The organism is Pseudarthrobacter ribosi (genome assembly GCF_055412865.1).
In genome coordinates, this window is sequence record NZ_JBVAYZ010000002.1 from 129,157 (window position 1) to 239,095 (window position 109,939).

Annotated in this window: 116 protein-coding genes, 4 tRNA genes and 1 pseudogene (2 of these 121 running past the window's edge); 52 read left to right on the plus strand and 69 right to left on the minus strand. The window is 67.9% G+C overall.

Features of this window, described 5'->3' with window-relative positions; genetic code table 11:
- The 7 genes from ACZYZ5_RS02415 to ACZYZ5_RS02445 form a co-directional block, all read right to left on the minus strand.
- Positions 1-385, minus strand: partial view of a GNAT family N-acetyltransferase gene (locus ACZYZ5_RS02415; RefSeq protein WP_463898885.1) — the 5' end (the start) only. The gene continues 725 nt to the left of window position 1, outside the view; the window shows 385 of its 1,110 coding nt (coding positions 1-385); its start codon is at positions 383-385; its stop codon lies off the left edge, out of view.
- A gap of 126 nt (positions 386-511) precedes the next feature.
- Positions 512-1,621, minus strand: a complete 1,110-nt coding sequence (locus ACZYZ5_RS02420) for a GNAT family N-acetyltransferase (RefSeq protein WP_463898887.1) — start codon at positions 1,619-1,621, stop codon at positions 512-514.
- Positions 1,622-1,712: 91 nt separating this feature from the next.
- Positions 1,713-2,420: a 50S ribosomal protein L1 gene (rplA, locus tag ACZYZ5_RS02425; protein WP_354184560.1), complete on the minus strand. Its 708-nt coding sequence runs from the start codon at positions 2,418-2,420 to the stop codon at positions 1,713-1,715.
- 139 nt (positions 2,421-2,559) lie between these two features.
- Positions 2,560-2,991 carry a 50S ribosomal protein L11 gene (gene rplK, locus ACZYZ5_RS02430; protein ID WP_024365990.1) on the minus strand — a complete coding sequence of 144 codons (432 nt, stop codon included), beginning with the start codon at positions 2,989-2,991 and terminating at the stop codon, positions 2,560-2,562.
- A 130-nt stretch (positions 2,992-3,121) separates the two neighbouring features.
- A complete protein-coding gene (gene nusG, locus ACZYZ5_RS02435) occupies positions 3,122-4,009 on the minus strand; it encodes a transcription termination/antitermination protein NusG (RefSeq protein WP_463898888.1) in 888 nt (295 codons plus the stop codon).
- A 115-nt stretch (positions 4,010-4,124) separates the two neighbouring features.
- On the minus strand, positions 4,125-4,409 hold the full coding sequence (gene secE / locus ACZYZ5_RS02440) for a preprotein translocase subunit SecE (protein ID WP_463898889.1): 285 nt from the start codon (positions 4,407-4,409) through the stop codon (positions 4,125-4,127).
- Between the two features lie 78 nt (positions 4,410-4,487).
- A tRNA-Trp gene (locus ACZYZ5_RS02445) sits at positions 4,488-4,560 on the minus strand.
- Between the two features lie 310 nt (positions 4,561-4,870).
- Here ACZYZ5_RS02445 and ACZYZ5_RS02450 point away from each other — a divergent pair.
- Positions 4,871-6,088: a pyridoxal phosphate-dependent aminotransferase gene (locus ACZYZ5_RS02450; RefSeq protein ID WP_463898890.1), complete on the plus strand. Its 1,218-nt coding sequence runs from the start codon at positions 4,871-4,873 to the stop codon at positions 6,086-6,088.
- Between the two features lie 129 nt (positions 6,089-6,217).
- Here the strand turns inward: ACZYZ5_RS02450 and ACZYZ5_RS02455 are convergent, their stop codons facing one another.
- Together ACZYZ5_RS02455 and ACZYZ5_RS02460 are read right to left on the minus strand one after the other, a co-directional pair.
- Positions 6,218-6,892 (minus strand): LuxR C-terminal-related transcriptional regulator, encoded by a 675-nt coding sequence (locus ACZYZ5_RS02455; RefSeq protein ID WP_463898891.1) that lies wholly within the window; start codon positions 6,890-6,892, stop codon positions 6,218-6,220.
- A complete protein-coding gene (locus ACZYZ5_RS02460; protein WP_463898892.1) occupies positions 6,889-8,190 on the minus strand; it encodes an ATP-binding protein in 1,302 nt (433 codons plus the stop codon). The genes ACZYZ5_RS02455 and ACZYZ5_RS02460 overlap by 4 nt, the downstream gene beginning before the upstream one ends.
- Positions 8,191-8,314: 124 nt before the next feature.
- Here ACZYZ5_RS02460 and ACZYZ5_RS02465 point away from each other — a divergent pair, with 124 nt between their 5' ends.
- The 5 genes from ACZYZ5_RS02465 (at position 8,315) to ACZYZ5_RS02485 (ending at position 12,593) form a co-directional block, all read left to right on the plus strand.
- Positions 8,315-10,084 carry a PspC domain-containing protein gene (locus ACZYZ5_RS02465; protein WP_463898893.1) on the plus strand — a complete coding sequence of 590 codons (1,770 nt, stop codon included), beginning with the start codon at positions 8,315-8,317 and terminating at the stop codon, positions 10,082-10,084.
- A 1-nt stretch (position 10,085) separates the two neighbouring features.
- On the plus strand, positions 10,086-10,391 hold the full coding sequence (locus tag ACZYZ5_RS02470) for a hypothetical protein (RefSeq protein WP_463898895.1): 306 nt from the start codon (positions 10,086-10,088) through the stop codon (positions 10,389-10,391).
- Positions 10,392-10,394: 3 nt separating this feature from the next.
- Positions 10,395-10,649 carry a PspC domain-containing protein gene (locus tag ACZYZ5_RS02475; protein ID WP_463898896.1) on the plus strand — a complete coding sequence of 85 codons (255 nt, stop codon included), beginning with the start codon at positions 10,395-10,397 and terminating at the stop codon, positions 10,647-10,649.
- 155 nt (positions 10,650-10,804) lie between these two features.
- Positions 10,805-11,830 carry a 6-phosphofructokinase gene (locus ACZYZ5_RS02480; protein WP_463898898.1) on the plus strand — a complete coding sequence of 342 codons (1,026 nt, stop codon included), beginning with the start codon at positions 10,805-10,807 and terminating at the stop codon, positions 11,828-11,830.
- 52 nt (positions 11,831-11,882) lie between these two features.
- On the plus strand, positions 11,883-12,593 hold the full coding sequence (locus tag ACZYZ5_RS02485; protein ID WP_463898900.1) for a GNAT family N-acetyltransferase: 711 nt from the start codon (positions 11,883-11,885) through the stop codon (positions 12,591-12,593).
- A gap of 17 nt (positions 12,594-12,610) precedes the next feature.
- Here ACZYZ5_RS02485 and ACZYZ5_RS02490 read toward each other — a convergent pair whose 3' ends face one another.
- The 7 genes from ACZYZ5_RS02490 to ACZYZ5_RS02520 form a co-directional block, all read right to left on the minus strand.
- Positions 12,611-14,134: a DHA2 family efflux MFS transporter permease subunit gene (locus ACZYZ5_RS02490; RefSeq protein ID WP_463898901.1), complete on the minus strand. Its 1,524-nt coding sequence runs from the start codon at positions 14,132-14,134 to the stop codon at positions 12,611-12,613.
- A 76-nt stretch (positions 14,135-14,210) separates the two neighbouring features.
- Positions 14,211-14,774, minus strand: coding sequence for a PadR family transcriptional regulator (locus ACZYZ5_RS02495; RefSeq protein WP_463898902.1), 564 nt, complete (start codon positions 14,772-14,774; stop codon positions 14,211-14,213).
- A 123-nt stretch (positions 14,775-14,897) separates the two neighbouring features.
- Positions 14,898-15,293, minus strand: coding sequence for an ankyrin repeat domain-containing protein (locus tag ACZYZ5_RS02500; RefSeq protein ID WP_463898903.1), 396 nt, complete (start codon positions 15,291-15,293; stop codon positions 14,898-14,900).
- A complete protein-coding gene (gene ygfZ, locus ACZYZ5_RS02505) occupies positions 15,290-16,372 on the minus strand; it encodes a CAF17-like 4Fe-4S cluster assembly/insertion protein YgfZ (protein WP_463898904.1) in 1,083 nt (360 codons plus the stop codon). Before ygfZ ends, ACZYZ5_RS02500 begins: the two co-directional genes overlap by 4 nt.
- Positions 16,373-16,394: 22 nt before the next feature.
- Positions 16,395-17,120 (minus strand): flavodoxin family protein, encoded by a 726-nt coding sequence (locus ACZYZ5_RS02510; RefSeq protein ID WP_463899226.1) that lies wholly within the window; start codon positions 17,118-17,120, stop codon positions 16,395-16,397.
- 99 nt (positions 17,121-17,219) lie between these two features.
- The gene (locus ACZYZ5_RS02515; protein WP_463898905.1) at positions 17,220-17,834 is read right to left on the minus strand and encodes a nitrobindin family protein; all 615 of its coding nucleotides are present in this window, start codon (positions 17,832-17,834) and stop codon (positions 17,220-17,222) included.
- 175 nt (positions 17,835-18,009) lie between these two features.
- Positions 18,010-18,744 carry a permease gene (locus ACZYZ5_RS02520; RefSeq protein WP_463898906.1) on the minus strand — a complete coding sequence of 245 codons (735 nt, stop codon included), beginning with the start codon at positions 18,742-18,744 and terminating at the stop codon, positions 18,010-18,012.
- Positions 18,745-19,002: 258 nt separating this feature from the next.
- On the opposite strand from ACZYZ5_RS02520, the gene ACZYZ5_RS02525 reads away from it, so the two are divergent.
- The 13 genes from ACZYZ5_RS02525 (at position 19,003) to asd (ending at position 31,521) form a co-directional block, all read left to right on the plus strand.
- Entirely contained in the window at positions 19,003-19,701 is a 699-nt protein-coding gene (locus tag ACZYZ5_RS02525; protein ID WP_463898907.1) for a winged helix-turn-helix transcriptional regulator, read from the plus strand.
- A gap of 229 nt (positions 19,702-19,930) precedes the next feature.
- Positions 19,931-20,914, plus strand: a complete 984-nt coding sequence (gene mshD, locus ACZYZ5_RS02530) for a mycothiol synthase (RefSeq protein ID WP_463898909.1) — start codon at positions 19,931-19,933, stop codon at positions 20,912-20,914.
- A 114-nt stretch (positions 20,915-21,028) separates the two neighbouring features.
- On the plus strand, positions 21,029-23,293 hold the full coding sequence (locus ACZYZ5_RS02535; RefSeq protein ID WP_463898910.1) for an RNA degradosome polyphosphate kinase: 2,265 nt from the start codon (positions 21,029-21,031) through the stop codon (positions 23,291-23,293).
- A gap of 11 nt (positions 23,294-23,304) precedes the next feature.
- Entirely contained in the window at positions 23,305-24,282 is a 978-nt protein-coding gene (locus ACZYZ5_RS02540; RefSeq protein WP_463898912.1) for an NUDIX hydrolase, read from the plus strand.
- 79 nt (positions 24,283-24,361) lie between these two features.
- Entirely contained in the window at positions 24,362-26,008 is a 1,647-nt protein-coding gene (locus ACZYZ5_RS02545; RefSeq protein WP_463898914.1) for a hypothetical protein, read from the plus strand.
- Entirely contained in the window at positions 26,005-26,442 is a 438-nt protein-coding gene (locus ACZYZ5_RS02550) for a GntR family transcriptional regulator (RefSeq protein ID WP_463898915.1), read from the plus strand. Before ACZYZ5_RS02545 ends, ACZYZ5_RS02550 begins: the two co-directional genes overlap by 4 nt.
- 33 nt (positions 26,443-26,475) lie before the next feature.
- Entirely contained in the window at positions 26,476-27,279 is an 804-nt protein-coding gene (locus ACZYZ5_RS02555; protein WP_463898917.1) for a thymidylate synthase, read from the plus strand.
- On the plus strand, positions 27,276-27,863 hold the full coding sequence (locus ACZYZ5_RS02560; protein ID WP_463898918.1) for a dihydrofolate reductase: 588 nt from the start codon (positions 27,276-27,278) through the stop codon (positions 27,861-27,863). Before ACZYZ5_RS02555 ends, ACZYZ5_RS02560 begins: the two co-directional genes overlap by 4 nt.
- A 4-nt stretch (positions 27,864-27,867) precedes the next feature.
- On the plus strand, positions 27,868-28,086 hold the full coding sequence (locus tag ACZYZ5_RS02565) for an NF038396 family protein (protein WP_463898920.1): 219 nt from the start codon (positions 27,868-27,870) through the stop codon (positions 28,084-28,086).
- Between the two features lie 158 nt (positions 28,087-28,244).
- Positions 28,245-29,243, plus strand: coding sequence for a WXG100 family type VII secretion target (locus ACZYZ5_RS02570; protein ID WP_463898921.1), 999 nt, complete (start codon positions 28,245-28,247; stop codon positions 29,241-29,243).
- A gap of 19 nt (positions 29,244-29,262) precedes the next feature.
- The gene (locus tag ACZYZ5_RS02575) at positions 29,263-29,916 is read left to right on the plus strand and encodes a hypothetical protein (RefSeq protein ID WP_463898922.1); all 654 of its coding nucleotides are present in this window, start codon (positions 29,263-29,265) and stop codon (positions 29,914-29,916) included.
- A 5-nt stretch (positions 29,917-29,921) separates the two neighbouring features.
- Positions 29,922-30,338, plus strand: coding sequence for a hypothetical protein (locus ACZYZ5_RS02580; RefSeq protein WP_463898923.1), 417 nt, complete (start codon positions 29,922-29,924; stop codon positions 30,336-30,338).
- A 52-nt stretch (positions 30,339-30,390) separates the two neighbouring features.
- Positions 30,391-31,521 carry an aspartate-semialdehyde dehydrogenase gene (gene asd, locus ACZYZ5_RS02585; RefSeq protein WP_463898924.1) on the plus strand — a complete coding sequence of 377 codons (1,131 nt, stop codon included), beginning with the start codon at positions 30,391-30,393 and terminating at the stop codon, positions 31,519-31,521.
- Positions 31,522-31,537: 16 nt separating this feature from the next.
- Here the strand turns inward: asd and ACZYZ5_RS02590 are convergent, their stop codons facing one another.
- On the minus strand, positions 31,538-32,644 hold the full coding sequence (locus ACZYZ5_RS02590) for a winged helix DNA-binding domain-containing protein (RefSeq protein WP_463898926.1): 1,107 nt from the start codon (positions 32,642-32,644) through the stop codon (positions 31,538-31,540).
- A 69-nt stretch (positions 32,645-32,713) separates the two neighbouring features.
- Between ACZYZ5_RS02590 and ACZYZ5_RS02595 the strand changes: the two genes are divergently transcribed.
- The gene (locus ACZYZ5_RS02595; RefSeq protein ID WP_463898927.1) at positions 32,714-33,193 is read left to right on the plus strand and encodes a hypothetical protein; all 480 of its coding nucleotides are present in this window, start codon (positions 32,714-32,716) and stop codon (positions 33,191-33,193) included.
- A gap of 13 nt (positions 33,194-33,206) precedes the next feature.
- Here the strand turns inward: ACZYZ5_RS02595 and ACZYZ5_RS02600 are convergent, their stop codons facing one another.
- From ACZYZ5_RS02600 to ACZYZ5_RS02615, 4 genes are read right to left on the minus strand one after another with little or no spacing between them, the layout of a single operon-like run.
- Positions 33,207-34,274, minus strand: a complete 1,068-nt coding sequence (locus ACZYZ5_RS02600) for a UDP-N-acetylmuramate dehydrogenase (protein ID WP_463898928.1) — start codon at positions 34,272-34,274, stop codon at positions 33,207-33,209.
- Positions 34,275-34,322: 48 nt separating this feature from the next.
- Entirely contained in the window at positions 34,323-35,600 is a 1,278-nt protein-coding gene (locus ACZYZ5_RS02605) for an MFS transporter (RefSeq protein ID WP_463898930.1), read from the minus strand.
- Between the two features lie 15 nt (positions 35,601-35,615).
- Entirely contained in the window at positions 35,616-36,053 is a 438-nt protein-coding gene (locus tag ACZYZ5_RS02610; protein ID WP_463898931.1) for a MaoC family dehydratase, read from the minus strand.
- A 2-nt stretch (positions 36,054-36,055) separates the two neighbouring features.
- Positions 36,056-36,544, minus strand: a complete 489-nt coding sequence (locus ACZYZ5_RS02615; RefSeq protein ID WP_463898932.1) for an FAS1-like dehydratase domain-containing protein — start codon at positions 36,542-36,544, stop codon at positions 36,056-36,058.
- A gap of 150 nt (positions 36,545-36,694) precedes the next feature.
- Between ACZYZ5_RS02615 and ACZYZ5_RS02620 the strand changes: the two genes are divergently transcribed.
- Both ACZYZ5_RS02620 and ACZYZ5_RS02625 read left to right on the plus strand, forming a co-directional pair.
- Positions 36,695-37,072 (plus strand): ArsR/SmtB family transcription factor, encoded by a 378-nt coding sequence (locus tag ACZYZ5_RS02620; protein ID WP_463899227.1) that lies wholly within the window; start codon positions 36,695-36,697, stop codon positions 37,070-37,072.
- Positions 37,069-38,730 carry a SulP family inorganic anion transporter gene (locus tag ACZYZ5_RS02625; RefSeq protein WP_463898933.1) on the plus strand — a complete coding sequence of 554 codons (1,662 nt, stop codon included), beginning with the start codon at positions 37,069-37,071 and terminating at the stop codon, positions 38,728-38,730. Before ACZYZ5_RS02620 ends, ACZYZ5_RS02625 begins: the two co-directional genes overlap by 4 nt.
- On the opposite strand, the gene ACZYZ5_RS02630 is transcribed toward ACZYZ5_RS02625, so the two are convergent.
- The 5 genes from ACZYZ5_RS02630 to ACZYZ5_RS02650 form a co-directional block, all read right to left on the minus strand.
- Complete coding sequence (locus ACZYZ5_RS02630) at positions 38,720-38,944, minus strand: DUF3188 domain-containing protein (protein ID WP_463898934.1); 225 nt, start codon at positions 38,942-38,944, stop codon at positions 38,720-38,722. The two genes, ACZYZ5_RS02625 and ACZYZ5_RS02630, sit on opposite strands and share 11 nt — an antisense overlap.
- Before the next feature lie 44 nt (positions 38,945-38,988).
- On the minus strand, positions 38,989-39,939 hold the full coding sequence (locus ACZYZ5_RS02635; RefSeq protein ID WP_463898935.1) for a DUF2797 domain-containing protein: 951 nt from the start codon (positions 39,937-39,939) through the stop codon (positions 38,989-38,991).
- Between the two features lie 24 nt (positions 39,940-39,963).
- Positions 39,964-40,827, minus strand: coding sequence for an HpcH/HpaI aldolase/citrate lyase family protein (locus ACZYZ5_RS02640; RefSeq protein WP_463898937.1), 864 nt, complete (start codon positions 40,825-40,827; stop codon positions 39,964-39,966).
- A gap of 173 nt (positions 40,828-41,000) precedes the next feature.
- Entirely contained in the window at positions 41,001-41,933 is a 933-nt protein-coding gene (locus ACZYZ5_RS02645; RefSeq protein WP_463899228.1) for an aldo/keto reductase, read from the minus strand.
- 65 nt (positions 41,934-41,998) lie between these two features.
- Positions 41,999-43,705 (minus strand): glycoside hydrolase family 13 protein, encoded by a 1,707-nt coding sequence (locus ACZYZ5_RS02650; protein WP_463898938.1) that lies wholly within the window; start codon positions 43,703-43,705, stop codon positions 41,999-42,001.
- Positions 43,706-43,812: 107 nt separating this feature from the next.
- Between ACZYZ5_RS02650 and ACZYZ5_RS02655 the strand changes: the two genes are divergently transcribed.
- The gene (locus ACZYZ5_RS02655; protein WP_463898939.1) at positions 43,813-44,991 is read left to right on the plus strand and encodes an ROK family protein; all 1,179 of its coding nucleotides are present in this window, start codon (positions 43,813-43,815) and stop codon (positions 44,989-44,991) included.
- A 191-nt stretch (positions 44,992-45,182) separates the two neighbouring features.
- Here the strand turns inward: ACZYZ5_RS02655 and ACZYZ5_RS02660 are convergent, their stop codons facing one another.
- Positions 45,183-45,542 carry a hypothetical protein gene (locus ACZYZ5_RS02660; RefSeq protein ID WP_463898940.1) on the minus strand — a complete coding sequence of 120 codons (360 nt, stop codon included), beginning with the start codon at positions 45,540-45,542 and terminating at the stop codon, positions 45,183-45,185.
- Between ACZYZ5_RS02660 and ACZYZ5_RS02665 the strand changes: the two genes are divergently transcribed.
- A complete protein-coding gene (locus ACZYZ5_RS02665) occupies positions 45,526-48,186 on the plus strand; it encodes an FG-GAP-like repeat-containing protein (RefSeq protein WP_463898941.1) in 2,661 nt (886 codons plus the stop codon). The two genes, ACZYZ5_RS02660 and ACZYZ5_RS02665, sit on opposite strands and share 17 nt — an antisense overlap.
- Before the next feature lie 101 nt (positions 48,187-48,287).
- Here the strand turns inward: ACZYZ5_RS02665 and ACZYZ5_RS02670 are convergent, their stop codons facing one another.
- The 5 genes from ACZYZ5_RS02670 to ACZYZ5_RS02690 all read right to left on the minus strand — a co-directional run bounded on the left by ACZYZ5_RS02670 (position 48,288) and on the right by ACZYZ5_RS02690 (position 52,734).
- Positions 48,288-48,947 (minus strand): NAD(P)H-binding protein, encoded by a 660-nt coding sequence (locus tag ACZYZ5_RS02670; RefSeq protein ID WP_463898942.1) that lies wholly within the window; start codon positions 48,945-48,947, stop codon positions 48,288-48,290.
- A 148-nt stretch (positions 48,948-49,095) separates the two neighbouring features.
- Positions 49,096-49,169: transfer RNA gene (locus tag ACZYZ5_RS02675), tRNA-Met, on the minus strand.
- Between the two features lie 62 nt (positions 49,170-49,231).
- Positions 49,232-49,303 (minus strand) — tRNA-Thr (locus ACZYZ5_RS02680).
- 233 nt (positions 49,304-49,536) lie between these two features.
- Positions 49,537-51,690: a DEAD/DEAH box helicase gene (locus tag ACZYZ5_RS02685; protein WP_463898944.1), complete on the minus strand. Its 2,154-nt coding sequence runs from the start codon at positions 51,688-51,690 to the stop codon at positions 49,537-49,539.
- A gap of 390 nt (positions 51,691-52,080) precedes the next feature.
- On the minus strand, positions 52,081-52,734 hold the full coding sequence (locus ACZYZ5_RS02690) for an MOSC domain-containing protein (protein WP_463898946.1): 654 nt from the start codon (positions 52,732-52,734) through the stop codon (positions 52,081-52,083).
- Between the two features lie 261 nt (positions 52,735-52,995).
- Here ACZYZ5_RS02690 and ACZYZ5_RS02695 point away from each other — a divergent pair, with 261 nt between their 5' ends.
- Entirely contained in the window at positions 52,996-54,204 is a 1,209-nt protein-coding gene (locus ACZYZ5_RS02695) for an acyl-CoA dehydrogenase family protein (protein ID WP_463898947.1), read from the plus strand.
- A 9-nt stretch (positions 54,205-54,213) separates the two neighbouring features.
- On the opposite strand, the gene ACZYZ5_RS02700 is transcribed toward ACZYZ5_RS02695, so the two are convergent.
- From ACZYZ5_RS02700 to ACZYZ5_RS02725, 6 genes are all read right to left on the minus strand, one after another.
- Positions 54,214-55,008, minus strand: coding sequence for an SDR family oxidoreductase (locus tag ACZYZ5_RS02700; RefSeq protein WP_463898948.1), 795 nt, complete (start codon positions 55,006-55,008; stop codon positions 54,214-54,216).
- A gap of 97 nt (positions 55,009-55,105) precedes the next feature.
- Complete coding sequence (locus ACZYZ5_RS02705) at positions 55,106-56,455, minus strand: MFS transporter (protein WP_463898949.1); 1,350 nt, start codon at positions 56,453-56,455, stop codon at positions 55,106-55,108.
- The gene (locus ACZYZ5_RS02710; RefSeq protein WP_463898950.1) at positions 56,452-57,006 is read right to left on the minus strand and encodes a winged helix-turn-helix transcriptional regulator; all 555 of its coding nucleotides are present in this window, start codon (positions 57,004-57,006) and stop codon (positions 56,452-56,454) included. Before ACZYZ5_RS02710 ends, ACZYZ5_RS02705 begins: the two co-directional genes overlap by 4 nt.
- A 64-nt stretch (positions 57,007-57,070) precedes the next feature.
- The gene (locus tag ACZYZ5_RS02715; protein WP_463898951.1) at positions 57,071-58,384 is read right to left on the minus strand and encodes a glycosyltransferase 87 family protein; all 1,314 of its coding nucleotides are present in this window, start codon (positions 58,382-58,384) and stop codon (positions 57,071-57,073) included.
- A gap of 6 nt (positions 58,385-58,390) precedes the next feature.
- Entirely contained in the window at positions 58,391-59,608 is a 1,218-nt protein-coding gene (locus ACZYZ5_RS02720; protein ID WP_463898952.1) for a cystathionine gamma-synthase, read from the minus strand.
- Between the two features lie 92 nt (positions 59,609-59,700).
- Positions 59,701-61,086 carry a cystathionine beta-synthase gene (locus tag ACZYZ5_RS02725; protein WP_463898953.1) on the minus strand — a complete coding sequence of 462 codons (1,386 nt, stop codon included), beginning with the start codon at positions 61,084-61,086 and terminating at the stop codon, positions 59,701-59,703.
- A 109-nt stretch (positions 61,087-61,195) separates the two neighbouring features.
- On the opposite strand from ACZYZ5_RS02725, the gene ACZYZ5_RS02730 reads away from it, so the two are divergent.
- The gene (locus ACZYZ5_RS02730) at positions 61,196-62,362 is read left to right on the plus strand and encodes an SLC13 family permease (protein WP_463898954.1); all 1,167 of its coding nucleotides are present in this window, start codon (positions 61,196-61,198) and stop codon (positions 62,360-62,362) included.
- A gap of 21 nt (positions 62,363-62,383) precedes the next feature.
- Here the strand turns inward: ACZYZ5_RS02730 and ACZYZ5_RS02735 are convergent, their stop codons facing one another.
- Positions 62,384-62,803 (minus strand): VOC family protein, encoded by a 420-nt coding sequence (locus tag ACZYZ5_RS02735; RefSeq protein ID WP_463898956.1) that lies wholly within the window; start codon positions 62,801-62,803, stop codon positions 62,384-62,386.
- Between the two features lie 164 nt (positions 62,804-62,967).
- Here ACZYZ5_RS02735 and ACZYZ5_RS02740 point away from each other — a divergent pair, with 164 nt between their 5' ends.
- Positions 62,968-63,960, plus strand: a complete 993-nt coding sequence (locus ACZYZ5_RS02740) for a DNA-3-methyladenine glycosylase family protein (RefSeq protein WP_463898957.1) — start codon at positions 62,968-62,970, stop codon at positions 63,958-63,960.
- Between the two features lie 115 nt (positions 63,961-64,075).
- On the opposite strand, the gene ACZYZ5_RS02745 is transcribed toward ACZYZ5_RS02740, so the two are convergent.
- The 3 genes from ACZYZ5_RS02745 to ACZYZ5_RS02755 all read right to left on the minus strand — a co-directional run bounded on the left by ACZYZ5_RS02745 (position 64,076) and on the right by ACZYZ5_RS02755 (position 67,781).
- Positions 64,076-65,023, minus strand: a complete 948-nt coding sequence (locus ACZYZ5_RS02745; RefSeq protein ID WP_463898958.1) for a phosphoglycerate dehydrogenase — start codon at positions 65,021-65,023, stop codon at positions 64,076-64,078.
- 120 nt (positions 65,024-65,143) lie between these two features.
- Positions 65,144-66,520 (minus strand): cation:dicarboxylate symporter family transporter, encoded by a 1,377-nt coding sequence (locus ACZYZ5_RS02750; protein WP_463898959.1) that lies wholly within the window; start codon positions 66,518-66,520, stop codon positions 65,144-65,146.
- A gap of 94 nt (positions 66,521-66,614) precedes the next feature.
- On the minus strand, positions 66,615-67,781 hold the full coding sequence (locus tag ACZYZ5_RS02755; RefSeq protein ID WP_463898960.1) for a mandelate racemase/muconate lactonizing enzyme family protein: 1,167 nt from the start codon (positions 67,779-67,781) through the stop codon (positions 66,615-66,617).
- Between the two features lie 236 nt (positions 67,782-68,017).
- On the opposite strand from ACZYZ5_RS02755, the gene ACZYZ5_RS02760 reads away from it, so the two are divergent.
- From ACZYZ5_RS02760 to ACZYZ5_RS02770, 3 genes are all read left to right on the plus strand, one after another.
- Positions 68,018-68,719 carry a GntR family transcriptional regulator gene (locus ACZYZ5_RS02760; protein ID WP_463898961.1) on the plus strand — a complete coding sequence of 234 codons (702 nt, stop codon included), beginning with the start codon at positions 68,018-68,020 and terminating at the stop codon, positions 68,717-68,719.
- A gap of 120 nt (positions 68,720-68,839) precedes the next feature.
- Positions 68,840-69,808 carry an ATP-binding cassette domain-containing protein gene (locus ACZYZ5_RS02765; protein ID WP_463898962.1) on the plus strand — a complete coding sequence of 323 codons (969 nt, stop codon included), beginning with the start codon at positions 68,840-68,842 and terminating at the stop codon, positions 69,806-69,808.
- Positions 69,808-70,620, plus strand: a complete 813-nt coding sequence (locus ACZYZ5_RS02770; RefSeq protein WP_463898963.1) for an ABC transporter permease — start codon at positions 69,808-69,810, stop codon at positions 70,618-70,620. Before ACZYZ5_RS02765 ends, ACZYZ5_RS02770 begins: the two co-directional genes overlap by 1 nt.
- Here ACZYZ5_RS02770 and ACZYZ5_RS02775 read toward each other — a convergent pair.
- Positions 70,617-72,293 carry an AMP-binding protein gene (locus ACZYZ5_RS02775; RefSeq protein WP_463898965.1) on the minus strand — a complete coding sequence of 559 codons (1,677 nt, stop codon included), beginning with the start codon at positions 72,291-72,293 and terminating at the stop codon, positions 70,617-70,619. The genes ACZYZ5_RS02770 and ACZYZ5_RS02775 overlap by 4 nt on opposite strands.
- A gap of 101 nt (positions 72,294-72,394) precedes the next feature.
- Between ACZYZ5_RS02775 and ACZYZ5_RS02780 the strand changes: the two genes are divergently transcribed.
- Positions 72,395-72,673, plus strand: coding sequence for a putative quinol monooxygenase (locus ACZYZ5_RS02780; RefSeq protein ID WP_463898967.1), 279 nt, complete (start codon positions 72,395-72,397; stop codon positions 72,671-72,673).
- 133 nt (positions 72,674-72,806) lie between these two features.
- Here the strand turns inward: ACZYZ5_RS02780 and trxA are convergent, their stop codons facing one another.
- Positions 72,807-73,214, minus strand: a complete 408-nt coding sequence (trxA, locus tag ACZYZ5_RS02785; RefSeq protein ID WP_463898968.1) for a thioredoxin — start codon at positions 73,212-73,214, stop codon at positions 72,807-72,809.
- 148 nt (positions 73,215-73,362) lie between these two features.
- On the opposite strand from trxA, the pseudogene ACZYZ5_RS02790 reads away from it, so the two are divergent.
- The 3 genes and pseudogenes from ACZYZ5_RS02790 to ACZYZ5_RS02800 all read left to right on the plus strand — a co-directional run.
- A pseudogene (locus ACZYZ5_RS02790) lies at positions 73,363-74,123 on the plus strand (ABC transporter ATP-binding protein); the annotation flags it as partial.
- A 103-nt stretch (positions 74,124-74,226) separates the two neighbouring features.
- The gene (locus ACZYZ5_RS02795; protein ID WP_463898969.1) at positions 74,227-74,733 is read left to right on the plus strand and encodes an ABC transporter permease subunit; all 507 of its coding nucleotides are present in this window, start codon (positions 74,227-74,229) and stop codon (positions 74,731-74,733) included.
- Positions 74,715-75,032, plus strand: coding sequence for a hypothetical protein (locus tag ACZYZ5_RS02800; protein ID WP_463899247.1), 318 nt, complete (start codon positions 74,715-74,717; stop codon positions 75,030-75,032). The genes ACZYZ5_RS02795 and ACZYZ5_RS02800 overlap by 19 nt, the downstream gene beginning before the upstream one ends.
- 6 nt (positions 75,033-75,038) lie before the next feature.
- Here ACZYZ5_RS02800 and ACZYZ5_RS02805 read toward each other — a convergent pair whose 3' ends face one another.
- Positions 75,039-75,584 carry an acyl-CoA thioesterase gene (locus ACZYZ5_RS02805; RefSeq protein ID WP_463898970.1) on the minus strand — a complete coding sequence of 182 codons (546 nt, stop codon included), beginning with the start codon at positions 75,582-75,584 and terminating at the stop codon, positions 75,039-75,041.
- Between the two features lie 10 nt (positions 75,585-75,594).
- Positions 75,595-76,335 (minus strand): Type 1 glutamine amidotransferase-like domain-containing protein, encoded by a 741-nt coding sequence (locus ACZYZ5_RS02810; protein WP_463898971.1) that lies wholly within the window; start codon positions 76,333-76,335, stop codon positions 75,595-75,597.
- Positions 76,336-76,396: 61 nt separating this feature from the next.
- Between ACZYZ5_RS02810 and ACZYZ5_RS02815 the strand changes: the two genes are divergently transcribed.
- Positions 76,397-76,885, plus strand: a complete 489-nt coding sequence (locus tag ACZYZ5_RS02815; RefSeq protein WP_463898972.1) for a GNAT family N-acetyltransferase — start codon at positions 76,397-76,399, stop codon at positions 76,883-76,885.
- Positions 76,886-76,934: 49 nt separating this feature from the next.
- Here the strand turns inward: ACZYZ5_RS02815 and ACZYZ5_RS02820 are convergent, their stop codons facing one another.
- The 5 genes from ACZYZ5_RS02820 to ACZYZ5_RS02840 form a co-directional block, all read right to left on the minus strand.
- Positions 76,935-77,339: a VOC family protein gene (locus ACZYZ5_RS02820; protein ID WP_463898974.1), complete on the minus strand. Its 405-nt coding sequence runs from the start codon at positions 77,337-77,339 to the stop codon at positions 76,935-76,937.
- A 92-nt stretch (positions 77,340-77,431) separates the two neighbouring features.
- Positions 77,432-77,974, minus strand: a complete 543-nt coding sequence (locus ACZYZ5_RS02825) for a GNAT family N-acetyltransferase (RefSeq protein ID WP_463898976.1) — start codon at positions 77,972-77,974, stop codon at positions 77,432-77,434.
- 21 nt (positions 77,975-77,995) lie between these two features.
- Positions 77,996-78,721 carry an MgtC/SapB family protein gene (locus ACZYZ5_RS02830; protein ID WP_463898977.1) on the minus strand — a complete coding sequence of 242 codons (726 nt, stop codon included), beginning with the start codon at positions 78,719-78,721 and terminating at the stop codon, positions 77,996-77,998.
- Between the two features lie 81 nt (positions 78,722-78,802).
- Positions 78,803-79,132, minus strand: a complete 330-nt coding sequence (locus ACZYZ5_RS02835; RefSeq protein ID WP_463898978.1) for a hypothetical protein — start codon at positions 79,130-79,132, stop codon at positions 78,803-78,805.
- A gap of 15 nt (positions 79,133-79,147) precedes the next feature.
- The gene (locus tag ACZYZ5_RS02840; RefSeq protein ID WP_463898979.1) at positions 79,148-79,870 is read right to left on the minus strand and encodes a GAF and ANTAR domain-containing protein; all 723 of its coding nucleotides are present in this window, start codon (positions 79,868-79,870) and stop codon (positions 79,148-79,150) included.
- Between the two features lie 243 nt (positions 79,871-80,113).
- Between ACZYZ5_RS02840 and ACZYZ5_RS02845 the strand changes: the two genes are divergently transcribed.
- Genes ACZYZ5_RS02845 through ACZYZ5_RS02860 form a run of 4 tightly spaced genes read left to right on the plus strand, consistent with a single transcriptional unit; the run spans position 80,114 to position 82,365 of the window.
- Complete coding sequence (locus tag ACZYZ5_RS02845) at positions 80,114-80,839, plus strand: GAF and ANTAR domain-containing protein (protein WP_463898980.1); 726 nt, start codon at positions 80,114-80,116, stop codon at positions 80,837-80,839.
- A 53-nt stretch (positions 80,840-80,892) separates the two neighbouring features.
- Positions 80,893-81,531, plus strand: a complete 639-nt coding sequence (locus ACZYZ5_RS02850; protein ID WP_463898981.1) for an ANTAR domain-containing protein — start codon at positions 80,893-80,895, stop codon at positions 81,529-81,531.
- Complete coding sequence (locus tag ACZYZ5_RS02855) at positions 81,531-81,992, plus strand: DUF1810 domain-containing protein (RefSeq protein WP_463898982.1); 462 nt, start codon at positions 81,531-81,533, stop codon at positions 81,990-81,992. Before ACZYZ5_RS02850 ends, ACZYZ5_RS02855 begins: the two co-directional genes overlap by 1 nt.
- Positions 81,993-82,005: 13 nt before the next feature.
- The gene (locus ACZYZ5_RS02860; RefSeq protein ID WP_463898983.1) at positions 82,006-82,365 is read left to right on the plus strand and encodes a VOC family protein; all 360 of its coding nucleotides are present in this window, start codon (positions 82,006-82,008) and stop codon (positions 82,363-82,365) included.
- Between the two features lie 45 nt (positions 82,366-82,410).
- On the opposite strand, the gene ACZYZ5_RS02865 is transcribed toward ACZYZ5_RS02860, so the two are convergent.
- The gene (locus tag ACZYZ5_RS02865; RefSeq protein ID WP_463898985.1) at positions 82,411-82,701 is read right to left on the minus strand and encodes a hypothetical protein; all 291 of its coding nucleotides are present in this window, start codon (positions 82,699-82,701) and stop codon (positions 82,411-82,413) included.
- Between the two features lie 165 nt (positions 82,702-82,866).
- Between ACZYZ5_RS02865 and ACZYZ5_RS02870 the strand changes: the two genes are divergently transcribed.
- The 4 genes from ACZYZ5_RS02870 (at position 82,867) to ACZYZ5_RS02885 (ending at position 84,335) form a co-directional block, all read left to right on the plus strand.
- Positions 82,867-83,052 carry a hypothetical protein gene (locus tag ACZYZ5_RS02870; RefSeq protein ID WP_463898986.1) on the plus strand — a complete coding sequence of 62 codons (186 nt, stop codon included), beginning with the start codon at positions 82,867-82,869 and terminating at the stop codon, positions 83,050-83,052.
- Positions 83,053-83,170: 118 nt separating this feature from the next.
- The gene (locus ACZYZ5_RS02875) at positions 83,171-83,437 is read left to right on the plus strand and encodes a hypothetical protein (RefSeq protein WP_463898987.1); all 267 of its coding nucleotides are present in this window, start codon (positions 83,171-83,173) and stop codon (positions 83,435-83,437) included.
- Positions 83,438-83,489: 52 nt separating this feature from the next.
- On the plus strand, positions 83,490-83,822 hold the full coding sequence (locus ACZYZ5_RS02880; RefSeq protein WP_463898988.1) for an ArsR/SmtB family transcription factor: 333 nt from the start codon (positions 83,490-83,492) through the stop codon (positions 83,820-83,822).
- A 15-nt stretch (positions 83,823-83,837) separates the two neighbouring features.
- Complete coding sequence (locus tag ACZYZ5_RS02885; RefSeq protein WP_463898989.1) at positions 83,838-84,335, plus strand: SRPBCC family protein; 498 nt, start codon at positions 83,838-83,840, stop codon at positions 84,333-84,335.
- 106 nt (positions 84,336-84,441) lie between these two features.
- Here ACZYZ5_RS02885 and ACZYZ5_RS02890 read toward each other — a convergent pair whose 3' ends face one another.
- Together ACZYZ5_RS02890 and ACZYZ5_RS02895 are read right to left on the minus strand one after the other, a co-directional pair.
- The gene (locus ACZYZ5_RS02890; RefSeq protein ID WP_463898990.1) at positions 84,442-84,780 is read right to left on the minus strand and encodes an SHOCT domain-containing protein; all 339 of its coding nucleotides are present in this window, start codon (positions 84,778-84,780) and stop codon (positions 84,442-84,444) included.
- Positions 84,781-84,819: 39 nt separating this feature from the next.
- Positions 84,820-85,290, minus strand: coding sequence for a DUF6325 family protein (locus tag ACZYZ5_RS02895; RefSeq protein WP_463898992.1), 471 nt, complete (start codon positions 85,288-85,290; stop codon positions 84,820-84,822).
- Between the two features lie 427 nt (positions 85,291-85,717).
- Here ACZYZ5_RS02895 and ACZYZ5_RS02900 point away from each other — a divergent pair, with 427 nt between their 5' ends.
- From ACZYZ5_RS02900 to ACZYZ5_RS02925, 6 genes are all read left to right on the plus strand, one after another.
- Positions 85,718-86,932 carry a PP2C family protein-serine/threonine phosphatase gene (locus ACZYZ5_RS02900; protein WP_463898994.1) on the plus strand — a complete coding sequence of 405 codons (1,215 nt, stop codon included), beginning with the start codon at positions 85,718-85,720 and terminating at the stop codon, positions 86,930-86,932.
- Between the two features lie 111 nt (positions 86,933-87,043).
- Entirely contained in the window at positions 87,044-88,390 is a 1,347-nt protein-coding gene (locus ACZYZ5_RS02905) for a PP2C family protein-serine/threonine phosphatase (protein WP_463898996.1), read from the plus strand.
- Positions 88,387-90,384 (plus strand): glycosyltransferase family 2 protein, encoded by a 1,998-nt coding sequence (locus ACZYZ5_RS02910; RefSeq protein WP_463898998.1) that lies wholly within the window; start codon positions 88,387-88,389, stop codon positions 90,382-90,384. The genes ACZYZ5_RS02905 and ACZYZ5_RS02910 overlap by 4 nt, the downstream gene beginning before the upstream one ends.
- Positions 90,368-90,700, plus strand: a complete 333-nt coding sequence (locus tag ACZYZ5_RS02915) for an STAS domain-containing protein (RefSeq protein WP_307460785.1) — start codon at positions 90,368-90,370, stop codon at positions 90,698-90,700. Before ACZYZ5_RS02910 ends, ACZYZ5_RS02915 begins: the two co-directional genes overlap by 17 nt.
- A complete protein-coding gene (locus ACZYZ5_RS02920; RefSeq protein WP_463899001.1) occupies positions 90,693-91,121 on the plus strand; it encodes an ATP-binding protein in 429 nt (142 codons plus the stop codon). Before ACZYZ5_RS02915 ends, ACZYZ5_RS02920 begins: the two co-directional genes overlap by 8 nt.
- Positions 91,122-91,271: 150 nt before the next feature.
- Complete coding sequence (locus ACZYZ5_RS02925) at positions 91,272-92,495, plus strand: glycoside hydrolase family 26 protein (protein ID WP_463899003.1); 1,224 nt, start codon at positions 91,272-91,274, stop codon at positions 92,493-92,495.
- A gap of 112 nt (positions 92,496-92,607) precedes the next feature.
- Here the strand turns inward: ACZYZ5_RS02925 and ACZYZ5_RS02930 are convergent.
- Positions 92,608-92,689: transfer RNA gene (locus tag ACZYZ5_RS02930), tRNA-Tyr, on the minus strand.
- A 150-nt stretch (positions 92,690-92,839) separates the two neighbouring features.
- The gene (locus tag ACZYZ5_RS02935) at positions 92,840-93,094 is read right to left on the minus strand and encodes a hypothetical protein (RefSeq protein ID WP_463899005.1); all 255 of its coding nucleotides are present in this window, start codon (positions 93,092-93,094) and stop codon (positions 92,840-92,842) included.
- Between the two features lie 212 nt (positions 93,095-93,306).
- On the opposite strand from ACZYZ5_RS02935, the gene ACZYZ5_RS02940 reads away from it, so the two are divergent.
- The gene (locus ACZYZ5_RS02940; RefSeq protein ID WP_463899007.1) at positions 93,307-93,798 is read left to right on the plus strand and encodes a YajQ family cyclic di-GMP-binding protein; all 492 of its coding nucleotides are present in this window, start codon (positions 93,307-93,309) and stop codon (positions 93,796-93,798) included.
- A 651-nt stretch (positions 93,799-94,449) separates the two neighbouring features.
- Here the strand turns inward: ACZYZ5_RS02940 and htpX are convergent.
- Together htpX and ACZYZ5_RS02950 are read right to left on the minus strand one after the other, a co-directional pair.
- Positions 94,450-95,322, minus strand: coding sequence for a zinc metalloprotease HtpX (htpX, locus tag ACZYZ5_RS02945; protein ID WP_463899008.1), 873 nt, complete (start codon positions 95,320-95,322; stop codon positions 94,450-94,452).
- Between the two features lie 51 nt (positions 95,323-95,373).
- Entirely contained in the window at positions 95,374-96,645 is a 1,272-nt protein-coding gene (locus tag ACZYZ5_RS02950) for an MFS transporter (protein WP_463899010.1), read from the minus strand.
- Positions 96,646-96,761: 116 nt separating this feature from the next.
- Between ACZYZ5_RS02950 and ACZYZ5_RS02955 the strand changes: the two genes are divergently transcribed.
- On the plus strand, positions 96,762-97,229 hold the full coding sequence (locus ACZYZ5_RS02955) for a Fur family transcriptional regulator (RefSeq protein WP_463899012.1): 468 nt from the start codon (positions 96,762-96,764) through the stop codon (positions 97,227-97,229).
- A gap of 24 nt (positions 97,230-97,253) precedes the next feature.
- Positions 97,254-98,753, plus strand: a complete 1,500-nt coding sequence (locus ACZYZ5_RS02960; RefSeq protein WP_463899013.1) for a catalase — start codon at positions 97,254-97,256, stop codon at positions 98,751-98,753.
- 97 nt (positions 98,754-98,850) lie between these two features.
- Here ACZYZ5_RS02960 and ACZYZ5_RS02965 read toward each other — a convergent pair whose 3' ends face one another.
- The 11 genes from ACZYZ5_RS02965 to ACZYZ5_RS03015 form a co-directional block, all read right to left on the minus strand.
- Positions 98,851-99,726 (minus strand): ABC transporter ATP-binding protein, encoded by an 876-nt coding sequence (locus tag ACZYZ5_RS02965; protein WP_463899015.1) that lies wholly within the window; start codon positions 99,724-99,726, stop codon positions 98,851-98,853.
- On the minus strand, positions 99,716-100,489 hold the full coding sequence (locus ACZYZ5_RS02970) for an ABC transporter permease (protein WP_463899017.1): 774 nt from the start codon (positions 100,487-100,489) through the stop codon (positions 99,716-99,718). Before ACZYZ5_RS02970 ends, ACZYZ5_RS02965 begins: the two co-directional genes overlap by 11 nt.
- Complete coding sequence (locus tag ACZYZ5_RS02975) at positions 100,486-101,328, minus strand: ABC transporter permease (RefSeq protein ID WP_463899019.1); 843 nt, start codon at positions 101,326-101,328, stop codon at positions 100,486-100,488. The genes ACZYZ5_RS02970 and ACZYZ5_RS02975 overlap by 4 nt, the downstream gene beginning before the upstream one ends.
- A complete protein-coding gene (locus ACZYZ5_RS02980) occupies positions 101,325-102,311 on the minus strand; it encodes an ABC transporter substrate-binding protein (RefSeq protein ID WP_463899021.1) in 987 nt (328 codons plus the stop codon). Before ACZYZ5_RS02980 ends, ACZYZ5_RS02975 begins: the two co-directional genes overlap by 4 nt.
- A gap of 188 nt (positions 102,312-102,499) precedes the next feature.
- Positions 102,500-103,105: a TetR/AcrR family transcriptional regulator gene (locus ACZYZ5_RS02985; protein WP_463899023.1), complete on the minus strand. Its 606-nt coding sequence runs from the start codon at positions 103,103-103,105 to the stop codon at positions 102,500-102,502.
- A gap of 124 nt (positions 103,106-103,229) precedes the next feature.
- Entirely contained in the window at positions 103,230-104,807 is a 1,578-nt protein-coding gene (locus ACZYZ5_RS02990) for an APC family permease (protein ID WP_463899025.1), read from the minus strand.
- A gap of 156 nt (positions 104,808-104,963) precedes the next feature.
- The gene (locus tag ACZYZ5_RS02995; RefSeq protein ID WP_463899027.1) at positions 104,964-105,374 is read right to left on the minus strand and encodes a DUF779 domain-containing protein; all 411 of its coding nucleotides are present in this window, start codon (positions 105,372-105,374) and stop codon (positions 104,964-104,966) included.
- Positions 105,375-105,390: 16 nt separating this feature from the next.
- A complete protein-coding gene (gene adhP, locus ACZYZ5_RS03000; RefSeq protein WP_463899229.1) occupies positions 105,391-106,401 on the minus strand; it encodes an alcohol dehydrogenase AdhP in 1,011 nt (336 codons plus the stop codon).
- Between the two features lie 158 nt (positions 106,402-106,559).
- Positions 106,560-108,083, minus strand: coding sequence for an acetaldehyde dehydrogenase ExaC (gene exaC / locus ACZYZ5_RS03005; protein ID WP_463899029.1), 1,524 nt, complete (start codon positions 108,081-108,083; stop codon positions 106,560-106,562).
- Between the two features lie 142 nt (positions 108,084-108,225).
- On the minus strand, positions 108,226-109,611 hold the full coding sequence (locus ACZYZ5_RS03010; protein WP_463899031.1) for a GAF domain-containing protein: 1,386 nt from the start codon (positions 109,609-109,611) through the stop codon (positions 108,226-108,228).
- Between the two features lie 209 nt (positions 109,612-109,820).
- A protein-coding gene (locus ACZYZ5_RS03015; RefSeq protein ID WP_463899033.1) for an FAD-dependent oxidoreductase crosses the window boundary here: on the minus strand, positions 109,821-109,939 show its end. Its footprint extends 1,339 nt past the window's final position; the window shows 119 of its 1,458 coding nt (coding positions 1,340-1,458); its start codon lies off the right edge, out of view — the gene reads right to left on this strand; it ends in the stop codon at positions 109,821-109,823.

Consider the following 109,939-nt stretch of genomic DNA (forward strand, 5'->3'; position numbering starts at 1 on the left):
TGTCGATCAGGATCGTGTGGCGGCCCTCGTCGCGGGCGAAGTGCTCGGCGGCCTCGAGCAGCTGCCGGCCCACTCCCCGGCCCTGGAACTCCGGCAGGACGTCCAGGGCGAATTCGGCCAGGTCAAGGTTCTCGGAGAGAGGCAGCGCAATGTCCAGGGTACCGACGATTTCCCCGCCTATCCTGGCCACGAGAATCACCTGGCGCTCGTAGGGGTCCGCCATTTCCAGCAGTTTCTCCTGCGGCGCGTAGGCGAGATCGTCGCTGCCCCAGGTCTGCATGCGCACCTTGCGTCCCACTTCGACGGCGGCAATGAAGTCGGCGGCGTCCGGCCCGTCCAGCGAATCGGGGATCCACAGCTGTTCAATCCGTACGTCGTTTGCCATAACGGGCATCATCCCCAGCTGTTCTGCCATCTACGGGTACCGGATTTCCTGCAGTAAACAGGGCTTCCACGGTCAGCATATGCCGGTTTGCGCCGGCGTTCCATCGTCCGACGTGCGCCGGAACCGCTACGACCCGCGGCCGGAGGCGTCGACGGTCCGCTGCCATTCGCCGTCGTAGCCGGCGGGGCGGAATCCGAGCGCCACGCTGATGGGGAGCATATGGTCGTTCTCCGCGGCGTTGAATGTGGTGACGCGTTCCACCGCCGGGTACTCGGCGAGCAGGCGGCGGAGGTTGCGGATTTTGACGAGCATGCCCAGGCGGTGCCCGCGGTGGCCGGCGGCGACCAGGGTGTCGTCCTGGTCCGCCAGCCACGGTTTGCCGGCCGCCAGTTCGAGCACGGAGTACGCCGCCAGTTCGTCCCTGTCGCGGTGCCGTGCGGCGGTGACCAGCGAGACGTTTCCCGCCTGCTTCCAGGTGTCCTCAACGTGCCGGACGCGGGCGGCGTCCCAGGTCTCCTGGTCATAGCTGAGCCCGCCAGTCGGCGCGTCCGTGCTCATCCGGGACATCAGCACGGCGAGCTGCTCCACGTACTCCTCCGGGCAATGGTCCGTCCAGGTGACCAGCTCGTACGGTTCCGCCCTGGCCAGCGCCTCCCGCTCCAGTCCGTCCAGCAGTGCCGGAGCCGGCGGCATGGGGAGGGAGCTGAACCGCTCCACCTGTTCCAGCTGGTAGCCCGCCCGCTGCGCGAACCGGACAGCCCGCGCGGACCCCGGCAGCGTGCCGGTCCCGGTGGCGGGCCGGAGGACATCCAGGCCCTCGGCGTCGAAGTCGGCGGGATGCTCGGTGAAGGTCATCAGGACCGTGCGGCCGTCCGCGGCCGCCAGGGCCTCGGCATGGGCCAGCAGGGCACGTCCGATCCCGCGTCCGGTGAAGTCGTCCAGGACGTCCACATGGAGGAGGGCACTGCCCAGGTTGTCCTTCAGCTCGTAACGGAGCCAGGACCGCGCGACCATCCGGCCGCCCGCGCGGACGAAGAAGAGCTGCATGCGTTTGTAGGCGTCGTCCCGCCAGTAGCGGAGCAGTGCCCCCGGCGGAGTGGCACGGTCCAGGTTCCCCCAGACCTCCAGCACCAGAGCGTCGCTGAGGGTGCTGAACTCAAGGAAGTCTCCGGCGTCCGGGGAATCGAGGGCGTCCGGAATCACGAGGGGTTCTATGCGGTACGGCGCTGCAGTCACCGGGTCAGCGTAGCCGTCCCTGCGGAACGCAGAAAGACCGCCCCGCAGTTGCGGGACGGCCTTTCTGTTGCTGCTGTGAATCCGGTGAAGCTTAGACCTCGGTCAGGACCTTGGTGACGTTGGGGTCAACCGAGACGCCCGGGCCAAAGGTGGTGGCGACGGTGGCCTTCTGGATGTAGCGGCCCTTGGAAGCGGACGGCTTGAGACGCAGGACCTCTTCCAGAGCGGCTGCGTAGTTCTCGGCCAGCTTGAGGGCGTCGAAGGAAACCTTGCCGATGATGAAGTGCAGGTTCGAGTGCTTGTCGACGCGGAAGTCGATCTTGCCGCCCTTGATGTCGTTGACGGCCTTGGCGACGTCAGCGGTCACGGTGCCGGTCTTCGGGTTCGGCATCAGGTTACGCGGGCCCAGGACCTTACCGAGGCGGCCAACCTTGCCCATGAGGTCAGGGGTGGCGACGGCGGCGTCGAAGTCGGTCCAGCCGGCTGCGATCTTTTCGATCAGGTCATCGGAACCAACGAAGTCGGCGCCGGCTGCGATTGCAGCCTCAGCCTTGTCGCCCGTTGCGAAAACGAGGACGCGGGAGACCTTACCGGTGCCGTGCGGCAGGATAACGGTGCCGCGGACCATCTGGTCTGCCTTACGCGGGTCGACACCCAGGCGGAAAGCAACCTCAACGGTGGCGTCGAACTTGGACGGGTTGGTGTCCTTGGCCAGCGTCACTGCCTCGAACGGCGCGTAGAACTTCTCCGCGTCGATCTTGGCTGCGGCTGCCTCATATGCTTTGCTGCGCTTTGCCATGCTGCTTATTCTCCTTGTGCAGTTGTGGTCTGCGGACCGCGCGGGGCCCTGCCACAGTTGGAACTCCGAACGGTTTGTCCGTCCCGGCTTCCAACATCTCAATGTTTAGGTGGTGCCGGTTGCCCGGCGGGGAAGGCTATTAGCCCTCGACGGTGATACCCATGGAACGGGCGGTGCCGGCGATGATCTTCGCGGCGCCTTCCAGGCTGGTGGCGTTGAGGTCTTCCATCTTGGTGGTGGCGATCTCATTGACCTGGGCCTGGGTCAGCTTGGCAACCTTGACGGTGTGCGGCGTGGGCGAACCCTTGGCGACGCCTGCAGCCTTTTTGATGAGCTCTGCAGCCGGCGGGGTCTTGGTGATGAACGTGAATGAACGGTCCTCGTAGACCGTGATTTCAACCGGAATAACGTTGCCGCGCTGGGCTTCCGTCGCAGCGTTGTACGCCTTGCAGAATTCCATGATGTTGACACCGTGCTGGCCAAGCGCAGGACCGATCGGCGGGGCCGGGTTAGCGGCACCTGCCTGGATCTGCAGCTTGATGAGGCCGGTGACCTTCTTCTTGGGAGCCAATGTAGGGTCCTTCTCTCAATTACGTCCTGGGACACAGGAGCGTGCCTCAGGTTGTTGGCCGCCATGGCGAGGCGGCCGGCCGTCCCAGGCTGCTAAAGCGGGCAGTCCGGGGCGAATTCTGTGGGGATGACTAGATCTTGCTGACCTGGTTGAATGCCAGCGTGACCGGGGTCTCGCGTTCGAAGATGGAGACCAGCACCACGAGGGTCTGGGAGTCCACCTTGATTTCCGAGATCGTGGCCGGAAGCGTCTCGAAGGGACCTTCCTTGACGATGACGGACTCGCCGACCTCGAAGTCGACGTCGATCTGCGCGGCGGCGTGCTTGACCGGCTTGCCCTTCTCGGCCTGCTCTTCTTCGAAGACCGGGGCGAGCATGGAGAAGACCTCGTCGAGGCGCAGCGGGACCGGGTTGTGGGCGTTGCCCACGAAGCCGGTGACGCCGGGGGTGTGGCGGACGGCGCCCCAGGAGGCATCCGTCAGGTCCATGCGGACCAGGACGTAACCGGGGATGCGGACGCGGTTGATGACCTTGCGCTGAGCATTCTTGATCTCAACGACTTCCTCCATCGGAACCTGGATTTCGAAGATGTAATCTTCCATGTCCAGGGTCTGGATGCGGGTTTCCAGGTTGGCCTTGACGCGGTTCTCATAGCCGGCGTAGGAGTGGATGACGTACCAGTCACCTTCCTGGCGGCGCAGCTTGGCCTTGAACTCGTCGGCCGGATCAACCTCGGCGGCGGCTGCAGCGGCGGCCAGCGCGTCAGCCGACTCGTCGTCGCCTTCGGCTACCTCGTCGCCGGCCTCGGCGACCGTGTCTGCCTCGGCGTCTGCCTCGGCGTCTGCCTCGTCTACATCGGTGTCCTCGCCAGCGGCGGCCTCTGCCGTGACAGCGGACTCGTCAGCGACGTCGGATTCGGGCGCAGCAGACACAGCCTCGGACTCTTCCCCGGCTTCCACCGCGGCGTCCTGGCTCTTATCCAGCTCAGTCTCAGTTACCTCGAGCTCCTGCTCAGACACTTGGTCTCCTGCTTCCTCATTGCCTAACATGCCTATTTAAATGACTCAATTCCGCACACCCCGCGGATCCTCCGGAATCCCGGTGGTTATCCACGCAGTCTGCGGACCGGTCGCCTCAGCTGTCCGCGGGGCCCGTGCCGCCGAAGACCCAGCCCACTGCGGTCCCGAAGGCCAGATCCAGCAGGGTGACGATGAGCATCATGATGACCACGAACACCAGCACCACGAGGGTGTAGTTGATCAGTTCCTTGCGGGTCGGTGCAACGACCTTCTTCAGTTCGCCGATGACCTGGCGGATGAAGAGCGCGATTCGAGCGAAGAAGCCTGCCCTGGGGGCATTCTTGGCGGGGCGGCCACTGGAGCTGCTTGCAGCCGTTTCGGTCACCTGGTCCTCACTCATCCTCGCAATGTCGGATACCCGGCTCTGAACTGAACCATGGTTGCTGCGCTTGCCCCGGAGAAACCGGAACAGCTTGCGCAGGGCAGACAGGACTCGAACCTGCAACCTGCGGTTTTGGAGACCGCTGCGCTACCAATTGCGCCACTACCCTATGGAGCGAAAATCATTTCCGGTCCGTTTCCCCAGACTTCCCTGAGGCGCAGACCATCATCGTGTTTTCAACACCGGAGAACCAGTCTACGCAACAACTGCGCCTACGTCGAACCGGCCTCCCGGACCCTCCCGTCCCACCGGAAAAACAGCGAGAAAACGAGACGATAAACCGGCTGCGAAACCAACTGTCCAACATGCAGTCATATTTCCGCGCCGGCACCGCGGACGATCCGGTGAACAGCATAGAGTAGGTTCCGTCGAATCCCACAAACAGCCACCGAAGCTGCTAGCGAAGAATGGACCTTACGATGCCTGCCGCCCGCATTTCACAGCGTATTTCCGCCATAGCCGAATCCGCCACGTTGGCTGTTGATGCCAAGGCGAAGGCGCTGAAGGCGGCCGGCCGCCCGGTCATCGGCTTCGGCGCCGGCGAGCCGGACTTCCCGACCCCCGAATACATCGTGCAGGCGGCCATCGAAGCCGCCAGCCAGCCCAAGTACCACCGCTATTCTCCGGCGGGCGGCCTGCCGGAGCTGAAGCAGGCCATCGCGGCCAAGACGTTCCGGGATTCCGGCTACAAGGCGGAGGCGGCCCAGGTGCTGGTCACCAACGGCGGCAAGCAGGCCGTGTACAACACCTTCGCCACGCTGCTCGATCCGGGCGACGAGGTCATTGTCCCCACGCCGTTCTGGACCACCTACCCGGAGGCCATCCGGCTCGCGGGAGGCGTGCCGGTCGAGGTCTTCGCCGGACCGGAGCAAGGGTACCTGGTCACGGTGGAGCAGCTTGAGGCCGCCCTCACGGACCGCACCAAGATCCTCCTCTTCGTCTCCCCCTCCAACCCCACCGGCGCCGTGTACTCCCCGGAGCAGGTCAGGGAAATCGGCCAGTGGGCCGCCGCCAAGGGCCTGTGGGTGGTCACGGATGAGATCTATGAACACCTGACCTACGACGGAGTGCCCTTCACCTCGATTGCGACGGCCGTTCCGGAGCTGGGCGACAAGGTTGTCATCCTCAACGGCGTTGCGAAAACCTATGCCATGACCGGCTGGCGCGTGGGCTGGATGATCGGTCCGGCCGACGTCATCAAGGCCGCGACCAACCTGCAGTCGCACGCCACCTCCAACGTCTCGAACATCCCGCAGATGGCCGCCCTCGCCGCGGTGTCCGGTCCGCTGACCGCCGTCGACGAGATGAAACTCGCCTTCGACCGCCGCCGCAAAGCCATCGTGGCCGGGCTGAATGCCATCGAAGGCGTGGAATGCCCGACGCCGAAGGGAGCGTTCTACGTCTACGCGGACGTCCGCGCCCTGCTCGGCAAGGAGTTCCCGTCCGCGAACGGTCCCGTCCGGCCGTCGACGTCGGCGGAGCTGGCCACACTGATCCTGGATGAGGTCGAGGTGGCGGTGGTTCCGGGCGAGGCTTTTGGCCCCTCCGGCTACCTGCGCCTCTCCTACGCCCTGGGCGACGAAGACCTCGCCACCGGCGTCGCCCGCCTGCAGGACTTCCTGGGCAAGGCGAAGTAGCAGCCCTCCCGCAGTTCCTGCACGATTCCTTCAAACGCTCCCGCAGTCACTGCGGGAGCGTTTGCTGTCTGGCCGCAGGAGCTGAGGGAGCGTCCTACCCAACACTGCAGGAGCTGCGGCAGCGTTTGGCTAGAGGAGGCGGCGTTCGGCGGCCCAGCGGGTGAGTTCGTGCCGGCTGGAGAGCTGGAGTTTGCGCAGCACCGCTGAGACGTGGGTTTCCACGGTTTTGATCGAGATGAACAGCTCCTTGGCGACTTCCTTGTAGCTGTAGCCGCGGGCGATCAGCCGCATCACCTCGAGTTCGCGGGCGGAGAGCCGGTCCAGCTCGTCGTCGGCAATGTCCGCCGGGGCGGTCCCGAAGGCGTCCAGCACAAATCCCGCCAGCCGGGGCGAGAAGACGGCGTCCCCGCCGGCGACGCGGCGGACGGCGCCGGAAATTTCCGCCCCCGAGATGGTCTTGGTGACGTAGCCGCGGGCCCCTGCCCGGATCACGGAGACGACGTCCTCGGCCGCGTCCGAGACGCTGAGGGCCAGGAACCGGGTGCTGCCCAGCAGGGGTGCGGAGCCGGCCAGTACTTCGCGTCCGCCGCCGCCGAGCCCGCCCGGGAGGTGGACATCCAGGAGCACGACGTCGGGACGCACGGCGGCGATCACGGCGACGGCATCCTCCACCGTTCCGGCCTCGCCGGCCACGACGATGTCCGGGTCCAGGTCCGCCTTCAGGCCGGACCGGAAGATGGCGTGGTCGTCCACGATCACCACCCGGATCCCCTGGGCCGGGCTCCCCGCTTCGGTGCTGCTCACAGTCTTGCCTCTCCGTTGCTGTTCGTGGCGGCAGCCCCGGCGGGTGCTCCCGCTGAGAGGGGCAGCCTGAGCCGCACCTCGGTGCCGTCCTGGGTGCTGTTGATGGTGGCGGTGCCGCCGTGGCGGGTCATCCGGCCGACAATCGACTCGCGGACCCCCAGCCGGTCGGCGGGGACGGCATCCGGATCGAAGCCGGGACCGCGGTCCTTCACGAAGACCTCCGCCGCGCCGTCGGTGACTTCCAGGTACACCGACACGGTGCCGCCGCCGTGCCGGGCGGCGTTCAGCATGGCCTCGCGGGCGGCCTGGACCAGTGCCTCGTGGCGTTCAGTCATGGCGCAGTCGCCCACCGTGACGACCTCCACGGCGTGGCCCAGGGAGTCTTCCACTTCCGCCGCCGCGGTCTTGATGCCCTCGGACAGTTGACCGGCTTCCTTGCCCGGATCCCGGTACAGCCAGCCCCGCAGCTCGCGCTCCTGGGCGCGGGCCAGGCGGACGACGTCGGTCTCGTTGCCGGCGCGGCGCTGGATCAGGGCCAGCGTCTGCAGCACCGAGTCGTGCAGGTGGGCGGCGATCTCGGCCCGTTCGGTCGCGCGGACCCGCCCGGCCCGCTCCGTCTCCAGGTCGCGCCAGAATTTCAGCCCCCAGGGCAGGAGGACCAGGACAACGCCGCCGAGCACCGCCACCGAGGACAGCAGGGCAAGCCAGGTCTGTTCCCAGGACCCGGAGCCGGACACCATGACCAGGACACCGCTCACGACGAGGGCCAGCCCGGCCGCCAGACGGGCCCAGCCGCCGGCCTGGTCGGCCTTGGTCTTGTCCACGAGGCCGGCGCGGCGGGTCTCGTCCAACTGCATCCAGGCGATGGCCGCGCCGCCCAGGATGGCAGCAACCGGGATGAGCGTCCCGAGCGGAACATCGACACCGAGCATGCGGGCGATCAGGATGCCGGCGGCCAGCAGCAGACCCGCCCCGAGCAGGATCTCCTTGCCATAGCGCATGCCGGTGACACTGCTCCACCAGGAATCAGCGGGAATCGTAGCCGGTGCGACCGCCGGGGCAATCGGCGACGCCGGCTGGCGGGCATTGCGTTTGGCGCTTTCGTCCGCGGTGGGAACCATGATCCAGAGCCAGGCGTAGAAGGCGACACCGGCGCCCCCGGCGAGCGCGGCCACCGCCATACCCAGGCGAACCATGCGTACGGGCAAGCCCAGGTGCCGGGCGAGGCCGGCACAGACCCCGGCAATCACCCGGTCGCTGCCGCGGACCAGCGGCGGGCGTGAAGCGGCGGTTGTCATGACTCAATCCAAACATGGATCAGGGTTCCCGGGACCCGTTTTCAGCCCTAACCGGGGGTGACTCAGGGACAGTTCAGGGTGTTCCCCAGTAGAGCGGATTCGCGGCGGACGGGAGGATCGAAGTATGAATCCGCACACTGAGCACCCCGATGAAGGCACCGACCCTTCGGGCGGCAACGCCGGACAGCCCGAAGGGAAAGATGCCGGGCAAAATACAGGGCAAGCCGCCGGAGAATCCGCAGCCCGGCTGGCAGGTCAGGAGACGGACACTTCCGCCACCCTTCCGCTGGACACCTCCGCCACTCTCCCCCTGGACGTTCCGGGCGCCGCCGGCGCCGACGCGTCCCGCGGTTCCGCCGCGGACCAGCGGCCTGCGGCGGACACCTCCGCCACCCTTCCACTGGACACTTCCGCGACTCTCCCCTTGGACTTTTCAGGCGTCGGTGGCGGCGAGGGGACGCCGCCGCCCCCACCGCCCCCGCCGCCCTTCTACGGCGCGACGCCGCCGCCGGCCGGCAGCCAGCCGCAGAATTTCTTCGATTGGATCCGCAGCCAGGGCGTATACCGGGGCCGCGAGCGCTGGGTCGGGGGCGTCGCCAGCGGCATCGCCCAGCGCCTCGGCATCGACCCGCTGATTGTCCGCGGCATCCTGATCGTCCTGGCAGTCTTCGCCGGCGTCGGCGTCCTCCTCTACGGCATCGCCTGGGCCCTCCTGCCCGAGCCCGACGGCCGCATCCACGTCCAGGAGGCCGCTGCTGGCCGCTGGTCGTCCGGAATGACCGGTGCCCTGATCACCACCATCATCGGCTTCCCCAGCCTGGGCACGGGCGTCTGGGGCTGGGACCGCTATGGCTTCGGCGCATTGATCTGGACCGTCTTCTGGGTAGGCGGCGCCATCTACCTCGTCTACTACCTGACCCAGCGCAACAAGTCCCGGAACGGAGTCTCTCCCATGTCCTCGAGCCCACAGTTCGGCGGCGCGGCAAGCCCCGACTATCCGCCGAACCCGACAACACCTTTAAACCCGTACAGCCCGACAACTCCGTCAGCACGGGCAACGCCGACTACACGGCCGACGCCGTCAACACCGACGGCTCCCTTCGCCACGACCGGCTACGGCGCATCAGCCACGCTGCCCCGCTACGGCGAGTCAACGGTGCCCGGCCCGGGCTGGGGCACTCCTCCGCCCGCCGGTCCCACTCCTCCCACCGGAGGCAGCTACCAGCCGGTGCCGGGCGGCGGGTCCGTCCCGCCGGCCAAGGACCGGAACTTCGGTCCCGGGGCCCCCGCCGTCGCGGTCACCGCCGGCCTCGCCCTGCTGGTGGGCGGCGGCCTCAAGGCCCTCGAAGTCGCGAACGTGATCGACCTCGGCACCTCCAGCAATGCTGTCGTCTGGGCCAGCGCCGCGGTGGTCCTGGGCCTCGGCATCCTCATCGCCGGCCTGCGGGGCCGCACCTCGGGAATCCTCGGGTTCTTCGCCGTGGTCGCCCTGATCGTTGGCGGCATCTTCAACGTGCTTCCCAACGCCGACCGCTTCCGCCCGCAGAATGCCGACTGGTCACCGGTGAGCGTTGAGCAGGCCCGGGCCGGTTTCGACATCACGGCCGGCTCCGGGACCGTGGACCTGAGGAGGCTGGCGATCAACCCGCCGCTGCGGACCGACGTCGTGGTCCCCATCGACGCGACGGCGAGCAACCTCACGGTGGTCATCCCGGACACCGTACCCGTGGAGATCCGCGCCGACATGACCATGGGCAACCTTAATGAGGGCAGCCAGAACCACGGGGGCATGACCGACCATCGGAGCTACTACAACACCGACAAGCCGGGAGAAACGCTGATCGTGGAGATCGACGGAACTTTCAGCAACGTCACCATCAGGGAAGGGAACTGACATGAGCAGCTATGACGCACCCACCGGCAGCACGGAACGCAGCGGCCCCGCCGCTTCCCCGCGGTCCGCTCCCCCGGAGCCGCCGGAGGATTCCCCGGCCCGTGTCGGCACCATCGTCTGGGGGCTGATCGTGGTGGCCCTCGCCGTTCTCATCATCGTTGCCCAGCTCGGGGTCGTGGCGCTCAACGGCACCTACGTGCTGATTGGCCTGATGATCGGCGCCGGGGCGGCACTCGTGATCGGCGGGCTGCTTTCGGCCCGCGGGCGTGACAAACGTGACAAAGCAGCACCGACAGGGAAGTCTTGAGCCATGGAAAAGTTCTTTAGCACCGTCCGGGGCCTTGGCCTGAAACGTGGTCCGCAGCGCTGGTTGGGCGGTGTCTGCGGCGGGATCGCCGCCAAGCTGAACGTGGATGTCGCGTTCGTCCGGATCGCATTCCTGCTGTTTGCGCTGCTTCCCGGACCAGCCTTCGTGCTGTATCTCGTGGCGTGGCTGCTCCTTCCGGACCAGCGGAACGCCATCGCCCTCGAGTCGTTGCTGGCGAAGCGCACGAACCGGCCCTGACGCCCGCCCCGCGATGACCCCAGTGCCCCTGCCGCCGGCAGGGGCACTTGCCGTTGTCATGGTTTGTGTCCTGCCCCACATGCGCCATTAGACTCTAGGTGAGCTCAGCGCGGCGCTCTGCCTGTAACCCTTCGAGCCAGGATTTGAGCCGAAACATGAAAATTGGAATCCTCACCAGCGGCGGAGACTGCCCCGGACTGAATGCCGTCATCCGTGGCGCCGTCCTGAAGGGCATCGCCGTCCATGGCCACGAATTCGTGGGATTCCTGGACGGCTGGCGCGGCGTTGTCGAGGGCGACATCATCGACATTCCCCGCACCATGGTCCGCGGCATCGCCAAGCAGGGCGGGACCATCTTAGGGACCTCCCGCACCAACCCGTTCGAGAACAACGGCGGGCCCGAGGTCATCAAGGCCAACATGGACCGGCTCGGCATCGACGCCATCATCGCCATCGGCGGCGAGGGGACCCTGGCCGCCGCCAAGCGGCTCACCGACGCCGGCCTGAAGATCGTCGGCGTCCCCAAGACCGTCGACAACGACCTCGACGCGACGGACTACACCTTCGGCTTCGACACGGCCGTCGAGATTGCCACCGAGGCGATCGACCGCCTGCGCACCACGGGAGAGTCCCACCACCGCTGCATGATCGCCGAGGTGATGGGCCGCCACGTGGGCTGGATCGCGCTGCACGCCGGCATGGCCTCGGGCGCCCACGCCATCCTGATCCCGGAGCAGAAAGCCTCGATGGAGCAGATCGCCGCATGGGTCACCTCGGCCCGCGACCGCGGCCGCGCCCCGCTCGTCGTCGTCGCGGAGGGATTCGTCCCGGATGACCAGGAATCACCGCACTCCGAACGCGGGCTGGACACCTTCGGCCGTCCGCGGCTGGGCGGGATCTCCGAACGGCTGGCCCCGGAGCTGGAAGCCATGACGGGCATAGAAACCCGGGCGACCGTCCTGGGCCACATCCAGCGCGGCGGGGTCCCCACCGCGTTCGACCGTGTCTTGGCGACCCGCCTCGGCATGGCGGCCATTGACTCCGTCGTGGAACAACGCTGGGGCACCATGGTGTCCCTCAACGGCACCGACATCGTCCACGTGGGCTTCGACGCCGCGCTCGGCAACCTCAAGACCGTCCCGCAGTACCGCTACGACGAGGCCGCTGTCCTCTTCGGCTGAGCCTCCTGAGCCTCCGCACGGAGCCCGACGCGCCCGTGGGTAGGGTGGAGTCATGACACTTGAGCCCGGTTCGGTCGACATCATCCAGCTCGCGTGGGCCCGCCGCCTGGGGCTCGACGACGGCGCCTTCGCGGCCGCCGCGGGAGTCCGCATCACGAGCGCCGATGACACGGCCCGCGCCGTCCAGTTCGTCCGGCTGTTCGGCAACTCCGCCCTGGTGGGCCCGCAATGGGCGCTGGACGCCGCCGTCGGGCTGTCCGACGAGGAGCTCGCGCAGCATGTCACCCTGTTGACCATCTCCCGTGACCACGGCGGGCACGGGCTCGGCGCCGCCGCGCTGTTCTTCGCGGACGACCTGCCCCTTCGGCAGCCGGCGGAGGAGCTGACCGTATCGCAGGGGCATCCGGAAGCGATCGAATTGGAAGCCGCCTGCCCGCCCGATGACGTCAACGAGGTGGGCCTCTCGGGCCTGGAGCACCGCTTTACGATCCTGCACGCGGAGGACGGCCGCCGGACCCCCGTGGCATGCGGTGCCTACACCGAGTGGGAGGGCATCCTGGCCCAGATGGGGGTGCTGGTGGCACCGGAATGGCGCCGCCAGGGACTGGGCTCCCTGGCAGCCTCCATCGCGGCCCACGAGGCACTCGCCTCCGGGCTGACGCTGCAGTGGCGCTCCGACGTCAGCAACAAGGGCTCGCTAGCCATTGCCCGCAGCCTGGGCTTCACCGCCGGCGGCATCCAGACCAGCGTCCTGCTGGGCTGAGCCGGGCCGGGACGGCGTCAGCGGGCCGGCGCCCCGGTGCTCCGGTCGCCAGCTGCCTTCGCCGCAGCGGGGGCCATGTCCCAGCCCTGCACCGGCTGGGGCTTGGCGAAGAACAGCGCCACCGCCGCGCCGAGCAGGATGACCGCGGCTGGCAGCAGCATGGACTGGCTCATCGCCGTCGAGAACCCCTCCTGCAGAGCCTCGGGAAGGGCGCCGCCAAACGACATCGCGCCGGCCTCCCCGGCACCGCCCGGAGCTGCCGGGAGTTCCGCCGCGAGCCGCGCCTGGATCAGCACGGCGATCGCGGCGCTGCCCAGGACGGCTCCGATCTGGCGCGTGGTGTTGTAGACCCCGGCGCCGGCTCCCGCCTGCCGGGGCGGCAGGTTCCGGGTCGCTGTGGTGCTCAGCGGCGCCCAGATGCCGGCGTTGGCGAAGCCAAGCACCGCACTGGGCAGCAGGAACAGCCAGATCGGCGTGTCCGGGTGCATCAGGAACGCGTTCCAGAACAGCGCCACGGACATCAGGACCAGGCCGGCCGCAGTGATGAATTTCGGGTTGACGCGGTCGATGATCCTGCCCACAACAGGGGCCAGCCCGCCCGAGATCAGCGCCATCGGCACCATCATCAGCGCGGACTGCGTCGGGGTCAGGCCCCGGACCACCTGGAAGTAGAAGATCAGCGGCAGCGTGAACGCGGTCACGGTGAAGCCCACCGTGGTGATGCCGATGTTGGCGAGGGAGAAGTTGCGGTCCTTGAAGAGGGACAGCGGCAGCAGCGGCTCGCCCTTGTTCACCTTCTGCCACACCACAAACACCACCAGCACGGCGATGCCGGAGATGATCAGCCCCCACACCGTGATGGGCCCGGCGATGGTGCCCCAGTTGTAGGTCTCGCCTTCCTGGATGCCGAACACCAGCAGGAACAGCCCGACGGCGCTCAGCACCACGCCGGGGATGTCGAACTTGTGCGGGTGCGTGCTCAGAACCGGCACGAAGCGCAGCGCAAGAACAAAGCCGACGATGCCCACCGGGACGTTGATGAAGAAGATCCATTCCCAGCCGAGTCCGTCCACCAGGACGCCGCCGAGGATCGGCCCCACCAGGGTGGCGACGCCGGCGGTGGCGCCCCAGATCCCCATCGCGGCCCCGCGCCGGTCCGGCGGGAAGATCCGGGTGATGACCGCCATGGTCTGGGGCGTCATGAGCGCGGCGCCGAAGCCCTGGAACACGCGGGCCAGGATCAGCATCTGCACGTCGCCGGAGAGCCCGCACCACAGGGAAGCCAGGGTGAAGACGACGAGCCCGGTCAGGTAGAGCTTCTTCGGGCCGAACCGGTCGCCGAGCCGGCCGGTGATCAGCAGCGGCACGGCGTAGGCGAGCAGGTAGGCGCTGGTTACCCAGATCACCGAGTTGATGTCGGTGTTGAGGCCTTCCATGATTCGGGGGTTGGCCACCGAGACGATGGTCGTGTCGACCAGGATCATGAAGAACCCGATCACGAGGGACCAGAGAGCCGGCCACGGCCTGGCGACGTTTTCCATGGGATTCCTTACGGATTAAAGGGAAAGTTTTGTCATAGTTCTAAAGGTGTTCGTCGGGGCAGAAGCCCCGGATGGGCTACCAGGTCAGCTGTCGGCTGCCGAGCTGGTCCTGGAGGTTCCGGATCCAGCCGATCTCGGCGTGCAGCATCGTCTGCTGGTACTCCATGTCAATCCAGTACTTGCGCTCTACGCCCTTTGTCCGGACCCGTTCCTGCGCCGCGGCAAGGAAATCCAGCTGCTCCTGCAGGTCCTTCAGGCGGCGGTCGAGCAGTTCAATCACGACGCCGGCCGGCAAGTTGTACGCCTCCGAAACGGCCAGCGGGAACGAGGGGTACTCGTTGACGGACCGGGCCAGCATGTCCTGGAGCCGTTGGGTCAGGGCATCCCTGCCGGCCCCGGAGATCTCATAGGTGGTTCGCTCGGGACGGTTGCCCTCGCGGTCCGTGCCGGTGGCGGAGACCAGGCCCTGCTCTTCAAGCCGTCCGACCGCGTGATATAGCGTTCCCGGCCGGACCTTCACAAGCCGGTCCTCATGCCGGGCCATCAGGAGCTGGTACATCTCGTAGGGATGCATCGGCTCTTCGACCAGCAGGGAGAGTGCGGCGACACCCAGGGGCGTCAGGGGCGTGGTGCGCGCCATGGTGCGTTGTCCTTCACACTGTGTGGTGCACCGTCGGAAATGAGCCCGCGGTGAATATTCCACTAGAACTATTCCACATGGAGTATTAGGGCGCAAGGCGGCCGTCGGGCCGTTGGGAGACGCTCAGCCCAGCAGGGCCAGGATGTCTTGGCGTTCGAACATCTGCGCGGCCGCGCGGGCGGAGGGCGTGCCGGCGTCGGGGTCCGCTCCGGCTTCCAGCAGCGCCTGCGCCACCTCCGTGTAGCCCTTGAACACGGCGCCGGCGAGCGGGGTCTGGCCCCGGTCGTTGGCGCGGTTGGCGTCCCCGCCGTGCTGCAGGATCAGCCGGACGGTGTAGGCGTGGCCATGGTAGGCCGCGAGCATCAGCAGGGTGTCCCCCGCCTCGTTGGTCAGGGTGGCCGGGGCTCCGGCGGCGAGGTAGTCCGCGAGCAGCCCGGAGTCCCCCTGGCGGGCGGCGTCGAAGAGCCTGTGCGCCAGGGCAAGGGTCGCGTCGTCCGGCGCGGTGTTGTCGTGGGTCATCGGGTCCCCCGCAGGAAGCCGGTCTGGCGGCCCACGACTTGGCCGGCATCGGGGGCCACAATGAGTTCCTGCGCCGCGGTGTAGGGCTCCTCGCCGTCGAGGACGGTCAGGACTTCCTGCGGTGCGACGGACCGTTTGACCACGGCCAGGGCCACCGGCCCCATCTCGTAGTGCTGCGCCACCGAGGTCACGGTGCCGACCTTCCGGACCCCGGAACGGACCTCGCTGCCGACGGCGGGCATGGTGTGCTGGGAGCCGTCGAGCTGCAGGAACACCAGCCGGCGTGGCGGGTGGCCCAGGTTGTGGACCCGGGCGACGGTTTCCTGGCCCTTGTAGCAGCCCTTGTTCAGGTGCACGGCGGTGCGGAGCAGGTCCAGTTCGTGCGGGATGGTCTTGTCGTCGGTCTCGGCACCCCAGCGCGGCCGCCAGGCGGCAATGCGCAGCGCCTCGGCGGCCCAGATTCCGGCGAGCGGGCGATCGCCGACCGTGGCTTCCAGCTCGGCGGCCGGGACGAGGTATTCGAACCAGGGCCGTTCCAGCCCGGGGTGGGAGTCCTCCGCGACCACGGCGTAGGAGTAGCCGCCGGCGCCGACGTGCGGCCAGGGGTCTTCCCAGACCAGCAGGCCGGACCATTCCGGCACCCGGTGGGTGGTTCCCAGCACGGCCCAGTCCGCCGAGGCGTCGGCGATCTCTACGCGGAGCATGAACTTCATCCGGTTGAGCCACTCGGCCAGCGGAGCTGCCTCGGCCGCCTCGACGATCAGCCAGGTGGTCGCGCCGTCGTCCACCACCCGCGCGTCGAATTCGATCCGGCCCTGAACGCTCAGCAGCAGCAGTTCGGTGGACTGCCCGGGGGCAAGGTTCGTGAGCTGCTGGGAGGACAGCGTGTTGAGCCAGCTCAGCCGGTCCGGTCCGGCGACGGTGACGACACCGCGGTGGGACAGGTCCACGACGGCGGTGCCGGCGGCCAGCGCCCGCTGTTCGCGCAGCGGTTCGCCGTAGTGGGAGGCGACGCCGGCGTCAGCGCCGCCGGCTTCGACGGCGCCTGGGCGCGCCAGCAGGGGGCTCTTGATAGTCATATGAAGTAGAAGTCCTAACGGGCTAGCGGTATTCCGGATTCTCGAAGTCAAACCTTGTCCCGGCCTTCCAGGCCTCCGGCAGGTTGCCGTAGGCAGGGATGCCGCCGGCGTCCTTGAGCATCCGGGCCAGGTGCAGCAGGTTCCACGTCATGAACGTGGTGTTGCGGTTGGTGAAGTCGCTTTCCGGACCGCCGGAGCCCTCATCGAGGTAGCTCGGGCCCGGCCCGACGGGGCCGATCCAGCCGGCGTCGGCCTGCGGCGGAATGGTGAAGCCGATGTGCTGGAGGCTGTAGAGGACGTTCATGGCGCAATGCTTGATGCCGTCCTCGTTGCCGGTGATGAGGCAGCCGCCCACCTTGGGATAGAACGCCCACTGGCCCTTGTCGTTGAGCTCGCCGGAGTGCGCGTAGAGGCGTTCGATCAGCTTCTTGGTCTGCGAGGAGTTGTCGCCCAGCCAGATCGGTCCGGCCACGATGACGATGTCGGCTTCCCGGACGGCCGGATACAGCTCCGGCCATTCGTCGCTCGCCCAGCCGTGCTCGCGCATGTCCGGGTAGACGCCGCTGGCGATGTCGTGATCCACCGTACGGATGACCCGTGTGCTGACGCCGTGAAAGTCCATGATCCGGCGGCTGACCTCGATCAGGCCCTGCGTGTTGGAGGTCTCCGGCGACTTCTTGAGCGTGCCGTTGAAGTACACGGCCTTGAGGTCGCTGAAATCGGCGGCACTTCCAGACACTTCAGGCATGGCAGCTGTGGCATTCACTGTGGTACTCCCTACGGTCGCTACGGACAAAGGAAATCAGTGAGGCCTCACAACGGGCGTTCCGGCGGCGCAGCGTGGCGCTCAGGTGACCTTGTGGAGGATGGCGGACGCGTGGGCTTCCAGGCCGCTGCCGCCGGTTGGAGCCTTGCCTGTGGACACATCCCAGCGCCAGAGCAGGTTGCCGTCCACGAGTCCGAAGATCCGGGTGGCCGCCGTGTACTCCTTGGAGTGGCTGCCGCGCATCACCATGTCGGTGCTGAGCTGGATCTGCGGGCCCTTGATCTGGCCGTAGTACAGCTCGGAGATCCCGCCGGGGTGGGAGATCGAGACGGAGATGTCGAAGCCGCCGTCATTGTTGCGCAGGGCCTCGACTTCGTCGGCGCTCTTGAGCACGGGAACAATGTCCGCCGGGACCAGCCCGGGGCCGCCGTCTTCCTCGCGCTGCTTGCGCTCCAGGGCCCAAAAACCGGTTTCGACCGTCAACGGACGAAGCCTGGTGCCGTCGTCGTCGGTCAGCCAGCTCTCGGCACGGTACTGCAGGTACGGCAAGCCGTTGTGCGTGAAGGACACGTGTTGCAGGAAGTGCTCGGAATCCTCTTCCCCGGCCCCCAGCCGGCCGCGGCCCTCCCACTCACCAATGAGCCAGGACAGCGGAACGATTTCCGGGGTCAGATCTGTAGGTATTTCAATCGGCACAGCAGCTACCTCTGGAAACGAAGACGGCTAGTAATTTCTGGCTGTTACTTCTGGCCCTTGAACAGGCGATACACCACGAAGCCGGCAAACCAGGCCATGGCCAGGCTGGCAACGCCAAGGAGGACAAGGAAGAAGATTTCAAATGCAAGTACGGACATGATGTCATCCTAGCGCGTTAGAAGATGAGTAGTTTGTCTATGAAGTACGCCAGCGAACCGACGGCGGACACCGGTCCCAGACCGATTCCCAGGGCTGCCGCAAAGCTTAGCGATTCACCGCGGAGGATGACCAGCCGGCGGAAACTCACCAGCACGGCCCCGACCACCACCCCGACGATAGCGGCCGGGACAACGGCGATGTCGGAGAAGACAAGGCCCGCGAGCGGTCCGGCCAGCCCGGCAGCGACGACGCCCAGCGGCGCCACCACCCGGTCGGGCCAACGGATCAGCCCCGCCAGCAGGGCGATCGCGGCACTGATCGCGGCGACCAGGACCATCTCGCGGACGCCGTTGAAGCGGGAGCACGCGATCCACCCGGCGCCCAGGCAGGACAACAGGACGCCGGCGGAGGAACCGAGAATGGACTCCAGGCGCTGCGACTGGCCGGTGCCGCGGATCAGCTGCATCACGAAGATCGCCATCACGCCTGCCGCCATGAACGACGGGGTCCAGTCCAGGAAGCCCGGGGCTGGAAGGTACGTGGCGGCGACGGCGGCGCCCACGCCCGGCAGGCCGATCAGCACGGCGAGGGTTTTCCTGGCGGGGATGCCCAGGAAGTGCGGCCAGCCAATTCCGACGGCGGCGGCGGTCAGCACCCCCACGGCAAGGAGTGCCTCCGGCGAGCCGTAGGACGCGCCGACGATCGCGGCGAGTCCGGCCAGGCCGATGGCGCCGATGGACCAAGCCCTCACTTGTTACCAGACATGCGTGTTTCCGTCATCCGTCTTCCGTCCATCGTTGTACTTTCGCTCACTGCGGACCCACTTCGACCTGATCTTTCGTCACGGGGGGCGGCAGGCCCCGACGGATCAATCCTGCCCTATGTGACCGTTTTGTGTCGCAAAAGAACCGGGCGCGGGTGGCCGGGGCATGTCCGGGAAGGGGCCTTTGGGTATACTCTGACTCAGCTACAGACGCCCAACGATGCGCGGACACCCCTTGGAGGAAACATGTCGCACATCCTGCTATTGACGAACAGCACCGGTTCATCGGTGGACGTCCTGCCCGCGCTGGAACTACTGAACCACCGGGTCCATATTCTTCCCGCCGAGCCGACGGCCCTGCTGGAGACCGACCCCTGCGACATCGTCCTGCTGGACGCCCGCAAAGACCTCGTCGGCGCACGTTCCCTGACCCAACTGCTCAAAGCCACCGGCCTGAGCGCCCCCCTCATGCTGATCCTTACCGAGGGCGGCATGGCCGCCGTGTCCTCGGCGTGGGCGGTCGACGACATCCTGCTGGAATCCGCCGGACCCGCCGAGGTCGAGGCCCGCATCCGCCTGGGCGTCGCCCGGGCCGTGCCGGACCAGGACGACGCGCCCACCGAGATCCGGGCCGCCGGCGTCGTCATCGATGAGGCCAGCTACACCGCCCGGGTCAACGGCGCACCGCTGAACCTGACCTTCAAGGAATTTGAATTGCTCAAGTACCTGGCGCAGCACCCCGGCCGGGTCTTCACCCGCCAGCAGCTGCTGACCGAGGTCTGGGGCTACGACTACTACGGCGGCACGCGCACAGTGGACGTCCACGTGCGGCGCCTGCGGGCCAAACTCGGCGCCGACCACGAGAACCTGATCAGCACGGTCCGCAACGTGGGCTACCGCCTGACCCTGGTCCGGCATACGGAGGAAGAACTCACCGAAGCCTGATACGCAGAAAGCCCCGGACATCAGTCCGGGGCTTTCTGTTGCTTCAGTGGAGGACATACGGGTCGAACGTATCGAGGCCACCCCAGTGGTGGATCCCCCTCGTGTCCAGGCCAGCGGCACCCAGAAACAATTTCTGGACCGAACAGCCGGACGAGTTAACGACTATACGTAACAGTTCCGGAAACAACAAAATCGGCCCCGTCCGGGCGGCACCGTATAGCCTTGCACCATGAGTCCTGCGCACCCTGAGAACTGGCCCGTCCTCGCCGCCAAGGGAGCCGCGGATCCGCAGCTCCTGAAGGACGTCAAAGCCCTCGCGGCCGCCGCGGAGGAATCCGATGGCAATCCGCCGCTGTCCGAGCAGACGCTCGTGACGCTCCGGACCGCTGACGCCGGCGGGGCCCCCGGCACCCACATGGCGCTGACCCTCGCCCTCTACTGGCCCGACGAGAGCTCCGACCCGGCGACGGCGCAGGATCTGGCCGGCGTCGCCGTCGTGATCGAGGAACCGGACGGCGCGGGCGTGCTGGAAATTGCCGTCCACCCCAGCTACCGCAACCAGGGCGTGGCGACCCGGCTGGTCGGCGAGCTCAAAGCGACCCGCGGCTTCGCCGGCCTGAAGGCCTGGTCCCACGGCAACCACGAGGCCGCGGCCGACCTCGCCGCCCGTTACGGCTACGGACCGGTCCGGGAGCTGTGGAAGATGCGGCTGGCCGGCTCTACGGCGGAGCTGCCCGACGTCGCGCTGCCCGACGGCGTGACGCTGCGCGCCTTCGTCCCGGGCCGGGATGAGGACGCCTGGCTCGCCGCGAACCGGGCCGCCTTCGCGCATCATGCCGAGCAGGGCACGATGACCCGTGTCGATCTGGACGCCCGGATGGCCGAGCCGTGGTTCGATCCCGCCGGTTTCCTGCTCGCCGTCGATGCCTCGGACCGGATTCTCGGCTTCCACTGGACCAAGGTGCACCCCCGCCACGGGGAGCACCCGGCGATCGGGGAGGTCTACGTCGTGGGCGTGACCCCCCAGGCACAGGGCACCGGGCTGGGGAAAGCGCTGACCGTGGCCGGCATCCGGCACCTGCAGCGCCAGGGCCTGCACGCCGTCATGCTCTACGTCGACGCGGACAACGTCCCGGCCGTTTCGCTGTACCGGAAGCTGGGCTTCACCCGCTGGGACGTCGATGTCATGTACGCCCCGCTGGAGGGGCGTTAATCCAGTCGGCGGACATCTTGTCTCCGCCCGGGGAAATCTGGACTCCGCGAAAGCCGATCGCCGGATGATTGCTTGTAAGGTTGAAGCTAAATCGAGCCAGCATTAGGAGAGACCATGCAACGGGATTCTGCCCGGACAGCCACGTCTGAGGCCGCCACGTCGGACAAAAAAGTCCGGCCCGCGCGTGCCCAGTTCGGCTCCTCCGAAGTGCCTGCCTCACGTGCCACCCAGGACCGGATCGACATTCCGGAATTCGCGCCCAACCTGGAGCCGGAGGGCGACTTCAGCCCGGACCGCTTCCTGGACCGTGAACTGAGCTGGCTCTCCTTCAACGCCCGCGTGCTGGAACTCGCCGAAGACCCGGACCTGCACCTGCTGGAACGCGTCAGCTTCCTGTCCATCTTTGCGTCCAACCTGGACGAGTTCTTTATGGTCCGTGTCGCCGGGCTGAAGCGCCGGATCGCCACCGGACTGGCCGTCCCCTCCCCCGCCGGGCTCAGCCCGGTCCAGGTCCTGGAGCAGATCGGCGAGGAGGCCCACCGGCTGCAGCAACGCCACGCCCGCGTCTACGCCGAGCAGATCCGCCCGGCCCTGGCCTACGAGCACATCCACCTCATGCACTGGGAAGAGCTCGACTCCCAGGCCAAGGACCAGCTCAGCGCCATGTTCGCCGAGAAGGTCTTCCCGATCCTGACCCCGCTGGCCGTGGACCCGGCCCACCCCTTCCCCTACATCTCGGGGCTCTCGCTGAACCTCGCCGTCGTTGTCCGCAACCCGATCAGCGACAAGGAACTCTTCGCCCGCCTCAAGGTCCCGGACCAGCTCCCCCGGCTGATCTCGGTCGACGGCCCGCGCGCAGGCTCCGTGCCGGGCCGGGTGGCACGCTTCATCGCCCTCGAGGAAGTCATCGCCGTCCACCTGGACCAGCTCTTCGCCGGGATGGAGGTGCTGGAGCACCACACCTTCCGCGTCACCCGCAATGAAGACCTTGAGGTCGAAGAGGACGACGCCGAGAACCTGCTCCAGGCGCTCGAAAAGGAACTGCTGCGCCGCCGCTTCGGCCCGCCGGTCCGGCTCGAGGTCACGAACGACATCAACCCGAACATCCGGGCGCTGCTGATCCGCGAGCTGGGCGTCGAGGAGTCCGAGGTCTACTCGGTCCCGGCCCCGCTGGATCTGCGCGGGCTCTCGGTCATCGCCGGCATCGACCGCGCCGACCTGCACTACCCCAAGCACGTCCCGCACACCTCCCGGCACCTCAACGAGTCGGAAACGTCCAAGGCGGCGAACGTCTTTGCGGCCATGCGGCGCCGGGACATCCTGCTGCACCACCCCTACGACTCGTTCTCCACCTCGGTGCAGGCGTTCCTGGAGCAGGCGGCCTCGGACCCGAAGGTCCAGGCCATCAAGCAGACGCTGTACCGCACCTCGGGCGACTCCCCGATCGTCGACGCCCTGATCGACGCCGCCGAGGCCGGCAAGCAGGTCCTGGCCCTGGTCGAAATCAAGGCCCGCTTCGACGAGCAGGCCAATATCTCCTGGGCCCGGAAGCTGGAGCAGGCCGGCGTTCACGTGGTCTACGGCATCGTGGGCCTCAAGACCCACTGCAAGCTCTCCCTCGTGGTGCGCCAGGAAGTGGACGGACTCCGCCGCTACTGCCACATCGGCACCGGCAACTACCACCCGCGCACGGCCCGCTACTACGAGGACCTGGGCCTCCTCACGGCCAATGAGCAGGTGGGCGAGGACCTCTCCAAGCTCTTCAACCAGCTCTCCGGCTACGCCCCGAAGTCGACCTTCAAGCGGCTCCTGGTGGCCCCCCGGTCGGTGCGGTCAGGACTCATCGACCGGATCGAAACCGAGATCCGGAACGCCCGGGCAGGCCTCACCGCCCGGGTCCAGATCAAGGTCAACTCGATGGTGGACGAAGCCATCATCGATTCCCTATACCGGGCGTCCCAGGCCGGCGTTCCCGTGGACATCATCGTCCGCGGCATCTGCTCCCTGCGCCCGGGGGTGCCCGGACTCAGCGAGAACATCACGGTCCGCTCCGTGCTGGGCCGGTTCCTGGAGCACTCCCGCGTCTTCGCCTTCGCCAATGCCGGGGACCCGGTGGTCTACATCGGTTCGGCGGACATGATGCACCGGAACCTTGACCGGCGCGTGGAGGCCCTCGTCCAGCTCACCAGCGGGGACGACACGACGTATGTCATGGACCTGCTGCGCCGCTACATGGATCCAGGCACCGCCAGCTGGCACCTGGACAACCAGGCGGAATGGACCCGCCACCACGTCACCGACGACGGGCAGGATCTTGAGGACATCCAGTCCTGGCTGCTCAACTCCCGCTCGCGGCAGCGTTCGTCCGGGCTGCGGTAGGGGCTCTGGCATTGAGTAGCGATTCACCGGTTGCCGACCAGACCGATCATGCCGGCGAAGCCATTGTGGTGGTGGCCGCCGGGGCCGTGCCGTGGCGCGTGGCCCCGGGCGACAAGGACCAACTCGAGGTCCTGCTGATCCACCGCCCGCGCTATGACGACTGGTCCTGGCCCAAGGGGAAGATCGACCCCGGCGAGACGGTGCCCGAGTGCGCCGCCCGCGAGGTCGAAGAGGAAATCGGGCTGAAGGCGCCCCTGGGCATCCCGCTGCCGGCCATCCATTACCACGTCCCCGTCGGACTGAAGGTCGTCCATTACTGGGCGGTCGACGTCGACGGGGCCGCCCTCCTGCCCGATGGCAAGGAAGTGGACAGCGTTATGTGGTGCTCGCCGGAGAAGGCGGCCCGCCTGCTAAGCAACCCCGGCGACGTGGTCCCGCTGGAGTACCTGGCGGCCGCCCACGCCCGCGGCGAACTGAAGACATGGCCGCTCGTGATCGTGCGCCATGCCAAGGCCAAGCCGCGCTCCTCCTGGTCCAAGGCCGAAGGGGACCGGCCCCTGGCTGTCACCGGGTTGCGGCAGGCGCAGGCAGTGGGGCGGCTGCTGCAGGCCTGGAAGCCCATGCGTATCGTCTCCAGCCCGTGGCTGAGGTGTGTTGCCACCATCGCCCCGTACGCCAAGGCGTCCGATGCGAAGGTGAAGCTGAATGAAGCCCTCACCGAGCACCGGCACGGCCGGCATCCGCACAAGACGGCCGCCGCCGTCGAGGGCCTCTTCGACAAGCAGCGGGCCGTGGCGCTCTGCACGCACCGCCCCGCCCTGCCCACCGTGTTCGCCCAGCTCGGCAAGCACATGGGGTCCCGGCTGCGCGCCCTGCTCCCGGACGCCGACCCGTTCCTGGCCCCCGGTGAGATCGTTGTGTGCCATGTGGCGCACCACAGCAAGAGCAAGGTGGTCGCGGTCGAGCGGTTCAGGCCCTTCGACGACTGAGGTCCTTGACCCTCCGCCCTGCCGGCCCTAGTTTGTATCAAACACTTGATACATTGCCGCAGAATCTTTGGGGGATTTCATGCCGCTCCAGTCCAGCCTGCCGCCGCTGCTGTTGCTTGGCCCGCTCCTCGCCGCGGTCGTCGTGTACGTCGTGCTGCGCTGGGTGGTCTGGGCACCGCGCACGGGAAGCTCGCCGGCATCGGTGTCGGAGCACGCGCTGTGGGTGGGCGTCATCGGGTGGCTGGCGAGCTCCCTCCAGGGGGCGATGAACGTGGGCATCATTCCGGCCGGTCCGTCCGCCGGCGGCCCCCTGACCAGCGCCGGGACGGTCCTGCCCGCGCTGGCGTGGCCGGTCCTGGGCTGCCTGACCGTGCACGCCCTCGGCCAGGTGAGCTACCCGGGGCCGCGGCGGATGCGGCGGCAGGCCGTGCTGTCGGTCCGCCGCGTCCGGGACTTCCTGCCGCGAAGGCTGGCCTTGACCACGGCCGCGATCTTCCTCACCGCCGCCGCGGTTATCGCCCGCACAGCCGCCCTCCCCGGATTCGCGGCCGTCGCGCCCACCCGGGTCAACGACGGGGAATACACCTACTTCAACGGCGGTGGTGACGGCCGGATCCCCGGGCCGGACGTGGCCCTCTGGCTCGGCGGGGCCCTGCTGGTGCTGGCCGGCGGGACGGGGCTGGTGCTGTGGCTGATCGCCAGCCGCCGACAGCTGGAGTGCCTGGACGCGGCCGACAACACCGTGCTGCGGACCATCGCCATGAACCGGCTGCTCCGGACGGTCTCCACGGTGGCCGCCGGGCTGGCGGCCGTCGCCGGCAACTTCGCGGCCCGCCCCGATCCGGCCCAGGGGATGACGTCGTGGGGGAATCCGGAAGCCCTGGCGTGCGGGGTGGTCCTGCTCGTCATGTGGGGTTGGCGGCCCCCGCGGCTCGCGACCGCCGGACTGGGCGCCGGGAACCGACCGGAACCGGGGATCGCCGCCGGCCGGCAACACCCGGCAGCCCGGCTCGTCAGGTCCCTCGGGGCGCTGCTGGGGCTGGCGGCCGCGGTGCCGCTGCTGACCGGGGCCTTCCTCTCTCAGGCCCTCCTGGCTGCGGCCAGCTACGGTTTTGCCGGCCTCGTGGCGCTGATGGCAGCGTTGGTCCTGCTCGTCATTGCCGCCGGCGAGCTCCTGCTGCAGCACAACTACGGTCTCCCGGGAGCCCCCCGCCGCTGGCCCCGGCCACCGGTGAGCCCCGCCCTGCTGACCACGGTGGTCCTGGCGCTGCTGGTCTTCCTCATCGCCCTGGTAGTCACGGCACTGGGACAGGCCCACCTCGCCGAAGGCCCGGGCTGGGTGCCGGCCGGGCTGATCACTGCCGGGATGTGTGCCGCCGCCGTGCCGGTACTGCTCCTGGCCAGGCACCGCCAGGGTGTTGCCGGCGCCCCGCCCGGCCTGGACTCGGCCCTGCGCGCCGTCACCGTCCACCGGGTGGTGCGGACCCTGGCGGCCGCCCTCACGGCCCAGGCCGGTGTCCTGCTGCTGACCCAGGGCAACGCCTGGGCGGCCGTGTTGGGCCGGGCGGCCTTCGGGGAGACCGACCCGGCCGCGGCGACCTGGTGGCCGGCGATCGCGGCCGGTGCGCTGTTGGGCGTCGCGGCCGCGGTCATCGCCGTCATCCCGGTGCGCGGTCCGGCCCGCCCCGGCCCCGCTCTCCTGCCGAGGACGGACGTCTCCGCGTGACGGCCGGGATCTCAGTGGACCTGGACTCGGCCACCCCGGCCTACGAACAGATCCGGGCGCAGATCGCCGCGCTGATCGCCCTCGGAGCGCTGGAGCCGAGCACCCGGCTGCCGACGGTCCGGCGCCTGGCCGCGGACCTCGGGATCGCGGCCGGGACCGTCGCCCGGGCCTACCGGGAGCTGGAGCAGTCGGGGCTGATCGAGACCAGGCGGCGCAACGGCACCGTGGTCGCCGGGACGCCGGCGACCGAAACGCAGGCCGCGTCCGGGGCCCTGGCCGGCACGCCCGTGCCAGGCACCGTCGTGCCGGGCACCGTCGTCGCGGAGGTGGCCGCCGCCGTCGAGCATTACATTGCAGAGGGCCGGCGCGCCGGCCTCGATGACGCCGCGCTGCTGGCGATCCTGCGGACAAAGCTCAGCCAGCAAGACGAATAAGGAGCGGCGGCAACTTCTCAGTAGACTGGGACCGTGAGCATTCCAACGCCCTATGAAGACCTGCTGCGCGACGTCCTGGACCACGGCACGCACAAATCAGACCGGACCGGGACGGGGACCCTAAGTGTGTTCGGCCGCCAGATGCGCTTCGATCTCAGCAAGAGCTTCCCCCTGGTCACCACCAAACGCGTGCACTTCAAGTCCGTCGCCGTGGAGCTGCTCTGGTTCCTCCGCGGGGACACGAACGTGAAATGGATGCAGGACCAGGGCGTCACCATCTGGAACGAATGGGCCGACGCCGACGGCGAACTCGGCCCGGTCTACGGCGTCCAGTGGCGCTCCTGGCCCACCCCCGACGGCGGCCACATCGACCAGATCGCCGAGCTCATCGAGAACCTCAAGAGCAACCCGGACTCCCGCCGGCACATCATCTCGGCCTGGAACGTCGCCGAACTCAAGGACATGGCCCTCCCGCCGTGCCACGCGTTCTTCCAGTTCTACGTGGCCGACGGCAAGCTCTCCTGCCAGCTCTACCAGCGCTCCGCGGACACCTTCCTGGGCGTGCCGTTCAACATCGCCTCCTACGCCCTGCTGACCTGCATGGTCGCCCAGCAGACCGGCCTGGAACCGGGCGAATTCGTCTGGACCGGCGGCGACGTCCACATCTATGACAACCACATGGACCAGGTCCTCAAGCAGCTCGCCCGCGAGCCCTACGAGTACCCGCAGCTGAGGATCACCCGCAAGCCTGCCTCCATCTTCGACTACTCCCTCGATGACTTCGAAGTGGTCGGATACCAGCACCACCCGACGATTAAGGCCCCGATAGCCGTATGAGCAATGACGACCTCCAGGGCGCACAGCCCGCCGACTTCACCGACACGCTCGCCACCCTGACCGGGCTCGGCGTCGTCTGGGCCCAGACCAGCACCGGTGTCATCGGCAGGGACGGCGGGATGCCGTGGCGCCTGCCCGAGGACATGCGGCACTTCACCCGGCTCACCACAGGCCACCCGGTGATCATGGGCCGCAAGACCTGGGAATCCTTTCCGGACCAGTACCGCCCCCTGCCCGGGCGGACGAACATCGTCATCACCCGGCAGGAAGAGTGGGGCGGGACACCGGCGGCGGAAGGCGCCATCGCGGTCAAATCCCTGGACGACGCGCTCCTGGAATCCCAGTTCGCGCCGGGCAACGAGATGGTCTGGATCATCGGCGGCGGGAACATTTATTCGCAGTCCATGGACCTCGCCAACGTCGCCGTGATCACCACGATCGATGCCGCCACGGAGGGCGACACGTTCGCCCCTGACCTGGGCTACGACTGGACCATGGGCGCGAGCCTGCCGGCCGACGGCTGGAAAACCGCCGACGACGGCACCCGCTACCGCATCAACGTGTGGCGCCGGACGGAGGGCTAAGACGATGCTGCAGAAACCCGAAACACTCTTTGTCCTTGGCTACATGCTGCTTCCGCTGCTGGCGCTGCTGTCCGCGATCGTGGGGCTGACCATGATCCTGGGCGGCAACAAAATCGTCGGGGCAATCGTGCTCGTGCTCGTCACCCAGGCCTTTGCCTTCGGGGCTTTCTACGCCCTCCGGAAGCGGAAGCACGCGCTGCTCACGGAGCACAGCGGCGAGTAACGGCCTCCCGGCCCTGGGCTGAGGGCGGATGGGGACATCACCCCATCGCCCGTCGCAGCGGTTCCGGCTACCTTGGTGCCGGTGAGGTACGCACGCGGGAATGCACCAGGTCCCGGCCGCAGCCGGTTAGGCTGATGCAAGTCAAAAGGGGATGCACGATGGCAGGAAACTTGTGGGGCGCCGACGTCGCCCAGCTGCGCACACTCGCACAACAGTTCGGCAAGACGTCCGAGACGCTGCTGCAGCAGTCGACCGCACTGACGTCGGCCATCAACAACAACACCTCCTGGAAGGGTGCCGACGGCGCCCGGTTCACGTCCGAATGGAACAGCAGCCACCGCGCCCTGATCCAGACGACCGCGTTCGCGCTGAAGGCAGAGTCCAAGCGGCTGATGACCCACGCCGAGCAGCAGGAGACGGCCAGCAACAATGCATCCGGTGCGGGGGGTCCGGGAGTTCCCGGGACACCGGGCACTCCGGGCACTCCGGGAGGACCGGGCGGACAAGGCCCCAACAATGACCCCTGGGGCCCGGACTGGCTGGCCGGACCGGACTCGCCGTTCCGCGGCGGCTGGGACATTTACAATCTGGTCAAGGCGCTGCCCAATCTCCGTTCCGGGCTGTTCGATATCGGCGCGATGCTGCACAAGTCCAGAATTGGCGACTTCCTGGACGCCAGCGCCTGGCGCACCTTCCAGAACTCCAACGAGTTCAGCAAGTTCTTCAACGTCTCGAACCAGTTGTTCGAGGGAAAATGGCACGAAGCCTTCAACCTCACGGAAGGCACCAAGGCGTTCCAGGCCTTCGACGGCCTCGGTAAGGGTCTGGGCGTCCTCGGCGTGGGACTGGATAGCCTGGATGCCGTCAACGCGGCCAAAGACGGCGACTACAGCTCCGCAGCCTACTCCGGGACCAAAGCCCTGATCGGTGCCGGCTCGTTCCTGCCGCCGCCCGCCGGAACCGTCTGCATGGTCGCCAGCGCCGGACTGGCCATCTATGACAACGTCCCGGTGGTCCACGACTCCGTGAACTACGTCGGTGGCAAAATCGCCGACGGTGCCGGCGCCGTTGCCGATTCCGTGAGCGACGGCGCCGAAGCCGTGGCCGATTCCGTGAGCGACGGCGCCGAAGCTGTCGGCGACTTCTTTGGCTTCTAACAACGAGGAGATTCACAACGTGACTGAGACAAGCACTGCCCCCGCTCCCGGGCAGGAGGTCTACCCCGACGCCATCGGCTTCGGCTTCGCCGAACTGATAGCGCTGCTGAACCTGCAGCACGGGCCGGCGGCTACCGCCAGCGCCGAAGCTCTCCGCGTCGCCGGCGAACTCGAGGATCCGATGATCCTTTCGGCGGGCGCCTCCTCACTGGTGGCCCGGGGAGCGGCCACGGTGGAGTCCGACGGAACGCTGTCCGTCAGCGGCCCGGTAGCTGCAGTGACCCGCGCCCTGACGTCGGCCGATCGCCGCATGGAGATCACCTTGCTGACGCCGGACTCCGCGGACAGCGTCCTCACGGTGGAATCGCCGGACTTCCGGATCCTGCTGCAGCCCCGCGCCTACCTGAGCTGGTTCGCGATGGCGCAGGACCCGGACATATCCGCCGCTGAGGCAAACTTCTTCATCATGCGCAAGCACCTGGAAGACCACCCCGACGGCGGGGCCACCCTCAAGCGCCTCGAAGACCCGGACGGCGGGCAGCTGCTGCTCAAGCGCGCCGGCGGCGCGTGGAGCGTCGGCTACAGCGGCCCGGGCACCGGCGCGATCAAGGAGATCGCCGGACTCGCTGACGACCAGGTGCTCGAACGAATCCGCTCCATCCGGAAAGACTGAACACGATGGACAATGACGCAGCCGGCCGCTATGAGGACGAGCAGACCAGGGCCTGGCACGAACAGGCCGTGGCCGCCGGTGAAAGGCGCCTCCTGACCCGCAGCGTGGATGGCGGCAGGCTGCACAGCTACGCCGCGGATGAGATCGGCTTTGCCCGGGCCGGCTCGGGACCCATCGTCACCACGGCACCGGGCATGCTGCTGCTCGGCCTCTTTTTCGCCGCGGTAACGGCATTCTCGATCTTCCTGATCGCCGCTCCCGCGGCCAACGGCCAGGACCCGCTGTGGGGCGCCCTCGTGCTGACCCTCGGCGGGATCGCCGGCCTGGCTTACGCCGTGCGGCTGGCGCTGTCCGAGTTCCGGGCGCGAAGGATCCGCCGTGAACGGGGCGTTCCGGATCCAAGCCCGCGCCAGTTGAACTGAGCGGTGACGTAACCGACTGCGCCCCGGGGCCGGTGAAGTCTAAACTGGGCCCATGACTACAGCAGCTACTCCGTCCGTTGGACTCGTCGGTTGGCGTGGCATGGTCGGCTCCGTCCTGATGCAGCGCATGCAGGATGAGGGCGACTTCGCCAACATCAACCCGGTATTTTTCTCCACCTCGAACGCCGGAGGTGCCGCCCCCGCCTTCGCGGCGGGGGCGGGCAAGCTCGAGGACGCGTTCGACGTCGAGACGCTCGCGAAGCTGCCGATCATCGTGACCGCCCAGGGCGGCGACTACACCAAACAGGTCCACGGCGAGCTGCGCAGCCGCGGCTGGGACGGCCTCTGGATCGACGCCGCGTCCACCCTGCGGATGAACGACGATTCGATCATCGTGCTGGACCCGATCAACCGCGACGTGATCGACAAGGGCCTTGTCAACGGCACCAAGGATTTCATCGGCGGCAACTGCACCGTCTCCTGCATGCTGATGGGCCTGGGCGGGCTGTTCAAGAACGGCCTCGTCGAATGGGGCACGTCGATGACCTACCAGGCGGCCTCCGGCGGCGGCGCCCGGCACATGCGCGAACTGCTGAGCCAGTTCGGCACGCTCAACGCCCAGGTCAGCACGGAACTGGACGACCCGGCGTCGGCCATCCTGGAAATCGACCGCAAGGTCCTGGCCCACCAGCGCACCGACATCGACGCCACCCAGTTCGGCGTGCCGCTGGCCGGGTCGCTGATCCCCTGGATCGACGCGGACCTCGGCAACGGCCAGTCCAAGGAAGAGTGGAAGGCCGGGGTGGAAACCAACAAGATCCTCGGCACCTCCGGCGATGAGCACATCATCATGGACGGGCTGTGCATCCGGATCGGCGCCATGCGTTCGCACTCCCAGGCGCTCACGCTCAAGCTCCGCGAGGACCTCTCCGTCGCCGAGATCGAGAAACTGCTGGACGCGGACAACGAGTGGGCCACGGTGGTGCCCAACACCAAGGAGGACTCCATGGCGCAACTCACGCCCGTGGCGGCCTCCGGCACCCTGGACATCCCGGTGGGGCGCATCCGCAAGCTGGAGATGGGGCCGCAGTACATCAGCGCGTTCACGGTGGGCGACCAGCTCCTGTGGGGCGCGGCCGAACCGCTGCGGCGTATGCTCAACATCGCCACCGGCAAGCTCTAGGGCAGCACCACCGGGTTCAGGTGCCGATAAATCGCCGGTACTTCGCGGCCTGCAGCTCAAAGGATCTTTGGGCGGCAGGCCGCAGCCCGTTAACCTCGTCGAAGGGCTCGGGCACCACCAGCGCGGACCTTCCGCTGCGGGAGACGTCCCAGGTGCCGACGATTTGGCCGCCGGCCACAATCGTCTTCCGGAAGACCCCGTTGCCGCCCGGGACGATCTTGTCCGCATGCTCCGGCGGCAACACGAGCGACCGGTCCGTGTAGCCGAGCAGGAACTCATCGAAGCCGGGCAGTGCCAGCACCAGACGCCCCGCGGGGACGCCTTCGTCGAGCAGCACCGCCGTTTCCGGGGACATCCAGTAGCTGGTCCCCTCGAACGTCACCTCCGCCAGCTGGTCCCTCACCCGGGCCAGGGCCGCGCGGACCTCCGTCAGGGGAATGCCGGACCACCAGGAAAAGTCACGCTCCGTCGCCGGGCCGTGGCTACGCAGATACCGCAGCAGCCACTCGGCGGTGCCCTCGGCACGGTTCAGGACCCGCGACTCCGTGATCCAGTCGTCGAAGGCCACCACCAGCTGCTGGTTGCCGGCCAGCGGGCCCTGCACCAGCAGTCCCCGCTGGCACAGGATCCCCAGCAGGTGGATGCCGCGCTGGCCCGCGGCGGACTGGCCCGCCCGTTCGAAGGCCTGGAACAGCTCCGCCCGGCTGGCCGCGGCCCCGCCGGCGACCAGCTGCAGCGCGATTCCCGCGGCGGCGTCGACGTCCGCGGGAGTGATGCCAAGTTCCCGGTGGCGCCCGGCCAGGCCCCGGATCAGCCGCTCGGAGGTGATGGCCAGCATCCATTTGAGGTCCTCGGGCGCCAGCAGGTGCAGGGTGCCGCGCATCGGCCAGGAGCGGACGATTTCGCCCCGGTCAAGGGCGCTGCGGACATCGCCGACGCGGGAACCCGGCACACGCTGGCCCACAGCCCAGAGGGCTGACTGCAGATCCTGGGCCTGCATGGCCGTCATCCAGCGCACAGCCGCCGGGACGCTGCCGAAGCCGGCCCCGGCCAGCCCCTGCGAAGCCAGCCGCAGCCGTCCCAGGATCCCCCGGTTCAGCCGGGCACGCGCCGTTGCTGCCATGCACCCATGCTAGGGCTCCTGGCCGGTGGTTCCCAGCCGCCGTCCAGCCGGACTCCCTACGCTTGATGGATGACCTTGAGTGAGATGTGGCCGCAGCTGCGGCCCCTGAGCCGGAGGCTGGCCCTGCTGGGCTGGGTATCCAGCGCCGCCGGCATGACCGCCGGGCTCGCCGTTGCCATTGCGAGCGGGACGCGGCTTTCGCCCATGATGAGCACCCTGCAACTTGTGGCAATGGTGTCCATGGCCGTGGCGGTGACCAGTTTCGTCACGGCCGCCTCGATGCAGCCGCGCCCTCCCGTGCGGGGCGCCGTCGAAGCGCCGGACAGCCTGGACCCCGGGGAATTCCCGGACACCGTGAAAAGTCTCCTGCTCGGCTCAGTGGCACTGCTGGCCGGGGCGGTCGTCTTCGCCCTCGCCGGCCTGGTCCTCCGCAGCGGGCCCAGCGCCCAGTCGGTGGCGTTTTGCCAGGTCTTCTTCCTGGGCGCCGCCGCGTCCGGCTTCACGTTCATGCTCTTCAGCAGGGTCGCCGGGCACCGCCGCGGGAACTGAGGCCCGCCGTTTCCTAGAGCTCGACGCCGATGAGCAGCGGTTCCGGGTGCAGTTCAATCCCGAAGCGCTCGACGACGCCGCGGCGCACCTCCCGCGCGATCGCCAGCAGGTCCGCGGTGCTGGCGTTTCCCCTGTTGGTGATGGCCAGGGTGTGTTTGGTGGACAGCGAGGCCCGGCCGCCGGAGACGCTGTCCCGCTCGAGCCCGAATCCCTTGGCGTAGCCGGCCTGGTCGATCAGCCAGGCCGCCGAGAGCTTGGTCAGCCCGTCCGCGCCGCCCGGGTAGCGTGGCGCGTCGCCGGGCAGCCCGGCGGCCACGGCTGCCGGCACGATCGGGTTCGTGAAGAAGGAGCCGGTGGAATAGGTGTCGCGGTCCGCGGCGTCCCACACCATGCCCTTGGACGCCCGGAGCCGGAGCACCTCACGCCGGACGTCGTTCGAGTAGGCGCGCTGGCCGGCGTCGACGCCCAGCGAGCGGGCCAGCTCCGCGTAGCGGATGGGGGCGCTCATCCGACCCAGCGGCAGCTGGAACTCGACCGTAAGCACGACGTAGCGCGGGGAGCCGTTAACGGTCGTCTGCTTGAGGATCGAATCGCGGTAGCCGAACTTCAGCTCCGAACTGGTGAAGGTCTGCACGGCGTTGCGCTGCCGGTCCCAGGTCCGCACGGCGGCGATGGTCTGGGAAACGTCCGAGCCGTACGCCCCGACGTTCTGGACCGGGGTGGCTCCCGTGGCGCCCGGAATGCCGGAGAGCGCCTCAATGCCGGACCAGGCATGCCGCACGGCGTGCTCCACCAGGGCGTCCCAGTTGTGGCCGGCCTGGACCACAACGGCGACGCCGCCGCAGGAGTCCTCCGCGGTGACCGTGAAACCCTCCGAGGCGATTTTCAGCACGGTGCCGGGGAACCCGTCGTCGGACACCAGCAGATTGGAGCCGCCGCCGAGGATCAGCAGGGGCTCACCGGCAGCGTCCGCCGAGCGGACGGCCTCGATGATCTCCGCCTCGGTGCGGGCTTCGGTGAAGCTGCCGGCGGGGCCGCCGACGGCGGCCGTGGTCAGGGCGGAAAGCAGTGTCTGGGTCACCCGACCAGCCTAGCCGGGTAACGCCGGACTCCCCTAAGCAGGGCCGCGCTACCCGATCTTCCGGGCCACCGGGGAGAGCAGGAAGCTGACCACGAGCATCACCATCACAGCCAGCAGGGAGTGCAGGATGCCGACGTGCTCCGCCAGCAGGCCCAGCAGGGGCGGCCCGCAAAGGAACGCGCCGTAGCCGATCGTGGAGACCACCGAGACCCGTGCCGCGGCCTTGATCGGATCGTCCGCGGCGGCGGACATGCCCACCGGGAAGCCCAGCGAGGCGCCGAGCCCCCAGACCGCGAGGGCCACGTACGCGACCCACGGCACCGGAGCGAAGACGAACACGCCCAGGCCCAGCACGGCCAGGGCCGCGCACCAGCGCATCACCGGGACCCGGCCAAAGCGGTCCAGCACCACGGTGCCGGCGAAGCGGCCCACGGTCATAAACGTGACGAAGAGCCCGTACCCGGCGGCGCCCGCGGCGTCGGACTGGCCGTGGCCGTCGGCGAGCGCCAGGGCCACCCAGTCCCCCGCCGCCCCCTCGGCGAGGGCCAGCCCCAGCACGAGCACCCCCAGCAGGAGCGTCCTGCGGTCCCGCCAGGCCGCGGCAATCTGGCGCTTGCTGTCCAGCGGGGCCTCGGGCCGGTCCGTGTCCGGGCGGATGATCGGGATGGGCCCGGTGGAGGGATCCTCGAAGGTATCGGGCCTGGCCGGCCTGAAGCCCGGCCCGCCCTCCGCCGGGGTGATGTCCGCGCGGAACCAGGAAGCGGCGGTGGCCACGGAGCCCGCGACCAGCAGCCCCACCACGGCGAAGTGCCCGAAGACGGGAACACCGGCTCCGGCGGCCCAGGCGCCCGCCGCCGCGCCGGCGACCGTGCCCAGGCTGAACGATCCGTGCAGCCGCGGCATGATGTGCCGGCGGACGGCGCGTTCCACCGCGGCCCCCTCGACGTTGGAGGCCGTGTTCCAGCTGGCCGTGCCCAGGCCGATGACGGCCAGCCCGGTAGCGACGGCGAGCGGGTTGACCAGGACCGAGGTTCCCAGCCCGGTGAGGACCAACCCGGCGCCCACCATGATGCTGCCGATCCGGATGGTCTGTTTGGATCCGAACCGCAGGACGATCAGCCCGGACGCGGAGACCGAGACGAAGGAGCCGAGGGTCATGCACAGCAGCAGCAGCCCGATGTTGCCGGGCGTAAGGTCCAGCCCGTCCCGGATGGCCGGCAGCCGGGACACCCAGGTGGCGAAGGCGATGCCGCTAAACGCGTAGGCGGCCACGACGGCGTTCCGCCAGTGGGTGACCTCCGTGGCCTGGCCGGTGCTTACGCTCACGGCGTCGCCATGCGGCTAGGCCAGCCTGACGACGGCCTGGGCCTTCATGAGCACCTTCAGGCCGGCGCTGGTAACGGTCAGGTCCACCCGGGCGGTTCCCTTGTCGGCGTCGATCGCTCCGATGGCGCCGCTTACCTCGATCACGGCGCCGGCCTCGGCCGTTCCGGTGGTGTCGGAAACCGGGACCGGTTTCGTGAAGCGGGTCTGGAAATCGACGACGGCGGCAGGGCCGCCGGCCCAGTCGGTGACGAGCTGGACGGCGGAGCCCATGGTGAACATGCCGTGCGCGATCACGCCGGGCAGCCCCACGCTGGTCGCGAAGGCTTCGTTCCAGTGGATGGGGTTGAAGTCGCCGGAGGCGCCGGCGTACTTGACCAGGTCCGTGCGGGTGACCTCGATGCTGCGGCTGCCGATGTCCTGGCCGACGGCGAGGTCCGAAAGTGTGGGTGTCATGGCTACTGTCCCTCTCCGCGGACCAGAATGGACGAGGTGGCGGTGGCGACGGGCTCGCGCGCCGCGTCGTCCGCGGTACCAGCGGCGGCGCCGTCGGCGGGCAGGGCGAAGATCTCCGAGCGCGTGGTGATCATGGCTCCCCCGCCCATGGCGCGGACGCCGTCGACGTGCAGTTCCGCCACCAGCCGGTCCCCGGCGACGATGGGGCGGTGGTGGATGAACCGCTGGTCGGCGTGGACCACGCGGGAGAAGTCGATGCCGGCGTCGGGGTCCTCGATCAGCTGGGCGTCCGCCCGTTGCGCCACGATGATGGCGAAGGTCGGGGGTGCCACGAGGTCGCTGTGCCCCAGCGCCCTGGCGGCGTCCACGTCGAAGTGGGCGGGGTGGGTGGCCTTGACCGCGCGGGCGAACTCGCGGATTTTCTCGCGGCCGACGTCGTACACCTCTTTGGCAGGGTAGCTGCGCCCCTGCAGATCCGGATTGATAGTCATGGGTTCCAGCCTAACGGCAGGCCCCCGGGCGCCCGCGCCGATGACAGGGGATGGCACAGGATGACAGCCTGCGGTATGATGAAAACATCATTTCGTCAATTCACTGCTGGTCCCCGGATCCGCCGTGACGAGAAAGCCCAGGCAGCGATGATGATTTCACCAGCGCAAACCCCTTTGTACGAGATCAAAGCGAACCTGTTCAAGGCCCTCGCGCATCCGGCGCGGATCCGCGTGCTCGAGCTGCTGTCCGCCGCGCCGGACAACGCCGCGCCGGTCAGCTACCTGCTGGCCGAGACGGGACTCGAGGCCTCCCACCTGTCCCAGCACCTCGCCACCCTGCGGCGGCATGGGGTGGTGACCTCCTCCCGGACCGCGAACGCCGTCACCTACCGGCTGGCAAATCCGAAGATCGCCGAGCTGCTGGCCATCGCCCGGGCCTTCCTCCTCGACCGCCTGGCCGATTCCAATGAGCAGCTCAAACTTGCCCAGACACTCCCCAGCGAGCATCTGCGCGGTTTCGATTCATGAGCGCCGCGCCGGGCCACCTCAGCCGGTTCCTGCCGTCCCGCCGTGACTACGACGGGCTGCGTTCATCCTGGAAAACGGATCTGCTGGCCGGAATCACCGTGGGGATTGTGGCCCTGCCGCTGGCACTGGCCTTCGGAGTGAGTTCCGGCGTCGGCGCCGAAGCCGGACTCATCACCGCCGTCGTGGCCGGGCTGGTCGCCGCGGTCATGGGCGGCTCGCACGTCCAGGTCTCCGGCCCCACCGGCGCGATGGTGGTGGTGCTGGCCCCGGTCGTCGCCGCCCACGGGGTTGGCAGCATCGCACTGGTCTCCCTGATGGCCGGGCTGCTGGTGGTCCTCCTGGGCATCAGCGGGCTGGGCCGGGCCGTGGCCTTCATCCCCTGGCCGGTGGTCGAGGGCTTCACGCTCGGCATCGCCGCGATCATCTTTCTCCAGCAGGTTCCCCTGGCCACCGGCACCGAGGCCGTTCCGGGCCACAACACCCTGCTGGCCGCCTTCGAGAGCGCCTCCCAGGCCACCCTGCCCACCGTTCTTCAGACGCTCGGCGTCGTCGCGGGGGTGGCCGCCGTGATGTTGCTGCTACCGAAGCTGAACAAGGCCCTGCCGGCGAGCCTGATCGCGGTGCTGCTGGCCACCGTGGCCGCCGAGCTGCTGCACTTGGACATTCCCCGGATCGGCTCCCTGCCGCATTCCCTGTCCGCACCGACGGTCCCGGCCCTGGATCCGGCCCTGCTGGGCGGGCTGCTGATGCCGGCGGTGTCCATCGCGACGCTGGCCGCCATCGAATCCCTGCTCTCCGCACGGGTGGCCTCCGGCATGGTCGGCCCCGACGGGAGGCCCTCCGGGGCGTACAGTCCGGACCGGGAACTGACGGGGCAGGGACTGGCCTCGGTGGCCGCGGGGTTCTTCGGCGGCATGCCGGCCACGGGCGCGATCGCCCGGACGGCGGTCAACGTCCGCTCCGGAGCCAAGACCCGGCTCTCCGCGATTGTGCACGCCCTGGTCCTGCTGGCCATCATCTATCTGGCAGCGGGCCTGGTCGGGAAGATCCCGCTGGCCGTCCTGGCCGGGATCCTGATGGTCACGGCCACGCGCATGGTGTCCCGGCGCACGGTCACCGCCATCATGGGCTCCACCCGCGCCGACGCGTTCGTGTTTGTCCTGACGGCGCTGATCACGGTGGCCTTCGACCTGATTGTGGCCATCGAGATCGGGCTGGTCGCCGCGGCCATCTTCACGCTGCGGAAGTTCGCCTCGCTCAGCGGGGTCGGGCGCGAGGAGATTCCGGGACCGCGCGAGGAGGGGGACGAGCACATCGCGATCTTCCGGCTGGACGGGGCCATGTTCTTCGGCGCCGCGGAACGGGTCCTGCAGGAAATCAGCCAGGTCAAGGACATCCAGGTCGCCATCATCCGGCTCTCGCAGGTGCGGATGCTCGACGCCACCGGGGCCCACACGCTGGTGGAGGTCATCTCGGCGCTGGAGCTGCGCGGTGTGACGGTCCTGTTGAAGGGCGTCCAGCCGCAGCACCTGGAGCTCGTGACCAATGTCGGGGTGATCCGCTCGCTGCGGCACCACAAACACCTGTTCACGACCCTGCCCGAGGCCGTGGCGCACGCCCGCAGCCATGTGCTCCGGAACGCCGCCGCTAACGCTTGAGGTTTTTGCGGATCGACTGGCCGCGGACCACGATCCCGGCGATATGCAGGACCAGGCCGAGTCCGATCACGGCCAGGGAGGCGACGGCCAGGTCCTGGTTGCCGGAGCTGTTGCCGACCAGGTTCAGGACGATGCCGACGCCGAGCAGGCCCATGGCACTGAAAACGAGCACCTTGTAGGTGGTTGGCGCGGAGTCCCAGAATTCTTTCAGCACCGTGCCAGTCTACTGGGGACCGCCGGCAGTCCCTGGGCAGCTGCTCAGAACAGTGCTTCCTGCACCGCCGGGACGCCGGAGCCGTGGTCGCCGAGCGCGATCGTCCGCGCCTTCAGCTGCCCCAGGTTGACCACGAATTCAAGGTCGGCGCCGTCGAGCCGGGCCAGCGCGACGCTGCCGCTCAGCGAGTCGATCCGGAATCCGTGGGTTCCGGTGCTGAGCTCATGCGGGTAGGCGTGCCGGGCAGCCGGCGCGCAGACCTCATCCGATAGGCCCGGCCGCTGCCAGTGTTCGTCCACGACGTCGAAGCCGCCGCCCCCGGCGCCGGCCAGCAGCCCGCGGACCTCCGCGGCGAGCCGGCTGTTCCGGGCGTCCAGTTCGGCCGCGGGCGCCGGACCGGCCAGGGCCGCGGCTTTGGCGGCGGAGCGGATCTGCTGGGGGATGCCGGCGTCGCGGGTCACCAGGTCCTCGAGGTTCCTGACCACCCGGCCGTCGTCGGCGCGGGCGACATAGCGGGCGGCGACGGCGCCCTGTTCCGCGAGTCTCTTCCATTTGCGCAGGTTTGCCGCGGTACCCACCTTGCTGGCGCCGTTGGCGAAGGTGGCGATGTACAGCCAGTGCGGCTGCATCAGGTAAGCCCTCAGCCCGGGCGGCACGCGCCCGCCGCGGTGGAAGTCGTGGATGAGCCGCGAGTCGTCCAAGACGAAGCACCGCTCGCACTGGCTGCCCTTCACGGCCGGTGCACGGTCCGGGCACAGCACGTGATCGCGGTCGGCGGGCCCGTGGACCAAGTGGTGCCCGAGGCAGTGCTTCCCCGCGGCGGCGAGCCGGAAGCCGAGCCGGGTTCCGGCGTCGAGCGGCAGATCGGTGACACCGCCGTCAGGGTCCTGCAGGCGCATCGCCGGGCGCCCGCCGCCGGGCACTGCGGAGCCCGCCGGGCCCGCCGGCCCTGCATCCCAAAAGACCCCGTGGACCAGATAACAGGTATCGGTCACGGGGTCTCCTTGGTTCGGGGCCGGCTACAGGGCCGGCTGCACCCCAAAGGCTACCGCGAGCTTCATGATCTTCTCGGCGCGGCCCAGGCGGGGCAGGTCGGAGCCGTCGCGGATGACGCGGCCGTTGGCCTCGAAGTCGGCCATGAAGTCGGTGGCCCAGGCGACGTCGGACGGCGTGGGGCTGATGACCTCGTTGATGACGTGGGTCTGGTCGATCGCGAGGCAGAGCTTGCCGGTCATGCCCATCATCACGGTGATGCCGGTCTGCTCGCGCAGGATCGGGTGGTTGGTGCCGACGGTGGGGCCGTCGATGGGGCCCGGCAGGTTCCCGACGCGGCTGGCCACGACGAGCTTGGCGCGCGGGTAGGCCATGGCCTCGGGGGTGGCCGCCATGCCGGTGTCGCGGCGGAAGTCGCCCGAGCCGAAGGCGAGCCGGAACGCGCCCTGGGCCTTGGCGATGTGGTTGGCTTCCTCGATGCCGACGGCTGATTCGACCAGCGGGATGACGGGCGTCTTGCCGTCCATGCGGTGGAAGCTTTCGGTGACCTGGTCCGCGGACTCGGTCTTGGCCAGCATCACGCCGAGCAGGCCCGGGGTGCCGCGGAGCCCGGCAAGGTCATCGGCCCAGAAGGGGCTCGTGGCGTCATTGATCCGGACCCAGGCCTTCCCGCCGGCGGTCAGCCAGTCCACGACGTGTCCGCGGGCGGCGTCCTTCTGCGACGGGTCCACCGCGTCCTCGATGTCCAGGATGACGGCGTCCGCGCGGGAGCCGGCCGACTGTTCGAAGAGCTCGGTTTTCATGGCATTGACCAGCAGCCAGGAACGGGCGATTTCAGCGGGGATGTTGCGTTGGGTCCGGAGGGTCCCGGCAGTGGTGGTGGAAGTCATGTATCTACGCTATCCGCCCGGGGGCGTTTGCGGTTAAGCGATCCGGCCCTCCGGGGCGACCATTACGACCAAAATCACGTCCCCCGGGCATCTGGCTGGCAGCAGGGGCCGTTCTCGGCGTCCGGAACGGCCCCTGCTGCGAGCTACATGGGTGCGGCATGACCGCGAGGCGGCTAGGGGATGTTGCTGCCGCGCGCCGTGACCCAGAGCCTGTACCACTCGGCCCGGGTCATGGCCGCGGCGACCCCGGCCGCGTCCGCGCAGGCGCGGATGCGGTCCGGCCTGGCGGTGCCGATCACGGGGGCGATGCCCGCCGGGTGCTTCATCAGCCAGCCCAGCACGACCGATTCCCCGGTCGATTTTTTCTCCGCAGCCAGCTGCGCCACGAGCCCGGCGGTCGCTTCCTCCGCGGCCGACGGCGCCGCGGCCGGCGCCCCGGTGTAGAGTCCCCGGGCCAGGGAACCGTAGGCCTGCAGGGTGATGCCGTGCCGGACACAGTGCTCCACGGTGCCGTGCGGGAAGCTGTAGTCCGTCCCCTCGGCATGGTTGACCAGCACCGTGCTCTCCAGCCAGGCGCGTTTGAACAGGCTCATCTCCAGCTGGTTGGCGACCAGCGGCGTCTCGAGCCGGTCCTGCAGCAGCTCGATCTGCGCCCCGGACATGTTGGACACGCCCAGCGCCCGGACCTTGCCCTCGGCCATCAGCTGCCCGACGGCGGAGGCCACCTCCGCGGGGTCCATCAGCGGATCGGGGCGGTGGAGCATCAACACGTCCACGTAGTCCGTGCGGAGCCGGCCGAGGCTTTCGTTGACCCGGGCCAGGATGGCGTCCCGGCTCAGGTCGTAGTAGCCCTCCAGGCCGTGCTCGTTGAGCCGGATGCCGCACTTGGTCTGCAGCCGGATCCGTTCGCGCAGCCCCGGCGTCTGCGCGAGCACCTCACCGAACACGGCCTCGGACTTGCCGCCGCGGTAGATGTCGGCATGGTCGAACAGGGTGATGCCGGCCTCCAGGGCGGCGTCGACGGCGGCAGCCGCCTCGTCCACGTGCGCGGACGAGTGCGGCTCCGCCGACCAGCTGCCGCCCAGGCCCATGCAGCCGTAAATCAGTTCCTGTCCGGGCTGCGGTGGCCCGCTGGCTGGCTCCCCGGATGGCTCCCCGGCCTGCGGCCGGTTCACCGCAGCCAGACGGTGGTGCTGCCCGGCAGAAGGTTCTTCTCCAGCGGTCCGCTGCTGAGCAACACGGTTCCGGCGGGCAGCGCAACCGGTTCGTCACCGAAGTTGGTCACGGTCTGCCAGCCGCCGGGGCGGCTGAAGTGCAGCACCGCGGGGCTGGCCGTGGTGTGCCACTGCAGCTCTTCCGAGGTCTGCAGTTCCCGGCGCAGCTTCAGCGCCTGGCGGTAGAACTCCAGCGTGGAGCCCTCCACGCCGTCCTCGGCGGCAACGGCGTAGCGGCCGAACCACGCCGGCTGCGGCAGGTGAGCCCCGCCGTCGCCGAAGCCGAAGGAGCTGCCCTCGGCGGCCCAGGGCAGCGGCACTCGGCAGCCGTCCCGGCCGATCTCCACGCCCTTGTTGCGGAAGAAGGTCGGATCCTGCCGCTCGGCGTCGGGGATGTCCGCGACTTCCTGGAGCCCCAGCTCCTCACCCTGGTACAGGTACGCGGACCCCGGCAGCGCCAGCATCAGCTGCGTGGCCGCGCGGGCACGGCGCAGGCCGACCTCGACGTCGAGTTCCTCGGCCGGGGCGCCGGCCAGCAGCCAGCCCTTGCCGTCCTGTCCCTTGGCATGCCGGCCGCCGCCCTGGGGCAGCCCGTAGCGCGTGGCGTGGCGGACGACGTCGTGGTTGGAGAACACCCAGGTGGAGGAGGCGCCGGACTCGGTGGCCTCGGCGAGGTTCCGGGTGATGATTTCGCGGAACTCGTCGGCGTCGAAGTCGGCCTGCAGGAGGTCGAAGTTGAACGCCTGGCCCAGGCCCTCCGGGCTCGCGTAGCGGCCGCGGCGGCTGGCGTGGACCCAGGCTTCGGCGACCGCGGTGCGCGGCGGGTTGTATTCGTTGAAGACCTCGCGCCACTCGACGTAGATCTCGTGGACCTCGTCGCGGTCCCAGAACGGGTGCGAGCCGTCGTCGAAGCCGTCGGTGCCGCTGTTGGCCTCGCTGAGCTCGACCTTGGACAGCAGCGGCTCGGTGAGGTCCTTGGTCAGGGCGTGCGCGACGTCAACCCGGAAGCCGTCCACGCCGCGGTCGGACCAGAAGCGCAGGGTCTTGAGGAAGTCGTCGCGGATTTCCCGGTTGGACCAGTTCAGGTCCGGCTGTTCCTTGGCGAAGATGTGCATGTACCACTGGCCGGGGGTGCCGTCGCGCTCGGTGATGCGTTCCCAGGCCGGGCCGCCGAACACCGACTCCCAGTCCGACGGCGGGATCTCACCGTTCTGCCCAAGCCCGTCGCGGAAGATGTAGCGCTCCCGCGCGTCGGAGCCGCGCGGGGACGCGAGGGCCTCCTGGAACCAGGCGTGGCGGTTCGAGGAGTGGTTGGGGACGATGTCGGCGATCAGTTTGATGCCGGCGGCGTGCAGGGCGGCGGACATCTCGTCGAAGTCCTCCAGCGTTCCCAGTTTGGGGTCCACGTCGCGGTAGTCATCGACGTCGTAGCCGCCGTCGGCGAGGGCCGAGGGGTAGAACGGGCTCAGCCAGACGGCGTCGATCCCGAGCTGCTTCAGGTAGGGGACCTTCGCCGTGATGCCCTTGATGTCGCCGAGTCCGTCGCTGTTGGAGTCGGAGAAGCTGCGCGGGTAGATCTGGTACACGGAAGCCTGCCGCCACCAGTTGGGGTCGGCGGCGAGATCGGAACCGGACAGGGTTGCCAGCGTGGCGGTGTTGGACAAGGGATGATCCTTCGGGTTCGGAGCGGTGCTTCTGATAATTTAGATACAAGCTAAATATATTGCCGGATCAATTATGGGTCCGTAGTTACGGGGAGGTCAAGATTCTGATGCCGCACGCCGCCGCCGCCACGCCCCAGCTGCTGCGCCGGGTCAACGCCCGTTCCGTGCTCGGCGTCATCCGGACCACGGAGGTGGCCACCGGGACCGAGCTAATGGCCCGGACCGGGCTGACGAGGGCATCGGTGATCGCCGTCTGCGAGGACCTGATCCGACGTGGCTGGATCCGTGAACTGGAGGCGCGGGACGAGGAGAAGCCCGGGAGTCCTCGCAAGGGGCGCCCGGCCCGGCGCTTCGAGCTCAACAGCGGCGCCGGGTATGTGCTGGGCCTCGATATCGGCGCGGCCACCACCACCGCGGCGGTCGCGGACCTCCGCGGCACCATATTGGGACGATCCAGCGAGAGCTTCCGGGCCACCGACATCCCCGCGGTGGAAAGGATCGACGTCGTCGACCGCGCCTGCCGCCGGGCCCTGTCCGCCGCCGGGACCGGCCCGGACAAGGTCCTGGCCGTCGGTGCGGGCATCGCCGCCCCCGTGGACCGCGCCGGCAACGTGCTGGTCACCCAGCATTTCTGGAGCCTGTTCGACGTCGGGCTCCGCGCGGCACTGAAGGAGCTGCACGGCTGGACGGTGCTGCTGGAGAACGACGCGAACCTGGCCGCCCTGGGCGAACGCTGGCGGGGTTCCGGCGCCGGCGTCGACGATCTCGTGGTGATGCTGGCCGGCGAACGGCTCGGCGCCGGGGTGATGGAGTCCGGGCGGCTGCTGCACGGCCGCGGCGGCGCGGCCGGCGAAATGGGCTACCTGGACCTCGTCGAGGGCGTCGGCTCCAGCGACGGCATCGCCAGCCTCGCCCGGCAGTGGTCCGCAGCCGGCGGAGGCCCCGCCGCGGGCGGCGCGGCGAGCGCCCGCCGGGTGTTCGAGGATGCCGCCGCCGGCGATCCCGCCGCGCTGGCCATCCTGGCGCGCATCTCGGACCGGATGGCACGTGTCATCGCGACCGTGTCGAGCTTCGTGAACCCGGAGCAGGTGGTGATCGGCGGGGCGGTGGCCGACTCCGCCGGAGTGCTCCTGCCGGGCATCACGGCCCTGCTCCCCCGGTACACGGCGACTCCCCCGCGCGTCACCGTCTCGCCCCTGGGCGACGCGATTGTCACCGTCGGCGCCGTCCGGCATGCCCTGGACTACGTCGAGGCGAACGCGCCGGAGCTGGAGCTCGCGCGGTAGGGGCAACCCCGCTGCGTGTCGGGGCACACTGTTGGGCGGGGTGCGCCGGCATTGCTCAAGATTAGGCAACGATTCGCTACGAAAGGCGAAGGTTTCCTGCAGGTTCCGGTTCTGGCGGCGCGCCATCCGTAGACTGACCTCACTTCCCGGTCTCCCGGCCGTCCTGCTGAGCATTCAGCGGGGCGGCGGTCTCATGAAAGACAACACGTGAACTCAATACGGAAGACGACGGCGCTGTTGACAGCGTTTGTCGTTACTCTTGCCTCGCTCACTGCTGTGACGATCTCGCCGGCTCTCGCTGCTCCGGCGGCGCCGCCACCCACGTCGACGGCGTCCGCCCCGCCCACGGCTCCGGCCGCGGCGCCGGCGACAGCCGCACCAGCGTCCACGCCGACGGCTACGGCGGCGGCGGCGACGCCGACGCCGACGCCGACGGGGACGGCAACCGTCCCGACGGCGGTGACGCCCGGTCCGACAGCGACCACGGCGCCCCCGGCGACGGTGGAGTCGCAGACGCTGACGAGCCCGGAACCGTTGTTCACGGAGGTCATCGGCGGCAGCAATCCCACGTCCAGTCACGGCACGGAAGGCCACGGGCCCAAGGGCGCCGAACAGCACACGGCAGCCACCGAGGCCTATTCCATCGCCCGGAGCGGCGACATCAAGGTGAAGCTAGTCATGGTCCAGCTGGCGGACAGGAAAGCGACCATCCCGGAGGCGGACGCCCGGGCCGCCATCCAGACCAGCAGCCAGTACTGGCAGGCCATGTCGAACGGCAGGCTGTCCATGAGCGTCGCCACCGTCGAAAACAGGTCGAGCAAGGCAACCTCCACCCAGAGCTACTCCTCCATGATGACCACCATCGCCGCCGAGATCGGGTGGGTGCCCAGTTCCTTCACGGCGCTCGTGGTGTTCGTGTCCACTCCGACGCTGTCCGACGGGGCGTACGGCGCGGGCTGGAGCTACAACGGAACAAGCGGACGCGTCCTCATGCCGATCCCGGCAAGCCTGACCAAAAGCGTACTTACCCACGAATTCGGGCACGTCCTGGGGCTGATGCATGCCAACCGGCTCCGATGCGCAAATGGCGCCGTGGACACCGCCAGCAACGCGAACGGAACGTTCACCAACGGCACGTGCAGCATCGAGGAGTACAAGGACAATCTGGACCTGATGGGCGTCTCCCAGAGTACCCAGCCGGTGGTCAGCTCCCCCATTTACCAGTTTGGCGGATTCGGCTCCGGCAACGAGGTCAGAAACCTTGGTACGGTGGCCGGCAAGAACTCCTACCAGTTAAAGGCCTGGGGAAGCGCGGACGACAACCGCGCCCTCAAATTCACTGATCCCGTCAGCGGTGAGACCTATTATTTGGAGCTTCGCCTTCCGGTGGGCAACGACGCGGCAACGGCAGTCGGCGGCAACCGCGGAGTCAAGGTTGTCCAGGCTTACGGCTCGGGTTCACTAGCCCTGCAGCCCAGCACCACAACATTCAACGGCTACTACAGCTACAACCAGGCATGGCAAGCCGGCCAGACCTTCACGACGCACGCCGGCACACGCGTGAGCATTGACTGGATCTCGAGTTCCGCTGCCGGGGTAACCATTGATTCGCTGCCTCCGGCCAAGCCTCTGCTGGTCGCCCCCGGCGATTTTAACGGCGACGGAATAGCCGACCTAATTCAGCGCAAGGCCAACGGCGAGCTGTGGCTCTACCCTGGCGACGGCACCGGCAAGTCCCGGGCCGGCCAGCGGATCGGCACCGGCTGGGAAATCTACAACAGCGTCCTTGGCACGGGCGACTTCAACGGGGACGGCAGGAACGACCTTGTCGCCCGGAGGTTCGACGGATCGCTGTGGTTTTACGCCGGGGCGGGAACTGTTTCGGCAGGCAATGAAGGGTACGCCCAAGCCCTTAAGATCGGTGATTTCGGCTGGAATGCCTTCGATGCGCTCCTGGGCGTCCGCGACTTTGATGGCGACGGGAAGGCAGACATCCTGGCCCGGCGCCCGGACGGCGTGCTAGTCCTGTACCCGGGAATGGGCACCGGCCGGCCGGGCACGCCCCGCGAAATCGATTACGGCTGGGATGTTTTTGACCAGCTGATCCCGATCCACGATTTCACCGGCGATGGAACAAACGACCTGGCCGCCCGGCGTCCTGACGGGTCCCTCTGGCTGTATTCCAACTCCGGACCGGCGAAACTCGTCCAGCCACAGCAGATCGGGACAGGCTGGGGCATGTACACCACGGTCCTGGGCACCGGCGACGCCAACGGGGACCGCACCGCCGACTTCGTGGCAAGCCAGGCCGACGGAAACGTCTTCTTCTTCGCGGGGACCGCCATGCGGGACGAGGGTTATGGCAGCGGGCGGAAAATCGGTGACTTCGGCTGGGAAGCCTTTGACTATCTGACCGCCGTCGAAGATTTCAACGGCGACAAGGTCGCCGATCTCCTGGCCCGGAAACCGGACGGCACCCTGTGGTTCTACCCCGGCGACGGGAAGGGCGCCTACGGGGTGCCGCGGCAGATCGGTCTCGGCGGCTGGGAAGCGTTCAATTCGCTGATCAGCGTCCGGGATTTCACCGGGGACGGCAAGAATGACCTCATCGCGCGGAAGCCCGACGGCACCCTCTGGATCTACCCGGGCACCGGCCGCGTCGACGCCGGCAACCCCGGATACACGGCGCCGAAGAAAATCGGCAGCGGCGGCTGGAACGCCTTCACCGCCCTGACCGGAACCGGCGACCTCAACACGGACGGAAAGAACGACCTGCTGGCGAGGAAAGCCGACGGCTCGATCTGGCTGTACCGCGGCACGGGCACCGTCAATGGCACCAACGAGGGGTACACCTCGGCGGTGAAGATCGGTGATTACGGCTGGGAAGTCTTCGACCAGATTTTTGGAGCCGGAGACTACAACGCAGACGGAAGAAACGACGTTATGGCCAGGAATTTCGACGGCACTCTGTGGATGTACCCGGGAGACGGCACCGGGAAGCTCTCCGCCCCGCGCAGAGTCGGAACCGGGTGGTCCGTGTTTGACACCGTCCTGGGCGCGGGAAACCTGAACGCGGACAGCTTCCCCGACATGGTGGCGCGCAGGCCCGACGGTTCGCTCTGGGTCTATTCGGGAACAGGCATGCGGCCGAACGAGGGCTACCTACCGCGCATCTTCACTGGTTCGGTGTCGTAAGACGGGCGCGGGCCGCTAAGGAACCTCGATAGTGGAAGGGCCGGATCATCAATGATCCGGCCCTTTCTGTCGGCGGCGCCGCGGCGCTGACCCAGCGCTGGCTAGCTCACCGGTTCCAGTGCCGCCGCCAGGGGCAGAGTGCCGTCCCGGAAGTCGATAGTGCGTCCGGCCGTGGAGGGCAGGTCCAGCACCGCCGCCGCGACGAGGGCGACGTTGGCACGGGCCGTTTCCCCTCTTCCAGAGCCTTCCGCCGGGTTGACCTCGATCAGGCCGTTGCCGGGCCCGTCAGTGAGCGCTCCCGGCCCCAGGATGGTCCAGTCCAGGTCCGTTCCGCGCAGGTAGGCGTCCGCGGCGGCCTTGGCCTCGGCGTACGCGAAGAAGCCGTTGTCCTCGGGGACGCCGTGATCAGGCCCGGCGCCAAGGTAGGAGACCATAATGTACCGCCCGACGCCGGCCGCGGCCGCCGCGTCCATCGACCGGATGGCGGCGTCCCGGTCCACGGCGTAGGTCCGCTCCGGGCTCCCGCCGCCGGCACCGGCGGACCAGACCACGGCGTCGTGGTTCCGGAGCGCCTCCGCGATCTCCGCCGTCGTCGAGTGTTCAACATCCAGGACCACCGGGGCGGCGCCCGTGGCCGCGACGTCCTCCCGGTGCTCCGGGTTGCGGATGAACGACGTCACGTCCATTCCTTCAGCGGAGAGGTTGCGGGACAGTTCCAGAGCCACTTTGCCGTGGCCGCCAATGATTGCGATTCGCGTCATGGACCCATTCTGTCCCACAACCCCGAACCTGCAACCGTTGCCCTAGCACTCTGCGCGGTCCGGAAGCCCGTTTAGTCACCCGGAGTGATAGCGCAACGGGGGGTTAAAACAAAGAGACCCCGCAGGCTGGGCCTGAAGGGTCTTTCTGTAGCGGCGGGGAGGCTCGATCTCCCGACCTCACGATTATGAGTCGTGCGCTCTAACCAACTGAGCTACGCCGCCATAAATGAGGAAAACCTGCGCTAAGCCGGTCAATAACCGCCTTGACACAGGCCCTCATTCAGAGCCCCCCACCGGAATCGATCCGGTGACCTCGTTCTTACCAAGAACGCGCTCTACCACTGAGCTAGGGGGGCAACGAGTAAATACTTTACCGGAAGATTCGGCTCCCAACAAATCGGCGCCGGGGACGCCCGGAAAGCGCCAAAACCGGCGCAAATCCGGGGTTTCAAGGGCCCGGCGGTGGTCCGCCGGCTGCCCGGCGACGCCGCCGGACGTGCGGATGTGACCAAGGGAACTTAACGAAGAACGGGCCGGCTGTTGGGCCGGCCCGTTCTCAGGGATGAATCAGTGCGTTAGCGGCTGATGGTTACCACTTGGTGCGCGGCTTGCGGGCCGCGTCGGAGCCGACGCCACGCTCGTTGCGGTCGCTGAAGGAGCGTCCGCCACGGTCAGCGGAGGTCCGCTCGCCGTCGCTCTTGCGGAATTCGCGCTTGAAGCCGCCGTTGCCCTTGAAGTTGCCCCCACGGTCGCCGCCGCCGGAGAACCCGCCACGGTCGCCGCCGCCGGAGTAACCGCCGCGGCTGCCGCCCTGGCCGCCACCCTGGTAGCTGCCGCGTTCGCCGGAGGGCTTGCGGCCGTTGTCCAGCTCGAGGTGGATCAGCTCGCCGCCGATCCGGGTGCGGGACAGGGCCTTCAGCTGGTCGGCGCTCAGGTCCGCCGGGAGCTCCACGAGGGAGTGGTCGGCGCGGATGTCGATGCCGCCGATCTGGGCCGAGGAGATGCCGCCTTCGTTGGCAATGGCGCCAACGATCGAACCCGGCATGACGCGCTGACGGCGTCCGACGGCGATCCGGTAGGTGGCGTTGCCCTCGGTGAGGGTGCGGGTCGGGCCGCGGGAGCCGAAGCCGTCCTTGGCGCGCTCGCGCTTCTGGAATTCAGGAGCAGCAGGCAGTTCCTTGACCAGCAGCGGCTGGCCGCCCTGGGCCATCACTGCCAGTGCGGCGGCGATTTCCGAGGCCGGAACGTTGTGCTCTTCCTCGTAGGAGGCGATGAGGTCGCGGAACGACGAAACATCCTCGGAGGCGAGGGTCTCGGTGATCTTCTCCGCGAACTTGCCAAGGCGCAGCGTGTTGACCGACTCGGCGGTGGGCAGGTGCATCTGCTCCACCGGCTGGCGGGTCGCCTTCTCGATGGACCGCAGCAGGTACTTCTCCCGCGGCGTCATGAACAGGATCGCGTCGCCGGAACGGCCTGCACGGCCGGTGCGGCCGATGCGGTGCACGTAGGACTCGGTGTCGTGCGGGATGTCGTAGTTGACCACGTGACTGACGCGCTCAACGTCAAGGCCGCGGGCCGCGACGTCGGTGGCGACCAGGATGTCGATCTTGCCGTCACGCAGGGCCTCGACCGTACGCTCACGCTGCTGCTGCGGGATGTCGCCGTTGATGGCGGCAGCCTGGAAGCCCCGTGAACGCAGCTTGTCGGCGAGGTCCTCGGTGGCCATCTTGGTCCGGACGAAGGCGATGACGCCCTCGAACGGTTCGACCTCGAGGATGCGGGTCAGCGCGTCGAGCTTGTGCGGGCCCATGACCTGCAGGTAGCGCTGGCGGGTGTTGGCGCCCGTGGTGGTCTTGGACTTGACCTGCACCTCGGCCGGGTTGTTCAGGTACTGCTTGGACAGCCGGCGGATCTGGCTCGGCATCGTGGCGGAGAACAGGGCAACCTGGCGGCCCGCGGGGGTCTGCTGGAAGATCTGCTCCACGTCTTCGGCGAAGCCCATCCGGAGCATCTCGTCAGCCTCGTCCAGTACCAGGTACTGGAGTTCGGACAGGTCGAGGGAACCCTTGGAGATGTGGTCGATCACGCGGCCGGGGGTACCGACAACAACCTGGGCCCCGCGGCGCAGGCCGTTGAGCTGGGGGCCGTAGGCGGAGCCGCCGTACACCGGCAGGACGGTGAAGTCGTCGATGTGCTTGGCGTAGGAGGTGAAGGCCTCGGCGACCTGAAGGGCGAGCTCGCGGGTCGGAGCGAGCACCAGGGCCTGGGTCTTGCGGGACGGGCCGTTGAGGTCGTGGAGCTCGGCCAGACGGGACAGCGCCGGTACTGCGAATGCTGCAGTCTTACCGGTGCCGGTCTGGGCCAGGCCCACGACGTCGCGGCCTTCGAGCAGCAGCGGGATGGTTGCTGCCTGGATCGGGGACGGCTTCTCGTAGCCAACGTCCTGCAGGGCAGCAAGGACGCGGCCGTCGATGCCGAGGTCCACGAACTTGACGCCTTCTTCTTCGGCGTCTTCTTCCTTCGCGGGGGCAGCCGGGGCTTCGGCCTTCGGTGCAGCTTCGGCCGGAGCGTCGGCCTGCGGTGCGGCTTCGGCAGCGGCCGGAGCGTCGTTGTTCGCAGGAGCCTCGGTGAATACCGGGGCGGAGCCGGCTGCGGGGGCAGCCGTTTCAGAAGTCTCGACGTCGACCTGGCTATTCTCGGTGGTGAGTTCGGTTTCGACGGAGTTGTTCTGATTTTCGGGCATAGGTGAAATATCCTCATCCATAGGGGCCAAGCGGCACAACCCGAGGTGAGCGGAGCCGCAGTACGCGTGACCGAATCGCCGGGCATACTTTGACCGGCCGGTCACATAGAAGCCCGGCGCTTTCGCAATCCCGTGGCAGGACTTCCCGCTGCATCTCTTGGCTGCTATCCCAGCAGTCTGTACAGCGTTTTCTTTAGCCGGCTCTCCCTATGAAAATGCCCGCATCTCAATGCGCGGGCCCCAACACTTACCAGTCTTGCCTCAAGAATTGGGCAGGAAATAAGGGATTTCCGGAGTGGGGGATAGTTCAATTGTAGGGCATGGATCCGCGCATGGGTAACGCAGGGGCCCACGACGGCGGTGAGCTTGCGCACACGGGCGCCTGTCCCGCTACACCCCGAGGTGGCGCTGAAGCTTCGCGAACTCCCCGCGGTACTCGGGCTGGAGGCGGATCTCGCCGTCGGCGTCCGCGTCCCGCAGGGCCTCCATATCCTCGACCGCGGGGTCGCTGAACCATTTGCCGATGGTCACCCCGTGGGTGGGGACGAAGATCCGGTGGATGTGGTCGCCGGCCTGGATGCTGCCCACCCGCACCACCCGCAGATAGGTCCCCACCCGCCCGGCATCGCCGAACCGCTTGACCCAGTGCGGTTCATGCATCCGGCGCTGGAAGGTCGCGCAGGGGGTGCGGGGCGAGGTCACTTCGACTTCGACGTCGAGTCCGATCTTCCAGCGTTCGCCGATGATGGCGCCGGTGGCGCTGATCCCCGCAATACGCAGGTTCTCGCCGAAGATCCCCGGCGGCAGTTCACGGCCGAGCTCCGCGGCCCAGTAGTCGGCGTCGTCCTGGGAGTAGGCATAGAGCGCCTGGTCCTCGCCGCCGTGGTGGACCCTGCTGGCCTGGACGTCACCGCGCAGCCCGAGCCTGTGCACCCTGACCGGCCCGGTCACGGGCCGTTTGTCGATCGCTGTGACGCCCACGGCTCCGGGGTCGTCCAGCAACTGGTGTACGCGGCAGACGGCGAGCACAGATGCGGTGTCCATGGCACCAGTGTAGGCCTGGGCCCCCGGGCCGCCCACGGGACATGTCCCCCGCACGCGACCGAAACCCGCGGTGCAGGACCCCCGCGGCCCCGAAACAGGAGCGGAACCGAACCCGCGCGGCGCTCCAGCCCAGATACTTTTCCTGCGCAGCCCGCTTTCCCCGGCGACACCGGCTTGTTGGCCAGGATCCGGGCCCGTGTCCGGAAGTATCTGGGCGGGAGGGCCGGGCGGGCGGCTGCGCCAAGACCGTAGGATGCTGGAATGAGCAACGAGGCTGGTTTTCCCCATGGATCTGAAGGTACTGACGTGTCCGACGTCCTGGCGATCGATTCCCTGCTGAGCGCCGGGGAACTGGCCGTCCGGGAGCGGGTCCGCGATTTCACGGAGCAGCGGATCCGGCCCGGCATTGCCGGCTGGTACGACGAAGGCGTCTTCCCGCTGGCGCTGGCCCCCGAGCTGGGGGAACTCGGCGTCCTCGGGATGCATCTGGAGGGCTACGGCTGCCCGGGCCGCTCCGCGGTCGAATACGGCCTGGCGGCGATGGAGCTGGAGGCCGGCGATTCCGGGATCCGGACTTTCGTCTCCGTGCAGGGCTCGCTGGCCATGACAGCCATCCACAAGTGGGGCTCCGAGGAGCAGAAACAGGTGTGGCTCCCCCGGATGGCCGCCGGCGAACTGATCGGCGCCTTCGCGCTGACTGAGCCCACCGCCGGCTCGGACCCGGCCTCCATGCAAACCTTCGCCCGCCGCGACGGTTCCGGCGACGACGCCGGCTGGATCCTGAACGGCACCAAACGCTGGATCGGCCTCGCCTCGGTGGCCGACGTGCTGGTGGTGTGGGCAATGACCGACGACGGTGTCCGTGGCTTCCTGGTCCCCGCCGGCACCCAAGGGGTCACCGCGACACCGATCGGACAGAAGCTCTCGATGCGCGCCTCGATCCAGTGTGATGTCGCGTTCGACGGCGTCCGGCTGGGCCCGGAGGCCCTGCTCCCGGCAGCCCGGGGGCTGCGTGGCCCGTTCAGCTGCCTGAACGAGGCCCGCTACGGGATCGCGTGGGGTGCGATGGGTGCGGCCCGGGACTCCTACGAGGCCGCGCTGAAGTATTCGCAGGAGCGGCTGCAGTTCGGCAGGCCCCTGGCCGGGTACCAGCTGACCCAGGAGAAACTGGTGAACATGCTGCTTGAGATCCAGAAGGGCACGCTCCTGTCGCTGCAGCTGGGACGGCTCAAGGATGCCGGGAAGCTGCGGCCCGAGCAGATCTCGCTGGGCAAACTGAATAACGTGCGTGAGGCAATCGCGATCGCCCGCGAGGCCCGGACCATCCTGGGCGGGAACGGGATCACCCTGGACTATTCACCGCTCCGGCACGCCGCCAACCTGGAGTCCGTGCGCACCTACGAGGGCACCGACGAGGTGCACACGCTGATCCTGGGCCAGCACATCACCGGGCTGGCCGCCTTCCGCTAGCCCCGGCGCTCAGGCGGAGAAGCCGCCGTCGGCCTTGACCAGCTGGCCCGACACCCAGCGGCCTTCGGGCGAGAGCAGGAATGCCACCGTCCCGGCGACATCCGCGGGGGTTCCCAGCCGGCCGCCGGGCTGGCGCCGGGCCAGTTCCTCGCGTAGCGGCCGGTCCATCCAGCCGGTGTCCACCGGACCGGGATTGAGCACGTTGGCGCTGATCCCCCGCGGTCCGAGTTCCCGCGCCGCCGCGGTGACAATCCGGTCCAGCGCGCCCTTGGACGCGCCATAGGGCAGGTTGAAGGCGGTGTGGTCGCTGGTCAGGGCCACGATGGCGCCGCCCTCGGGCGCGGCCTGCCGGGCAAACGCCGCGATCAGCTGCCAGCTGGCGCGGGTATTGACGGCGAAGTGCCGCTCAAAGCTCTCCAGGGACGTGTCAAGGATGCCCGAGTCCACCGATTCGGCGTGGCTGAGCACCATCCCCTCCAGCGGCCCGGCCTCCGCCGCGATCGCCGCCATCAGCCCGTCCACGGCCTGCGGGTCCTGGAAATCCGCCGGCAGCGCGACAACGGCGCCGCCGGTGGCCTGGAGTTCCGCGGTGAGGCGTTCGACGTCGTCGGGCTGGACGCCCCACGGCATCCGGGTGTCGTAGTCCTGCCAGTAAGTCAGCACGAGGTCCCATCCGTCGGCCGCCAGCCGGCGTGCGATGCCCGCACCGATTCCCGCCAGCCGGCCGACGCCGGTCACGAGGACAGTCTTGCGGCGCGCCGGGGGCGCGGTAGGCTGGGGCACGGCGGGCGGGGCGGCATCCATGCCGACCAGCCTAGCGGCAGGTTTCCCGAGGGCGGCCCCGCGCAGGTTTCCCACGGACGGCGCCCCGCGGACCCCGCCCCGCGGATGCCGCGGCCGGCTAAGCCGGAACGGGCGCAGGCTCCTTGGCGGCGGTGTCCTTGCGGATGGTCGCGCTGATGACCGCGGCGATGGTGCACATCGCGGCGGCGCCGAACCAGGCGTAGGTGTAGTGTCCGGTGGCGTCCCGGATGGCGCCGGCGGCCAGTGCCGCGGCGGCCGCTCCGAGCTGGTGGGCCGCGAAGACCCAGCCGAACACGACGCTGCCGTCCGCGCCGAAGACCTGGCGGCAGATGGCGGCGGTCGGCGGGACGGTGGCAACCCAGTCCAGCCCGTAGATCACCACGAACACGATCATGCTGGGCTGGACGGTCGCGCTCAGCAGCAGCGGCAGGACCAGCAGGCCAATGCCGCGGAACTGGTAGTAGACCGCGAGCAGGATCCGGGGATTGAAGCGGTCGGTGAGCCAGCCGGAGGCGATCGTCCCCACGATGTCGAAGATCCCGACGACGGCCAGCAGGCCCGCCGCCGTCGTCTGGGACATCCCGTGGTCGTGGGCGGAGGGGATGAAGTGCGTGCCGATCAGGCCGTTGGTGGTCGCGCCGCAGATCGCGAACCCGGCAGCGAGGGCCCAGAAAGTCCGCACCTTGCTGGCGCGCTTGAGCACCTGAAGCGCACGGACCGCGGCATTCCGGCTCGGTTCATCGGCTCCGGCGGCGGCGCCCGGCCCGGCGGTTCCCGCGGTGCCCGGCCCGGACGGGGACCCGGGCTCCGCTTCGGCACCGTAGGGCAGCACCCCGGCGTCGGCCGGTGAGTTTTTCAGGAACTTCAGAACCAGAGGCACCACGGCCAGGGCGCCGGCGGCAATCAGCAGCGACGCCTGCCGCCACCCCGGATCCTGGGCGAGGGCGGCGATGAACGGCAGGAACACCAGCTGTCCCGCGGCGCTGCCGGCGGTGAGGATGCCGATCACCAGGCCGCGGCTCTTGACGAACCAGGTGTTGGCAATGGTCGCCGCGAAGACCAGCGCCATGGATCCGGTCCCCAGCCCGATCAGCAGCCCCCAGGTCAGCAGGATCTGCCAGGACTCGTTGACCAACACGGTCAGGGCGCTGCCGGCCCCGATCAGCACCAGCGCCACGGATGTGACAACGCGGACGCCGAAGCGTTCCATCAGGGCCGCGGCGAAGGGTGCGGTGAGGCCGAAGAGCACCAGGTTGATGCTGACCGCGGCCGAGAGCACCGTGGTGGACCAGCCGAATTCGCTCTGCAGCGGCACCATCAGCACCCCCGGCGCGGCACGGAAGCCCGCGGCGCCGACGAGCGCGAGGAAGGCGACCGCGGCGACGATCCAGGCGGGGTGGATCCGCCGTTTGGGCGCGGGCAGCAGTGTGGTTTCGGGGGCGCTCATGCGGCGGGTCCGTTCATGTGGGTGGCGGGGCCCGCCGGGGAGGCTGCGTGGGAAGTGGTGCCGGCCGGGGCGGCCGCAAGGGCCACAGGATCCGGCGTTCGGCTCAGGCTGTGCCAGCTCGTGTTGCGGGCCGTGAGCCGCTCCCCGCACACCGTGCAGCTGTCCGCAGAGGTCGTGCGAGCGCCGCAGCCGGTGTGGATTACGAACATGTGGGCCTGCTCGGACGGCGCCGACAGGTGCTTTTCGGCCCAGATCACGACGGCGTTCAGCACCGGCAGGGCGTCCTCCCCCTTCGCGGTGAGCGCGTACTCCTGGCGGGTGCGGCCGCCGTCGTCGTACGGCTGCCGGCTGAGCAGCCCGGCGTCGACGAGCGCCGCGAGGCGTTTGGTGAGGACGGAATCCGCGGCCCCCAGCCGGGACTTGATGGCGTCGAAGCGGCCGTTGCCGAAGAAGACCTCACGCAGGACCAGCATGCCCCACGGGTCGCCGAGGATGTCCAGGCCGCGGGCCATGCTGCAGTTCCGCTGGGACCAGTCAGATCGAAGTGCCATGCCGGCAAATCTAGCTGACTATCTTCAAGAAAGCTAGAGGAAACTCGAGCGTCGGGACAGCGGGCTAGCGTCGGGACAGCGGGCTAGCGTCGGGCGCTATCCCCGGGCGGAGCGCGGCGCGGGAGGGCCGGTAGGCCAGCGCCCAGAACACCAGCATGGCGATCCCGCCGAGGACCCCGAGGCTTGCCACGATCAGCTGCCACTGGGTCTGCGGGTCCTTGCCCCATTCGGCCGCTCCCGCCATGACGGACAGATACTTGGGCGTCAGGTAGAAGGCCAGCGCCGAGAACGCGACGATGATCCACCCGGCGAGGCGCATCCGGCCGTTCCTGGACGGCACGCGGTGGATCGCGAAGCCCATGCAGGGCAGTGCCACGGCCATCCAGACCCAGTGGTGGGACCAGGACACCGGGCTGATCAGGAGCATCAGCACGGCGGTGGCCGAGACTGCGACGAAGTTTTCGTCCGCGTCCACGGCCCACGCGATCACGAGCGCGGCCACCGCGGCCAGGGCCAGGGAGAGCACCAGCCACAGCATGCTGGTCAGGCCGGAGTCCGGGAGTCCCAGGTGCAGCAGCAGTCCCTTGACCGAGAGGTTGTCCACGTATGCCGGCCCGCCGATCCGTCCGGTGTCCGGCAGGATCTTGGTCCAGAAGGTGAGCGAGGCGTTGGGCAGGATGGCCCAGGCCAGGCCGATCGAGCCGAAGAAGCCGGCTGCCATCCAGCCGAGCGCCTTGAAGTCGCGGCGGACCAGGAAATACAGCCCGAACGCCAGCGGGGTCAGCTTGATCCCGGCCGCGATGCCGATCAGCAGCCCCGCGGGCCAGCGGATCTCCCCGGCCCGGGCTTTGCCGTGGAGCGCGAAGTCGGCGAGGATCAGGCCCATCAGGATGATGTTGATCTGGCCGAAGTCGAAGGTGTCCCGCCACGGGCCCAGGAGCAGGATCGCTGCCGTGCCCGCGAGGGCCACCGCCCGGAAGCGCCAGTCGGCGAACGCGTTCCGCCAGCTGCCGAGCCGGAAGTAATGCCGCGCGAGCCAGGCGGAAACGGTCGCGGCGCCCAGCAGCGCCGTACTGATGAACACCAGGCTGCCGCCGCCCTGGCCCAGCGCCGCCATCGCCGCGAACAGCAGCGCGGCGAACGGCGGGTAGGTGAACGGCAGCCCGTCCCGCGGCGCGTAAAGCTCGTTGACGCCGGTCTCCCCGGTCTGCAGCACCCGGCTGCCGCCGTAGAAGTACACCTCGAAGTCGTTCATCAGCGGGATGTAGGACGAGTACAGCACCACCAGCGCGAGGACGACGGCGAGCGCGCCGGCCGCCGTCGCGAGCCAGCCGCGCATGGTGGAGGGCATGGCCCTGCTGGTGGTGGTGGTGGTCACGGGTGCCTAGCTGCCTGACTTGCCGGTGCCGGAATCGAGCTGCGTGAAGGCCTGCTCGAGGTCGGCGATCAGGTCCTCGACATCCTCGATGCCGCAGGAGAGCCGGATCAGGTTGACCGGGACGGCGAGTTCGGTGCCCTTGACCGAGGCGTGCGTCATTTCCGAGGGGTAATTCATCAGGGATTCGATCCCGCCGAGGGACTCCGCCAGGGTGAACACGGAGGTGGACTCGGCCACCTTGCGCGCTGCCGCCTCGCCGCCCTTGAACTGCACCGAGATCATGCCGCCGAACTTCTTCATCTGCTTTTTGGCGAGCTCGTGCCCGGGGTGGGAGGGCAGTCCCGGGTACAGCACGGCCTCGACCTCGGGGCGCTGCAGCAGCCATTCGGCCACGGCCTGCGCGTTGTCGCTGTGCCGGTCCATCCGGACGCCGAGCGTCTTGAGGCCGCGGGTGGTCAGGAATGCGTCCATCGGGCCCGAGATGGCACCGACGGCGAACTGCACGAAGCCGATCTTCTCGGCCAGCTCCGCGTCGTTGACGATGATGGCGCCGCCGACGACGTCGGAGTGCCCGCCGATGTACTTGGTGGTGGAGTGCACCACGATGTCGGCGCCGAGGGCCAGCGGGGTCTGCAGGTACGGCGAGGCGAAGGTGTTGTCCACCACGAGGAGGGCACCGGCGTCGTGCGCCAGCTTCGCGAGGGCCGCGATGTCGGTGATCTTCATCATCGGGTTCGACGGCGTCTCCACCCACACGAGGCGGGTCTTGCCCCCGTTTGATCCACCCGCCGCCACGGCCTGCGCGACGGCTTCAAGGTCGGACATGTCCACCGGAGTGTTGCCGATGCCCCACTCCCCCAGCACCCGGGCGATCAGCCGGTAGGTGCCGCCGTAAGCGTCGTTGCCGAGCACGATGTGGTCACCGGGGCGGGTGAGCGCGCGGATCATGGAGTCCTCGGCGGCGAGGCCGGAGCTGAAGGAGAACGCGGCGGTCCCGCCCTCCAGCGCGGCGAGCTGCTCCTGCAGCGAGTCACGGGTGGGGTTGGTGCCGCGGCCGTACTCGTAGCCGGCCCGCAGCACGCCGATCGCTTCCTGGGCGTAGGTGGTGGAGAAGTGCACGGGCGGCACGACGGCGCCGGTGCGCGGCTCGAACTCCTGGCCGGCGTGCACGGCGCGGGTGTTGAAGCCGGGGGTGGGTGCGGAGGAGCTTTCTGGCAAAGACATGTGCGTTCCTTTCGGCCGGCGGCCGGGCGCCCCCGGGAGGGCGGTCCGGCTGCCGGGTCAGTTGCTGAGGTCAGTTGCGGGCGTCAGTGGCTTCAGTTGCTCAGGTAGGCGAGGAGGTCGTGGCGGGTCAGGATCCCCACCGGAGCGCCGACGAACGTCACCATGAGGGTGTCCGCGTCGGAAAGGAGTTCGCGGGCCGTCTGGATCGATTCGAGCGAACCGATCACCGGCAGCCGGGCCTCCATGTGTTCGGAGATCTTGTCCGAGAGTTTGGCCTCGCCGCGGAACAGCTTGGCGGTCAGGGTGCGCTCGTCCACGGCGCCGAGGACCTCGCCCATCACCACGGGCGGTTCCTGCGACAGCACCGGGATGTGGGAGACGCCGAACTCGTTCATGATGTTGATGACGTCGCGGACGCTCTCGTTCGGGTGGATGTGCACAAGGTCCGGCAGCTCCCCGGTCTTGGCCTTGAGGATCTCGCCCACGGAGGCTTCGTCGCCGCTGGCCAGGAAACCGTAGGAGCGCATCCACTGGTCGTTGAAGATTTTGGCCAGGTAGCCGCGGCCGGAGTCCGGCAGGATCACAACGACGACGGCGTCGGCCGGCAGGTCCTTGGCGACCTGCAGGGCGGCGACGACGGCCATGCCGGAGGACCCGCCCACGAGCAGGCCTTCCTCGCGGGCCAGCCGCCGCGTCATCTCGAAGGAGTCGGCGTCACTGACGGCGATGACGTCGTCCGGGACGGACTTGTCGTAGTTGGCGGGCCACATGTCCTCGCCGACACCCTCGACGAAGTACGGCCGGCCGGTGCCGCCGGAGTAGACCGAACCGGCCGGGTCAGCGCCGATGACCTTGACCACGCCGCCGTCGGCCTCCGCGCGGTGGGCGGAGACTTCCTTGAGGTACCGGCCGGTGCCGGTGATGGTGCCGCCGGTGCCGGCGCCGATCACGCAGTGCGTGATCCGGCCGTCCGTGTCGCGCCAGATTTCCGGGCCGGTGGATTCGTAGTGGCTGGCTGGGGCGGCCGGATTCGAGAACTGGTCGGGCTTGTAGGCGCCGGGGATCTCGGTGACGAGCCGGTCCGAGACGCCGTAGTAGCTCTGCGGGCTGTCGGGCGGGACGGCGGTGGGCGTCACCACGACCTCCGCGCCGTAGGCCTGGAGCACGGCGCGCTTGTCCTCGCCCACTTTGTCCGGCACGACGAAGATGCAGCGGTAGCCCTTCTGCTGGGCCACGAGGGCCAGCCCGACGCCGGTGTTGCCGGAGGTGGGTTCCACGATGGTGCCGCCAGGCAGGAGTTTGCCGGTGCGTTCGGCCTCCTCGATCATCTTCACCGCGATGCGGTCCTTGATCGAACCGCCGGGGTTCAGGTATTCCAGCTTCACCAGGACCGTGGCCCCGATGCCGTCGGTGACGTGGTGCAGCTTGACGAGCGGCGTATTGCCGATGAGGTCCAGAACGGACTGGGCGTACTTCATAGGTACAAAGTTACCGTCTCCGCCAGCCGGGGGCGGCCCCGACCACGTCGGAGCGGTGACCGGGAGGCGGCTGGTGCGAAGATTATGCGGTGAAACGTGGGGGTGACCAATGAAGCTGAAGAGTTATCTGCTGCCCGCCGGGATGCTGCTCGCCGGTGCCGCGGCGCTGCTCACCGGCCTGCTGCCCTGGCCGGCTTTCCAGGAACTCGCCGGCCGCACCGTCCCCGTGCTCGCGTTCGTCGTGGCCATGTCCGTGGTCACGGAACTGGTGGACGACGCCGGACTGTTCCGGGTGGTGACGGAGCGACTCGCAACGCTGGGCCGGGGTCGGGTCTTCCTGCTGTGGCTGCTGGTGGTCGGCCTGGCCACCGTCTCCACCGTGTTCCTGTCCCTGGATACGACGGCGGTGCTGGTGACGCCCGTCGTCGTGCTGCTGGCGGTGCACGCCAGGATCCCGCCGCTGCCGTTTGCCCTGACCACGATCTGGCTGGCCAACACCGCCTCCCTGCTGCTGCCGGTGTCGAACCTGACCAATCTGCTGGCCCAGGACCGGCTCACCTTGAGTCCGGCCGCCTTCGCCAGTCTCGTCTGGGCGCCCGCACTGGTGGGCGTCCTGGTCCCGATCGGGCTGCTGTGGCTGGCCTTCCGGAAGGATCTGGCCGGCCGCTACGGGCCGCAGCCGGTCCATAAGCCGCGGGACAACGTGCTGCTGTACTCGGCGTCGGGGGTGATGGTGCTGCTGCTGCCCGCGCTGGTCTCCGGCGTGCCCGTGCAGTATCCGGCGATGGCCGCGGCGGCGGTCCTGCTGGGCCTGTTCCTGTGGCGGCGCCGCTCGGCGCTGCGCTGGTCCATGATTCCCTGGCGGCCGCTGATGCTCACTTCGGGGTTGTTCATGGTGGTGGAGGCCCTGCACGCGAACGGCCTCACGCGGTACCTCTCCGGGTTTGCCGGCGCCGGCGAGGGCCTGCCGGCCCTGCTGCAGCTCGCGGGCCTGGGCGCCGGTGCGGCGAACGCGGTGAACAATCTGCCGGCTTACCTCGCGCTGGAACCGGTGGGCAATTCGCCGGTGCGGCTCGCGGCCCTGCTGATCGGAGTCAATCTGGGACCGCTGGTGACGCCCTGGGCGTCGCTGGCCACGCTGCTGTGGCACGAACGGCTCCGCACGCTGAACGTCGAGATCCGCTGGGGCGGGTTCGCGGTCGCCGGCCTCGCCGCCGTCGTCCTCACCGTCCCGCTGGCGGTCGTGGCCCTCTGGCTCACCACCGGGATGCACTGAGGCCGGCGTGCCCCGCGTGCCTCAGGCGCCGATGTCGTTTCCTGCGGCGGCGCTTCCCTCCGGCGCGGCGTTCTGCCACAGGCCGACGATGTTGCCCTCGGTGTCCCGGAAATAGGCGGCCCAGCCCATGGTGCCGACTTCCTGCCGTGGCTGTACTGTACTGCCACCCAGGGCATGGATCTTCTCCAGCGCCGCGTCGATGTCCTCCACGTCCACTGTGACAACCGGGGATGTGAGTTCCCCCTCGCGGCGGAACATGCCGCCGTTGATCGAGCCCGGAACGGAGGGCATGCCCGACTCATCCGACGGCGTCGTCATGAGCATGGCGTAACTCATCTCCGGCACGGCATCTATTTTCCAGCCGAACGCCGAGCGGTAGAACTCCCGTGCGCGGCTCTCGTCGTCTGCGGGGATCTCGAAATGTACTACTCCACCAGCCATCACGCTCTCCTAGGAACAAAGGATTCGGGCCAAATGCCAGGCGTGGGCGCCCAACACCACAGCCGGAGTCTAGTCCTGGTCTACCCCGGAGTTAAGGGCCGTCCGGCCCATGCCTTCGACGGGCAGCGGCGGCCGCTGTCAGGCGTTCGTGGAATCATGGTCGGATGACCATTGCAGACGTTCCCGCCGGCGTTGCCGCCGCGGCGGACGCCTCCCTGCGGTGGCACCCGGGCGGCCCCTTCGACCTGATGCAGACCATCGGGACGCTGCTGCGGGGGCACGGCGATCCGTCCATCCGCACGGCGGCGGACGGCCTCTGGATGGCGTTCACCACGCCGTCGGGTCCGGCCACGCTCCGGCTGACGGTGGCTTGTCCGTCGGACTGCCCGCCGGCGGGTCCCGCCGTCGAGATCCAGGCCTGGGGGCCGGGGGCGGCCGACGCCGCAGCGTCCGCGCCGCGGATGCTGGGCCGCGACGACGACTGGTCCGCCTTCGATGAGCCCGCGTTCCACGCCACCCTCCCCCGGATGGTGGTTGAGGCCCGACGCCGGAACCCCGCCGTCCGGCTGCCCGCCACAGGCCGCCTGATCGACTCGCTCGTGCCCACGATCCTGGAGCAGAAGGTCACCGTGATCGAGGCCCGGCGCGGCTACCGCTACCTGATGTACCGCTTCGGCACCCCGGCCCCCGGCGCCGGCAGGGTGGCGCCGGCGAACCTGCTGGTGCAGCCCACCGCCGAACAGTGGCTGCGCATCCCGTCCTGGGAATGGCACAAGGCCGGCGTGGGCCCGCAGCGCTCGGCGACCGTCATGCGCGCGCTGCGCTCCGCCGCCGCGCTGGAACGGCTGGCGGCGCTCCCGGCCGCGGAGGCCTCCGCGAAGCTGCAGTCCATCCCCGGCATCGGCGTGTGGACCGCGGCGGAGGTCATGCAGCGCACGCACGGCTGCCCGGATTCGATTGCGGTGGGCGACTACCACCTGGCGGCGTATGTGGGGGCGGCGCTGACCGGGCGCCGGACCGACGACGCCGGGATGCTCCGGCTGCTGGCCCCGTGGGCCGGGCACCGGCAGCGCGTGGTCCGGATGATCAGCCTCAGCGGCTTCCGCAAACCCACCTTCGGCCCGCGGATGACCATCCAGGACCACCGCGGCCACTAGCACCCGGCGGTTTCCAGCCGTCGTCGCAGCGTCATTTTCCGCGTGGTCCCGCCGAGTCGACGACTAAGACCTTTCGACATCAGGATCCTTCTTCGTATTTGTTAGGTGTTCGGGGTTAGCGGTCGACCGGGTGTGCCGGTTCGCGGTGTTCGAGGACGTCGATGACGGCGTGCGCGGCGGCCAGTCCGGCCCGTGTCCGGGCTTCGGCTGTCTGGCCGGCGAGGTGGGAGGTGATGAGCACGTTGTCCAGGCCCCGAAGAGGGCTGTCGCCCGGTAGGGGTTCGCTCTCAAGCACGTCCAGCGCGGCGCCGGCAATGGTGCCCTCGGAAAGTGCTGTGGCCAGGGCCTCTTCATCAATGAGTGAGCCGCGGGCGGTGTTGATGAGGACGGCGGTGGGTTTCATCGCTTGGAGCCGGGGCGCATCGATGAGTTTGCCGATGCTCTGGCCTCCACGGGTGTGCAGGGAGAGGTAGTCAGCGTCGCGGATGACCGTGTCGAAATCGGTGAACTGGACCGCGTTGTTGCCGCGGTCGGGGTGGGCGGTGCTGACCAGGACGGTCATGCCGAGGGCGACACCCAGGCTTGCAGTGGCGCGTCCGCTGGGGCCGTAGCCGATGATGCCCAGGGTGGAACCGCGCAGTTCGTGGCCGGCTTCCCGGGGCCAGTGGCCTTGGCCTACGGCGGCGGTGACCTCCACGAGGCGGCGTGCGGCCATGATGATCAGTCCGATGGTCAGTTCGGCAACCGAGTGGTGGTTTGTTCCGGGGGCGTTGCAGACCCTGATTCCCTGAGCGGACGCGGCCCGGACGTCGATGGAGTCGTAGCCCACGCCGCTGCGCGCGATGACTTGCAGGGAGGCAGCGCCGGTGAGCATGTCGGCGGTCACGGGTTCGCTGGCGAGGATGGCGCCGGATATGCCGTCGAACAACGAGCGGCGTTCCTCAAGGGTCCGCGGCCCCCGGGATGGCGAGTAGACCGGTTCCAGACCGCGTTCGCGCAGGAGCTGGTCAACGGTATCTCCCGGGTAAAGGTAGTCGGTGGTGATCAGGATGCGTGGGGCCATGGTGCGGGTGGCTTCCTATTTTGTTTGGTGCGGATGAGCTGCTGACATCGGGGCGTGGGCTTACGGTTTGGGCGGCTCAGGGCCGCCGCGGTCCGCGCGGCGGCCCTGCTGGGTGCGGTGTTAGTGGACGTCGACCTTGTCCGCTTCCACAACGGTTGGTGTCGTTGATTCGATTTCGTGCTTCTTTTGGCCTGAGGCGTGCAGGGCTTTGCGGGCCTGTTCGGGATCGTAGTCCTTTTCCCACTTGCCGACGACGACGGCTGCCATCACGTTGCCCAGGACGTTGATGAACACCCGGCCTTCGTTCAGGAGCCGGTCGATGCCGACGATGAGGGCGAGAGCGGCCAGCGGGATGCCGCCGACCGAGCTCAGGGTGCTGGCGAGGACGATGAAGGCGCCGCCGGCGATTCCAGCGGTGCCCTTGCTGGTGAGCATCATGACGCCGACCATGACGAGCTGCTGTTCCCAGGAGAGGTCCATGCCGACGGCCTGAGCCAGGAAGACGGAGGCCATGGTCAGGTAGACGGCGGATCCGTCGAGGTTGAAGGAGAACCCGGACGGGATCACGATGCCCACGGTGGACTTGCCGACGCCCATGGCTTCGAGCTTCTTGATCAGCTGCGGGAGGACCGCTTCGCTGGAGCAGGTGCTCAGGGCGATCAGCAGTTCGGCCTTGAAGTAGCGCATCACTATGAAGATGTTCAATCCGCAGGCACGGGCGATGGTGCCCAGGACCACGAGGACGTAGAGGACGCAGGTCGCGGTGAACAACAGGACGAGGTAGCCGAGTTGCTGCAGGCTGGCTGTGCCGTAGTTGGCCACCACTGCCGCCAGCGCCCCGAAGGTACCGATGGGGGCAAGGCGCATGACCCAGTTGACGATCTTGAAGATGACCACGGACAGGGCCTGGATGCCCTTGGTGAGGAACGCGCCGGATTCTCCGGAGACGTTCATGGCGGCACCGAACACGATCGATACCATCAGCGCGGCGATGATGGTGTGGCCGGTCAGGGCGCCGAACAGTGATTCGGGAATGATGTTGTTGACGAATTCGAGGCCATCGAAGCCCTTATTGGCGGCCGCTGGGACCATGCTGGCGTCCAGCTTGTCCGGGTCGATGTTCATGCCTTCGCCAGGGCGGAAGACGTTGGCGACGACCAGGCCGATCAGCATCGACACCAGCGACAGGGCGATGAAGTAGCCCAGGGCCTTGACACCGATGCGGCCGGCTTTGCGCAGGCTGTCCATCGAGGCGATGCCCAGGGACACCACGCAGAACACCACAGGGATCACGATCATTTTCACCAGGGCGATGAACCAGTCGCTGAGCGGGGTGAGCTGTTTGCCGACTTCCGGCAGGAGGAACCCGACGGCGATGCCCAGGACGGCACCTAGGACGACCTGGAACCAGAGTTCGCGCAGCAGCCGGCCGAACCGGGATCGCTGCTTGGGCGGGTGGGCGGAATGTTGCGGGTTCTGCATGGTGTGGGACGACATCTTGGGTGCTCCTTTGCACGTCAGACAGAGAAAATTGGAGAGGTGCGGTCCCGGGCAGTGACGCTGCCCGGGACCGGGGGCACTACCGGACTGGTCAGTTGTGCAGTGCGTGCAGGACCTTGTAGAACTCCGCCTTGCCTTCGAGCCCGATGCCCGGCAGATCGCCCGGGGCCACGCGGCTGTTGGTGATGACGGCGTCGTCGGTGAAGCCGCCGGTGGGCTGGAACTCGCCCGGGTAGGACTCGTTGCCGCCGAGCTTGAGGGCAGCTGCGATGTGCAGGGAGAACTGGTGTCCGCCGTGGGGGATGCAGCGGCGTGAGGACCAGCCGTGCTGGGCGAGCATGTCCTGGATCCGGCGGTATTCGGTCAGGCCGTAGCTCAGGGCCGGGTCGACCTGGATGAAGTCGCGGTCCGGGCGCATCCCGCCGTAGCGGATCAGGTTGCGGGCGTCCTGGAGGGAGAACAGGTTCTCTCCGGTTGCGATCGGGTTCTTGTAGTGCTCGGAGAGGGTGGCGTTCAGGGCGTAGTCCAGCGGGTCGCCGACTTCCTCGTACCAGAACAGCCCGTACTGGTCGATGGCTTGGCCGTACGCCAGCGCGGTCTCCAGGTCGAACTTGCCGTTGACGTCCACCATCAGGCGGGAGCCGTCGCCGTCGAGGACCTCGATCACGGCTTCGATGCGGCGAAGGTCTTCAGCGAGGTCGGCGCCCCCGATCTTCATTTTGACCACGTCGTAGCCCTTGGCGAGGAAACCGCGCATTTCGTTCTGCAGGTCCTCGAGGGACTTGCCGGGTGCGTAGTAGCCGCCTGCCGCGTAGACGAAGACGTCCTTGTCCGGATTTCCGTCGCCATAGTGGTCTGAGATCCACCGGTAAAGCGGCACGCCGGCGATCTTGGCCGCGAGGTCGTGCAGCGCCATGTCGGCTACGCCGACGGCGACCGACCGTTCGCCGTGGCCGCCCGGCTTCTCGTTGGACATCATCAGGTCCCACGCCGTCTCCGGGGAGAGCTGGCCGTCCGCATCGAGAAGGTCCTCGGACGGGGCATCCATGATGCGCGGCAGAATGCGGTCTTTCAGGATGCCCGTGGCGTTGTAGCGGCCGTTGGAGTTGAAGCCATAGCCAACCACAGGCTTGCCATCGACAAACACATCGCTGACGAGGGCGATGATCGTGCAGTCCATCTTGGTGAAGTCAATGAAGGCGTTCCGGATCGAGGAACTGATGGGAATGGTGCCTACGTGGGCGGAAACGATTTTCATCTTTGAATCTCTCCTGAGTGGGTATCTTATTTCTTATAAGTCTTGACCTGAAGCTAGGCCGGTAGTTGCGGGAACATCAGTCCCCCGAAGATATATCTTATAAGACTGTGGGTTCGAGGCTAGCCCAGGAGTGACGGGGGGCACAAGGCTCCTGAGGGAATTTCTTATAAGATGTTCCCCGGCCTATACTGTGCACGAGGGGCGTCACCACCCCGATGATGGATTCGGAGCGGCAGATGAACACCACAAACGTCTTTTCCAGTAAGGGCAGCCTGGCGTACAACGAACTCCGCCAGCTGATCCTCTCCGGTGGCCTTGCCCCGGGCTCGCGCATCTCCCAGTACGAACTGGCGGAGAACATGCAGATGAGCATCACTCCCCTGCGTGAAGCGATCCGCCGGCTCTCGAGCGAGGGCCTGATTATCATGGACACCCACCGGGATTCCCGGGTGGCCACCATGAGCGCCTCCGAAGCACGAGAACTCCTGGAAGTCCGCCTCTCGCTTGAACCCTCAGCCACAGAATTGGCAGCCTTCCGCCGGACTGAAGCGGATATCTCCGCGATGCGCGCGGCAGCCGGGAAGCTGCTCCCTGTCACCCGGGTCTGGGGCGAGGACGCGATCACTGTGCACAGGGAATTCCACCGGGCCGTCTACGCCGCCTCGCACAACGACGTCTTGATCAAGCTCCTGGATGACTTGTGGGACAAATCCGACCGATACCGCCGGATCGGCCTCGAGCTCCCCTCCGGGGATGAGCCCCGAATGATCGATCTGAACCAGCACCACCAGATCCTCGAGCTCGTCATCGCCGGCGACGGCGACGGCGCGGCCGAACTCGCACGCACCCACATCGCCAACAGCCTGACAGCCTCGGTGACCGGAGCCCTGGAGGAACGCGAGAACGTCCAGTCAGCAACCCTGGAGAAAACCGCCTAGAATCCGCCGGCTCCCCCAGTAGGCAACCCCGCCTGTGGACGGCCCTGCCTGTTGGGTATAGCGTGGCGGCATGGCGCCCGGCAGCCCGGGGGCGCCTGGGAACATACTCCTGGAGCACCCGTGATCCACACCGCGAAGCTCACGAAAAACTTCGTCGTCAAGAAGGACACCATCGAGGCGGTCAAGGGCATCGACCTTGACGTGGCCCCCGGCGAACTCGTGGCCTTCCTCGGCCCGAACGGCGCGGGAAAATCCACCACCCTTCGCATGCTGACCACCCTGCTGACGCCCACGTCCGGCACCGCCACGGTTGCGGGCCTGGACGTCGCGGCGGATCCTGCCGGCGTGCGGGCCAGGATCGGCTACATCGGACAGGGCAATGGCGGCGGCCACAGCTTCCGGGTCATCGACGAGATGGTCATGCAGGGCCGCTTCTACGGCATGAACAGTGCGGACGCGCTGGCCCGGGCCGATGAGCTGCTTAAATCCCTGGACCTCACCGAGCTCGCGAAACGCACCGTCATCAAGCTCTCCGGGGGCCAGCGGCGGCGGATGGACGTGGCCCTGGGGCTGATGCATTCACCCCGGCTGCTGTTCCTCGACGAACCGTCCACCGGCATGGACCCGCAGAACAGGGCCAATCTCTGGGAGCACATCACGCACATGCGTGCCGAGCACGGAACCACCATCGTGCTGACCACCCATTACATGGACGAGGCGGATGCCATGTCCGAGCGGGTGGTCGTCATCGACCACGGCACGATCATCGCCGACGACACTCCCGCGCGGCTCAAGGCAGATCTGGCCGGAGACCTGCTGGCCGTGGAAGTGGCCGCGGGGTCGGCCGCCGCGGTGCGGGGACTGCTGCGGCGGACCGCCGCGGAAGGCGGACTCGACGAATCCGAGGTCGACGGCCTAGTCCGGTTCCGGCTGCGGCTCACGCACGGCTCCCGGCTGGCCCCGGACCTGCTGCGGCAAATGCACGACGCCGGCGCACCCGCGCTGTCCCTGGAACTGAAGCCGCCGACCCTGGATGACGTGTTCCTCGAACTGACCGGGCGCAGCCTGCGGGAAGGGGCGAAGGTCTGATGCCCGGGAACGGCCCGCGGCCCGACGCCGACGTGAAGCAGCCCGGGGCCGGGCAGCTCCTGCGGGACATCTGGTACGTGTTCCTGCGCGAGATGCTGCTTCCGCTGCGGGACCCCTTTTCGCTGGTCTTCTCCCTGCTCCAGCCGCTGATATTTCTCGCCCTGTTCGGACCTCTTCTCGGATCCGCGGTGGGGGCACCAGCCTTCGGGGGCCAGTCGACGCTGCAGTGGTTTTTGCCCGGCGTCGTGGTCATGATCGCACTGTTCGGCACGTCCATGACCGGCTCCAACCTGCAGTACGAGCTCATGACGGGTTCCTACGAGCGGATCCTGGCCACACCGCTGTCCCGTTCCTCGCTGATGATCGGGCGGGCGCTCAAGGAGTGGGCCCCCCTGGTGGTGCAGGGCCTCCTGATCGCCGTCGTGTGCGTTCCCTTCGGCTTCGCCTTCTACCCGCTTCACGTGCTGTTCGGGCTGGTCATCCTGGGGATTTTCGGCATCGGCCTCGGAGCGTTGTCCTATTCACTGGCCCTGGTCTCGCAGAGCAAGGAATGGATTTTCTGGGCGGTTCAGCAGACCCTGTTGTTTCCGCTCATGATCCTGTCCGGCATTATGCTGCCCATCGAGGCCGGGCCGGAATGGATGCAGGCGGCGAGCCTGTTCAATCCCCTGACGTATCTTGTGAACGCCGAACGCGAACTCTTCGCCGGGGCCGTGGGGGTGGACACGCTGCTCGGGCTGGCCGCCGCCGGTGTGACAGCCGCCGTCGGGCTTGCCGTAGGCATCCGGACGGTCCACCGGAACACGCGCTAGAGACCCAGCCGGGCCACTGCTTCCTGCCGCATGTCCACCTTGCGGATCTTGCCGGAAACCGTCATCGGGAAGTTCTCGCGCACGTCCACGTAGCGCGGGATCTTGTAGTGCGCCAGCTTCCCGCGGCAGAACTCGGCCAGGCTGCCGGCATCCAGCGGGGCGGCACCGGGCTTGAGGATGACGCAGGCCATCAGCTCCTCGCCGTACTTCGCGTCCGGCACACCGATCACCTGCACATCCTGGATGTCCGGGTGCGTGTACAGGAACTCCTCGATCTCGCGGGGGTAGACGTTCTCGCCGCCGCGGATCACCATGTCCTTGATCCGGCCCTCGATCACGATGTAGCCGTCCTCGTCCATCCGGGCCAGGTCCCCGGTGTGCATCCAGCCGTCGGCGTCGATGGCCTCCGCGGTCTTGTCCGGCTGGTTCCAGTAGCCCTTCATGACCGAATACCCGCGGGTGCACAGTTCGCCGATCTCGCCGCGCTGCATCACGTCACCGGTCATCGGGTCCACCACCTGGCTTTCCAGCTGCGGCATGGTCCGGCCCACGCTCTGGGTGCGCTGGGCCATCGTGTCCACGCTGCGGGTCATGGTGGACACCGGCGAGGTCTCCGTCATGCCGTAGCAGATGACCACATCGGTCATGTTCATCTCCGAGATGACGCGGTTCATCACCTCGATGGGACACAGCGACCCCGCCATCACCCCGGTGCGCAGGGTGGAGAGGTCGTAGGAGGCAAAGTCCGGCAGCGCGAGTTCGGCGATGAACATCGTGGGCACGCCGTACAACGACGTGCCGCCGAAGTCCTGCACGGCCTCCAGCGCCGCGGCGGGCGTGAACCCCCGGCCCGGGATAATGGTGGCGCAACCGTGGCTGAGGGCGGCCAGGTTTCCGATCACCATGCCGAAGCAGTGGTAGAACGGCACCGGCAGCACCACCCGGTCGTGCTCGGTGTACCCCATCAGCTCGCCGATCGAGTAGCCGTTGTTCAGGATGTTGTGGTGCGAGAGCGCGGCCCCCTTGGGGAAGCCGGTGGTCCCGGAAGTGTACTGCAGGTTGATCGCGTCGTGGGGGTCCAGCTCGGCCATGCGCGCCTTCAGCGCGGCATGGGCGACGTCGTCGGCCCGCTTGAGCAGCTCCGCGAACGTCCGCTCCGCTGGGGTTTCAGGGACGCCGGCGGTGAGCCCGGGCAGTCCGGCGTCGGGCAGGAACACGAGTTCGTGCAGCTCCGGGCATTCGGCGAGCGCCTGCCGGGCCATGCCGGTGTAGTCGCTGTTGCGGTCCGACGGCGCCGCGACCAGCATCCGCATGCCGTTCTGCTTGACCACGAAGTCCAGTTCATGGCTGCGGTAGGCGGGATTGACGTTGACCAGGATCGCCCCAACCTTGGCCGTCGCGTACTGCAGGATGGTCCACTCGGCACAGTTCGGGCTCCAGATGCCGATCCGGTCACCCTTGGCTACGCCCAGGGCCAGCAGCGCGCGCGCCACGCGGTCGACGTCGTCGTTCAGCTTGGTGTAGCTCCAGCGGCGGGCTTCTTCCCCCGGCACTGCCGCGGCTTCGATCAGGGCGTCCTGGTAGGGGAACCGGGCCACGACCCGTTCGAAGTTGTCGCCGATGGTTTCCTCGAGCAGCGGGACGTCAGTGTCCCCGGCTGTGTATGCAAGCATGATGTGACGCTACCAACACTCGGCCCCCAAAAGAAGAGTAAAGCTTGGATGTCCTACGAAATCTTGGGGACATATTGCCGCCGCCCGGTATTGTGAAAACCATGAGCGCACCCATTGATCTTCAGGCCATCTTCATCCCCAACGACGGCGAGTTCTTCCGTGTGAAGCTCGCGCTGGAGATCGCGATAGACGAGGTGGTCAACGAACCCGGCTGCATCCGCTACGAGCTCACCGAGGCCAGCGAGGACAAGCTGGTCCTGACCGAACGGTGGGCCTCGCAGGAGGACCTGGACACGCACTCGAAAGGCACCGCCGTCCAGGACCTCAACGAATCCCTCAGCGCCCTGCTGGCCGAGCCGGTCAAGCTTGTGAAGCTCTAGCCGGACCCAGACCCACGACAGAACAAAGCACCGCGGGGTCACTCCGCGCCCATCAATCCGAAGATTGTAGGCGCGGAGTGGCCCCGCGTTGCTGTTAGCCGATGAGGTGCTGTTTGCCGGTGAGGGGTGGCGCTTAGGCCTCCGGGATCTGGCTGCCGTCCTGCTTGCCGGACGCGGCGGCGGCCTGGGACCGGGCCACATGCGCGTGGACTTCCTCCATGTCGAGGGCCTTGACGGCGTCCACGACCTGCTCCAGCTGCTGGGCGTTCAGCGCACCCGGCTGGGAGAAAACCAGCACCTTCTCGCGGAACGCCATCAGCGTCGGGATGGACGTAATGCCAGCCTCGGCGGCGAGCTGCTGCTCGGCCTCGGTGTCCACCTTGGAGAAGACGACGTCCTGGTGCTTCTCGGAAACGGCGGCGTATGTGGGGCCGAACTGCTTGCACGGGCCGCACCATTCGGCCCAGAAATCAACGAGGACAATGTCATTGTCCTCGACGGTGGATGCGAACTGTTCACCTGTAAGGTCTACGGTAGCCATGGGTCAACGGTACGCGAGCAGCCCCCGCTTGTCCCCTGCATTTCGCTGTTGGCACATCCATGTGACGGCCGTCCCCCGCCCCCCTGCCATCCGGCCCGGGGCCCTAGGACCCTGGCCCGCTCGGTGGCCGCGGCCTACCATCGGCGCCATGCCCCCAGACCCGGCAAACACCGCCAGCCAGGCCATCACGGTCGACTCCCTGACCAAGAAATTCGGCCGCCGCGAAGTCCTGCACGGGGTCAGCTTCGGCATCGAGTAGGGCTCCGTTTTTGGCGTGATCGGGCCCAACGGTGCAGGCAAGACGACCGTCATGCGGTGCCTGTTCGACATCATCCGGCCCACCGCCGGCACGTCGACGGTGCTGGGCGAGAACGCCCGGACCGCGGGCCCGGCGCTGCGCCGCCGGATCGGTTATCTGCCCGGCGAGCTGTTCCTGGAAGGGCGGATCACCGGCCGCAAGCTGCTGTCCCACTACGCGGACATCAGCGGCCCCGTCCGGCCGGGCCGGGTCGATGCCCTGGCCGAACGGTTGGGCCTGGATCTGGACCGCCACACCCGCAAGCTCTCCAAGGGCAACAAGCAGAAGCTGTGGCTCGTCCGGCCTTTATGCATGATCCCGAGTTGCTCGTGCTGGACGAGCCGACGAGCGGGCTGGACCCGCTGGTCCAGCAGGAATTCCTCACCATGGTCCGGGAGGCCCAGACCAACGGGCAGACCGTCTTCCTCAGTTCCCATGTGCTCAGCGAAGTCCAGCAGGCCGCCGACCAGGTCGCGATCCTCCGCGACGGCCGCATCATCACCGTCGCCACCGTGAACAGCCTGCGGGAAGGCGCGGTCCGGCACGTACGGTTCACCGCCGCCGGGGTTTCGGCGCCCGACGCCGGCGCGCTGCTGGCCGGGGTGCCCGGGTCCTTGAGCTTTACGGCACCATCCGCGGCAACGGCAACGGCGCCGGCACCACGAACGGCGGGAACGGCGGCTATGGACGCCGCCGACGGAAAGGTCACGGCGCATGAGCAAGCCGCTGCCGCTGTTCACGCGGGCGTTCGTGGACTCCTGGCGTTCCACGCTCGGGTGGGCGGCAGGGCTCGCCGCCACGATCTTCCTCTACCTGCCGCTCTATCCCTCGATCGGCGGAAGCCCGGAGATGCAGGGCGTGATGGATGCCTTACCGCCGGAGATGATCAAGGCCCTCAACTACGACCAGATCACCTCGGGACCCGGCTACACCCAGGCCACCGTGTTCGGGCTGATCGGCTTCCTGCTGATGACCATCGCGTCCGTGGCATGGGGTGCGGCGGCGGTCGGCGGGGACGAGGAATCGGGCCAGCTGGAACTGACCCTGGCGCACGGTGTGACCCGCACGCAGGTGGTCCTGGAGCGGGCGCTGGCCATCCTGCTGCGCGTGCTGCTGCTCGTGGCCCTGGTGTTCGTGCTGATCCGGGTGCTGACCGATTCAGCACAGCTGAACATCAGGCCGGAGAACCTTTCGGCGTCTCGGTGCTGTTCGCGGGGCTGACCATGCTCTCGGGCAGCACGGCGCTGTTCGCCGGCGCGGTGACGGGGCGGAAGACCTACGGGCTGGCCGCCGGCGCCGGCGTCGGCGTCCTGGGCTATGTGTTCAATGCCGTGGGCCGGCAAAGCGAGGACGTCGACTGGCTCCTGAACCTATCGCCCTACAGCTGGGCTTACGGCAACAATCCGGTGGCGTATGGGGCGGACTGGGCGGCCGCCGGCTGGCTGTGGGGAATCTCGACCGTTCTCGTGGCGCTCAGCGCGGCGGCACTGAGCCGGCGCGACGTCGGGACCCAGGTGTAGGCCGGCTCAAGCCCAGACGTGGGGTGCCGGGCGCCGCGCACCGGGGAGGGCGTTGGTTTCGCGCCATTCGTGGATCCATTCGGGCAGCTCGAGGTCGGCCGGCGGCGCCCCGAACTCGCGGAGGATGTCCTCCTGGCTGACCGGTTTGCCCTTGCTGACCAGGCGGGTGGCGATGAAGGCCCGGGCGTAGATTTCCCCGTCCACCACCATGCGCTGCTCGAAGTAGATGGCCTTCTCGTCGAGGCCGATGATCTTCGTTTCGATCGTGTACCGCTGCCACAATTGCAGCGACCGGCGGAAGGCGATGGTCTCCCCCGCCGCCACGGGGCTCCATCCCCGGCGGCGCATGGCCTTCCAGGTTCCGCTGCGGGCCATCAGGTCAAACCGGCCCAGGTCCATCAGCGAGAAATACATGCCGTTGTTGACATGCATCGCGATGTCGATGTCGGTCGGCAGGACCTTCAGCGGCAGCGACGCCGTGTCCCAGATGCTCAGCGGGGGGCGGCGGGCGGACGTGAAAAGCAGGACAAGCGTGCGGAGGAGCAGATGCATGGAAACTATGTTACCCGCGAGTAATAACGCTGCCAAGGACCGAGACCGTGGGTCTGGGTCCGGGACCGCGGATCAGCCAGCAGTTGTTGGTCCCGATCGCCCGCTGCTCCCCCGGGTCCGCATGCGGCAGCACCAGGGCCGTGTTTTCGTCGACAGCCATGGCCTTGTCGACCATCCCGTGCACGACGGTGGCGACCGCACGGCCCAGCGTGCCGGCCTGCGCGGCGTGGACGTCGACAGCGAACGAGACAAGTCCCAGCCCCGCGCGGAGCTCTACCTCGCCGAGCCCCTCAGACGCTTCCTCGGGGCACACCTCGACGCCCCGGACCCGGTAGCCGCCGACAATCGCCCGCCCCGGCGCAATCATGGCACCGGCGGAGAAGCCCAGATAGGGGGCGCCCGCGGCGACTGCCTGGCGGATGGCGGGCGCGGCGGTCCGCAGGCCCTCGGCGTAGACGGGGGTGGGGCCGCCGCCGACGACAATCGCGTCGACTCCGTCGAACGCCTGGGGGTCCACAGTTCCCCGGCGGTGCAGCAGGACCGTGGCCACATCGCACGGCATCCGGCGGTGCAGGGGATCGACGTAGGCGGGGAGGAAGTATTCGGCGCTGCCTTCGTGGTCAACCAGCACCACGGCGATCCGCGGCGGCCGGCCGCCCCCGGTGCGGTGCCGGGCCTCCGCGATGAACTGGTCGAAGATCACCGGAGTCGACACGGTATCCGGGCCACCGCCGACCAGAAAGATGCTCATGGCTTCAAGGTACCCGGATCGCTGCCACGGGTGGGGCAGAAATGCGTATTACGCTGTGCGGATGACAACAGAGCTGACCGTTCGGACCGCCGTGTTGGACGACGCCGCCGGCATTGCGCGGGTGCACCTCCAGGCCTGGCGCGAGAGCTACGCCCACCTGCTGCCGGCGGAGTCCCTGGCCGGGCTGCAGCAGGGCCCGCGGGAAGAGCGCTGGCGCGCAATCATCGCCGCCGCCACCTCGGACATCCGGGTGGCCTGCGCAGGGACGGACATCATCGGCTGGGCGAGCGCGGGGGCCGGCCGCGATGATGACGGACCCCGGCCCAGGGAGCTGTCGGGCATCTACGTGCTCGCCAGCCACTATGGCTCGGGGGCGGGGCAGATGCTGCTGGACGCGGCCGTGGGCGACGCCGGCGCGTACCTCTGGATAGCGGAGCATAATCCCCGGGCCTTCGCTTTCTACCGGCGCAACGGCTTCGTCCCGGACGGGGCGACCGCTGAGCATGAGCTGGCCGGCACTCCGGTCCGGATCCTGCGGATGGTGCGCTGAACCGTGCCCGGAGAAGTGCCCTCAGAAACGCTGAGCGGTACGGGCGGGGTCAGTCCGTGGCGATCAGTTCGGCTTCGAAGCCGTCGGAATTCACCAGGTATGCGGCGAAGTGGTCCGGGCCGCCGGCATGCGGATATTTCTCCGGGAACAACTCACGCCAGCCGTGCCCGACGGCGGCCGCGGCCAGCGCGTCGACCTGTGCCCTGGTCCCGGCGCTGAACGCCAAATGGTTGAGTCCGGGAGCGGTGCGGTCATGCTCCCGGCCGCTGAGGGCCGGGGATTCCTCGACGACGATGTACGTCGGCCCCCGCCGCCAGCTGCACCCGTCCGGCCAGTCCTGGTAGTCCTGGTAGCCCAGCCGGGCCAGGAGCCAGCCCCATTCGTCCTTGGCGCGGCCAAGGTGCGGCACCCACAGTTCAACATGGTGCAGGGCCCCGAGCGATTCATCAGTCACCCAGAGAGTCTCGCACGCCAAGGCCCGCCGGTTTCCGCCGGGCTCCGCCAGACACAGGCACCTCAGTTTCAGGTGCTTCAGTATCCGGCGCCTCAGAACAGGATGCGCTGCAAGAGCATGTGGTCGCGCCAGCCCCCGGCAATTTTGAGGTAGGCCGGTGCCACGCCGATTTCCGTGAAGCCCGACCGTTTGAGGATCTTCTGTGAGGCGGCGTTGTGCTGTAGGGTCGCGGCCTGCAGCCGGTGCAGGCCCAGTTCGTCCCGCGCCGCGTCGACGGCGAAGGCGACCGCCGCGGAGCCGACCCCGCGCCCGGTGTAGTCCTTGTCCACCCAGTACCCGAGGTGGGCGTTGAGGAACGGCCCGCGGACGATGCCGCTGAGGGTCATCAGGCCCACAATTTTTTCCCCGTCCGTCAGCACCCACGGAACGTCGGATCCCGCGATGAACAGGGCCAGCTTGGACTGGACGCTCATCATCTGCCCGTCAACGGTAAAGAATTCCTCGGCCCGCAGCGGTTCCCACGGCGCCAGGTGTTCGCGGTTGCGCAGGTAGGCGGCGCACATGGGTTCCGCGTCGGTGGCCCTCAACACCCGGATCCGGACGCTGCCCGCCAGGGCCCTGCTGGTCCCGGTCATCGGAGGGCCCCGGGAAGCGCCTCAGTCTTCGTCATCGTCGTCGTCGTCCTCACTCGAATCGGTCCCGCGGACAATGACGCTGGCGACGCCGTTCAGGTCCATCAGCGGAAGAACCAGGTTGCGCAGCGGGTGGCGGCCGAAGAACCGCACCTCCATCGAGACCATCGGCTTCTGCTCATCGCCGGTCCTCCGGGTGCGCAGGATCGAGGAACTGAACCCCATGGTGGTGGCGATTTCGAGAATCTGCCGCAACACGCCCTGGCCATCGACGTAATCGATGTGCATCACGCGGTTTCTGTCCACGGAGGGAATCCTGCGGACCGCCGGGGCAATCACGAACAGCGTGAGGAGGTGGAAGACCGTCAGAACGGCACCCAGGGAGACCATGCCGGCTCCGCAGGCCATCCCCACCGCGGCAGATACCCAGATGGTGGCGGCCGTGGTGAGCCCGCGGACCACGTCCCGCCCCTTGAAGATGACGCCGGCGCCCAGGAAGCCGATGCCGCTGACGATCTGGGCCGCGATGCGCGACGGGTCCACGACGGCTCCGGGCACCATCACAAAGGCGAAGCCGTACGCGGACACGAGGGTGAAGGCGCACGAGCCGAGTCCCACCAGCACATGGGTCCGGTAGCCCGCGCTCTTCTGCCGGACCTGCCGTTCAATGCCGATCGCCGAACACAGCACGAACGTCGCGGCCAGCAGCCCGGCTTCCACCAGGCTTGTGTCGGTGAAGAATGCGAACATGCCACCTCCTTCCTTGGCCCGTCAACCAGCGGCGGACCGGCCCGGATCACTCCCCTATTGCTGACTCTAGCAAGGCGGCAGTCAGCCGTCGTCGGACTCTTTTTCGGACCCGTGGTCAGACTCGTCCGGCCCGTTGTCGGGCCTGTCGTCGGGGGCCTCGACGCTGTACGGCGCCCGGGGCGCCCGGGAGTACAGCTCATCGAGGCGTTCGTTCAGTGCGTGGGCGAGGATGTCCCGCTGCAGTGGGGGCAGCGCCATGGCGCCGTGGATGTACGCCTCAACCTCGAACTGCCCGGCGTGGCCGCCGAGGGTGAAGTACCTCAGCCACAGCTCTTCAATGCTGACGTCGGCATGGCGCAGCGAGTCGGCAAATCGCTGCCGCTGTTCGCTCTCCTCGCCGCCCAAGGCCATGCCGTCGTCCTGCGCTTAATTTTCGAAGGTCCTGGCCGCAGCCAGCAGCTCCGCCGCGACCAGCGCCAGGGGCTTCCCGGTCTGCCGCGACAGCATCATCAAGTCCCTGAATGCGTCGTCATCATTGGTGCCGTTCTGGGCCATCAGCAGGCCCTTGGCCATGCTGATCGCGTCCCGCTGCGCCAGCGATTCCTGCAGGCGGACGCTCAGCGTCCGGGCAGCCTCACGGGCGTGCGTGTGGATGACAAAGAGCGTCGCCTGTTCGGCAAAGAGTTCGGCCAGACGGACCGTGCCGTTGCCGGCGAACTGTCCGCCGTCGGAATAGACCTTGACGGCTCCCAGTGCGAGACCGCCGGACAGCAGGGGGCAGCTTACCGAGGACGAAATTCCCAGGGACGCCGCCGCGGGAGCCCACCGCTTCCAGCGCCGGTCCGAGGCCAGATCCTCCACCAGGACCGTTTCCCCGCTCGCCCAGGCCGTGATGCACGGGCCTTCCCCCAGCTCGTACTGAAGTGCATCGGCTTCAGCCACGACGGCGTCGGAGGCGGCAGTCGTCTGCCGCAGGCCCGAATGGTTGATCAGGGAGACTCCGGCGCCGATCGCGCCGGGAATCGCCGCAGTGGCGGCGTCGGTGATCAGCCGGAGGGCGTGGGCCACGGTCTGTTCGGTCAGCAGCAGCTTGGTGGCCCGGGCGAAAACAGCGGTGATCTCGTCAGCCAGCGGCAGGTCTACGCTCATCTTCACCTCAGAAGTCATACCGGCGGAACGCCAGCCGGCGCGTATCGCCGCAGGAGTCAAGCATACGGCGGGCTGGCCGGGGCGCCTATATTCACAGTCCCCCGCACGGCGTAGTGTCGTAGTAGCTGGATGTTGGCCTTGACGGGTCCGGGTTTCGCTATTTGGGTTGCGGGCGATCAAGAGTCCGCCACCGCTGAGCCGGCGCGTCACATACGTTCAGGCGTTCGTAGGATTGAGGCCGGCATGGTTTCCGGTACCGGCGCATCTCCAACACCCGAGCAACTGCAGGATCTCCTGCTGGAAAGTCCGGGATTCACTGAATTTCTTCTGGGCTTGACCACCATCTCCGCGACCCGCCTCGGCGGTCCGGAGCCCATGCTGTGTGCCATCACAGTGGAACGGAATGGTTCCCCGGCCACCGTCGCCAGCAGCGGCGAGGAAGCGAAACGGCTGGACGAGAAGCAGTACACGTTCGACGACGGCCCTTGCCTTACGGCGTTGCGGCGGGGAATCACCGTCCTGGTTCCTGACGTGGCGGCCGACGACCGCTGGGCGCACTACGCCTCGACGGTTTCCGGCGAGGGCATCCGGTCGGTGCTGGCCGTGCCGATCGCCACGGATCCGGGCTCAGCCGCTGCCCTGAACTGCTATGTCCGCACGAGCGGCGTTTTTGGCAGCGAGACGGTCGCGGAGGTGGAGCGCCACGCCGTCGCCATGTCCCGGATATTGCGGCTGGCACTCAAAGTCCATCCTCCGGAGATTTACCCGGAGCATCTCCGGTCCGCCTTGAAGTCCCGCGCCGTCATTGACGCCGCCGTCGCCCTCATCATGGTGCAGAACAGGTGCAGCAGGGAGCAGTCCATGGAGTTGCTGCATATGGCCGCCAGGGCAACCGACACGAAGCTCCACACCATTGCCGCGGACATCCTGCAGGGCGCCTCGCTACCCTCAGCCGATCCGCCGGAATAGGATGGGAGAAAGCCGCCGTTTCTCAGCGCGCGGCTGGGAATTGGGGGCAGCAAATGCGTGAGGACCGTGCCGTATCGTCTGCGGCGCACAACATCAGAGGCGGGGTCAGTGGCGTCAGCACACTGCTGGGCCTTTTGCTGGAGAGCACCCGGGCGGGGTCCGGCGTAGACGATTTCCTGGCCGATCTGGCCAGCCTGGCGGCGGCGGAACTCTCGCACCCGGGAACCGAGGTGTCCTGCGGGATCACCGTCCACCGGCGGAAGCAGGCTTCCATAGATGCGGGCAGCACCAGCGAGGGATCCGCCAGCACGCTTCGGATCCCGCTCGTGCTCGACGATGACAGCTCCTCCGTCCTCAACCTCTACTCGCCGCGGACCGGGGCATTCTCCACCGACGATGTCGAGCACGCCCATCAGTTTGCCGTCGAAGCCTCCCGGGCCCTCCTGCTCGCCTTGAGGATCTCGCATCTCAGCGAGTCCCGGGATGACCTTGCCGCTGCCATGCAGTCGAGGACCATCATCGACATTGCGATCGGGGCGATCATGGCCCAGAACCGCTGCGGGCGCGAAGCCGCCTTCAAGATCCTTCGGAACACCTCGAACAACAGGAACATGAAGATCCGCGACGTTGCGGCCGCCGTCGTGGCCTCCATCGCCGGCGACACCGACATGACGGCCCGGTTCGAGGAGTGATGTCACCCGGACCCGGGGAGGACGCCGTGGCGGATCCCTTCGATCTGGAACGGTTCGTTGCAGCCCAGGACGCGGGCGGCACGTACCGGCAGGCCCTCGAGGAACTCCGCGCGGGATCCAAGCGCAGCCACTGGATGTGGTTTGTGTTCCCGCAGATCGCCGGGCTCGGGCAGAGCCCGACGGCCCGAAAGTATGCCGTGTCCTCGCTCGATGAAGCGAAGGCTTATCTGGGCCACCCCGTGCTGGGTCCACGGCTGGCCGAATGCGTTGCGGCTGTCGCCGGTCTCGAAGGGCGCACCGCAAGGCAGATCTTCGGCGGCACCGATGAGCGGAAGCTGCACTCCTCGATGACCCTCTTCCGGCGGGCGGACCCCCGGCAGGGCGTTTTCCAGGAGGTCCTGGCGAAATACTTCGACGGTCTGCCCGATGCCGCCACCGACCGGCTCCTCGGCGGGGATTAGGGCGCCGCGTCCCATGATCAGTATCGGCTCGATCGTCATCCGTGTCGATGATCTCCAGCGCCAACTGGACTTCTGGACCGCCGCTTTGGACTACGTGCCGCGGCGGCCTCCCGAAGAGGACTTCGTCGTCCTTGGGCCGCGGAACGGGAGCGGCCCGAACGTCTCCCTGGACCGCGTCCCGTCGACGGTCCAGGTACCGCCCCGCATCCACCTCGACCTTTATTCGGAGCAGCAGGACCGCGATGTCGACCGGCTCCTACGGCTCGGCGCGAGCCGGGTGGAATGGAGCAAACGTCCGGCCGACGCGGACTATGTGATTCTGGCCGATCCCGAGGGCAACCGCTTCTGCGTTGTGGATACGGCCGGACGGTAACACCGCCGGTGCCGGACCCCGTCGCGACAGCGGAGGTACCGCTCCTTAGGACTTCGGGATCGCGTACGGGTTGACCGGCCGGTCCTCGTCCAGGGAGGACGGCTCCCTGGTGGCGTAGGTCCGCGCGGTTTTCAAGTCCCGCGAGCGCCGGTACAGTCCGAAGCCGAGCAATCCGAGTCCGCCTGCGAGTAACACCAGTCCCAGAATAAACAGACCGGTCGCTCCGGCATCGGCACTGCCGGTGGCCACGTGGAAAAGCGGCGTCGGCAGGACAAAAATGGCTGCAGCCAGGCCAAGGCTGCCCGCCACGATTAGCCGTGTTCCGTTGGACTTCATGGTTCCCCCTCCATTGTGTGTCGCAGGTTTCAGTAAAGCCGGTCCGCGGCCGATCCGGAAGGGCCACCATATTCGCGGGCATTTCCCCGATTGGGCAGGCAGGGTATCGACGCGCGGCGGAATGCGGAGGAGGATTAAAGGGCAGTCACGATGAGGAGGTCAGTGATGTGCTATCAGTACAACAGGGAGTTCCGGCGGGACATCAAGAAGGATGAATCAAAGGACACTGAGGTGCGCCCGGAGCCCCGGGTGGAATCGCCTGGCTTCAAGTTCTGGGCTTTCCCCCGCCGCAGCAGGGAATTCACCGTCGAGGAGCCGGCCACGACTGACCGGACCCGCGAGAAGGTCTAGCTGAAAACCAAGGAAGGCTCCTCCCCGAGGGGCCTTCCTTTCCGTCACGCCCCGCCGTGCGGGCGTTCCGAAGAACGTGCGGGAGACTGGAAGTCCCCAATACGAAGGCAGGACCGCATTGATCAATCTCCAGCAGGACGCCGAAGGCTTCATCCGCATGAAGAGGCACTTCCCCGGCAGCACCGTCGTTGCCGTTACTTTCAACGATGGCTCCACGGAGGAGTTCACCGGCCAGCGGCTCAACACCCTCTACGACGAGGCCCTGGCCGTGTACCGGGCAGAGAACCACCTGGACGCGAAGGGATATTCCCGGGCACCGAAAAGGACCGTCCAGCCCGCCAACGCGATCGAGTTCGTCGCGGTGCACCCCGGGATGGCTAAGTAGCCCACCAAAATCCCGTTGACACCGCGGAACGGGCGGATTACTCTACAACCAAATGGTTGTAGATGAGCTTAGAGACGCTGGCCTTGACCGCCTGTTCCAGGCGTTTGCCGATGCCACCCGCCGGGACATCGTCACCCGCGTGACGGCCGGCGAGTATTCGGTATCGGGGCTGGCGGAGCACTACGCCATGAGTTTCGCCGCCGTCCAGAAGCACGTGGCGGTATTGGAGCGCGCCTCCCTCGTGACAAAGGAACGGCGCGGACGGGAGCAGATCGTGCGGGCCCACCACGATGGCCTACAACGCGCCCGACGGCTGCTCGATGAGTACGAAACGATCTGGCGGCAGCGGGCTGACCGGATCGCAGACATTCTCGCAGAGGGATAGGAAGTGAGTTCCGTCATGACCGTAATCAGTTCGCAGAAGAATGCTGAAGCCCTGAGCTTCACCGTCGTCGCCGAGTTCGACGCCGGCGTCGAGCGTGTCTGGCAGGTCTGGGAAGACCCGCGAAAGCTGGAACGCTGGTGGGGCCCGCCCACCTGGCCCGCGACCTTCGACAGCCACGACTTCGTGTCCGGGGGAAAGGCCAGCTATTACATGACCGGGCCTGCCGGCGAGAAGAGCCGGGGCTGGTGGCGGTTCACCGCCATCGAGGCCCCACACCGCCTGGAGTTCGACGACGGCTTCGCCGACGAGAACGGCGATCCGGTCCCCGCCATGGGCACGAGCCACGCCGTTATGGAGCTTGAAGCAATCGACAAGCGCACCCGGATGACCATGGTGTCGACCTTTGACTCCGCGGAGGCGCTGGAAAAGGTTCTCGCCATGGGCATGGAAGAGGGCATGAAGCAGGCCCTCGCCCAGATCGACGCCATCCTCGCCGAGACCAAGGTCAGCTGACCGGAGCGGGTCCGCAGCAAAAAACGAATCCGCAGGGAAACACCCCCGAAGCCGCCTGTCAGGCAGCTGCGGGGGTGTTTTATCGGGTTGGGCGGGCCAGCCGGAGTTAGCCGCCGAGGATCTTGGCCTTCTGCACCCCGAACTCCTGTTCCGTGAGGATCCCCTGCTCCTTCAGCGCCGCGAGCTCTTTGAGCTGCTGGATGGCCTCGTTGGAGATACCGCCTGCGGCGGGCGGGGGCGCAGCCGGCTCCTGGTAAGCGGGTTGCTCGTAGGCCGCTTGCTGCTGCTGGCCCATCTGCGCGTCGTAGGCCTCCTGCTGCTTCGCAGCGGTCGCGGCGTCCTTTTCGGCGAACTTCGAAGCCTGCCTGCGCTGGACGCGGCCGCTGACCGCAGATGCCGTCCCGGCGACCACCGCCGTCCGCGCCATACCCCTAAGTAGTCCCATTGTTATGCTCCTCTCGCATCTCTTTGTCTGCGTCAGTTCTTATGCGCCCGCAACCGGCGGCGCGGCGTCGACGGACTCAAGAGCCTCGAGCACTGCCATCACGTCCGGTGCGGGGATCCTTGTACTCGCAACGAGCTCGCCACCGCCGTCGCGCACGGCCGCCACGAAGGGTGCCGCCCAGATGTTTTCGTAGACAATCAGCGCGGCGAGGGTCCCCGGCTGAATCGCGCTTGCTGCTTCGGCGATTTCCTCCTCGCCGAGAATCCCGGAATGCGCGCCCTCGAAGTAGGAGAACGACTCCGCGGGGCCGCCGGGGTCGGTGAGTTCGAGCACCTCGACCGTGCCGTCCTCAGTCTTCATGACGATGAGGAGATCGAAGAGCCGGATCACACCCTGCTCCACGAGCCTTATGAGCTCGTCACTCGCCCGTCCGGTCAGTCCTGCCATGGGGAACTCGAGGAGCACAAAGTCGACCGGCCCGTGGGCCTCAGTCTCCGGTGTGGTTGTCACTGGCTTTCCTCCGTTCTGATTGGAGCGTCCTGTCCGGCACGCTCGTCTCAGTCTGGGCGTCGCCTGCCGGGGCGTCACCACCCGCATCGGGTGATACCGGGGGCGAGCCGGCGGCCGGTCCAACGCTGCACAGGTCTCCCTTGGCCCGGGTCCCCCAGACGCCGCGGTGATGATTTCACGCAAGATGTCTTGTGGCCGCGGGCCGCGCCTCTTTCTCGCTCAGGCTGCTACGGAACCACCACAGCGGCCGCGGCGGGGTGGCCGCATCATCCCTTTCGGGTGAGCCCGCCGGGACGACGCTTCTCTGCCCCACCGCGCTGGGCTGTAAGCTCATTCGAGGTTGAGCGCCCACCGCGGCTTGGGGATGACCCGTCTATTCGGACGAGTAGGTCCATGGCGGGTGTTCCCCCTCAAAGTTGGAGGACGTATGACAAGCACGGAACACCCATCCCCCAGCAGCCTCCGGGGTCCGAATGCCCCGGAGTGGGCGCGGCTGGAGGACCTGTCCAGGACCCGCCTGCTGGACACACCTTCCGAGGAGCGCTTCGACCGGATCACGCGGTTGGCGCAGAGCCTGTTCGGGGTCAGCGCAGCCAGCGTGTCGCTGATCGCCGAGAACCGCCAGTACCTGAAATCGTTTGTGGGTCCGCTGTCCCGCGAATCGGACCGGGGCGACGCGTTCTGCGCCGAGACGCTCAAGTCCTCTGAAACCTTGATCGTGGAGAACGCCCTCACCGACGAACGTTTCCGGCACAACCCGCTCGTGACGGGCAGTCCCCACATTCAGTTCTATGCCGGCCACCCCCTCACCGGACCGGGCGGCACCCATGTCGGGACGTTCTGCATCATCGACCAGTCGCCCCGGTCATTCAGTGCGGAACAGCGAAAGATCCTTGAGGATCTGACCCAAATCATCCAGCGTGAGATGAACCTGTCCTGGGACATCGACCAAGGAGCCCGCACCCAAAGAGCGCTCCTACCAGTCACTCCCCCGGCCCCGGCCGGTTACTCCCTGGGAGTCTGTTTCTATCCCGCCTTCGGGCTCAGCGGAGACTTCTACGACCTCGGCACCACAGAGTCCGGGCACTTCCGCATGACCGTCGGCGACGCCATGGGCAAGGGTGTCGGTCCCGGGCTCGTGGCGGGGGCGGCGCGTTCCGCCTTCGCCGACGCCGGCTGGGACGCGGACCCGTCCCGCCTCCTCCGGGACGCAGCGGACCGCCTTGACGGGACCCTGGCCCGCGCCGGGTCCTTCGCCTCGGTCTTCCACGCCGTGATCGACCCGGCAACCGGCACCGGCCTCTATGCGGACGCCGGACAGGGATTGACCCACATCCTGCGGGCCGACAGCACCGTCGAGCGTCTGCCCCCCACAGGCCCGCCGCTGGGGCTGGTCCCCAGCGCGACCTGGACCCAGCGCCCCTTCACGCTCTCGCCCGGAGATGCAGTCCTGATTCCGACCGACGGCCTCCTCGACCTCCACGGTGGCGACCTCGGCCTGCTCGCCACCGCCATGACGGATTGCCGGACGCAGGACGACGCGGACACGGCTGTCAAGAAATTGTGCGACCGGCGGGGAAAATCCGTGGTCCTGGACGACATCACGGCGGTCCTTTTCCAGCGCGGTCCGGGGCGAATCTAAGCTTCGACGCCGGTCCGCGGCGGGCCGGCGCCCTGCCGGAGTGCGCACCCTAAAAGCGTCGGTAGGATTCATGGGGACAAGAGCTGGGGAAGTTTAGGTATAGGGGAGTCAGTGGCGGCAACGGCAACACGGGAAGCCGTCTTGACGGGTGTGGACGAGCAACCTTGGCTGCGGCAACAGCTGCCGTTCACCTGGACGGGCGTGGACGAGCTGTCACCGCTGCGCAAACAGCTGCCGTTCGCGCTGTTCTTTATCGTCGCCGCGGCCATGAGCAGTGCGATCGCGACCCTGACGGTGAGCGACTGGACGGCACTGGCAGCCGGGGCGGTGCTGACGGCGGCGGCCACCGGGTTGGCCGCACTGGCGACGAAACCGGAGCTGGCACGCTTTGCCATCATCGTGCCTTGCCTGGATTTCCTGGCGGCCGGAGCCCTGCGGCACGGTACGGGGGAAAGCCACTCCATTTATGCCTCGATTGTGCTGCTGCCGGTCCTCTGGTTCGCCGCCATGCAGGGCCGCCGCCACGTGGCCTACGCGGCTGTGGGCGCGACGGTTGCCATCCTGGTCCCGTTCGCTCTCGGGTCGAGCATCGACGCGAACCCCAACGAGCTCTTGCGCGGGCTGTACAGCACGATGATCTTCGTCCTGGGAGCCCTGGTGGTCAACGAGTTGGCGCGGCGGGCACGACGCCGCCTCCACACCGCGCGCGAGCAGGCGGCCGCGGCCACCGCCGAACTCAGCCGGGCCGCCCAGATCCAGCGCTTCCTGCTGCCGAAGAACGCCGCTCCCCTCCCCGGCTACCAGACCGCCGGCGCCTGCATCCCCTCCACCGCCGTGGGAGGGGACTTCTTTGACTGGTACCTCATCGAGGAGGGGCTCGGGTTCACGCTCGGCGACGTCATGGGCAAGGGAGCCGGCGCCGGCATGATCGCCGCCACCACGCGGGCCGTCATCCGCAGTGCCCGAAACAGCGGCGACCCCGCGACCGCCCTGACCCTCACGCAGGACTGCCTCGCCACCGACCTGAGCCAGGCCGGCACCTTCGCGACGCTCTTCCACGCCCGGCTCCGGGCCTCCGACGGGCGGATCCTGTTCTCGGACGCCGGCCACGGCCTGACCCTGGTGGTCCGGGCCGCGGGCACCTGGGAGAGGCTCGCCTCGGACAACTTCCCGGTCGGACTGCTCCCCGACACCCGCTGGGAATCCTTGGAAACGCGGCTGGGCCCCGGTGACATGATTGTCAGCTTCAGCGACGGCGTCCTGGACCTTTACGACGGAACACTCGCCGCGGTTGACGAGATCGGAAGAGTCGCCGTCGGCGCGGGGTCCGCGGAAGAACTCGTCGATGCCGTGCGCCGGCGGGCACAGGGCACCGCCAACCCCGATGACGTCACCATCCTGGCCGTCCGCCGGGATGGCCCGTCCGGCCTGACCCCTCGCGCCGGAGGGACCCGGTGAGACCCTTCTGGGTCCGGCTTGTCGTCGTCCTGACGGTGCTGACCGGCGTCAACTACATTGCCTGGCGCTGGCTGGCGTCGCTGAACTGGGACGCCTGGTGGATTGCCGTTCCGCTCGTCATCGCCGAGACCTACAGCCTGATCGATGTGATGCTCTTCGGGATGACGGTCTGGCGGCTCAAGACCCGCACACCGCCGTCACCGGCGCCGGCGGACGCCACGGTCGACGTTTTCATTACGACGTACAACGAGCCGCTGGACCTGGTGATGACGACGGCGCTGGCCGCCAAGAAGATCCGGCATCCGCACAGCACGTGGATCCTCGATGATGGTGACCGGCCGGAACTCCGGGAGCTGGCTGCCGCGCACGAACTGGGATACGTCACGCGGAGTGCGGCGTGGAGCGGGATGCCCCGGCACGCCAAGGCCGGGAACCTGAACAACGCGCTGATGATGACCTCAGGCGAGTTCCTGCTCATCCTGGACGCGGACCAGATCCCCGAACCGGGCATCCTGGACAACACGCTGGGCTACTTCAACAACCGCCGGGTTGCCCTCGTCCAGACGCCCCAGTACTTCAGCAACGTCCCGGCGGACGATCCTCTGGGCAGCCAGGCGCCGTTGTTCTACGGCCCGATCCAGCAGGGCAAGGACGGCTGGAACGCCGCCTTCTTCTGCGGCTCCAACGCCGTCCTCCGGCGCGAGGCCCTGATGCAGCTGGGGCTGGTTGGCTACGTGAAGGAAACTGAAAAGAGCATCCGGCGCGCCCTCAGCGCCTCCCAGGCGGCGATCCGCAAGGCCCGCAAGGCGGCTTCCAGCGAATCTCCCCTTCTGCAGCAGACCCTCGACGAGGTCCAAGCAGCCACCCAGGAGGCCCGCCGCCGGCTCGACGCCGGCGAGTCTCTCAGCGAGATCACCTACCGGGCGCGGCGGCGGGTGGACCAGGCCGTCCAGTCGCTGGTGCTGGCGGACGTGTCCGCCCTGCAGGCCGATCTGGAGGAGATCGCAGCGATGTCCCCGGTGGAGGTCGGCGACGCGGGCGTGCCGGTGGTGACCGACGACGCGGTGCAGCGGATGGCGGCCCGTGACTGGTCGCCGCTCGGGGCGATCGAGTCCGTCCAGGCGGTGCTGGACGCGTTGTCGGTGGAACGCACCGACGAGGCGCAGCCGGTCATGCCGCTGGCCACCATCTCCGTGACAGAGGACATGGCCACGGCCATGCGGCTCCACGCCATGGGCTGGCAGAGCGTGTACCACCACGAGGTCCTGGCTTACGGGCTGGCACCCGAGGACATCGGCACCATGCTGACCCAGCGGCTTCGCTGGGCCCAGGGCACCATGCAGGTCTTCCTGCGGGAAAACCCGCTGGGCCAGCGGGGGCTCAAGTTCGGCCAGCGGCTGATGTACTTCGCGACCATGTGGACCTACCTCAGCGGCTTCGCTGCCGTCGTCTACTTCACCGCCCCGATCGTCTACCTGCTCTTCGGCATCCTGCCCGTCACCAGCCTCAGTGCGGACTTCTTCCTGAGGTTCATCCCGTTCATGGTGGTGAACCAGCTCCTGTTTGCCGTCGCCGGGAGGGGCATCCCCACCTGGCGCGGGCAGCAGTACAGCCTCGCTTTGTTCCCGACCTGGATCAAGGCCTGCACGACGGCGGCCCGGAACGTCTGGCTGGGACGGCCCCTGGGCTTCGCCGTCACCCCCAAGGACCGGCAGTCCGGAGGACCGCGGTGGAGCCTGATCCGGCCGCAGCTTGCCGTGTCCGTCCTGCTGGTCATCGCGGCGGTTGTTGGGATTGGCCGGCTGGCCGCCGGAATGTCCGAACCGATCGGCACCCTCGTCAACGTACTCTGGGTGGTGTTTGACCTTGTCGTCATGAGCATCCTGGTCCGGGCCGTCCTCTACCGCGGGTATCCGGCCGCCGATTCCGACGATGAGACCGACAGCAGCACCGAGTCATCCAAAGAAAGGGCCATCCGTGGACCTGAGCTATGAAGTGAAAGACAGCTACGCCGAGATAACGGCCGCCGGCCGGCTCAACATGGTGTCAGCGCCGAAACTGCGGGAACTGGTGGCGGAAGTTGTCGCGGCGGGCACCTCCCGGATCGTAATCAACCTGCAAGAGACGGCCTTCATGGATTCCTCCGGCCTCGGAGCCCTCATCGGATGCCTCAAGGCCGCACGGCAGGCCGGCGGCGACCTTCGGATCGCTGCCGTCCAGCCCCAGGTCCAGATGGTCCTGGGCCTGACCAGCATGGATAAAGTCCTCACGTCCTACCCCTCCGCGGCCGAAGCTTTCGGCGATGACTGACGTCCTCGCCCGGCGGACGCTGCGCCAGGCGGCACTGCCGGAAGCCATCGAGGCCGTGCACACGGAACTGGACGGCCTGTGGGAGGACGCGTCCTTCGTCCCGGACATGGACCGCATGACCTTCGCCACGGCCGTCATCGAAGCTGCCAGCAACGTGGTGCAGCATGCGGTTCCCGAATCCACGACACCGGTGGAACTCGGGGTCGACATCAGCGTCACGCCCCTCAGGCTGGAGGCCCGGGTCAGCGCCTTCGGCGCAGCGTCCCCTGACCCCATCGAAACCGACCCCGCCATGCCCGGCGGCGAGGCGGAATCCGGGCGCGGCCTCGCCCTCATCCGCGCCCTCGTCACCACCGTGACGTTCAAGCGCCAGGACGGGACCAACACCTGGATCCTGTCCAAGTCCCCGCTGAACGACTGAGCGGAATGCTTGGACAATCCTCGGGATGTCCTGCGTTTTTAGTCCCCTTAGCGGGCCGGCCGTAACGGACACTGGAAGTTACGGCTTCCGGTGGGGGCCGGGTACCGTCACCATGCCCCGCCGCACCCGGCGTCCGGCTGAGGAGTTCCTTTGAAGCCGATAAGAAGCCTGGCCTGCGTCCTCGCCCTGGTGGTCCTGAGCCTGTCGCTGGCCGCCGTCCCCGCGCAGGCCGCCACCGCAAACATCAGCCTCAGTCCGGCCCAGGGCCCGGCGGGAACCACGGTCACCGTCACCGGCACCGGGTTCCCCAAGAAGGGCTCCGGAACCCTCACCGCCGGCACCAGCTCCGCCGCCTTCAAGGTGAGCGCCTCCGGATACTTCACGGCCGCCGTCGTCATCCCGCAGACGACACAACCGGTCCTCGACGTCCAGGCCACCGCCGGGACCGTCAGGTCGTCGGCGGCCTTCACGGTCGTCGCCCCGGCGACCGATCCTGCGCCGCCGACGGCCATCAGCAGCTCGCCGCTGCGCTTCGGCGTCGGCACCCCTGGCGGACCGCTGGCCTCGGCGGAACTGGACCAGGCCGCGTCCCTCGCCGGCGAGGTGCCGTCCGTCATTCTGTCCTACAAGGACTTTAGCCAGGCCCCGCCCGTTCCCGAGCTGGACGCCGCCCGCAGCCGCGGCGCCACGACCCTGCTGACGTGGGAGCCCTGGGCCTGGGGCGGCGGAACCGAGCAGCCTGCCTATGCCCTCGACCGCGTAACCGCCGGAGACTTCGACCCCTACCTGCGGCAGTGGGGCGCGGCCCTGGCGTCCTGGGGGCATCCGGTGATGCTGCGCTTCGGGCACGAGATGAACGGCGACTGGTACCCGTGGGCCGAGGGCATCAACGGCAACGGACCCGGTGATTATGCCGCGGCGTGGCGGCACGTCCACGACGTCGTCACCGGCACCGGCGCCACCAACATCACCTGGGTCTGGAACCCCAACGTCCCCTACTGGGGCTCCACACCGCTCGATGGCCTCTACCCCGGACCCGGGTACGTGGATGCGGTCGCGCTCGACGGCTACAACTGGGGCACCTCGGCGGCCTGGAGCAGCTGGATCGCCCCGGCGGAGCTCTTCGGCCCGGGACTCGCCGAACTGAGACGGCTCGCGCCCGGCAAACAGGTGCTCATCGCGGAAACATCGTCCGCGGAACAAGGCGGATCCAAGGCGGGCTGGAACACGGCGCTGATCAGCTACCTGGCGGCACAGGCCGACGTCACTGCCGTGGTCTGGTTCAACTTCAATAAGGAAACCGACTGGCGGATCAACAGCAGCACCAGTTCCAGCACGGCGCTGGCGGCTGCCCTGGCCGCGCGCCCCCGGTAGCCGGATGCCGCGCCCCGGGCCCCGGGCGCGGTCCCGGGCGCGGGCGCGGGCCGCGGGTGCGGGCAAAGAAAAAGCCTCCGGAACCTGTTGGTTCCGGAGGCTTTTCCAAGGGTGGCAGATGAGGGATTCGAACCCCCGTAGGCGTTGCCAGCTGATTTACAGTCAGCCCCCTTTGGCCGCTCGGGTAATCTGCCGAACTTCAAAAGAAGATCACTCGCGGCTTCCATCGTCAGAACGCCTGTTTCCAGTCCGTTCCGCTTCCAGTAACCGCGGGCAAGACAACTTTACAGAACTTCTGCCGAAGAATCGAATCGGCGCTCTGAGGCCCGAAAAAGCCCGGAAAATCAGGCATCTCCCAGGATGCGGCCGGCGAGTTTGGACTCAAACCTCGCCGCCTGCTCCTCCGTGATCTGGTTCAGCTGGACCGCGCGGGCCAGATCAGCGTGGACGCCGTCCAGCCGCGACGAGGCATCCGCGGCCGGGCTGAAAATGATCGAGGCAGCCAGCGTCGCGGCTGCCACCGAGGTCGCGGCGGTGGCAATACCGCCGGCGGCGGCTGCCGTGGAGCGGACGACGTACCGGACGGCGTTGTTCTGCATGATCTGTACCTTTCGAGCGACTCTTCCAACTCCTGCAACTCTCCCACCCGAAACTTCGTTCCCGCCCTGACTCAGCTTTGAGCGGACTGTGAAGGGGTCTGTGAAGGCGACATCGGACCGCCGGACTTCACATCAGGGGCATCCGTACTAGGCTGGATTGCAGACACAACGGCCCCTCACCGGGCACCCCCCCAACCCCCAGGAGGACAGTCATGGCAGGCGAATCCACATTCGACGTCGTCAGCAAGGTCGACAAGCAGGAAGTCGCCAACGCGCTGCACCAGGCGCAGAAGGAACTGGTCCAGCGCTACGACTTCAAGGGCGTCGGCGCCGAGGTCGATTTCAGCGGCGAGAAGATCCTCATGAAGGCCAACTCCGAAGAGCGTGTCCTCGCGGTCCTGGACGTGCTGCAGTCCAAGCTCATCCGCCGCGGCATTTCCCTGAAGTCCCTCGAAACTGGCGAGCCCTACGCTTCCGGCAAGGAGTACCGGCTCGAGACCACCATCAAGGAGGGCATCGCCCAGGACCTCGCGAAGAAGATCAACAAGCTCATCCGCGACGAGGCCCCCAAGTCCGTCAAGTCCCAGATCCAGGGCGACGAGCTCCGTGTGACTTCCAAGTCCCGCGACGACCTGCAGGAGACCATGAACCTGCTGAAGGGCTTCGACGAGGCCGACCTGCAGTTCGTGAACTTCCGCAGCTAGCAGCCTCTCCGCGGCGCAGGCCTCCTCACGCGGTGTAGGTTTCCTCACGGCGCGGTAGCCTCCTCACGCTGCGCAGGTTTCTCACGCGGTAGTAATTTCCTGACGCTTCGCGAAAGGGCTGGCGCGCCGGTATACCGATGTCGCCAGCCCTTTCGCGTGTCACGGAACCACTTGCGCGTCGCGGAACCACTTGCTCGTCGCGGATGCAGCCGGGTGTCCGCGTCACCCACGACGCCGCACCCGGTCATCTCCCATCCCGCGGACCCCCAGGAACCCCAGATCCAGGGCATCCACGGCGACCGGACCGCGCTCCGGGGGCACATTGGCGCGGACACGCCGTCGACTGAGGCCCCGCCGTCGAAATCTGGGCTCATGGTGCCCCCGGACGGATGCAACCCGGTCCGCGGGGACAGGCCCGCACACAACAAAGCGGCCGGCCCGGCACCAGGCACCCCTCGCCACTAGTACCGGCAGCGCTCCGGCACGGCATCCCTCTCGCCAGGCCGGCAGCGCTCCGGCACAGCATCCCGCTCGCCCTGCCGGCCGCGCTCCGGGGGCACATTGGCGCGGACACGCCGCCGGCTGGGGCCCCGCCGTCGAAAGCTGGGCTCAAAGTGCCCCCGGACGGATGCACCCGGTCCCACCAGGAGGCTAGCCGAGCGGCCGGCCCGCCATCCGCTCCAGCCGGCCGATCCGCTCGCCCATCGGCGGGTGCGTGGAGAACATTTTCGCGACGCCCCCGCCGCGGAACGGGTTCGCGATCATCAGGTGTGAGGCGTTGACCAGGCGCTGGTCCTGCGGCAGCGGCGCGAGCTGCACGCCCTGTTCAATCTTGCGCAGGGCCGAGGCGAGCGCCAGCGGGTCTCCCGTGAGCTTGGAACCGTCCTCGTCGGCGTCGAACTCCCGGGTCCGGGAGATGGCCATCTGGATCAGCGAGGCAGCAAACGGGGCCAGCAGCGCCATTGCGATCGCGGCGATCGGATTGGCGTTGCGCCGGTCCCCGCCGCCGCCGAAAATCAGGAACATCTGCGCCACCGAGGTGATCACGCCGGCGACGGCGGCGGCCACCGAGGAGGTCAGGATGTCCCGGTTGTAGACGTGCATCAGCTCGTGGCCCAGCACGCCGCGGAGTTCCCGGGCGTCGAGCATCCGGAGAATGCCTTCGGTGCAGCACACCGCGGCGTTTTGCGGGTTCCGTCCGGTGGCGAACGCGTTCGGTGCCATCGTCGGCGAGAGGTAGATCCGCGGCATCGGCTGCTGCGCCGTGACGGAGAGCTCCCGGACAATCTGGTAGAGCTGGGGCGCCTGGGCCTCCGTCACGGGGTACGCCTGCATGGCCCGGATCGCGAGTTTGTCACTGTTCCAGTAGCCGTAGGCCGTCGTGGCGACGCCCACCAGCGCCATGATCCAGATCGGCGCGGCACTGCCCATGCTGGAGGCCATCAGCGCGCCAAGTCCCAGCAGCACGGCCCACAACACACCGAAAAGGGCCGCGGTCTTCAGTCCGTTGTGATGCTGATGCACGATTCCTCCCGAAGTCGTCCCAATATCGACCCGCACAAGAAAAACGTCCCGCTAGGGCACCGGGTTCCGCGCGTCATACTTCAGGAAGCCGCACTGCCTGTGCGCCACGGCCCAGGCCACGGCGATGCACACCAGGCCGCCCAAAAGCAGGACCCAGCCTTCACTCAAAATTTTAGTCCCACCGCCGGCGAGCATGTCCCCCACCCGGGGTCCGCCCGCCACCACCACAATGAAGACGCCCTGCAGCCGGCCGCGCAGGTGGTCCGGCGTGGAGGCCTGCAGAATGGTGGTGCGGAAGACGGCGCTGACCGAGTCGGCGATGCCGGCCAGCCCGCAGCACAGGGCCGCGGGCAGCAGCCACCACGTCACGCCGCCGGCGCCGGAGTCCCCGGCGAGGACGACGACGAGGCCGAAGCCGGCAATCGAGGCGCCCCAGCCCATCACGGACCAGACGACGGCGGCTCCCTGCCGCCGCACCGCCCCGAGCGGGCCGGAGAAGAGGCCGGCCAGGAACGCGCCGACCGCGGTGGAGGCCAGCAGGATCCCCACCGTCGTTTCGCCGCCGCCGATCATCACGGCGCCGATGGCGGGCAGCAGCGCCCGGGGCTGGGCGAAGATCATGGCGACGAGGTCGATGATGAAGGTCATCCGCAGGTTGGGGCGGGTGCCCAGGAAGCGGAAGCCCTCGACGACGGAGCGCAGCCCCGCGGGCCGCGCATGTTCCCCCGGCGGCATGGCCGGCAGCTTCAGCAGCGCCCACAAGGCGAAGGCGAAGGTGGCGACGTCGATCGTGTAGGTCCAGGCGAAGCCGACCGTGGCCACCAGCAGCCCGGCCAGCAGCGGCCCGGCGGTCAGGGTGAGGCCGAAACTGATCATGCTCAGCGCGTTGGCGGCCGGCAAGAGCTCCTTGCGGACCAGCAGCGGGATGATGGCACTGCGGGCCGGCTGGTTGATGGCCTGCGCGCCGCTCTGCACCGCCACCAGGGCGTACAGCACCCAGATGTTCCCCAGCTGCAGCCAGGCCTGCAGGGCCAGGCAGGCGGTGGTCAGCCACAGCACCGAGGAGGCCAGCAGCGCCACCGTGCGGCGGTCATGGGCGTCCGCGATCGAGCCGCCCAGCAGCCCGCCGAACACCAGCGGGACGAGGGCAAAGATGCTCAGCAGTCCCACGTAGAGGCTGTCCTGGGTGAGCCGGTAGACTTCCAGGCTCACGGCAACGAGGGTCAGCTGGCTGCCCAGGGCTGCGACGGCGGATCCCAGCCACAGGCGGCGGAACGCCGGACTCTCGCGCAAGGGCGTGATGTCCGCCAGATATTTCCCCACCCGGATACTCTAGTGGCGCCGGAGCGGCCGGCCGGCGCACCCGTACCCGCCGCAGTCACACGCGACATAGGCGTGCCTTATTATGATCGACTCATAATAAGTGCTTGAATGGGGGCATGACGGATTCCACGGGCACCCACGAGGCATGGGCTGCCGCCCTGCGTGCCCACGGCCGCCGGGTGACCAAGCAGCGACTCGCCGTGCTCACCGCCGTCGAACACCACCCGCACTCCCCCGCCGAGCACATCCTCGCCGCCGCCCGCGAGGATCTCCCCGAGCTGACCGCACAGTCCGTCTACGTGGTCCTCGGCGACCTCACCGACCTGCAGATGCTGCGCCGCTTCGAGCCCCCGCACTCCCCCGCCCTGTACGAGACGCGGGTGGGCGACAACCACCACCACGCCGTCTGCATCAGCTGCGGGCGGGTGGAGGACGTCGAATGCGCCGTCGGGCATGCGCCGTGCCTGACGCCGAGCTGGGACGAGAATTCCCAGCCGATGACCATCCAGATCGCCGACGTGCTGTACCAGGGCATCTGCCAGGACTGCCAGCGGACCCAACAACTTCCCTCCGAACGTAAATAAGTACAACCAAGAAATAGGAGAACGATGACTCAGAACATCTCTGCGCCCGCCGTGTCCACAACACAGACCGGTGCCCCGGTCACGTCCGATGCCCACTCGAAATCCGTCGGTGCTGACGGCGCGATCATCCTCACCGATCATTACCTGATCGAGAAGCTCGCGCAGTTCAACCGCGAGCGTGTGCCGGAGCGTGTGGTGCACGCCAAGGGCGGCGGCGCGTTCGGTACCTTCACGACCACGGACGACGTCTCGAAGTACACCAAGGCCGCACTGTTCCAGCCGGGCACCGAGACCGAGATGCTCATCCGCTTCTCCTCCGTCGCCGGCGAGGCAGGCTCCCCCGACACCTGGCGCGATCCCCGCGGTTTCGCCGTGAAGTTCTACACCACCGAGGGCAACTACGACCTCGTCGGCAACAACACCCCGGTGTTCTTCATCCGCGACGGCATCAAGTTCCCGGACTTCATCCACTCGCAGAAGCGCCTCCCGGGCACCCACCTGCGCGACGCCGACATGCAGTGGGACTTCTGGACCCTCTCCCCCGAGTCCGCGCACCAGGTCACCTGGCTCATGGGCGACCGCGGCCTCCCGGCGTCCTGGCGTGAAATGCAGGGCTACGGCTCGCACACCTACCAGTGGATCAACGCCGCGGGCGAGCGCTTCTGGGTCAAGTACCACTTCAAGTCCAACCAGGGCGTCAACTCCATGAGCGGCGACGAAGCCGAGGTCCTGGCCGGCGCCGACGGCGACTTCTACATCCGCGACCTGCAGGAGAACATTGCCGCCGGCAACTTCCCCTCCTGGGACCTGCACGTCCAGGTCATGCCGTACGAGGATGCCAAGACCTACCGCTTCAACCCGTTCGACCTCACCAAGGTGTGGCCGCACGCGGACTACCCGCTGATCAAGGTCGGCACCATGGAGCTGAACCGGAACCCGGAGAACTACTTCGCGCAGATCGAGCAGGCCGCCTTCGCGCCGTCGAACTTCGTGCCGGGCATCGCCGCGTCGCCGGACAAGATGCTGCAGGCCCGCATCTTCTCCTACGCCGATGCGCACCGCTACCGCGTGGGCACCAACCACGCCCAGCTGCCGGTCAACCTGCCCAAGAACCAGGTCAACAACTACAGCCAGGACGGCCAGGGCCGGTACCTCTTCAACGCCCCGTCCGTTCCGGTCTACGCACCGAACTCTTTCGGCGGCCCGGCTGCCGTCGAGCCGCTGAACCCGGCCGGCGGCTGGGAGAACGACGGTGAGCTCACGCACTCCGCGCACTCCCTGCATGCCGAGGACGGCGACTTCGGCCAGGCCGGCACGCTGTACCGCGAAGTGTTCGACGACGGCGCCAAGGCCCGCCTGCTCGAGACCGTCACCGGTGCCGTCAGCGGCGTCAAGAGCGCCGGGATCAAGGAACGCGCCATCCAGTACTGGACCAACGTCGACGCCGAGTTCGGCGCCAAGCTGCGCGCCAACCTGGGTGCCGGCCAGGTCGAGTCCGACGCCGAGGCCGCCAACAAGGTCTGATCGTCCCGCGCCAGGCATTAACCGAACACCCCGCCACGGACCTGAACTGGTCCCCGTGGCGGGGTGTTTTGTTCGCTGGCGCTACTGCCGTGAGCGGTTAGGCGACGTCCGCGCCCGAGGCCGCTGCCGGCGTCGAACCTGCCGCTGGTGTTCCGGCCGCGGCCGGGCGGTGGCCCTTTTTGGCGAGCTGGATCTGCTCGTACACGTGGTGGCGCAGTTCGGTGAAGCGCGCCAGGGACCGGGTCTCCAGCTGGTCGCGTTCTTCGGGCAGGTCAATGGTGATGTCTTCCTGGATCACTGTCGGGGAGCTCGAGAGGATGATGACCCGCTCGCCGAGGTACACGGATTCGTCGATGTCGTGGGTGACGAACAGGATAGTGATCCCGAGCTTCTTCCACACGGTGCGGATCAGGTCCTCCAGGTCCGCCCGGGTCTGGGCGTCCACGGCCGCGAACGGCTCATCCATCAGCAGGACCTCGGGCTGGTACGCAATGGCGCGGGCGATCGCCACGCGCTGCTGCATGCCGCCGGAGAGCTGCCACGGGTAGGACCGCGGGACGTGGGACAGGCCCACGGCCTCGAGGGCTTCATCCACGAGCCGGTCGCGTTCGGCCTTCGGGACGCCCTGGTTTTTCAGCGGCAGTTCCACGTTGTCCCGGACCCGCATCCAGGGGAAGAGCGAGCGTCCGTATTCCTGGAACACCACGGCCATCTTCTTCGGTGGACCGGAAACCCGCTTGCCGTCCAGGAGGACTTCGCCCTCGGTCGGGGCCATCAGCCCGGAGATGCACTTGAGCAGCGTGGTCTTGCCGGACCCGGAGGGCCCCACCAGACAGGCCAGTTCCCCCGCGCGCAGATCGAAGGTGAGGTTCCGCACGGCCTCCACGTCGCCGCCGTCGGCTTGGTACACCTTCTTCAGCCCGCGGACGGAGAGCATCGCCTCCGGGGCCGCATGCGTTGGGTCAGGCTGCATTTTCTACCTCTTTCTGGCCGTGGTACCAGCGCAGGATGTTCCGCTCGGCCCACTGGAAGATGAATGACATGCCCACACCCAGCAGCCCGAGCACCACAATGCCGGACCACATCTCCGGGATGGAGAAGGAACGCTGGAACTGGACGATGGTGAAGCCCAGTCCCGAGGACGAGGCGAACATTTCGGAAATGACCATCAGGATCAGCCCGAGGGACATCGACTGGCGCACGCCGGCCATGATCTGCGGGCTGGCGGACGGCAGCACCAGGTACCGGACGCGGGCCCAGCCGTCGATGCCGTAAGTGTGGGCGGAGTCGGAGAGTACCGGGTCGACGGCGCGCACCCCCTCGATCGTGTTCAGCAGTACGGGCCAGATGCAGCCGAAGATGATGACGACGACCTTCATGGCGTCGGTGATGCCCATGAGCAGCATCAGGACCGGCACCAGGACCGGAGGCGGGATGGCGCGGAAGAACTCCAGCGTCGGTTCCAGCAGCGCCCGGAGCCAACGGACCGATCCGATCAGGACCCCGCCGACGACGCCGATCACGATCGCCACGAGGACGCCCGCCGCGAGCCGCCCGATGCTGGGCAGCACATCCGTGAAGATACGCTCGCCGAACCAGACCTCGGAGAAGGTTTCGACCAGGCTGGCCGGAGTGGGAACGAAGAAGTTGTCCGTCTCCAGGGTGGCGGCCCACCAGATCAGGATCAGGATCACCGGCAGGCCCAGGAGGTAGCCGAGATTCTTCAGGGTCTTCATACGAACACCTCGGAACGGACCGACGTGTGCCAGGACAGGGTCTTCTTTTCGATGAAGCGCATCAGCATGTTGATCAGCACGCCGATCAGTCCGGTGGCGAGCACCAGGGCGTACATGCCGGAGATCGCTCCGCCGGACTGGGCCAGGGCGATTTCGCGGCCGAGCCCCGGGGATCCGATCACGAGTTCCGCGGTGATGGCCAGGACCAGCGCCACCGCGGCGGCGAGGCGCACGCCGGTCATCAGGTAGGGCAGGGCGGTGGGGAAGACGACGTAGCGGATCCGGGCCATCCTGCCCAGGCCGTAGGTCTTGGCCGTGTTGTTGGCGACCATGTCGACGTCGGCCACGCCGTAGAGCACCTGGATCAGGACCTGCCAGAACGCGGCGTACACGATCAGCAGCAGCGACGACTCGATCTTCACGCCGAACATCAGCACGGCCAGCGGGATCAGCGCGACCGACGGGATCGGGCGCAGGAATTCAATCGTGGAGTTGGTGGCCTTGCGCAGGAAGTTGCTGGAGCCGATGATGAAGCCGAGCACCACGGCGGCCGCCACGGCCATCAGCAGGCCCAGGAACCAGGCCTTCATGGTCTCGCCCACGGCAACCCAGAAGGCCGTGAGCCCAAAATCGACCACCAGCGCGGCAATGACCTCGCTGGCGGGCGGGAAATACTTTGGGTCGATGATGCCGAGCCTGGGAATGAGCTCCCAGGTGAGCAGGAATCCGAGGATCCCCGCGAGGCCGAGCAGTTGCTTGGTTGGCACCCTGCGGACCTGCCAGTGCTGCCGCTCCATCCTGGGAGCGGCAGCACCGGAGGTCAGGGTCTTGGAACTCACGGGAGAAGTTCGCCTGCGTTCGGAGCCTCGGTCAGCGTTCCGTACTTGGCGGCGGCGTCGCCGAGGGTCTTGAACGCGTCCTGGTTGAACTCAACCCGGTACCGCGGCAGCACGATCGCGGCCCGGGCGGCCTCGTCGATCTTGGTGTAGGTGCCCACGATGTCGCGGACTTCCTCCGGGTGCTGCTGCGCGTATTCGAGCGACTTGTTCATGGCACGGGTGAACTTCTGCGTGAGCTCGGCCTTGCCCTGGATGGTCTCTGCCTTGGTGAAGTAGCCGGCAATGTCCAGCTCCGGGTGCATCTCGACGAAGTTCCAGGACACCACCTTGCCGCCTTCAGCCACCGCCTTGGACAGGAAGGGCTCGAGGATCCATGCCGCCTCCACCTGCTTGTTGGCCAGCGCCGCCGGGGCGTCCGGGAAGGCCACCTCAACGAACTTCACGCTGTTGGGGTCCCCGCCGTCCTTTTCGATGACGGACTTGATCGTGGTGTCGCCGATGTTGGAGAGGTTGTTCACCGAGACGGTTTTGCCGGCGAGGTCTTTCGCGGACTGGATGCTCGACCCGGCCGGCACGACGACGCCGCCGATGTCCTTGCCGATCTCACCGGTGGTGGAGGCACCATTGGCGACAAACTTCAGGTCAAGGCCCTTGTCCTTGGCGACCATGACCGAGATCAGGTTGGAGAAGGCGAAGTCGAAGCTGCCGCTGACAATGCCGGGGACGATCGCCGCGCCTCCCGTTGCGGTCTGGATGTCCAGCTGGAGTCCCTCGTCCTTGAAGAAGCCCTGCTTGTCACCGAGGTAGATGGGGGCGCAGTCAACGATCGGAATGACGCCGACGCTGACCTTGGTCAGGCCCGAATCTCCGCCGGCGCCGCCCGTGGCAGTGCCGCCTCCCGTGGAACTGGGCGAGCCACTCCCGCAGGCCGACAGTCCCAGAACGGATGCGGCTGCCAAGACGGCAATAAAACGACGTTTCATGTTCACTCCTATGTGCCCATTGGCATGGGAGTGACAAGCCCCCAGCCCCAAATGTTCGCTATTCGAACAGACGTTCAAATTAAGTCTGATCTAAACCTGATGTGGGGTCAACCACGTCCAGCGCATTGTTACAGCTCTGAGACGGGGCGTCAAAGGGCATCTTCCGGCCGGCCGGAAGGGCGACGGCGTCAGATGTGCTGGCCGTCGGTAGCGAGCCGGCGGTCCAGGTTGTTGAAGAAAACCAGCAGCATCAGGTCAAAGGCCTGGCTGGCTTCCTCGGGCTGGTTGTTCACGACGAAGTCGAACTGCAGCCCGTAGAAGGCGGCGGTGAACAGCCGGGCGTCGGTGTCGGCGAACTCCTCGCGGATGCCCTGAAGGATCAGCCAGTCCCGGGCTTTCTCGTGCAGCATGCGGAAATGTTCCTGCGCCGTTCCGCGGGGCGGATCCGCCACGATGTCCTGCGCGGTCGCCTCGAATTCCAGCCGGGCGAGGTGCCGGTTGCGCTGCGCCATGGTCCAGCGCCAGGACTCCAGCAGGAACGCCCGCCAGGCGTCCCGGTCAATGTCCCGCACGTCCGTGGCCCGGATGCTGTCCAGCCGGGACTCGATGGTGCGGATGATCTCGTTCACCAGCTGCTCGCGGTGGCCAAAATGGTAGACGAGCACATAGCTGCTGACTCCCAGGCCCTCGGCCAGGCTCCGGAACGTGAGCTCCGCGAGGGTCTTGTCCATGAGGTAGTCCAGAATGGCGGCCAACAGCTCTGTTTTGCGTTCCGGTCGTGCGGGGCGGGCCATGGTTCCATCATAGGGAGCGGGCCGTTAACGCCGAAGTCGCCGGAGCATTGCCCGTTCGCCGGAACGTTCCGGCGAATCGCACTGCTCCGGCGACGTCGGTTTTTTCGGGAGGGGAACAGACTCCTTAGTTGGCGCTGGCTCCGGCCTTGGCCGTGGCCTTGGCCGTGGCCTTGGCGTCCGCGACGGCGGCGCTCTTGTCGGCGGGGCCGTTCACGGACGCCCTGGCCTCGGCGAACTTCTCGTTCAGCCGGGAGTGGCGCTGGCCGTAGGAGAAGTAGATGACAACGCCGATCACGAGCCAGCCGGCGAAGAAAATCCAGGTCTCCACGGCCAGGTTGGTCATGAGGTACAGGCACAGGACGGCGGAGACGATCGGGAGCACCTTGCCGAACGGCACCCGGAACGCGGGCTTGAGGTCCGGGCGCTTCTTGCGCAGCACCAGGACGCCGATGCTGACGGTCACGAACGCGGAGAGCGTGCCGATGTTGATCATTTCCTCCAGCAGGTCCACGTTGGTGAGTCCGGCGACAACCGCCACGCCGGCGCCACAGATGATCTGGAGCCGGACCGGCGTCGCACGGATGGTGCTGGTCTTGGACAGCGAGCGCGGCAGCAGGCCGTCGCGGCTCATTGCCAGCACCACACGGGAGAGGCCCATGAGCAGCACCATGATCACGGTGGTGAGGCCCACGAGCGAGCCGAAGGCAATGACCTTGGCGGCATCGGTGTTGCCCACCGCCTCGAACGCCGTGGTGAGGGTGGGGTTCTCGGCCTCGGCCAGTTCGGTGTAGGACACCATGCCGGTCAGCGCCAGGGACACCAGGATGTAGAGCACCGTGACAACGGCGAGGCCGCCGAAGATGCCGCGGGGCAGCGTCTTCTGCGGGTTCTTGACCTCCTCGGCGGAGGTGGCGACGACGTCGAAACCGATGAAGGCGAAGAAGACCAGGGCGGCGCCGGCGAAGATGCCCAGCGTGCCGTACTGCGCCGGGGCGGCACCGGTGAGGAAGCCGAAGAAGGACTGCTTCATGACGTCGGCGGCGGCGGTGCCGCCGGTCGGCTCGGAGGCCGGGACGAACGGGGCGTAGTTCTCGAACTTCACGTAGCTGAAGCCCACCACAATCACAAAGAGCACGACTCCGATCTTGATCAGCGTGAAGATGTTGCCGACGCGGGCGGACAGCTTTGTCCCCAGCACCAGCAGCACGGTGAACACGGCGACGATCAGGAAGGCACCCCAGTAGAGGTCCACGCCGCCCAGGGAGATCGACGGCGGGATGTCGACGCCCATGAGCGCGAAAACCTTGCTGAGGTAAATGCCCCAGTACTTGGCGATCACCGCACCGGCGGTGAACAGCTCGAGGATGAGGTTCCAGCCGATGATCCAGGCCAGCAGCTCACCCATCGTGGCGTAGGTGAAGACATAGGCGGAGCCGGCCACGGGGATCGCGGTGGCGAACTCGGCGTAGCACATGATGGCCAGCGCACAGGTGACGGCGGCAATGGCGAAGGAGAGGGTGACGGCAGGGCCGGCGAAGTTTGCTGCAGCCTTGGCGCCCACCGAGAAGATGCCGGCGCCGACAGCAACGGCGACGCCCATGATCATCAGGTCCCAGGAGCTCAGCGAGCGCTTGAGCTGGCGTCCGGGTTCATCGGCGTCCGCCATGGACTGCTCGATCGATTTGGTCCGGAAGAGGTTCATAGAAAAGTCCACAATCTCGGTAGCTTGTTTAGAAACAGACCTATCCATAGTAGTGTCCATCCACTGGACGGCCATTTTTATCTCACATGGTGAGACGCAAAAAGCGGGCCGTGCAGGTTTCCCTGCACGGCCCGCCCGCGCGTGGTGCGCTCCGGTTTAGACCGGCCAGTCCATCAGCGTTGACCGGATCAGGAACCGTTTGCCCTCGGGCGCCTCCACCGAGAAGCCGCTCCCCCGGCCCGGCACCACATCCACGGTCAGGTGGGTGTGGCTCCAGTAGTTGAACTGTTCTTTCGACATCCAGAACTCAATGGTCTGCGGCTGCAGACCGTCGGAAATATCGAACAGGCCCAGCTGCACATCCGAGTCCCCGGTGATGAACTCCCCTGCGGGATAGCACATCGGCGAGGACCCGTCGCAGCAGCCGCCGGACTGGTGGAACATCAGCGGCCCGTGCTGGACCCACATCTTGCGCAGCAGCTCCACCGCCACGGGGGTGAGCGCCACCCGGGAGAAGTCCTCCCCGGGAAGGGTCACGGCGGCGTCGAGCTTTGTCGGTGGTGGCATCAGAGTCCTCTCCTGATCAGTACTTGATGACCACACGGCCGTCGATCTTGGCGTGCTTCATCTCGTCGAGGACGGCGTTCACGTCGGAGAGCTCGCGGGTGGAGACCGTGGGGTGGATCTTGCCCTCGGCGTAGAACTCCAGCGCCTCCTGCAGGTCCTGCCGGGTTCCCACGATGGAGCCGCGGACGGTCAGGCCCTTGAGCACAATCTCGAAGATGGGTGCCGGAAAGTCACCCGGCGGCAGGCCGTTGAACACAATCGTTCCGCCGCGGCGGGCCATGCCGATAGCCTGTCCGAACGCTGACGGGTGCACCGCCGTGACCAGGACTCCATGGCAACCTCCGGTTTCGCGCTGAATGACTTCGGCGGGATCTTCGTGCAGGGCATTGACGGTCAGTTCCGCACCGTGCTTCTTGGCCAGGGCGAGCTTGTCATCGGCGATGTCCACCGCTGCAACGCGCAGTCCCATGGCAACCGCGTACTGGACGGCGATGTGGCCGAGGCCGCCGATGCCCGAAATGGTGACCCACTGGCCGGGGCGCGCCTCGGTCATCTTGAGTCCCTTGTAGACGGTCACTCCGGCGCAGAGCACCGGGGCGACCTCGACGGGGTCCGAGCCGGCCGGGATCCGGGCGGCGAAGCGCGTGTCCACCAGCATGTACTCGCCGAAGGAGCCGTCAACGCTGTAGCCGGCGTTCTGCTGCGCCTCGCACAGGGTTTCCCAGCCGGTGCGGCAGTACTGGCAATCGCCGCAGGCGGACCAGAGCCAGGCATTGCCGACCAGGTCTCCGACGGCCAGGTCGGTGACGCCCTCACCGAGGGCCACCACTTCGCCGACGCCTTCGTGGCCGGGGATGAACGGCGGGCTCGGCTTGACCGGCCAGTCGCCTTCCGCGGCGTGGAGGTCGGTGTGGCAGACGCCGGTGGTCAGCACCTTCACGAGCGCCTGGCCGCGGCCCGGCACCGGCACGGGAACGGTCTGGATCTGCAGGTCCTTGCCGAATTCGGTTACTACTGCGGCTTGCATTGTCGTCGTCGTCGTTGTCGTCGTCATAGCGAAATCCTTGCGTCGTCAAGCGTGGGTGCAGCTAGGGGGCGTGTGCACGGCGTCCTTTCGCGTGGGTGCACACGTGGTGCGGGCGGGGCGGATCCATAGTGATCCACCCCGCCCGGGATCGGTGCGGCTTAGAAGAAGCCGAGCTTGTTCTCGTTGTAGCTGACCAGGAGGTTCTTGGTCTGCTGGTAGTGGTCCAGCATCATCGAGTGGTTCTCGCGGCCGATGCCGGAGGACTTGTAGCCGCCGAATGCAGCGCCCGCCGGGTAGGCGTGGTAGTTGTTCACCCACACGCGTCCGGCCTGGATCTCGCGGCCGGCGCGGTAGGCGACATTGCCGTTACGGGACCAGACGCCGGCGCCGAGGCCGTAGAGGGTGTCGTTCGCGATGCCCATGGCGTCGTTGTAGTCGCTGAAGCGGGTCACGGACACCACCGGGCCGAAGATTTCCTCCTGGAAGATCCGCATCTTGTTGTGGCCTTCGAAGATGGTCGGCTGGACGTAGTAGCCGCCGGCCAGGTCGCCGGGCAGCTCGGCCCGGGCGCCGCCGGTGAGGATCTTGGCGCCCTCCTGCTTGCCGATGTCGATGTAGGAGAGGATCTTTTCCAGCTGATCGTTGGAGGCCTGGGCGCCGAGCTGGGTTTCGGTGTCCAGCGGGTTGCCCTGGATGATCTTCTCGACCCGGGCCACGGCGTCGGCCATGAACGAATCGTAGATGCCTTCCTGGACCAGGGCGCGGGAGGGGCAGGTGCAGACTTCGCCCTGGTTGAAGGCAAAGAGGGTGAAACCTTCCTGTGCCTTGTCGTAGAACGCGTCGTTGGTGTCGGCCACGTCGTTGAAGAAGATGTTGGGGCTCTTGCCGCCCAGTTCCAAGGTGACCGGGATCAGGTTCTGGCTGGCGTACTGGCTGATCAGGCGGCCGGTGGAGGTTTCGCCGGTGAACGCGATCTTGCGGATCCGGGGGCTGGAGGCCAGCGGTTTGCCGGCCTCGACGCCGAAGCCGTTGACGACGTTAAGGACGCCGGCCGGGAGCAGGTCGCCGATGAGTTCCATCAGGACCAGGATCGAGGACGGGGTCTGCTCGGCCGGCTTGAGGACGACGGCGTTGCCGGCGGCGAGGGCCGGGGCGAGCTTCCAGACGGCCATCAGGATCGGGAAGTTCCAGGGGATGATCTGGCCGACGACGCCGAGCGGCTCGTGGTAGTGGTACGCGGTGGTGTCGTCGTCGAGCTGGGACAGCCGGCCTTCCTGGGCGCGGACGGCGGAGGCGAAGTAGCGGAAGTGGTCGGCGGCGAGCGGGATGTCCGCGTTGAGGGTCTCGCGGATCGGCTTGCCGTTGTCCCAGGACTCGGCGACGGCGAGCATCTCGAGGTTCTCATCGATCCGGTCCGCGATCTTGTTCAGGATGGCGGCGCGCTCGGCGACGGAGGTTTTGCCCCAGGAGGGCGCAATCTTGTGGGCGGCGTCCAGCGCCAGTTCAATGTCCTCGGCGGTGCCGCGGGCGACCTCGCAGAAGACCTTGCCGGTGACCGGGGTGATGTTCTCGAAGTACTGGCCCTTGACCGGGGCGACCCACTCGCCGCCGATCCAGTTCTCGTAACGGTCCTTGAAGGTGACCTTCGAGCCCTCGGTGCCGGGCTGTGCGTAAACAGTCATTGCTAGCTCCTTTGCTGTGCAAGATAGTGGCGGCCAGTGCCGGCGCCACCGTTGCGTTCAGCCTAGGAGCTAGGAGGTTGCAGTCAGGTTGCAACCACGTGACCCGGATCACTTCCAGGGTCACTCTTGCGGGGTCGGCGGGTCAGGCGCCGAGTTCCGCCTCGAGGCGTTCCAGGTCGGCGACGATCGCGGAGCGCTTGGGCGAACGCGGCGGCAGCAGTTTCAGCGCCGCGATCCGGACCTCGACGTCGTCCCTCGCCTCGGGCAGCTCGGCATACCGCAGGAGCGACTCGGCGCTGCCGTCCGTCAGCACGGCGTCGCGGAGCAGGGAGGAGACCCGGGACCGCAGTTCGGCGATGCCGGGGGCCTCGGAGCGGGGCAGGACGGCGCCGCGGTAGATTTCCAGGGCGATCCGGTGGGCGCCGCGCTGCAGGCAGTTCAGGACCTGGCCGGAGTCCGGCACCAGGTCCAGCGGCAGCCGGTAGGGCCGTGACTCCGGAACGGCAGCCGGGTTGAGCTGCTGGAGGACCTTGCGCAGCCGGACCATCTCGGCCCGCAGCGTCATGGTGGACGCGTCCCCCGGGTACAGCAGGGCACACAGCTCCTCGGCGTTGAGCCCCTCGGGGTGGGTGCTGAGCAGGGCCAGGATTTCGCTGTGCCGGGCGGACACTGCCACGGTGCGGCCGTCGATGCTGAGCAGGGCCTGGTCCCGGCCGAGGAGCTGGAGGCTGTTGCGGTACAGGCTGCCGGCCGAGCCGCCACCGTCCCCCGTCCCGGACGTGGCAGCGCCCCGACGTCGGGCCGGCGAGGACTGCTTGGCGGCCGCGAGCTGGAGCCGCTCCACGCGGAGGTGCGCCTGGGCGGCGGCCACGGTGGCCTCGACCAGGGACAGGGTGTGCGGTGCGACGGCGGACTCGGTGCCGGTGATGTCCACAACGCCCAGCACGGCGCCGGAATCCGGATCATGGAACGGCACGGCCGTGCAGCTCCACGGGTGGACGGAGCGTTTGTAGTGTTCGGCGCCGGAAATCTGGATGCCGCGGCCCAGGGCCAGGGCGGTGCCGGGGGCGCTGGTGCCCACGGTCGCTTCGGACCAGTCGGCCCCGGGAACGAACATCATGCCCTCGGCCCGGCGCCGCATTTCGGCATCGCCTTCGACCCAGAGCAGCCGGCCCACTTCGTCCCCCACAGCCACCAGCATGCCGCTGTCATGGCTGGGCAGGACCAGGAGTTTGTGGATGACCGGCATGATGGCCGCGAGCGGGTGCTGGCGCCGGTACTCTTCGAGTTCTTCGCTGTCCATCGCCAGCGGGGCCTCGGGGTTGTCCGGGTTGGCGTGCAGCTGGGCCGAGCGCCGCCAGGACTCCTGGATCAGTCTGCTGAGACCGGGAAGCTGCAGATCGGCCGGGAACACGAGCCCCTGGGAGTCCAGCTGCTCGTGGCCGGCGCTGGCATACTGCTGTCGCAGCGCTGCGGGAACCCCGCCGGCTGGCGGGAGCAGGGCTGCCGGATGGATCGGATTCCTCATTGAACTCCCACCGGACGGGCACGACGGCGTGCGGAGGCAGCCATGTCCGCCCAAGTCTACGGGGCGTGCCCCAAGCCCGCCAGAGCGCGCCCGTCCTCCTCGCGCGGATTCCGCGCCGAATTCAGACAGCCGCTACGTGGATCCGCGTGGCGGCTGTCCGTTTCCGCAGCGGATTCGCCGGCCCGGGATGGAGAGGCCGGATCCGGGGGTCAGCCGCGGGAGATCCGCACCATGTCCTCGCGGGGAACCACTTTGATGCGTTCCCGCGCGATGCCGTGGGCGTCCCCGGAGGCGGACCACTCGGCGCCGAGGGCCAGCTCGTGGGTGT

Excerpts from the sequence above, each read along its gene's own strand:
- ACZYZ5_RS02525 (WP_463898907.1), top strand. The coding sequence starts at position 19,003 with ATGTCGCACATCCTGCTATTGACGAACAGCACCGGTTCATCGGTGGAC.
- ACZYZ5_RS02850 (WP_463898981.1), top strand. The coding sequence starts at position 80,893 with ATGCGTGAGGACCGTGCCGTATCGTCTGCGGCGCACAACATCAGAGGC.
- ACZYZ5_RS02470 (WP_463898895.1), top strand. The coding sequence starts at position 10,086 with ATGAGCAGCTATGACGCACCCACCGGCAGCACGGAACGCAGCGGCCCC.
- ACZYZ5_RS02655 (WP_463898939.1), top strand. The coding sequence starts at position 43,813 with ATGCCGCACGCCGCCGCCGCCACGCCCCAGCTGCTGCGCCGGGTCAAC.
- ACZYZ5_RS02845 (WP_463898980.1), top strand. The coding sequence starts at position 80,114 with ATGGTTTCCGGTACCGGCGCATCTCCAACACCCGAGCAACTGCAGGAT.
- ACZYZ5_RS02700 (WP_463898948.1), bottom strand. The coding sequence starts at position 55,008 with ATGGATGCCGCCCCGCCCGCCGTGCCCCAGCCTACCGCGCCCCCGGCG.
- ACZYZ5_RS02815 (WP_463898972.1), top strand. The coding sequence starts at position 76,397 with ATGACAACAGAGCTGACCGTTCGGACCGCCGTGTTGGACGACGCCGCC.
- ACZYZ5_RS02935 (WP_463899005.1), bottom strand. The coding sequence starts at position 93,094 with ATGCAGAACAACGCCGTCCGGTACGTCGTCCGCTCCACGGCAGCCGCC.
- ACZYZ5_RS02640 (WP_463898937.1), bottom strand. The coding sequence starts at position 40,827 with ATGACTTCCACCACCACTGCCGGGACCCTCCGGACCCAACGCAACATC.
- ACZYZ5_RS02560 (WP_463898918.1), top strand. The coding sequence starts at position 27,276 with ATGAGCAATGACGACCTCCAGGGCGCACAGCCCGCCGACTTCACCGAC.
- ACZYZ5_RS02500 (WP_463898903.1), bottom strand. The coding sequence starts at position 15,293 with ATGACCCACGACAACACCGCGCCGGACGACGCGACCCTTGCCCTGGCG.
- ACZYZ5_RS02880 (WP_463898988.1), top strand. The coding sequence starts at position 83,490 with ATGGTTGTAGATGAGCTTAGAGACGCTGGCCTTGACCGCCTGTTCCAG.
- ACZYZ5_RS02565 (WP_463898920.1), top strand. The coding sequence starts at position 27,868 with ATGCTGCAGAAACCCGAAACACTCTTTGTCCTTGGCTACATGCTGCTT.
- ACZYZ5_RS02940 (WP_463899007.1), top strand. The coding sequence starts at position 93,307 with ATGGCAGGCGAATCCACATTCGACGTCGTCAGCAAGGTCGACAAGCAG.
- ACZYZ5_RS02535 (WP_463898910.1), top strand. The coding sequence starts at position 21,029 with ATGCAACGGGATTCTGCCCGGACAGCCACGTCTGAGGCCGCCACGTCG.
- ACZYZ5_RS02870 (WP_463898986.1), top strand. The coding sequence starts at position 82,867 with ATGTGCTATCAGTACAACAGGGAGTTCCGGCGGGACATCAAGAAGGAT.
- ACZYZ5_RS02465 (WP_463898893.1), top strand. The coding sequence starts at position 8,315 with ATGAATCCGCACACTGAGCACCCCGATGAAGGCACCGACCCTTCGGGC.
- ACZYZ5_RS02495 (WP_463898902.1), bottom strand. The coding sequence starts at position 14,774 with ATGGCGCGCACCACGCCCCTGACGCCCCTGGGTGTCGCCGCACTCTCC.
- ACZYZ5_RS02735 (WP_463898956.1), bottom strand. The coding sequence starts at position 62,803 with ATGGCTGGTGGAGTAGTACATTTCGAGATCCCCGCAGACGACGAGAGC.
- ACZYZ5_RS02755 (WP_463898960.1), bottom strand. The coding sequence starts at position 67,781 with ATGAAAATCGTTTCCGCCCACGTAGGCACCATTCCCATCAGTTCCTCG.
- secE (WP_463898889.1), bottom strand. The coding sequence starts at position 4,409 with ATGAGTGAGGACCAGGTGACCGAAACGGCTGCAAGCAGCTCCAGTGGC.
- ACZYZ5_RS02835 (WP_463898978.1), bottom strand. The coding sequence starts at position 79,132 with ATGGCCTTGGGCGGCGAGGAGAGCGAACAGCGGCAGCGATTTGCCGAC.
- ACZYZ5_RS02730 (WP_463898954.1), top strand. The coding sequence starts at position 61,196 with ATGAAGCTGAAGAGTTATCTGCTGCCCGCCGGGATGCTGCTCGCCGGT.
- ACZYZ5_RS02460 (WP_463898892.1), bottom strand. The coding sequence starts at position 8,190 with ATGACAACCGCCGCTTCACGCCCGCCGCTGGTCCGCGGCAGCGACCGG.
- ACZYZ5_RS02745 (WP_463898958.1), bottom strand. The coding sequence starts at position 65,023 with ATGGCCCCACGCATCCTGATCACCACCGACTACCTTTACCCGGGAGAT.
- ACZYZ5_RS02590 (WP_463898926.1), bottom strand. The coding sequence starts at position 32,644 with ATGGCAGCAACGGCGCGTGCCCGGCTGAACCGGGGGATCCTGGGACGG.
- ACZYZ5_RS02670 (WP_463898942.1), bottom strand. The coding sequence starts at position 48,947 with ATGACGCGAATCGCAATCATTGGCGGCCACGGCAAAGTGGCTCTGGAA.
- ACZYZ5_RS02840 (WP_463898979.1), bottom strand. The coding sequence starts at position 79,870 with ATGAGCGTAGACCTGCCGCTGGCTGACGAGATCACCGCTGTTTTCGCC.
- ACZYZ5_RS02890 (WP_463898990.1), bottom strand. The coding sequence starts at position 84,780 with ATGGGACTACTTAGGGGTATGGCGCGGACGGCGGTGGTCGCCGGGACG.
- ACZYZ5_RS02920 (WP_463899001.1), top strand. The coding sequence starts at position 90,693 with ATGACTGACGTCCTCGCCCGGCGGACGCTGCGCCAGGCGGCACTGCCG.
- ACZYZ5_RS02705 (WP_463898949.1), bottom strand. The coding sequence starts at position 56,455 with ATGAGCGCCCCCGAAACCACACTGCTGCCCGCGCCCAAACGGCGGATC.
- ACZYZ5_RS02450 (WP_463898890.1), top strand. The coding sequence starts at position 4,871 with ATGCCTGCCGCCCGCATTTCACAGCGTATTTCCGCCATAGCCGAATCC.
- ACZYZ5_RS02995 (WP_463899027.1), bottom strand. The coding sequence starts at position 105,374 with ATGCCACCACCGACAAAGCTCGACGCCGCCGTGACCCTTCCCGGGGAG.
- ACZYZ5_RS02795 (WP_463898969.1), top strand. The coding sequence starts at position 74,227 with ATGAGCAAGCCGCTGCCGCTGTTCACGCGGGCGTTCGTGGACTCCTGG.
- ACZYZ5_RS02885 (WP_463898989.1), top strand. The coding sequence starts at position 83,838 with ATGACCGTAATCAGTTCGCAGAAGAATGCTGAAGCCCTGAGCTTCACC.
- ACZYZ5_RS02990 (WP_463899025.1), bottom strand. The coding sequence starts at position 104,807 with ATGAACCTCTTCCGGACCAAATCGATCGAGCAGTCCATGGCGGACGCC.
- ACZYZ5_RS02770 (WP_463898963.1), top strand. The coding sequence starts at position 69,808 with ATGCCCGGGAACGGCCCGCGGCCCGACGCCGACGTGAAGCAGCCCGGG.
- ACZYZ5_RS02985 (WP_463899023.1), bottom strand. The coding sequence starts at position 103,105 with ATGGCCCGCCCCGCACGACCGGAACGCAAAACAGAGCTGTTGGCCGCC.
- exaC (WP_463899029.1), bottom strand. The coding sequence starts at position 108,083 with ATGACTGTTTACGCACAGCCCGGCACCGAGGGCTCGAAGGTCACCTTC.
- ACZYZ5_RS02610 (WP_463898931.1), bottom strand. The coding sequence starts at position 36,053 with ATGACACCCACACTTTCGGACCTCGCCGTCGGCCAGGACATCGGCAGC.
- ACZYZ5_RS02980 (WP_463899021.1), bottom strand. The coding sequence starts at position 102,311 with ATGAAACGTCGTTTTATTGCCGTCTTGGCAGCCGCATCCGTTCTGGGA.
- ACZYZ5_RS02965 (WP_463899015.1), bottom strand. The coding sequence starts at position 99,726 with ATGCAGCCTGACCCAACGCATGCGGCCCCGGAGGCGATGCTCTCCGTC.
- ACZYZ5_RS02760 (WP_463898961.1), top strand. The coding sequence starts at position 68,018 with ATGAACACCACAAACGTCTTTTCCAGTAAGGGCAGCCTGGCGTACAAC.
- ACZYZ5_RS02900 (WP_463898994.1), top strand. The coding sequence starts at position 85,718 with ATGACAAGCACGGAACACCCATCCCCCAGCAGCCTCCGGGGTCCGAAT.
- ACZYZ5_RS02660 (WP_463898940.1), bottom strand. The coding sequence starts at position 45,542 with ATGACCTCCGTGAACAACGGTTCCGGGCTCGTCAGCGTCTGCGACTCC.
- ACZYZ5_RS02860 (WP_463898983.1), top strand. The coding sequence starts at position 82,006 with ATGATCAGTATCGGCTCGATCGTCATCCGTGTCGATGATCTCCAGCGC.
- ACZYZ5_RS02510 (WP_463899226.1), bottom strand. The coding sequence starts at position 17,120 with ATGCCTGAAGTGTCTGGAAGTGCCGCCGATTTCAGCGACCTCAAGGCC.
- ACZYZ5_RS02750 (WP_463898959.1), bottom strand. The coding sequence starts at position 66,520 with ATGTCGTCCCACACCATGCAGAACCCGCAACATTCCGCCCACCCGCCC.
- ACZYZ5_RS02480 (WP_463898898.1), top strand. The coding sequence starts at position 10,805 with ATGAAAATTGGAATCCTCACCAGCGGCGGAGACTGCCCCGGACTGAAT.
- ACZYZ5_RS02830 (WP_463898977.1), bottom strand. The coding sequence starts at position 78,721 with ATGTTCGCATTCTTCACCGACACAAGCCTGGTGGAAGCCGGGCTGCTG.
- asd (WP_463898924.1), top strand. The coding sequence starts at position 30,391 with ATGACTACAGCAGCTACTCCGTCCGTTGGACTCGTCGGTTGGCGTGGC.
- rplA (WP_354184560.1), bottom strand. The coding sequence starts at position 2,420 with ATGGCAAAGCGCAGCAAAGCATATGAGGCAGCCGCAGCCAAGATCGAC.
- ACZYZ5_RS02625 (WP_463898933.1), top strand. The coding sequence starts at position 37,069 with ATGAGCGCCGCGCCGGGCCACCTCAGCCGGTTCCTGCCGTCCCGCCGT.
- ACZYZ5_RS03010 (WP_463899031.1), bottom strand. The coding sequence starts at position 109,611 with ATGAGGAATCCGATCCATCCGGCAGCCCTGCTCCCGCCAGCCGGCGGG.
- ACZYZ5_RS02485 (WP_463898900.1), top strand. The coding sequence starts at position 11,883 with ATGACACTTGAGCCCGGTTCGGTCGACATCATCCAGCTCGCGTGGGCC.
- ACZYZ5_RS02720 (WP_463898952.1), bottom strand. The coding sequence starts at position 59,608 with ATGTCTTTGCCAGAAAGCTCCTCCGCACCCACCCCCGGCTTCAACACC.
- ACZYZ5_RS02685 (WP_463898944.1), bottom strand. The coding sequence starts at position 51,690 with ATGCCCGAAAATCAGAACAACTCCGTCGAAACCGAACTCACCACCGAG.
- ACZYZ5_RS02580 (WP_463898923.1), top strand. The coding sequence starts at position 29,922 with ATGGACAATGACGCAGCCGGCCGCTATGAGGACGAGCAGACCAGGGCC.
- ACZYZ5_RS02695 (WP_463898947.1), top strand. The coding sequence starts at position 52,996 with ATGAGCAACGAGGCTGGTTTTCCCCATGGATCTGAAGGTACTGACGTG.
- adhP (WP_463899229.1), bottom strand. The coding sequence starts at position 106,401 with ATGCAAGCCGCAGTAGTAACCGAATTCGGCAAGGACCTGCAGATCCAG.
- ACZYZ5_RS02865 (WP_463898985.1), bottom strand. The coding sequence starts at position 82,701 with ATGAAGTCCAACGGAACACGGCTAATCGTGGCGGGCAGCCTTGGCCTG.
- ACZYZ5_RS02855 (WP_463898982.1), top strand. The coding sequence starts at position 81,531 with ATGTCACCCGGACCCGGGGAGGACGCCGTGGCGGATCCCTTCGATCTG.
- ACZYZ5_RS02810 (WP_463898971.1), bottom strand. The coding sequence starts at position 76,335 with ATGAGCATCTTTCTGGTCGGCGGTGGCCCGGATACCGTGTCGACTCCG.
- mshD (WP_463898909.1), top strand. The coding sequence starts at position 19,931 with ATGAGTCCTGCGCACCCTGAGAACTGGCCCGTCCTCGCCGCCAAGGGA.
- ACZYZ5_RS02620 (WP_463899227.1), top strand. The coding sequence starts at position 36,695 with ATGATTTCACCAGCGCAAACCCCTTTGTACGAGATCAAAGCGAACCTG.
- ACZYZ5_RS02615 (WP_463898932.1), bottom strand. The coding sequence starts at position 36,544 with ATGACTATCAATCCGGATCTGCAGGGGCGCAGCTACCCTGCCAAAGAG.
- ACZYZ5_RS02775 (WP_463898965.1), bottom strand. The coding sequence starts at position 72,293 with ATGCTTGCATACACAGCCGGGGACACTGACGTCCCGCTGCTCGAGGAA.
- ACZYZ5_RS02490 (WP_463898901.1), bottom strand. The coding sequence starts at position 14,134 with ATGGAAAACGTCGCCAGGCCGTGGCCGGCTCTCTGGTCCCTCGTGATC.
- ygfZ (WP_463898904.1), bottom strand. The coding sequence starts at position 16,372 with ATGACTATCAAGAGCCCCCTGCTGGCGCGCCCAGGCGCCGTCGAAGCC.
- ACZYZ5_RS02690 (WP_463898946.1), bottom strand. The coding sequence starts at position 52,734 with ATGGACACCGCATCTGTGCTCGCCGTCTGCCGCGTACACCAGTTGCTG.
- ACZYZ5_RS02710 (WP_463898950.1), bottom strand. The coding sequence starts at position 57,006 with ATGGCACTTCGATCTGACTGGTCCCAGCGGAACTGCAGCATGGCCCGC.
- ACZYZ5_RS02955 (WP_463899012.1), top strand. The coding sequence starts at position 96,762 with ATGACGGATTCCACGGGCACCCACGAGGCATGGGCTGCCGCCCTGCGT.
- ACZYZ5_RS02825 (WP_463898976.1), bottom strand. The coding sequence starts at position 77,974 with ATGACCGGGACCAGCAGGGCCCTGGCGGGCAGCGTCCGGATCCGGGTG.
- ACZYZ5_RS02740 (WP_463898957.1), top strand. The coding sequence starts at position 62,968 with ATGACCATTGCAGACGTTCCCGCCGGCGTTGCCGCCGCGGCGGACGCC.
- trxA (WP_463898968.1), bottom strand. The coding sequence starts at position 73,214 with ATGGCTACCGTAGACCTTACAGGTGAACAGTTCGCATCCACCGTCGAG.
- ACZYZ5_RS02960 (WP_463899013.1), top strand. The coding sequence starts at position 97,254 with ATGACTCAGAACATCTCTGCGCCCGCCGTGTCCACAACACAGACCGGT.
- ACZYZ5_RS02970 (WP_463899017.1), bottom strand. The coding sequence starts at position 100,489 with ATGAAGACCCTGAAGAATCTCGGCTACCTCCTGGGCCTGCCGGTGATC.
- ACZYZ5_RS02595 (WP_463898927.1), top strand. The coding sequence starts at position 32,714 with ATGACCTTGAGTGAGATGTGGCCGCAGCTGCGGCCCCTGAGCCGGAGG.
- ACZYZ5_RS02780 (WP_463898967.1), top strand. The coding sequence starts at position 72,395 with ATGAGCGCACCCATTGATCTTCAGGCCATCTTCATCCCCAACGACGGC.
- ACZYZ5_RS02475 (WP_463898896.1), top strand. The coding sequence starts at position 10,395 with ATGGAAAAGTTCTTTAGCACCGTCCGGGGCCTTGGCCTGAAACGTGGT.
- ACZYZ5_RS02570 (WP_463898921.1), top strand. The coding sequence starts at position 28,245 with ATGGCAGGAAACTTGTGGGGCGCCGACGTCGCCCAGCTGCGCACACTC.
- ACZYZ5_RS02805 (WP_463898970.1), bottom strand. The coding sequence starts at position 75,584 with ATGCATCTGCTCCTCCGCACGCTTGTCCTGCTTTTCACGTCCGCCCGC.
- ACZYZ5_RS02545 (WP_463898914.1), top strand. The coding sequence starts at position 24,362 with ATGCCGCTCCAGTCCAGCCTGCCGCCGCTGCTGTTGCTTGGCCCGCTC.
- ACZYZ5_RS02725 (WP_463898953.1), bottom strand. The coding sequence starts at position 61,086 with ATGAAGTACGCCCAGTCCGTTCTGGACCTCATCGGCAATACGCCGCTC.